Source organism: Candidatus Nitrospira salsa (genome assembly GCF_965152625.1).
Map to the genome: position 1 here is coordinate 288358 of NZ_CBCUCO010000001.1, position 105050 is coordinate 393407.

General features: G+C 46.7%; 97 protein-coding genes and 2 pseudogenes (1 of these 99 running past the window's edge). 64 read left to right on the plus strand and 35 right to left on the minus strand.

All coding sequences use genetic code 11. The features are described 5' to 3' along the window. The 3 genes from ACWQXP_RS01325 to ACWQXP_RS01335 form a co-directional block, all read left to right on the plus strand. Positions 1-1053 carry the 3' portion of a DUF481 domain-containing protein gene (locus tag ACWQXP_RS01325; protein ID WP_454061028.1) on the plus strand. The gene continues 15 nt to the left of window position 1, outside the view, so only the last 1053 of its 1068 coding nucleotides appear in the window; the start codon falls outside the window, past its left edge; it ends in the stop codon at positions 1051-1053. A 138-nt stretch (positions 1054-1191) separates the two neighbouring features. Beyond that, a complete protein-coding gene (locus ACWQXP_RS01330) occupies positions 1192-2097 on the plus strand; it encodes a hypothetical protein (RefSeq protein ID WP_454061029.1) in 906 nt (301 codons plus the stop codon). Positions 2098-2190: 93 nt separating this feature from the next. Beyond that, positions 2191-3012, plus strand: a complete 822-nt coding sequence (locus ACWQXP_RS01335) for a hypothetical protein (RefSeq protein WP_454061030.1) — start codon at positions 2191-2193, stop codon at positions 3010-3012. 186 nt (positions 3013-3198) lie between these two features. Here the strand turns inward: ACWQXP_RS01335 and ACWQXP_RS01340 are convergent, their stop codons facing one another. Next, complete coding sequence (locus ACWQXP_RS01340) at positions 3199-3525, minus strand: PepSY domain-containing protein (protein WP_454061031.1); 327 nt, start codon at positions 3523-3525, stop codon at positions 3199-3201. 148 nt (positions 3526-3673) lie between these two features. Between ACWQXP_RS01340 and ACWQXP_RS01345 the strand changes: the two genes are divergently transcribed. Genes ACWQXP_RS01345 through ACWQXP_RS01360 form a run of 4 tightly spaced genes read left to right on the plus strand, consistent with a single transcriptional unit; the run spans position 3674 to position 6089 of the window. After that, complete coding sequence (locus ACWQXP_RS01345; protein WP_454061032.1) at positions 3674-4057, plus strand: PepSY domain-containing protein; 384 nt, start codon at positions 3674-3676, stop codon at positions 4055-4057. A gap of 15 nt (positions 4058-4072) precedes the next feature. Next, the gene (locus ACWQXP_RS01350; protein ID WP_454061033.1) at positions 4073-4744 is read left to right on the plus strand and encodes a response regulator transcription factor; all 672 of its coding nucleotides are present in this window, start codon (positions 4073-4075) and stop codon (positions 4742-4744) included. After that, positions 4731-5393, plus strand: coding sequence for a hypothetical protein (locus tag ACWQXP_RS01355; RefSeq protein WP_454061034.1), 663 nt, complete (start codon positions 4731-4733; stop codon positions 5391-5393). The genes ACWQXP_RS01350 and ACWQXP_RS01355 overlap by 14 nt, the downstream gene beginning before the upstream one ends. A gap of 3 nt (positions 5394-5396) precedes the next feature. Continuing rightward, a complete protein-coding gene (locus tag ACWQXP_RS01360) occupies positions 5397-6089 on the plus strand; it encodes an ATP-binding protein (RefSeq protein WP_454061035.1) in 693 nt (230 codons plus the stop codon). A gap of 62 nt (positions 6090-6151) precedes the next feature. Here the strand turns inward: ACWQXP_RS01360 and ACWQXP_RS01365 are convergent, their stop codons facing one another. Further along, positions 6152-6529, minus strand: a complete 378-nt coding sequence (locus tag ACWQXP_RS01365; RefSeq protein ID WP_454061036.1) for a NirD/YgiW/YdeI family stress tolerance protein — start codon at positions 6527-6529, stop codon at positions 6152-6154. Between the two features lie 921 nt (positions 6530-7450). Then, the gene (locus ACWQXP_RS01370; protein ID WP_454061037.1) at positions 7451-8437 is read right to left on the minus strand and encodes an acyl-CoA desaturase; all 987 of its coding nucleotides are present in this window, start codon (positions 8435-8437) and stop codon (positions 7451-7453) included. A gap of 1893 nt (positions 8438-10330) precedes the next feature. On the opposite strand from ACWQXP_RS01370, the gene ACWQXP_RS01375 reads away from it, so the two are divergent. Beyond that, complete coding sequence (locus tag ACWQXP_RS01375) at positions 10331-11965, plus strand: SulP family inorganic anion transporter (RefSeq protein WP_454061038.1); 1635 nt, start codon at positions 10331-10333, stop codon at positions 11963-11965. A gap of 119 nt (positions 11966-12084) precedes the next feature. Here ACWQXP_RS01375 and ACWQXP_RS01380 read toward each other — a convergent pair whose 3' ends face one another. Beyond that, on the minus strand, positions 12085-12432 hold the full coding sequence (locus tag ACWQXP_RS01380) for a DUF2294 domain-containing protein (protein ID WP_454061039.1): 348 nt from the start codon (positions 12430-12432) through the stop codon (positions 12085-12087). Between the two features lie 473 nt (positions 12433-12905). Between ACWQXP_RS01380 and ACWQXP_RS01385 the strand changes: the two genes are divergently transcribed. The 12 genes from ACWQXP_RS01385 to ACWQXP_RS01440 all read left to right on the plus strand — a co-directional run bounded on the left by ACWQXP_RS01385 (position 12906) and on the right by ACWQXP_RS01440 (position 25733). Further along, positions 12906-15959 (plus strand): DUF2309 domain-containing protein, encoded by a 3054-nt coding sequence (locus tag ACWQXP_RS01385; RefSeq protein ID WP_454061040.1) that lies wholly within the window; start codon positions 12906-12908, stop codon positions 15957-15959. A 586-nt stretch (positions 15960-16545) separates the two neighbouring features. Beyond that, entirely contained in the window at positions 16546-17037 is a 492-nt protein-coding gene (locus ACWQXP_RS01390) for a Na+/H+ antiporter subunit E (protein WP_454061041.1), read from the plus strand. Continuing rightward, positions 17037-17303, plus strand: coding sequence for a monovalent cation/H+ antiporter complex subunit F (locus ACWQXP_RS01395; RefSeq protein ID WP_454061042.1), 267 nt, complete (start codon positions 17037-17039; stop codon positions 17301-17303). Before ACWQXP_RS01390 ends, ACWQXP_RS01395 begins: the two co-directional genes overlap by 1 nt. 1 nt (position 17304) lies before the next feature. Continuing rightward, positions 17305-17604 (plus strand): monovalent cation/H(+) antiporter subunit G, encoded by a 300-nt coding sequence (gene mnhG / locus ACWQXP_RS01400; protein ID WP_454061043.1) that lies wholly within the window; start codon positions 17305-17307, stop codon positions 17602-17604. After that, positions 17601-18131 (plus strand): DUF4040 domain-containing protein, encoded by a 531-nt coding sequence (locus tag ACWQXP_RS01405; RefSeq protein ID WP_454061044.1) that lies wholly within the window; start codon positions 17601-17603, stop codon positions 18129-18131. The genes mnhG and ACWQXP_RS01405 overlap by 4 nt, the downstream gene beginning before the upstream one ends. After that, positions 18128-18580, plus strand: a complete 453-nt coding sequence (locus tag ACWQXP_RS01410) for an MnhB domain-containing protein (protein ID WP_454061045.1) — start codon at positions 18128-18130, stop codon at positions 18578-18580. Before ACWQXP_RS01405 ends, ACWQXP_RS01410 begins: the two co-directional genes overlap by 4 nt. Further along, positions 18573-18950, plus strand: coding sequence for a cation:proton antiporter subunit C (locus ACWQXP_RS01415; protein WP_454061046.1), 378 nt, complete (start codon positions 18573-18575; stop codon positions 18948-18950). The genes ACWQXP_RS01410 and ACWQXP_RS01415 overlap by 8 nt, the downstream gene beginning before the upstream one ends. Then, positions 18947-20416 carry a complex I subunit 5 family protein gene (locus ACWQXP_RS01420; protein WP_454061047.1) on the plus strand — a complete coding sequence of 490 codons (1470 nt, stop codon included), beginning with the start codon at positions 18947-18949 and terminating at the stop codon, positions 20414-20416. Before ACWQXP_RS01415 ends, ACWQXP_RS01420 begins: the two co-directional genes overlap by 4 nt. Before the next feature lie 8 nt (positions 20417-20424). After that, positions 20425-22512, plus strand: coding sequence for an NADH-quinone oxidoreductase subunit 5 family protein (locus tag ACWQXP_RS01425; RefSeq protein WP_454061048.1), 2088 nt, complete (start codon positions 20425-20427; stop codon positions 22510-22512). 198 nt (positions 22513-22710) lie between these two features. Further along, on the plus strand, positions 22711-24195 hold the full coding sequence (locus ACWQXP_RS01430; RefSeq protein ID WP_454061049.1) for a complex I subunit 4 family protein: 1485 nt from the start codon (positions 22711-22713) through the stop codon (positions 24193-24195). Between the two features lie 98 nt (positions 24196-24293). After that, on the plus strand, positions 24294-24965 hold the full coding sequence (locus ACWQXP_RS01435; RefSeq protein ID WP_454061050.1) for a hypothetical protein: 672 nt from the start codon (positions 24294-24296) through the stop codon (positions 24963-24965). 330 nt (positions 24966-25295) lie between these two features. Continuing rightward, positions 25296-25733 (plus strand): hypothetical protein, encoded by a 438-nt coding sequence (locus ACWQXP_RS01440; RefSeq protein WP_454061051.1) that lies wholly within the window; start codon positions 25296-25298, stop codon positions 25731-25733. Between the two features lie 228 nt (positions 25734-25961). Here ACWQXP_RS01440 and priA read toward each other — a convergent pair whose 3' ends face one another. Both priA and ACWQXP_RS01450 read right to left on the minus strand, forming a co-directional pair. Further along, a complete protein-coding gene (gene priA, locus ACWQXP_RS01445) occupies positions 25962-28271 on the minus strand; it encodes a replication restart helicase PriA (protein ID WP_454061052.1) in 2310 nt (769 codons plus the stop codon). A gap of 110 nt (positions 28272-28381) precedes the next feature. Continuing rightward, on the minus strand, positions 28382-31456 hold the full coding sequence (locus ACWQXP_RS01450; RefSeq protein ID WP_454061053.1) for an SUMF1/EgtB/PvdO family nonheme iron enzyme: 3075 nt from the start codon (positions 31454-31456) through the stop codon (positions 28382-28384). A 218-nt stretch (positions 31457-31674) separates the two neighbouring features. Here ACWQXP_RS01450 and ACWQXP_RS01455 point away from each other — a divergent pair, with 218 nt between their 5' ends. After that, a complete protein-coding gene (locus ACWQXP_RS01455) occupies positions 31675-32250 on the plus strand; it encodes a hypothetical protein (RefSeq protein ID WP_454061054.1) in 576 nt (191 codons plus the stop codon). Positions 32251-32258: 8 nt separating this feature from the next. Next, the gene (locus ACWQXP_RS01460; RefSeq protein ID WP_454061055.1) at positions 32259-32486 is read left to right on the plus strand and encodes a hypothetical protein; all 228 of its coding nucleotides are present in this window, start codon (positions 32259-32261) and stop codon (positions 32484-32486) included. Positions 32487-32626: 140 nt separating this feature from the next. On the opposite strand, the gene ACWQXP_RS01465 is transcribed toward ACWQXP_RS01460, so the two are convergent. Then, positions 32627-33013 (minus strand): nuclear transport factor 2 family protein, encoded by a 387-nt coding sequence (locus ACWQXP_RS01465; RefSeq protein ID WP_454061056.1) that lies wholly within the window; start codon positions 33011-33013, stop codon positions 32627-32629. Positions 33014-33384: 371 nt separating this feature from the next. Here ACWQXP_RS01465 and ACWQXP_RS01470 point away from each other — a divergent pair, with 371 nt between their 5' ends. The 18 genes from ACWQXP_RS01470 to ACWQXP_RS01555 all read left to right on the plus strand — a co-directional run bounded on the left by ACWQXP_RS01470 (position 33385) and on the right by ACWQXP_RS01555 (position 57307). Continuing rightward, positions 33385-34380, plus strand: coding sequence for an endonuclease/exonuclease/phosphatase family protein (locus ACWQXP_RS01470; protein WP_454061057.1), 996 nt, complete (start codon positions 33385-33387; stop codon positions 34378-34380). 247 nt (positions 34381-34627) lie between these two features. Further along, positions 34628-35026: an NADH-quinone oxidoreductase subunit A gene (locus tag ACWQXP_RS01475; protein ID WP_454061058.1), complete on the plus strand. Its 399-nt coding sequence runs from the start codon at positions 34628-34630 to the stop codon at positions 35024-35026. Further along, a complete protein-coding gene (locus ACWQXP_RS01480) occupies positions 35017-35532 on the plus strand; it encodes an NADH-quinone oxidoreductase subunit B (RefSeq protein ID WP_454061059.1) in 516 nt (171 codons plus the stop codon). The genes ACWQXP_RS01475 and ACWQXP_RS01480 overlap by 10 nt, the downstream gene beginning before the upstream one ends. Before the next feature lie 42 nt (positions 35533-35574). Beyond that, the gene (locus tag ACWQXP_RS01485; RefSeq protein ID WP_454061060.1) at positions 35575-36069 is read left to right on the plus strand and encodes an NADH-quinone oxidoreductase subunit C; all 495 of its coding nucleotides are present in this window, start codon (positions 35575-35577) and stop codon (positions 36067-36069) included. A gap of 224 nt (positions 36070-36293) precedes the next feature. Continuing rightward, on the plus strand, positions 36294-37436 hold the full coding sequence (gene nuoD / locus ACWQXP_RS01490; RefSeq protein WP_454061126.1) for an NADH dehydrogenase (quinone) subunit D: 1143 nt from the start codon (positions 36294-36296) through the stop codon (positions 37434-37436). 94 nt (positions 37437-37530) lie between these two features. Further along, positions 37531-40224 carry a molybdopterin-dependent oxidoreductase gene (locus ACWQXP_RS01495; protein WP_454061061.1) on the plus strand — a complete coding sequence of 898 codons (2694 nt, stop codon included), beginning with the start codon at positions 37531-37533 and terminating at the stop codon, positions 40222-40224. A gap of 134 nt (positions 40225-40358) precedes the next feature. Beyond that, the gene (gene nuoI, locus ACWQXP_RS01500; RefSeq protein WP_454061062.1) at positions 40359-40934 is read left to right on the plus strand and encodes an NADH-quinone oxidoreductase subunit NuoI; all 576 of its coding nucleotides are present in this window, start codon (positions 40359-40361) and stop codon (positions 40932-40934) included. Between the two features lie 9 nt (positions 40935-40943). Beyond that, complete coding sequence (locus ACWQXP_RS01505) at positions 40944-41465, plus strand: NADH-quinone oxidoreductase subunit J family protein (RefSeq protein ID WP_454061063.1); 522 nt, start codon at positions 40944-40946, stop codon at positions 41463-41465. A gap of 32 nt (positions 41466-41497) precedes the next feature. Further along, a complete protein-coding gene (gene nuoK, locus ACWQXP_RS01510; RefSeq protein ID WP_454061064.1) occupies positions 41498-41800 on the plus strand; it encodes an NADH-quinone oxidoreductase subunit NuoK in 303 nt (100 codons plus the stop codon). Between the two features lies 1 nt (position 41801). After that, complete coding sequence (gene nuoL / locus ACWQXP_RS01515) at positions 41802-43793, plus strand: NADH-quinone oxidoreductase subunit L (RefSeq protein ID WP_454061065.1); 1992 nt, start codon at positions 41802-41804, stop codon at positions 43791-43793. A gap of 110 nt (positions 43794-43903) precedes the next feature. Further along, a complete protein-coding gene (locus ACWQXP_RS01520; protein ID WP_454061066.1) occupies positions 43904-45457 on the plus strand; it encodes a complex I subunit 4 family protein in 1554 nt (517 codons plus the stop codon). Positions 45458-45461: 4 nt separating this feature from the next. Beyond that, the gene (locus ACWQXP_RS01525) at positions 45462-47072 is read left to right on the plus strand and encodes a complex I subunit 4 family protein (protein ID WP_454061067.1); all 1611 of its coding nucleotides are present in this window, start codon (positions 45462-45464) and stop codon (positions 47070-47072) included. A gap of 161 nt (positions 47073-47233) precedes the next feature. Next, positions 47234-48727: an NADH-quinone oxidoreductase subunit N gene (locus tag ACWQXP_RS01530; protein WP_454061068.1), complete on the plus strand. Its 1494-nt coding sequence runs from the start codon at positions 47234-47236 to the stop codon at positions 48725-48727. A gap of 758 nt (positions 48728-49485) precedes the next feature. After that, the gene (locus ACWQXP_RS01535) at positions 49486-51078 is read left to right on the plus strand and encodes a S8 family serine peptidase (RefSeq protein ID WP_454061069.1); all 1593 of its coding nucleotides are present in this window, start codon (positions 49486-49488) and stop codon (positions 51076-51078) included. A gap of 129 nt (positions 51079-51207) precedes the next feature. Further along, a complete protein-coding gene (locus tag ACWQXP_RS01540) occupies positions 51208-52476 on the plus strand; it encodes a DVUA0089 family protein (RefSeq protein WP_454061070.1) in 1269 nt (422 codons plus the stop codon). A gap of 283 nt (positions 52477-52759) precedes the next feature. Further along, complete coding sequence (locus ACWQXP_RS01545) at positions 52760-53890, plus strand: serpin family protein (protein ID WP_454061071.1); 1131 nt, start codon at positions 52760-52762, stop codon at positions 53888-53890. Positions 53891-54131: 241 nt separating this feature from the next. Continuing rightward, positions 54132-55559 carry a peroxidase family protein gene (locus ACWQXP_RS01550; protein ID WP_454061072.1) on the plus strand — a complete coding sequence of 476 codons (1428 nt, stop codon included), beginning with the start codon at positions 54132-54134 and terminating at the stop codon, positions 55557-55559. A 338-nt stretch (positions 55560-55897) separates the two neighbouring features. After that, entirely contained in the window at positions 55898-57307 is a 1410-nt protein-coding gene (locus tag ACWQXP_RS01555; RefSeq protein ID WP_454061073.1) for a sigma-54-dependent transcriptional regulator, read from the plus strand. A 45-nt stretch (positions 57308-57352) separates the two neighbouring features. Here the strand turns inward: ACWQXP_RS01555 and ACWQXP_RS01560 are convergent, their stop codons facing one another. Further along, the gene (locus ACWQXP_RS01560) at positions 57353-57589 is read right to left on the minus strand and encodes a toxin-antitoxin system HicB family antitoxin (RefSeq protein WP_447970202.1); all 237 of its coding nucleotides are present in this window, start codon (positions 57587-57589) and stop codon (positions 57353-57355) included. After that, positions 57586-57984 (minus strand): putative toxin-antitoxin system toxin component, PIN family, encoded by a 399-nt coding sequence (locus ACWQXP_RS01565; protein ID WP_454061074.1) that lies wholly within the window; start codon positions 57982-57984, stop codon positions 57586-57588. The genes ACWQXP_RS01560 and ACWQXP_RS01565 overlap by 4 nt, the downstream gene beginning before the upstream one ends. 867 nt (positions 57985-58851) lie before the next feature. Here ACWQXP_RS01565 and ACWQXP_RS01570 point away from each other — a divergent pair. Further along, positions 58852-59718, plus strand: a complete 867-nt coding sequence (locus ACWQXP_RS01570) for a hypothetical protein (RefSeq protein WP_454061075.1) — start codon at positions 58852-58854, stop codon at positions 59716-59718. A 468-nt stretch (positions 59719-60186) separates the two neighbouring features. Here the strand turns inward: ACWQXP_RS01570 and ACWQXP_RS01575 are convergent. Then, a pseudogene (locus ACWQXP_RS01575) lies at positions 60187-60486 on the minus strand (integrase core domain-containing protein); the annotation flags it as partial. 85 nt (positions 60487-60571) lie between these two features. Here ACWQXP_RS01575 and ACWQXP_RS01580 point away from each other — a divergent pair. Further along, positions 60572-61899: pseudogene (locus tag ACWQXP_RS01580) on the plus strand (IS110 family transposase). 154 nt (positions 61900-62053) lie between these two features. Here ACWQXP_RS01580 and ACWQXP_RS01585 read toward each other — a convergent pair. The 3 genes from ACWQXP_RS01585 to ACWQXP_RS01595 all read right to left on the minus strand — a co-directional run bounded on the left by ACWQXP_RS01585 (position 62054) and on the right by ACWQXP_RS01595 (position 63331). Next, the gene (locus tag ACWQXP_RS01585) at positions 62054-62578 is read right to left on the minus strand and encodes a DDE-type integrase/transposase/recombinase (protein WP_454061076.1); all 525 of its coding nucleotides are present in this window, start codon (positions 62576-62578) and stop codon (positions 62054-62056) included. 32 nt (positions 62579-62610) lie between these two features. After that, positions 62611-62877 (minus strand): transposase, encoded by a 267-nt coding sequence (locus tag ACWQXP_RS01590; protein ID WP_454061077.1) that lies wholly within the window; start codon positions 62875-62877, stop codon positions 62611-62613. 163 nt (positions 62878-63040) lie between these two features. Further along, on the minus strand, positions 63041-63331 hold the full coding sequence (locus ACWQXP_RS01595; RefSeq protein WP_454061078.1) for a transposase: 291 nt from the start codon (positions 63329-63331) through the stop codon (positions 63041-63043). A gap of 568 nt (positions 63332-63899) precedes the next feature. On the opposite strand from ACWQXP_RS01595, the gene ACWQXP_RS01600 reads away from it, so the two are divergent. The 5 genes from ACWQXP_RS01600 to ACWQXP_RS01620 all read left to right on the plus strand — a co-directional run bounded on the left by ACWQXP_RS01600 (position 63900) and on the right by ACWQXP_RS01620 (position 68441). Continuing rightward, positions 63900-64640, plus strand: a complete 741-nt coding sequence (locus tag ACWQXP_RS01600) for a hypothetical protein (RefSeq protein ID WP_454061079.1) — start codon at positions 63900-63902, stop codon at positions 64638-64640. A 35-nt stretch (positions 64641-64675) separates the two neighbouring features. Continuing rightward, entirely contained in the window at positions 64676-65347 is a 672-nt protein-coding gene (locus ACWQXP_RS01605; protein ID WP_454061080.1) for a toll/interleukin-1 receptor domain-containing protein, read from the plus strand. Positions 65348-65354: 7 nt separating this feature from the next. Next, positions 65355-66248 carry an ATP-binding protein gene (locus ACWQXP_RS01610; protein WP_454061081.1) on the plus strand — a complete coding sequence of 298 codons (894 nt, stop codon included), beginning with the start codon at positions 65355-65357 and terminating at the stop codon, positions 66246-66248. Between the two features lies 1 nt (position 66249). Further along, on the plus strand, positions 66250-67794 hold the full coding sequence (locus ACWQXP_RS01615; RefSeq protein ID WP_454061082.1) for a tetratricopeptide repeat protein: 1545 nt from the start codon (positions 66250-66252) through the stop codon (positions 67792-67794). Positions 67795-68045: 251 nt separating this feature from the next. Next, entirely contained in the window at positions 68046-68441 is a 396-nt protein-coding gene (locus ACWQXP_RS01620) for a hypothetical protein (RefSeq protein WP_454061083.1), read from the plus strand. 427 nt (positions 68442-68868) lie between these two features. On the opposite strand, the gene ACWQXP_RS01625 is transcribed toward ACWQXP_RS01620, so the two are convergent. The 3 genes from ACWQXP_RS01625 to ACWQXP_RS01635 form a co-directional block, all read right to left on the minus strand. Then, the gene (locus ACWQXP_RS01625; RefSeq protein WP_454061084.1) at positions 68869-69123 is read right to left on the minus strand and encodes a helix-turn-helix domain-containing protein; all 255 of its coding nucleotides are present in this window, start codon (positions 69121-69123) and stop codon (positions 68869-68871) included. A gap of 776 nt (positions 69124-69899) precedes the next feature. Then, positions 69900-70331, minus strand: coding sequence for a PIN domain-containing protein (locus tag ACWQXP_RS01630; RefSeq protein ID WP_454061085.1), 432 nt, complete (start codon positions 70329-70331; stop codon positions 69900-69902). Then, a complete protein-coding gene (locus ACWQXP_RS01635) occupies positions 70321-70539 on the minus strand; it encodes a hypothetical protein (protein ID WP_454061086.1) in 219 nt (72 codons plus the stop codon). The genes ACWQXP_RS01630 and ACWQXP_RS01635 overlap by 11 nt, the downstream gene beginning before the upstream one ends. Before the next feature lie 631 nt (positions 70540-71170). On the opposite strand from ACWQXP_RS01635, the gene ACWQXP_RS01640 reads away from it, so the two are divergent. Together ACWQXP_RS01640 and ACWQXP_RS01645 are read left to right on the plus strand one after the other, a co-directional pair. Continuing rightward, entirely contained in the window at positions 71171-71869 is a 699-nt protein-coding gene (locus tag ACWQXP_RS01640) for a hypothetical protein (RefSeq protein WP_454061087.1), read from the plus strand. Then, positions 71870-72046, plus strand: a complete 177-nt coding sequence (locus tag ACWQXP_RS01645; RefSeq protein WP_454061088.1) for a hypothetical protein — start codon at positions 71870-71872, stop codon at positions 72044-72046. It begins immediately after the preceding gene. Between the two features lie 157 nt (positions 72047-72203). Here ACWQXP_RS01645 and ACWQXP_RS01650 read toward each other — a convergent pair whose 3' ends face one another. After that, positions 72204-73565 carry an alpha/beta hydrolase gene (locus ACWQXP_RS01650; RefSeq protein WP_454061089.1) on the minus strand — a complete coding sequence of 454 codons (1362 nt, stop codon included), beginning with the start codon at positions 73563-73565 and terminating at the stop codon, positions 72204-72206. 1220 nt (positions 73566-74785) lie between these two features. Next, entirely contained in the window at positions 74786-75454 is a 669-nt protein-coding gene (locus tag ACWQXP_RS01655) for a hypothetical protein (protein WP_454061090.1), read from the minus strand. A gap of 494 nt (positions 75455-75948) precedes the next feature. Here ACWQXP_RS01655 and ACWQXP_RS01660 point away from each other — a divergent pair, with 494 nt between their 5' ends. The 3 genes from ACWQXP_RS01660 (at position 75949) to ACWQXP_RS01670 (ending at position 79286) form a co-directional block, all read left to right on the plus strand. Beyond that, a complete protein-coding gene (locus ACWQXP_RS01660; RefSeq protein ID WP_454061091.1) occupies positions 75949-77139 on the plus strand; it encodes a methyltransferase domain-containing protein in 1191 nt (396 codons plus the stop codon). Beyond that, positions 77042-78235 (plus strand): arsenosugar biosynthesis radical SAM (seleno)protein ArsS, encoded by a 1194-nt coding sequence (arsS, locus tag ACWQXP_RS01665; RefSeq protein ID WP_454061092.1) that lies wholly within the window; start codon positions 77042-77044, stop codon positions 78233-78235. Before ACWQXP_RS01660 ends, arsS begins: the two co-directional genes overlap by 98 nt. 775 nt (positions 78236-79010) lie before the next feature. Further along, positions 79011-79286 (plus strand): MoaD/ThiS family protein, encoded by a 276-nt coding sequence (locus ACWQXP_RS01670; RefSeq protein WP_454061093.1) that lies wholly within the window; start codon positions 79011-79013, stop codon positions 79284-79286. A gap of 350 nt (positions 79287-79636) precedes the next feature. On the opposite strand, the gene ACWQXP_RS01675 is transcribed toward ACWQXP_RS01670, so the two are convergent. Next, positions 79637-79927: an HU family DNA-binding protein gene (locus tag ACWQXP_RS01675; RefSeq protein WP_454061094.1), complete on the minus strand. Its 291-nt coding sequence runs from the start codon at positions 79925-79927 to the stop codon at positions 79637-79639. 389 nt (positions 79928-80316) lie between these two features. Between ACWQXP_RS01675 and ACWQXP_RS01680 the strand changes: the two genes are divergently transcribed. Further along, positions 80317-80910: a hypothetical protein gene (locus ACWQXP_RS01680; protein ID WP_454061095.1), complete on the plus strand. Its 594-nt coding sequence runs from the start codon at positions 80317-80319 to the stop codon at positions 80908-80910. 72 nt (positions 80911-80982) lie between these two features. Here the strand turns inward: ACWQXP_RS01680 and ACWQXP_RS01685 are convergent, their stop codons facing one another. After that, the gene (locus tag ACWQXP_RS01685) at positions 80983-82287 is read right to left on the minus strand and encodes an amidohydrolase family protein (protein ID WP_454061096.1); all 1305 of its coding nucleotides are present in this window, start codon (positions 82285-82287) and stop codon (positions 80983-80985) included. A gap of 456 nt (positions 82288-82743) precedes the next feature. Here ACWQXP_RS01685 and gcvP point away from each other — a divergent pair, with 456 nt between their 5' ends. Next, positions 82744-85632: an aminomethyl-transferring glycine dehydrogenase gene (gene gcvP, locus ACWQXP_RS01690; RefSeq protein WP_454061097.1), complete on the plus strand. Its 2889-nt coding sequence runs from the start codon at positions 82744-82746 to the stop codon at positions 85630-85632. 135 nt (positions 85633-85767) lie between these two features. Beyond that, positions 85768-87030: a dicarboxylate/amino acid:cation symporter gene (locus ACWQXP_RS01695; protein ID WP_454061098.1), complete on the plus strand. Its 1263-nt coding sequence runs from the start codon at positions 85768-85770 to the stop codon at positions 87028-87030. Positions 87031-87033: 3 nt separating this feature from the next. Here the strand turns inward: ACWQXP_RS01695 and ACWQXP_RS01700 are convergent, their stop codons facing one another. Genes ACWQXP_RS01700 through ACWQXP_RS01710 form a run of 3 tightly spaced genes read right to left on the minus strand, consistent with a single transcriptional unit; the run spans position 87034 to position 88579 of the window. Beyond that, positions 87034-87960 carry a tellurite resistance TerB family protein gene (locus ACWQXP_RS01700; protein ID WP_454061099.1) on the minus strand — a complete coding sequence of 309 codons (927 nt, stop codon included), beginning with the start codon at positions 87958-87960 and terminating at the stop codon, positions 87034-87036. Positions 87961-87978: 18 nt separating this feature from the next. Beyond that, positions 87979-88419, minus strand: coding sequence for a nucleotidyltransferase (locus tag ACWQXP_RS01705; protein WP_454061100.1), 441 nt, complete (start codon positions 88417-88419; stop codon positions 87979-87981). Further along, positions 88367-88579 carry a hypothetical protein gene (locus ACWQXP_RS01710; protein ID WP_454061101.1) on the minus strand — a complete coding sequence of 71 codons (213 nt, stop codon included), beginning with the start codon at positions 88577-88579 and terminating at the stop codon, positions 88367-88369. The genes ACWQXP_RS01705 and ACWQXP_RS01710 overlap by 53 nt, the downstream gene beginning before the upstream one ends. 376 nt (positions 88580-88955) lie before the next feature. Here ACWQXP_RS01710 and ACWQXP_RS01715 point away from each other — a divergent pair, with 376 nt between their 5' ends. After that, a complete protein-coding gene (locus ACWQXP_RS01715) occupies positions 88956-90206 on the plus strand; it encodes an IS256 family transposase (RefSeq protein ID WP_454061102.1) in 1251 nt (416 codons plus the stop codon). 643 nt (positions 90207-90849) lie between these two features. Here the strand turns inward: ACWQXP_RS01715 and ACWQXP_RS01720 are convergent. Both ACWQXP_RS01720 and ACWQXP_RS01725 read right to left on the minus strand, forming a co-directional pair. Further along, positions 90850-91038, minus strand: a complete 189-nt coding sequence (locus ACWQXP_RS01720; RefSeq protein WP_454061103.1) for a hypothetical protein — start codon at positions 91036-91038, stop codon at positions 90850-90852. Between the two features lie 316 nt (positions 91039-91354). Continuing rightward, entirely contained in the window at positions 91355-91768 is a 414-nt protein-coding gene (locus ACWQXP_RS01725; RefSeq protein WP_454061104.1) for a CBS domain-containing protein, read from the minus strand. Positions 91769-91942: 174 nt separating this feature from the next. On the opposite strand from ACWQXP_RS01725, the gene ACWQXP_RS01730 reads away from it, so the two are divergent. From ACWQXP_RS01730 to ACWQXP_RS01755, 6 genes are all read left to right on the plus strand, one after another. Then, complete coding sequence (locus ACWQXP_RS01730; RefSeq protein ID WP_454061105.1) at positions 91943-93583, plus strand: alpha-keto acid decarboxylase family protein; 1641 nt, start codon at positions 91943-91945, stop codon at positions 93581-93583. Positions 93584-94860: 1277 nt separating this feature from the next. Next, positions 94861-95646 carry a hypothetical protein gene (locus ACWQXP_RS01735; protein ID WP_454061106.1) on the plus strand — a complete coding sequence of 262 codons (786 nt, stop codon included), beginning with the start codon at positions 94861-94863 and terminating at the stop codon, positions 95644-95646. A 289-nt stretch (positions 95647-95935) separates the two neighbouring features. Then, complete coding sequence (locus ACWQXP_RS01740) at positions 95936-96646, plus strand: hypothetical protein (RefSeq protein WP_454061107.1); 711 nt, start codon at positions 95936-95938, stop codon at positions 96644-96646. Between the two features lie 332 nt (positions 96647-96978). Then, on the plus strand, positions 96979-97212 hold the full coding sequence (locus tag ACWQXP_RS01745; RefSeq protein WP_454061127.1) for an addiction module protein: 234 nt from the start codon (positions 96979-96981) through the stop codon (positions 97210-97212). Between the two features lie 13 nt (positions 97213-97225). Next, positions 97226-97453 (plus strand): hypothetical protein, encoded by a 228-nt coding sequence (locus tag ACWQXP_RS01750; protein WP_454061108.1) that lies wholly within the window; start codon positions 97226-97228, stop codon positions 97451-97453. After that, the gene (locus ACWQXP_RS01755; protein ID WP_454061109.1) at positions 97443-97868 is read left to right on the plus strand and encodes a putative toxin-antitoxin system toxin component, PIN family; all 426 of its coding nucleotides are present in this window, start codon (positions 97443-97445) and stop codon (positions 97866-97868) included. The genes ACWQXP_RS01750 and ACWQXP_RS01755 overlap by 11 nt, the downstream gene beginning before the upstream one ends. Before the next feature lie 82 nt (positions 97869-97950). Here the strand turns inward: ACWQXP_RS01755 and ACWQXP_RS01760 are convergent, their stop codons facing one another. The 6 genes from ACWQXP_RS01760 to ACWQXP_RS01785 all read right to left on the minus strand — a co-directional run bounded on the left by ACWQXP_RS01760 (position 97951) and on the right by ACWQXP_RS01785 (position 102573). Next, entirely contained in the window at positions 97951-98466 is a 516-nt protein-coding gene (locus ACWQXP_RS01760) for an NUDIX hydrolase (RefSeq protein ID WP_454061110.1), read from the minus strand. A gap of 26 nt (positions 98467-98492) precedes the next feature. Beyond that, on the minus strand, positions 98493-99596 hold the full coding sequence (gene gcvT, locus ACWQXP_RS01765) for a glycine cleavage system aminomethyltransferase GcvT (RefSeq protein ID WP_454061111.1): 1104 nt from the start codon (positions 99594-99596) through the stop codon (positions 98493-98495). A gap of 27 nt (positions 99597-99623) precedes the next feature. Continuing rightward, positions 99624-100031: an FKBP-type peptidyl-prolyl cis-trans isomerase gene (locus tag ACWQXP_RS01770; RefSeq protein WP_454061128.1), complete on the minus strand. Its 408-nt coding sequence runs from the start codon at positions 100029-100031 to the stop codon at positions 99624-99626. Between the two features lie 75 nt (positions 100032-100106). After that, entirely contained in the window at positions 100107-101297 is a 1191-nt protein-coding gene (locus ACWQXP_RS01775; RefSeq protein WP_454061112.1) for an FIST signal transduction protein, read from the minus strand. Between the two features lie 90 nt (positions 101298-101387). Next, positions 101388-101885, minus strand: a complete 498-nt coding sequence (locus ACWQXP_RS01780) for a GNAT family N-acetyltransferase (protein ID WP_454061113.1) — start codon at positions 101883-101885, stop codon at positions 101388-101390. 58 nt (positions 101886-101943) lie between these two features. Then, entirely contained in the window at positions 101944-102573 is a 630-nt protein-coding gene (locus tag ACWQXP_RS01785; protein WP_454061114.1) for a DUF502 domain-containing protein, read from the minus strand. A gap of 206 nt (positions 102574-102779) precedes the next feature. Between ACWQXP_RS01785 and ACWQXP_RS01790 the strand changes: the two genes are divergently transcribed. Continuing rightward, on the plus strand, positions 102780-103070 hold the full coding sequence (locus ACWQXP_RS01790) for a Trm112 family protein (RefSeq protein ID WP_454061115.1): 291 nt from the start codon (positions 102780-102782) through the stop codon (positions 103068-103070). Between the two features lie 58 nt (positions 103071-103128). Here the strand turns inward: ACWQXP_RS01790 and ACWQXP_RS01795 are convergent, their stop codons facing one another. The 3 genes from ACWQXP_RS01795 to ACWQXP_RS01805 all read right to left on the minus strand — a co-directional run bounded on the left by ACWQXP_RS01795 (position 103129) and on the right by ACWQXP_RS01805 (position 104298). Further along, positions 103129-103365, minus strand: coding sequence for a hypothetical protein (locus ACWQXP_RS01795; RefSeq protein WP_454061116.1), 237 nt, complete (start codon positions 103363-103365; stop codon positions 103129-103131). Between the two features lie 81 nt (positions 103366-103446). Continuing rightward, a complete protein-coding gene (locus ACWQXP_RS01800; protein ID WP_454061117.1) occupies positions 103447-103815 on the minus strand; it encodes a hypothetical protein in 369 nt (122 codons plus the stop codon). A gap of 159 nt (positions 103816-103974) precedes the next feature. After that, the gene (locus ACWQXP_RS01805) at positions 103975-104298 is read right to left on the minus strand and encodes a hypothetical protein (protein WP_454061118.1); all 324 of its coding nucleotides are present in this window, start codon (positions 104296-104298) and stop codon (positions 103975-103977) included. A gap of 354 nt (positions 104299-104652) precedes the next feature. Between ACWQXP_RS01805 and ACWQXP_RS01810 the strand changes: the two genes are divergently transcribed. Continuing rightward, complete coding sequence (locus ACWQXP_RS01810) at positions 104653-104787, plus strand: hypothetical protein (protein ID WP_454061119.1); 135 nt, start codon at positions 104653-104655, stop codon at positions 104785-104787. Between the two features lie 83 nt (positions 104788-104870). Here the strand turns inward: ACWQXP_RS01810 and ACWQXP_RS01815 are convergent. Next, a partial coding sequence (locus tag ACWQXP_RS01815) for a hypothetical protein (protein WP_454061120.1) occupies positions 104871-105050 on the minus strand: 180 nt, incomplete at its 5' end.

A 105050-nucleotide genomic window follows, 5' to 3' on the forward strand; every position in this document is an offset into this window, starting at 1 on the left:
TTGTCCAGAGCGATATGCTGGCTCTTGCCATGTTTCGCCATACTCCTCGGGTACCTGAACATCAGCTGGGCAGATGAAGTCCAATTTGTGAATGGCGACCGGATGACCGGGACCATTGTGAGGATGGAAGAAGGGGCACTGATTTTCAAAACCACCTATGGAGGTGAGTTTAGTCTTGATTGGAGTGTCATTGAAGGGCTGTCCTCAGCAAATCCATTAACCATCGAATTACTTGATGGCTCAAGGATTCGAGGAAGCGTCGTGACGTCAGACCCTGAAGAAGTCATCATGGTCGACCCAAAAGAGATCGTGACGCCGAAAGAAGAACCCCCCGTCAAGCTTCAAAAGATACCTTTGTCAATGATTGCGTCAATTAACCCTCTTCCCGTGTTTCGATATAGCGGGAATACCTCCCTAGGGGGAAACCGAACGGCAGGTAATTCCTCGACTCAAGCCGTCAATGCGTCTTTAGACTGGACCTTTCGCTTCCGTAAAGCCCATCGTGCAGGTTTTGGAGGACAATATAACTACGGCGAGGCTAATGAGATTGTCACAGCGAGAAATTCCAGAGGAAGATTCAATTACGATTACTTTGTCTCAGAAAAAGTCTTTTTGAATTTTGACGAATTGTTCGAACAAGACTCCTTTCAAGATTTAACCGTCAGAAGCTCTACCACTGTCGGCTTGGGGTACCAAGTGTTCGATGAGGAAGAGCATTCATTGTCTGCCGTCGTCGGACCAGGGTATGTGTTGCAAGATTTCAGATCAAGGAAAACCATCCAAAATCCGACTGCACTGTGGGCGGTCGACTGGAAATACTGGCTCATCTCAAATGGAGTAGAAGTATTTTTGAATCATCAAGGCTTTCAAGACTTTGGAAAGCAAAGCACAGCCGTTCGTATCAACTCTCAACAGGGATTACGGATTAAACTGAATCAATATATGTATGTCACGTTTGAATATGATATTCGATTCAACAGTCAACCCTTGTTTGGCAACAAAAAACTTGATGAGGCGTTAATTTTTGGGATTGGGCTGGATGTTGGAAATTAGGAAAACCCATGTGCGCGTCGTGTAAAATAGAAATATGATATTTCGAGAAACAATAGAATTAAATAGGACCTCCAACATCATGGCCATACAGAAAGTCCAAAGCAGGAAAACGGCACCCCCAAAGACCGGAACCGTTCAATGAAACGATTAATTTGCCATGCCTATGGTTTTGTGCTCTGCTTTCTAATCGTGATATTGCCCCTATCTATCAGTGCAGCCACGGACACAGAAGAAGAGCCACGGCTGCCGCTGGCCATGAAGGTCTTGTTAAAGAAACCCAGTCCGCAGCACTACGTTATCCACATTCATTTGACCAACATCAGTCAAGAACCGGTTATGGTCGATGTCCATGATTTGCCATGGAATCCGCCAAATGACTCGAAGTGGCTCAAGGCTCTTCGTCTAGATACCCACAAGACTCCCATTAATCAGCGTTCTGTCCTGTGGGATATCGGTTCACAGGAAGTTCGGCTTCTTCCAGGAGAGTCGATCCAGGACAAAGTCACGTTAAACCCTCGAATGCCGACTCTGCTGCCAGATATCGCACAATTCGGGATACAGCTGCATTGGGACTGCCCTCCATCATCTTTAAAGTTCATCTGTCAAACAGATGCGCTCAATGCCATTACGATTCCTAAAGGCGACCCCGGACAACCACAAGACATTCCAATTAACCACCAGGCATGTCGTGCACGTGAACACGCCATCGGCCTAATCCGCATCCCGCAAGATCATGATGTGCTCTTCCTTCAAACCACCGAACCAGTGGTGGAAAATTTACAACACGTTCAAGCCCTCCTCTATCAGGTCGATGACTATGTCCAACAATGTCAACCAAATTGGACAAACAGTTGGTCGGTAAGTTTTTTTACCGACGAGAAATATGCAGGCTTTCTCAATGACTCAAAGAATGAACCCTATTACGAACAGGGTCTCTGGCAACAAGCCAACATTGGACAATATTCCAGTCAGATTCGAACCTTATATCGATTCCCATGGAATAAAAAAAAATCGGACACTGTCTACCTTTCAGTGTATCGTTAACTCATAAATGTCCATATCGAAAATAGACGCCCAATATTGACGTACCGCTATTGCAGCAAGAAGGACAACACCAAATTCATATGGGAGCACAATATGGGCAACGAGAACCTCTTACAATCGCTTGGGCATGTCAGTCGCTCCGCTACCGACTTATGGGTTGATGGCCACGCAAAAGATCTGGCAACACTTGAAGAGTTTACCCATCTTGAATCCTTATCTCTCTACCGGTTAGCGAAAACGAACATCCCAGTCCTCTCAAACCTTACCTTGCCAAAATTAACCTCGTTTGGACTTCGGCTCGCTCCGATTTCTGATGTTCGCCCATTTCATCAATTTAAATCGCTTAAGGATCTCACGATTTGGCAATGTCCAAAACTCCAGTCACTTGAGGGTATTGAAGACTTGCTCAAAATTACATCGCTCTACTTATCTGATCTGGGCTCACCGCTATCGCTAGAATCCATCAAACATATACCCAAGCTTGAAAAACTGTTTATTAGTGGTAGTGTCAACGCCGCACAGACAGTGCCTTCGTTACAGCCAATTGGGAACATTGGAAAAAGACTTTTCACACTAGAACTTCACGGCACCAAGGCCGTCGACAAAAAGCTTCAGCCACTAACACAACTGCCAGAACCTGAATCATTTACCCTGACACCCTGGCTATTTCCACTCGAAGAAATCGCTCTGCTGGCAGCGGCCTTCCCCAAATGGCAGAAATCTTTAATGACCCTACTTGTCGATCATTATAAAAAGTGTGGAACGTGTGGAGGTAAACTGAGACAGACCTTTGCCTATCGTTCTCGAGCAAAGTGCCCAACGTGTGATAGCTCAAGTTTTGAAAAATTTGAGAACGATTTTTTAGCGCTTGTTCAGGAAAAGAAAAATTCGAAGCAGCTAGATATTTCTAGATAAACGCGGCCCTAGAATCTACCGGCGATGCTTGACATGATTTCGCAGATAGACAACAGTTCATGAAACTTCCATAACAGTTTCTCAAATGATCTTAAGAAGTGAATGATCAGACTCATTCACCTGATTCGCTTTCATCATTCTCCCTAACCTTCCATAAGCAGGACAACTACACCTTTGAGAAACCCCTTAGGCCTCTCTTAGACAAACGACCTCTTGTGAAACCTTGCCAATGCTTTTAGACATACCTGCAATTTCATCCTCTCGTCGTTTTCGTTCCTCTCGATTTTGATTTTTGCAACTTCCACTTCGTATGATCCAAGAGAAGACTTTTCGAGTTTTGGGACTCACCTTTAACTCAACTCGTTCCCCTTGCAAGTCAAACGCATTGACTGAATACCATTGGTCTTCACATTCAATGGCATAGACTCGATAATGGTGACGGTGAAGATCCTCCACGATATCGCCCGGAGAATACCATTGTTCTCTACCCCATTGATGGAAGTCGTTTCTCATATTGCCTCCTTGGATGAAAAGAGTGCTGGCCATATGAACACCATACTCCACAGATCCTAATATCACGCTGAAAGAACCTTTAAGCTTGGCGTAAGGTTCTCTCTGATAAGGTCAATAACATCATGAAACCTTATCTAAAGGGGACAACATGAGAACCGAGCAACACAATCCCGGCACACAACCGAACAGATCATTTCTGACATGGGCGATAGCCTTAACTCTCATGACGTGGGCTATCGTCTTAACCGTCGGAGTCGGATGGTCTGTTCTTCCCGCTCATGCAGAAGACGACTTATTACCCTATGATCAAATAAAGACAGAGCTTGCTCCGATTCAACAACTCTTCACTCGAATCAATCAAGAATTCGAAGGCATCATTCTTGAGATTGAATTAGAAGAGGAAGATGCAAGTTGGATTTATGAGGTCAAGCTCCTCACTCCTCGAGGTAACGTACTCGAAGTGGAATATGATGCCAAAAGCTTGGACCTTCTCAATGTCAACGGTCGACGCGATAGTCTAAATCCTTACTGAAAGAGGTCTTCTGACATGAGAGTGCTTGTCGTCGAAGACGATCATCAAGTCGCAAGACAGTTGGCAAAAGCCTTGAGTAAGATGGCTTATGCCGTGGACATTGCCCATAACGGAGAGGATGGTGAGTATTTTGGCCAGAGTGAATCCTACGATGCCGTTATTCTGGATCTTGGTCTTCCCAAAAAGGAAGGGTTATCCATTTTACAACACTGGCGGCAAGAAGGACGGATGATGCCCGTTCTTGTCTTGACCGCACGCGATACATGGCGAGAAAAAGTCACCGGCCTCAGAGCAGGAGCGGATGACTATCTCACGAAACCCTTCGAGATGGAAGAAGTGGTCGCGAGAGTCGAGGCCTTAATTAGGCGAGCAACAGGACAGGTCAATCCGATTATTACCTGGGGTCCGCTCAGATTGGATACCAGCAGTCAGCAGGTAACCCTTGATAATATTCCTCTTGAGTTGACGGCATTAGAGTTCCGGACGTTATCCTATTTCCTTCACCATCCAAGTGCCATCATCTCTAAAACACGATTAACTGAACATATTTACAATCAAGACTTTGACCTCGACTCCAATGTGATTGAAGTTCTCATCAATCGATTACGAAAGAAGCTCGGACAGTCATTTATCATCACTCACCGCGGGAAAGGGTATCAGCTCTCAACATTCAATGAACACGCATAATACCCTCACTCTTCGTCTCCTGCTCACCTCAAGCATTTGGGTGATTTTAACCCTTGTCGCCACCGATCTCCTCTTAGTCCACTTATTCAGATCACATCTCGAACAGCGTTTTGATGCGTTTCTGTTTGATCAACTGCAAGGGAATATTGCCGCCACCGAAATATCGCCACACGACGGGAGCTTACAAATGACATGGAGCCCCTCCAATCTTCGTTTTCATAGCCCGCTCTCAGGATGGTATTGGCAAATTCTTAAAAATGAAAAACTCCTAGCCAAGTCTCGCTCCCTCTGGAATCACCGCATGATCACCAACGACCCAGCTATTGGAAGCGGCTTACAGCATCAGAACATCGTCGGCCCCGCTGGAGGACAATTACGCGCATTAAGCGAGAAGGTGACTCTTCCGGACTCCAATGCGTACTTTACTTTTGTTGTGGCAGGTCCGCTTTCGAATATTGATCAGGACGTGCAGCAATTTTCCAAAATGTTAATGATTACGCTGACCGTTTTGGGCGTAGGCTTACTTGGTGCAGTTTTCCTTCAGATTCGATTTGGACTACGGCCATTACGACAATTGAAAATTGCCCTAACGGAAACCCGAGCAGGTCGAGCCGCTCGTCTACCGGAGAGTTTCCCAATCGAAATCTAACCTGTGGTTTCGGAATTGAATGCCCTGCTTGATCACAATACCGCGCTTCTGAAGCGAGCACGGACACAGACAGCCAATCTGGCCCACGCTCTGAAGAACCCGTTGACGGTCCTCAAAAATGAAGCACGAGAAATTCAGGGCGAAAGAAGACAAATCCTCCAAGACCAAATCAAAGGCATGACAGACTCCGTCAATCGGTATCTCTCGAAAGCCAGAACTGCCGGCGCTGGCGGTTTGTTACGAACTCGCATCCAGGTGGCACCGTTAGCCGAAGACCTACGTTTTTCTATGGACCATCTCTATAAAGAAAAAAATTTACATATCAACTTAAGCGGATTAGAAGATTGTTATTTTCAAGGAGATCGACATGATTTAGAGGAAATGCTGGGCAATTTACTGGACAATGCCTGTAAATGGGCTCAAAGGCGAGTTGAAGTCCATGGGGAACGGAACAATGGCTGCTGGCGCTTGATCGTAGAAGATGATGGCACTGGTATCTCCGAAGAACAATTGACGTTGGCACTACAGCGAGGACGACGGCTTGACGAAACGACCCCGGGTCATGGATTAGGCCTCAACATTGTGCATGAGATTGTTGTCTTATACGGCGGGGCATTGAACTTACATCACTCTCCTCTTGGCGGTGTGAGAGCCAGCCTTGAATGGCCGGCTGTTGATTATAGCGAATCCAATTAACTTCATGTCCTCCACCATATTGATGAAGGACATGAAATCTTGATGGCCTCACCCCAACAATACTATTGAGATTGACTGAGGCTTTGACTTGAAGAACTAACCAACTCGACTGTTTCCACCTCCATTTCGGTCGTCGACCAATCTTTGTCAATTTCTCCTGATATACGGACAATTGTTTCCGGATTGACACTCACATTTCGCCACTTGTCGTGATCAATTTCAACAACCATGGTTCCGGTGGAATCTTGAAATAGATATCGCTCGGCAGATACTTGTCGAAGAATTGTACCAGTCAATGAAATCCAAGAATCATCAATCGCTTCTTGAACGGCAGACACCGTGCGAATATCCGCACTCCCTGCTCCCTGAAATTGCGCCGAAACCGTGAGCGCACTCGACACGATAAATCCAACGATTATCAACATCAGACGTGTATTCATGAGTCTTCTCCTTAATTGAGTGATAGGTGAAAGGGGATGCTTGGTAGCCCAGCTGATGACGACGTTTATTCAACGCCGGGCATGCGTTCTCCTACTGACTGGCAACGATTCGATAAGGTCACCTTTTTTGCAAATATCGAATCATTGCCCTACTACATGTCAGGAGTATTAAGTCGTGGAATCGCTTGAATGATTCATGAAACCTCCTTTGTGGTTAAGGGTAAAGATGATTCTTGAGGAATCATACTTTTTGCACCCTGAGACCACGCTGAAAACGCATTTCAGCCTGCATTAAGGTTGCCCGTTCGACGGTTCGAGTTCAGGTCAGCGTGGAGGAGATGGCTTAATGAGAGAAGATAGGAAAAAAGTAAGGCACGTTTTTGAGGGAAAATTGTAAACAATAGAAATAATTGGAATGAAATACTCAGATTAACTATTCACTCATTCATTTGGTTTTCGGCCATTTCCTATCCCTATGACGAGGATCCAGAATATTAACTATACAACAGCACGAGAAGGACTCACGAACGTAGAAACAGTGAGATCAGCCCACACAGCCTCTGCAACACCGGAAGTCACAGAAAAATATTGCACATAAAGCTTGTTGGATTTCAGAGGTGCACGACACCTCCTGGGTAGTTAGGCTAACCCTGGGAGGCAGAGCGTGAAGGTGTAAAGGATAAAAAAAGAGAATCAAAAAGAGCGACAATGAGCAGTTTTGAAATAGGAAAGAGATTCGAGCCTACATTACAATCTTAGCTCACATAAAAAGGCTTGCACCCAAGCCTATCTCCATTTTGACAAGTGCCTGTCACAATGAAACATCAAAAATGTAATGTTGATGGTGAAAACTGCCTTAAAAATGACCACGCCCCTTATTAGACGGAAGCGAGCAGCAGAGCTAAAGGCACAGGAGAAAGCTTATACCGCAATCTTCTTGGTATCGGCTTCCTCACTTATCGAATTTCGACTCTGCTGATTCAACACCCAAGCCGGGACTGGCCGTACATCCCAGATTAACCCGCATTTTTCAAGACCGAGAAGAAGATAATACGTGATATCAATTTCCCACCATCGAAACCCTTGCCTGGCGGAACTCGCATACCAATGATGATTGTTATGCCATCCTTCACCCATCGTGATAATCGCAAGAATGGGGTTATTCCGACTATTGTCGGTCGTGGGATAACGTCGAGTCCCAAAACGATGAGACAGCGAGTTGATTGTGAAGGTACCGTGATATAAAGCGAGCGTGGAAATGACAAACCCCCAGACCAACATCTGCCACCCATTGGTCCCAAGAGCAGGAGCAACGTAACTTAACCATTCACCAAAGAAAAACATACTCACTGCCAACATAAAGGGCACTAGTACATCAAAGCGATCTAAGAAGCGTAATTCTGGGAACCGAGCAAAATCTTTGATTCGCTGGTGCTGCGCAGAAAGCTGCTGATACGATAAAAACCAGCCAAGATGACTCCACCAAATGCCATGCTGAACAGGGGAGTGAACATCAGAAGGCTGGTCGGAACGAGCATGATGAATGCGATGATTGGATGCCCACCACAATGGCCCTCGTTGAGCAGCACTGGCTCCCACGATAGCAAAGACAAATTGCATAAACCGTGACGTCCGATAGGCTCGATGCGAAAAGTAACGATGATAAAACCCTGTAATCGCAAACATCCGAATGCCATAGAACAATACAGCCATCGTGACGGCCACCGGACTCCATCCAACCCAAAATACCGTTAGAACAGAAACATGCAGCGCAATGAACGGCAGCGAACGCATAAAGTCCATGGCACGACTGTCTTGATGAGAACCAACTCCTGCTTCGAATTGGGTATCAAACCAACCTCTCGAAGTTTTCCAAAGCTTCTTTACGATTTCTCGTATTTCAGACATTCTGATATGGATCCTTTCTGAGTCTTGGGAATCTTGAGTCCTCAGGAGAGAACAATCCAAGGAAATTTGCTCGGTTCTTTTCCAAAATAATTCTGGTCGTCAAACATCCTTAGATTGTATTGGGGGGATTGAAAAACCATCTAGGATATACCAGATGGGTACCATCATGCAATAAAAAAGACTAAAAAAATTATTTCAACGTTTCTCTCTTGGTGTTCACAAAGTGACCATTCTTTTTTTCTTCGATATTTTCAGTTGAAAATATTTTTAAAAACAAGAAATTCCAATAACAAAAATACCAAAATAGAGAAGATAACCCACCGGCCAAACTAAAACTGGATAATCACACAATAAAAACGTTGAGGATCTTTTGGGAATGACCGTAGACACTATAGCGAATCCAATTAATCTCCAGTTTATGAGAATAAGGAAGGCCAGGCAACGGTTGTTGCATACCCCTTGCAGACGTTGAGAGTGGTTGCTAATTGTGAGATCTGTTTACCTCTGGAAGATTGTTAATTATAGATCGCCTAGCAGCGTAATGCTACGCCTCAAACATCGAAAGGTTATACCCGCTTGGATTATAGCGAATACAAATACGCTCCAGCTCAACCATGAGGACTTTCAACGCGATACCCAATGTGTCAAGAATACGAAAAATCATTGAATCGGCTATAACTGACAATGATTGACGTTTTATCTCACGTATTGGATCTCAACATTGTACAAGTTGGCGCTTTATCGTTTCGGTATAACTGAAACGGCTATAGCCAAGAATATTCACATTTCCTTAGCAGCTTGGAAAGAAAATACAAGTCAAACTCAGAGGGAACACTTAACCGGTGACACAAGCATTCAAAAAATCTGTATACCTCAAACAACTAAATCTGCATACACATTAAAAGAACCCAGAAACTAATTGGATCACCGCCTCAATCCTTCAATTAGGGCTCAACCCATCGTCTACCCCGTAGTCTAACCGATCACACCACTAAACCAAGCATTATTATGGTGCGATTTCGCACCATGCGATCAGTGCGGAATTGCACTTCAAGCTCTAGCACACAGAAACTTTATTTCATTTAATTTAAATAAAGTTAATTTATTCAATTACTTACAAAATAAATTTCCCATAGAACTAATTGGATCAATTTTTGCTTATTTTAGGTAAATAACGTATCTAATTAACATTGAGAGCTAATATTTAGACTAAGCGAGAGGCATAACATGGAACCATTATTAGATTTAGCTGTTATTGGGATTGTTGCAGTTCTTGTGATGTTTAATATTTACGGCTAAGGCAGTTAGTTACGACCAAGAAGGCGATATCCCCTAGTAAAACTTGCATATTTTTTCGCTCATTCGAAGCGAAAAAACTCACTCTTCCACCTATACACTCATCCAACACTTTGGTATAACTTAATAGTGCTTGGCGTTGCCTGGAATTCAATTGCCGCTGGAGTTTTCAGTCATGAGGACAATATTAGGAACTGCATTATCTCCTAGATTAATGTACCTATATTTTGTTCGGGTAGAATGATCCACCTAAGCCAAGTGCCCCATACACACCAGTCTTATGTTCAAGTGATTTCCACCATGAACCTGACTGGTTTTTTTTTGCCAAATTTCATGATAGATGCTGTTCATGATCCCCACACTATTCAATTAAGTTTTGACGATTTGACCTCCGAGAACATGACTGATAATGGAACGTTGAATGGCCACATTGCGCCAGATTTTCTCAGTAAACGGTGCCAAGAAAGTGAAGCTAACGCAAATCACACACAGCTTTAGCAAGCATGGCACATTGCTAAAGAGCGCCAAAGATCCGTCAATCCAAGACCATTGCTCTGATCGGAAGTTGTCAGACTATCACAACAAGAATTGAGGATAATGTTAGAAGCAACTATGGTTCCCAGAGGTATACTTTCTGAGCTCCCGAAAAATTGGAAAGCTGACCTCATTTCAGGCTTTCTAGTCTTCCTCATTGCCCTCCCCCTATGCCTGGGAATCGCGTTGGCATGTGGTTACCCCGCTATCGCCGGAATCTTTACCGCCATCGTCGGCGGAACAATTGCGACATTCTTTAGTAACTCCGAACTGACAATCAAGGGACCCGCGGCTGGACTCATCGTCATCGCGATTGGATGCGTCACCGAATTTGGTTTTACCGGAGGAAAAGATCCAGCTATTGACTACCAAGCCTATAGACTTGCCTTAGGTGTCGGGGTTGCCGCTGGAATTTTTCAAATTTTCTTTGGGATGTTTCGCGCTGGAATTTTAGGCGAATTCTTTCCAGCTTCAGCAGTCCATGGCTTACTTGCCGCCATAGGCATCATCATCATGGCCAAGCAGTTTCCCATTGCCCTGGGTGTGAGCCCTGAGGGTAACCCGCTAGAGTTGATCTCAAAAATCCCTCAGTTTGTCATGGAAATGAATCCGCTCGTTGGGCTGATTGGACTCATCAGCCTCATCATCATGTTTAGTTACCTGTTCATCAAAAACCCCAAGATCAAAATTATTCCCGCTCCCATGATGGTCCTGCTCGTCACCGTCCCGCTTGCCATATATTTTGACTTTGGGCAGGAACGAACGTATTCGTTTAACGGCCAAGATTATCCTTTGGGCAAAAGCTTTCTCGTTGCTGTCCCGGAAAGTATGTTTAGCGCCATCACCTTTCCTGATTTTTCTGGGCTCACCACCACCACGGGGTGGAAGTATGTCCTCATGTTTGCGCTCATTGGAAGTATTGAATCCTTATTAAGCGCCAAGGCCATCGATGGCGTTGATCCATGGAAACGAAAAACCAACCATGATCAAGATATGTTAGCCGTCGGAGTCGGAAATACCATTGCGGCTTTCATTGGTGGCCTTCCGATGATCTCGGAAATCGTACGAAGCAAGGCCAATATTGACAACGGAGCTCGCACCCGGTTTTCGAACGCCTTCCATGGGTTGTTTCTGCTGTTCTTTGTAGCGCTACTACCCGGGCTCATCAATCAAATTCCCCTTGCCGCTCTTGGAGCCATGTTGGTCTTCACCGGATTTCGCCTGGCGTCCCCGCAAGAATTCCTCCACATGTATCATGTGGGCAAAGAGCAGTTCATCATTTTTGTGTCGACCGTCATCGGAGTCCTGGCCACGGATTTATTGATGGGTATTGCCATTGGCATCTTCGTCAATCTTATTCTGCATTTGAAAAACGGCGCACCCGCCACATCTCTCTTCAAACCTCAAATCAGCGTTGAACGAAATGAACAAAGCGGCGTGACCGTCAAGGTCAAAGACTCTGCTATTTTCAGTACGTGGATTGGTTTAAAGAAAACGCTGGATCAACTGGCAGCGGAACCGCGTATCACCTTGGATTTATCAGAGACGTACCTAGTCGATCATACTACAATGGCCAAACTCCATGAAATGGAGAAAGACTTTAAAGAACGGCAGTCCACCTTGTTCATTACGGGGCTCAACCAACATCAGCCCCTATCAAGTCATCCAGAAGCAGGACGGAAGAAGCCAAAGATATGAAAGGCTCTTAAAAAAATTACGCATTTTCCATCTGGTTTCACGTGTCAAACTTGATCGGAAATGAAAAAGAAGAACCAGCATGCCTTCATTTAGGAAAGCGAGCATTATTCTTCTAAATCTTAATCCAACGAAAATACAATGACTCGTTCTCCGATTTTCGTATCAATATCCGTGAATAAACCAGACACATTTCCCTCGGTGATTTCACTAACTTGGGAACAGAGCTTCTCACGACCCTGCGAAATAAGGTTTTGGCGTATAGCCTTCACCATCTCAATGCCATCAGAACTTTTCGCTAACTGGCGTTCTGCTTGGGTCAAAACGCCTTTCAAGCGAACTAATACGAGATCGGGTAAAATAAACGCCTTGACATCCATTGGGCCACGGCCCATAAACTCCTGCCCGAATTTGATCACGGCATTCCAGATCTCCGTTTCAGCTTCACCTTTTGTTCGTCCGTTTTTCATCAACACTGAAATCTTTTGCCCTACGTCATAAATGAGAATGCGATTAGATTATAAGAGACATCGCTCCTTATGAACAATGGAAGGCAGCCAAGCTATAGCCGTTTCAGGTATACCGAAACGATAAACCGCCAACTTGGACAATGTTGAGATCCAATACGTGAGATAAAACGTCAATCATGGTCAGTTATAGCCGATTCAATGATTTTTCGTATTCTTGACACATGGGATATCGCGTTGAAAGTCCTCATGGTTCAGCTGGAACGTATTTGGATTCGCTATAACCCAAGCGGGTATAACCTTTCGATGTTTGAGGCGTAGTATTACACTGTCTAGGCGACCTGTAATCATCAATTCAGGGGGACAACCACATGTCATCATTAGTGGTCTATTAAACCCAACCAGAGGTACGCAACAACCGTCGTCTAGGGCTCCCTTTCACATTTAACTGGAAGTTAATTGGATTCACTATAGATATGTTATCTGATTCCACGATAGACCATACACGCACGCTAACTCCGGAAGCACGTGAACATCTCCGTCAAAGCATACGCAACGCCAGTGAACCAATAGCTCCCTTTTGGCCGATGAGAACAATGGTCGCGCAAAACCCCATTCATGGACTGGAATATCTTCCATTTGATGAGGCCGTCAAAAAAGGACAAAAACTTCTAGACGGTCATGGGTACCTGGCAAATCAGGAATATCGTCAACTGTATCACCAGGGTCGCATCACACCTGCAAGTCTTGAACAGGCATTCACAAGAGTCGGGCCTCGACAAGATAAACAAGCGTCCGTCCACATTGGAAGTCGTCGGATCACCACCAAGGAGGTTTGGCGATTACATATGATATTCGGGTTTGAAGCATTAGAGCCCACCCTCCAAGAATGGGAATTCAACGGTGGCTCAGCCACCAAACAATTTCGACACGATCTCTCGGAAGAATCCAAAACACGAATCATCGAACGAACGATCAAGGAATGTGAGCAATGTCGAGAGTATCCTAAGGAAGCCTATCTCACGAATTTATGGAAAAGCACATTGTCGTCATTGGCACTGTACGACTCTCTTTCAGACCCTCATTTACTTCATGAGGCAAACCTTCACGCGTCAGAGAATCGGCCAACATCAGTCGACATTACCCTGCCGGATCATCGAACGATGGGTGATTGGGTCGATGACTTAACTGGAAGTCGCCTCGTCGAACACATCAACAACCAAATGATTAAGTGGGTAGCCACATTTGTTGATGAAGGCTTAGCGGCATGGGAAATGCCCCGACGACAAGAAGGATTTTATCAGGCTTGGCGTGAACTCGCACAACACGATCTTTCGGCAAAGTTTCTCGGGATTCACGAATTCAACAAAAAAATTTTCGATCTTCCAACAGACCCCGAAGAGGCACTTGTCTTTAATTTACACTGCCTTGGAATTCCACAAGAGCACTGGAGCAATTACCTCTCTCGCCATTTATCACAATTGCCTGGCTGGGCGAGATATGTACGTTGGCTGGGAGAAAATCCCGCCTATCACGCGCAACGAAAACATCCCATCGATACGACGCAGTATCTTGCGACACGCCTGTTCTACGAAGTGGAATTGACGCAGGTCGTGTGCCAGCAACAATGGGGAATTGACGGAACACTGCCAACCCTACATGCATACTGGCAAAACCACTCAGAGGACTATGACTTTCGACTGTCAAAAGGCGCTCATGTCATCGACCCCATACAACGTGCGACGTGCCATGATGCATGGCGTCTTTTTCACCTGTACCAATTTTTGGAATTATCGCCTAGTGAAGTGCACGATCTGTCAGCCTTCGAATCACGGGGATTGCTCGATTGGCTAGACGCCTTTCCCTCTGACCAGCATGGGCCAATATGGCTTGAAGCTTATGAAGACAGTTTTCGAGTCGAATTCATCCGAAAAATTTCAGCTCACCGAGGGACAGCGCCATCTCTAGAAACTCGTCCACACGCACAATTGGTATTTTGCATTGACGTACGATCGGAATCGTTCCGCCGTCATATTGAAGCTCAAGGTCCTTATGAGACATTCGGGTTTGCAGGATTTTTTGGCATACCAATTAGCCATCAAGCCTTTGATAGTGAGGAACGGGCAGCCCTGTGTCCCGTTTTACTCTCTCCGAATCATACTGTCACAGAAGTACCTCGATCAGAAAAACATGATTCATTACAAAAATACGCGTCTGGTTCTAGATGGCAGCAATTGGGACATCATCTTTTCCATGATCTTAAGCATAACCCTGTCGGGTCACTGATGCTCATTGATCTTTTAGGATTATTTTTCAGCATCGGCTTAGTTGGCAAAACACTCGTACAAAAACCGTTTCATGCTATCACCTCAGCCATTCAACGTTGGTTACGATCCCCAGTTCCCACGGAAATCGTCGTCTCTCACCCGGCAGAGTCTCAAAAGCCGTCTTTGGAAAAAATCAACATCGAAAATATTCCTTCTGGCCTGGCTCAAGGATTCACACTGGCAGAGCGAGCCACGTTTATCGAAAACGGTCTTCGTGCGATGGGGCTCACACAAAATTACGGTCGACTTGTCGTGCTCTGTGGACACGGAAGCGAAACTGACAATAATCCATATTTCGGCGCGTTGGATTGTGGCGCCTGCGGCGGCAATCCTGGAGATGCTAATGCCCGTGTCTTTGCCGCCATGGCAAACGAACCTGCCGTACGTCGTATCATTCAGGACAACGGATTACCCATTCCTGAGGACACCTGGTTCCTCCCTGGGAAGCATAATACGACAACGGACCGTGTCACGTTTTATGATCTTGAAGAACTACCCGTGAACCATGCCTCAGATTTACAAGAATTACACAAGGATCTCGAACAAGCTGGCATGAACCAAGCGCTAGAACGCTGTCATCGCATGCCCCTTGCTCCGACTGAGATTTCTCCCGAACAAGCGTTTACGCATGTCGATGGACGAAGTTTCGACTGGGCTAACCCTCGACCGGAATGGGGACTTGCCGGGAACGCCGTCTTTTTAATAGGACGCCGAACACTGACCAAAGGCCTTGATTTAGGCGGCCGAGTCTTTCTGCATTCCTATGATCCTCTGCCAGACAACGAAGGCGGCATACTTGAAAAAATCATGACCGCTCCATTGATTGTTGGTGAATGGATTAACACAGGCTATTACTTTTCCGGTGTAGACCCTTGGCACTATGGAAGTGGAAGCAAAGTGCTTCACAATGTAGTCTCAGGGGTGGGAGTCATGCTGGGAAGCCAGAGTGATTTACAAATGGGGTTTCCCTTGCAGACCGTAAACGATGGCGATACCCATTACCACGAACCCATGCGATTATTGTCCATCATTGAAGCATCCCCAAACACCATTGCTTCGATTATAGAAAAGCATTCCATTCTGCAGCAACTTTTCCACAACCAATGGATGAATCTTGTTGCCTTAGACCCTCATACGTTTAAATTTTACAGATATCATCCGGATAGCACATGGGAACTCATGGACGGCAACCACCAATCATGACCGTGTGCCGTTCATCTCATATCATCTGTTGGGCAAGGAATGAAACACGGGTATAAGACATAGAAAACTCTCATGATTGGTGCCCGTATCTTTGTCGAATGAAAACTGAGTTCATGGGAGCCACAATCAATTCACGCAGGAATATTCAGGACCGATAGGGTAACTGTCTCTTAATTGGTAGGTGGCGAAACAGTACAAGCCAATCTGAAGCTTTTCGAATATACACGTCGAGGGGTATCTGATTGGCTTTTTTATGGTAATTCATCGGTCAAAACAAAGGTTGGATGACACGAGGTCTCAATCGTGTAAACAGACAATGGACAGGATACAACCTGTGAGCAACGTCACTTCTGTCTAGAGAAATGAAAAGGCATACCTCGCGTTGCATATTGAGAACTAAGACTTGAAACACACAAACGTGCAATCGCAAAATCAAAGATGTCCAGTAATACAATCCTAACCAACACCACGAAAACATGTAGACGAACGCTGCATGTCCGCGAAAAGGGAAGGGGCTCTCTTCAATGGCATATAAGTGGATGGTGATGGTGAGACTATCGGATAGAGTTCTAGTGAAGGAGATCATATGAGACCCATATCCTCGCAATTCTTATTGCTCAAGACGACGGCACTGTTCGTGTTATGGCTCATGTTATCCGGCAGTTTTCATTGGATTCATCTCAGCCTAGGCGCTGCGGCGTCATTCACCGTTGCCTGGATTAATTCTGGACACTCACCCTTTGTGCCAAATTTTCGCATCTGGGGAAAGACCATCTTGTTTCTTCCCTGGCTATTTGTGCAAATCATCAAGAGCAGCCTCCATGTGACAAAACTTATCCTTAACCCCAACCTTCCCATTGCGCCTAAGCTCCTTCGCGTGAAAACGAACTTAAACAATCGAGCGGCTGTGGTTCTGTTAGGAAATTCTATTACTCTGACACCAGGAACGATCACAGCAGAAGTCGATGCATCAACGCTCATCGTTCATGCCCTGGATGACGTTTCGAGCGAGGATGTGAGAAGCGGTCGGTTAGAATCCAAAATTGCTTCGGTGTTTGAGGATGGAGGCAAGAGCTGATGAATGCCTTCTTTCTCTTTGTCTTAGTCACTCTTGCAATGTTAATCGTTGCGTATCTCTATCGTGTCCTTCAAGGACCGACGATTTTTGATCGCGTCTTGGGCCTCAATGGCATATCCACGAAAGCCATTATTTTACTTATTCTGATTGGGAGCGTGCATGAGCGAGTAGATATGTTCATCGATATCTCAACTGGCTATGCGCTCTTGAACCTCGTCGGGGCATTAGCAGTTGCCAAATATTTGGAACAAAAAGGACTTCCGTAAAATGGACGTACTCGCCATTATTCTCATTCTCACTGGACTCTTTTTTCTGATTGTTGCGGCGATTGGAGTGGTCCGGTTGCCGGACGTGTTTACTCGTTCGCATGCGGTGTCGATCACCGATTCTCTTGGAGCCTTTCTGATGCTCATGGGAATTGCCGTTCATGAAGGCTTCAATTTAAATATCTTCAAAATTTTGGCCGTGTTGATCTTATTGTATCTTCAAAATCCCGTCATTGCCCACGCCACGATTCGCGCAGCCCTTCGAGCAGGACTCAAGCCTTGGGAAAGAGAGTCGACATGACCTTTTCATTTGAAATCCCTCTGCTCATTCTCCTGCTTATCACCGCTGCCGGAGCCATTTTAGTCAAAGATCTCATGAGCGCCATTTTACTCCTCGGATGCTATAGCTTTTTCTTATCGCTCGTATGGGCATGGCTGGGAGCTGTCGATGTCGCATTCGTCGAGGCCGTCGTTGGAGCGGGATTAGCCACAGTATTATTTTTATTGACACTCTTCGGAACCGCTCCTAAAGACAGTCGACTTCGTCGGCCGCCTCCGCCCATGGCCGCACTCATTGGGCTTCCGCTACTGGGAATCTTATTATTATATGCAGCAAAGGATCTCCCTCAGTTTGGTGACCCGAATTCTCCGGCCAATACGCATATTTCCCCGACATATCTTGAGCGAAGCTTCCAAGATACACACACCCCAAATGTCGTCACCGCGGTACTGATGGATTATCGATCACTTGATACCATGGTCGAAACCGTGGTGATTTTCACTGCCGGCATTGCCTGTAGTTTATTGCTGCGGAGAAAAGTTTCATGATTCGGCCACATGATAGCATCATCGTTCAATCGTTAGGACGATTCCTCATACCTGTGATTCAACTCTTCGGGCTCTATGTCCTATTTTTTGGACAATATGGACCTGGAGGGGGATTTGTGGGCGGCGTCATCTTAGGAACTAGCATGGTCCTGGCCATTCTCGTCTTCGGTCATGATGCGTCACGAAGCCAACTGGCAAAAAAGGTCTTACATGGAGATGGTCTCGGCATGCTGATTTTTGCAGGTGTCGGCGGGTTATGCCTGATCGGAGGTGGAGAGTTTCTCAATTATGCACATTTAGAAATACCTGGCCTTGAGACAGCTTCACGTCGATCACTTGGCATCATTCTGACTCAAATTGGGGTCGCCGTAGACGTCGCGGTTACCGCTATCTCCATCGTATTTAGTCTCTCTGCCGAAGAAATTATCGAGGATTCAACCAATGGCTGATGTCATCGCGGCACTGTTTCAACGCCCCAATTTTCTCATTTTCGTCATCATTTTTCTTTGGGGATTTTACATCATGGTCACAAGATATAATCTCGTCAAAAAACTTGTTGGGATGTATCTCGTTCAAACCAGTGTGATCTTTTTTCTTGTGTCGATTAGTGCTAAGCAAGGTGCGACGGTTCCAGTCTTACTGTCCACAACGGCCCCGGTCCAGGCCATCAACTATAGTAACCCGTTACCACATGTCTTGACGTTAACCGCTATTGTGGTCGGCGTGGCAACCCTTGGCGTCGCATTGGCATTGTGTTCAGCCATCTATCGCACTTACGGAAGTCTTGACGAAGAAGACATTTTAAAAAGGTTGGAATGAGTCGACACTTCCCAGCTCTCCTGTTCCTTCTCCCATTGTTTGCAGCCATTTCGATGCCGATGGCTTGCTTGAAGCATCGAGAATGGAGCCATCCGATCGCAATAGGCGTGCTTTCCGTCATGATCGTTCTGTCGCTGTTGAATCTGCAGCAAGTGTTGGAAAACGGAGCCATACACTATGCGTTTAGTGGATGGACGGCCCCTCTCGGCATTGAGTGGGTCGCCGATCCTTTAGCCAGCATCATACTCGTAGCCTTGAGCTTCTTAGGGTTCGTCGCGTTAATCTTTGCCGGACCAACCGCACCAAAAGATCTTGGTGGTCGAATCGTTCATTTTTACACACTAATCCTACTGCTCATCTCCGCTCTTACAGGTATTGTCTTTGCGGGAGACTTGTTCAATCTTTTCGTCTTTCTCGAAGTGGCCGCTCTCGCCAGTTATGCCCTCGTGGGTGTCGCCGGTGGAAGAGCCTTGTTTGCCGCCTTTCGCTACCTCATCTTGGGAACGTTGGGGGCATCCCTTTATTTATTAGGCGTGAGTTACTTCTATGCGGCAAGCGGAACACTCAATATGGCGGATATGGCCGAAAAGCTTCCTCACCTGCTCACGTCAAGAGCAGTCCTTGGTGGACTCCTTTTCATGTTTATCGGGTTGGGAATCAAGATGGCTCTAGTGCCATTTCATGCGTGGCTTCCAGATGCATACGCATGTGCACCGGAATCTGTTTCTCCAATTTTAGCCGCACTTGTCACAAAGGTCGCACTCCTCGGGTGGGTCAGAGTCCTTTTTTGGGTCCTTGGCGCGAAAGCGGTGATTCAAGATATTCCAGTCCTCTTAATGGTTGAGATTCTTGGATCACTGGCTGCGATCATTGGTGCCGTGCTCGCCTTCTCGCAACATGAAATCAAAAGAATGTTTGCCTATGGCGGAATCTCCCATATCGGCATCATTCTTATCGGTGTGAGTCAGGGAAATCAAACGGGATTTGCGGGTGGGATCTTTTACTTATTAAATGACGCCGTTATGCAGGCGGCATTGTTTTTCTTTGTCGGGATCGCAATTTGCCAGTATGGCATCCGCCATATACAAGACCTTGGACGAATCGGGAAACAGGCCCCCTGGCTCATCGGAGCACTCGTCATTATTGCCATGGGGATGATTGGTCTTCCTCCCACAGGCGGATTCTTTGGAAAATGGTACATCATCCTGGGTGCACTCGAAGCCAACAACTATGTGGCCGTCGGTGCAGTCTTGCTTTCCACATTGCTCACCTTGGCCTATTTCGTCAAGATTTTCGATCCTCTATTTCGAACGTCCTCGACGGCTTCGAATACGGAAGTAGGTGACTCGCCCGTTGCGTTAAAGTTTAGTTTACTGATTACCTCTGCGGCCATCGTGATCTTAGGCTTGTGGAGTGATCCCATTGTTGGATTAATACTCAATCAAGCCCTGCCTCCAGGTCTTTGAGTGAAACGATGTCTATTTTTACTTTGATTCCACTTCTCCCCCTGTTCGCGTCGCTAGCACTCGTGCTCGGCGGGTCACGATGGGGAGAGCAGGGACACCGTATTGGAATCCCCGCGATTGGCCTGTCCTTCGCTCTGTCCATGTGGGCATTCGTCGAGGTGTTACACAACGGGCCCATATCCATCTCTCTGTACCGCCTGTTTCAATCCGGATCACTTGTCATTGACTTAGGAATGTACCTTGATCAACTCACCGTTTTGCTCCTGCTCTTGGTGACCGGAGTAAGCGGTGTTGTGCATGTCTATTCGTCCGGCTACATGATTGGAGATCCCCGGTACAACCGTTTTTTTGCAGTCATTGCGTTGTTTACCTTTTCCATGTTGATGTTGGTCAGCAGTAGTAATCTTCTCATGCTGTTTATCTGCTGGGAAATCATGGGGATTTGTTCGTATCTCTTGATCTCACACTGGTCAGAAAGGGTATCCGCATGCCGAGCAGCCACGAAGGCCTTCTTGGTCAACGCGGTAGCTGATGTCGGATTAGGATTTGGCATCATCTTGACCTTTTTCACATTTGGGACACTTGATATTCAACAAATTTTGTCTCAAGCTCACGGCATGCAGGAACACACGATTAATGTGTTGGGATGGATCGGCCTTGACCTTCCTGTGTATACGCTCACGGTAATTCCCCTCTGTCTCCTCATTGGGGCAATGGGAAAATCCGCGCAAATGCCGTTTCATGTCTGGTTGCCATTTGCCATGGAAGCCCCGACTCCCGTTTCCGCCTTGATCCATGCAGCCACGATGGTCAACGCAGGCCCGTTCCTGCTGATTCGCTTAAGCCCGTTAATCGTGCTCTCACCATTTGCCATGACGGTTATCGCAGCCGTGGGTGCTATCACGGCACTGTTTGCTGCCATTGTTTCTCTCACCCAAAGCGATATTAAAAAAGTGTTAGCCTACTCGACCATTAGTCAAATCGGATTCATGATTATGTCGTGCGGGATTGGCGCATTTGTCGCCGCAACATTTCATTTGCTCGCACATGGATTTTTGAAGGCATTTTTATTTTTATCGACCGGCAATACATTACGAACCACTCAATCCCAACACCATGTCGAAACTCAGCCTAGAGCATCTTGGCAATCCCGATGGACACTCTATGCCGGGGCATTAACCTTGGCATGCCTTCCTCCTTTTGTCATTTTCTCCAATCCGTATCAGTCTGTCTGGATGACTCATCGTTTTACGTCTGCCAAGATCGGGTTCTGGGTGATCGGGCTCATGACCGTCTTTTTTACTGCCATGTATCTGTTTCGAGGAATCGTCACCCTCTTTCAACATGCACCGGTCAGATATGACAGGAACCACCCGTTATCTTTGTCCGCACAACCTCAAATATTTTCGCCTTCTCATCTTTTAGGTTTGAGTGTCGGCGGCGGGATCATGGTGATGATACTCATGACCCTATGGACGTGGTTTGCACAATTCCTCACTCCCGCCCTATTGGTGACTATTCCTGCCGTTGAGGCATCTAAACGAGTGACAGAATTTGGCCCATGGATTTTCCTCCCACTCCTCGTCGCGATCGGTGGATGGGCCTATGCTCTGTTGATGCACCAATATCCTGGCAACTCGTTAGGCAGACGATCGAAATTCATGCAAACCCTGTATGTCATATTTCTGAACAAAGGGTATTTTGACGAACTCATTGAATTCTATATTGTTCACCCGACACTGCGATTCGCCAATTTGCTGTGGAGAATGATTGATGTTCGGGTGATTGACAGAGCGATTCATCTGATCGCCACGTCATCTCTCCTCTTTGCCCAATGGCTCTGGAGGGTCGTCGATGTGAAAGGCATTGACCGTGCCGTCATGGGGATCGGTGAACAGAGTGTTGGACTTGGTCGTTGGCTATCTCAAGTGATTGATATTCGTTGGTTAGATCAAAATTTGGGTCAAATAGGAAAACAGACCGATGCGGCAGGGCAATTGTTGCAAGAGGTTGAGTCTCGTACCATTCAACATCAATTGTTAGTCATGGTGTTTTGGCTGGTACTCGCAATAGGGCTGTTGTATATCTTAGTCTAAATGATGTACCTCGTCGCTCGTATTTCGTATCTCGCATAAAGAGCATTTCAGTTTTTTTGGCAAGATATGCTCGAGAAGTGACACCTACGTCGAGACGAACGATGAAATATTGATTACCTGAAATGTAGGTTCGGAATAATAGGATCGGTTGACTCTTAAAAGATCAAAAATAAATCAATGACCCTATTGACAGATCATATGATTAGTTGGATGGTCGCAGTTCCCGTCATAGGAATTGTCATGCTGGCGTTCGTTCGTGATCAGGAATGGATTCGGCGGATTGCCTTTGGGTGCTCCTTGGTTAATTTTGGATTAGCCATCGTCATGTGCCTGCAATTTGACTTCACACTACAAGACATGCAATTCGTCGAGCGAATGGCATGGATGCCAACGTTTAACATTCAATATGCTGTTGGGGTAGATGGCATCAGCATTCTCTTGGTGCTTCTCACCACGCTGCTGTGTCCACTCTGCGTTCTCTGTTCGTGGAATTCCATTACGACTCGAGTCCGCGCATTTATGTCCCTGATTCTTTTAGTTGAAGGGGCCATGATCGTGGTCTTTACGGCCTTAGACCTCTTTCTCTTTTTCATGTTGTGGGAACTCACCATGATTCCCATGTATTTCATGATTATTCTCTGGGGAGGTCCAAATCGAAGCACAGCAGGCATTAAATTTGTCTTGTACAGCTTGACCGGAAGCTTACTCTTACTCATCGGCATATTGGGTCTCTATCTCGAAGGAGGCCACACGTATGATCTATTAGTTTTGAGCGAACAAACTTATTCGCCTACCGTACAATTTTGGTTGTTCTTGACCATGTTTCTCGCGTTTGCCATTAAAATGCCGATGGTCCCATTCCATACCTGGTTGCCTGACGCACATTCCGAGGCCCCAACCGCTGGCAGTGTCATTCTGGCTGGCGTGTTATTAAAAATGGGAGGCTATGGATTTTTACGATTTTGCCTACCGATGTTTCCCGACGCCTCAGTCACCTTCGCCCCATACATTCTCTGGTTGTCCGTTTTTGCCATCATCTACGGAGGGTACTTGGCGTTAGCACAATCGGATCTCAAAAAATTAGTCGCCTACTCTTCCGTTTCTCATATGGGTTTTGTCACGCTGGGAATTTTTGTGTTTAACAGCCAGGGCATTCAAGGTGCCATCTTGCAGATGTTCAATCACGGATTGACGACAGGAGCCTTGTTTATTTCCGTTGGACAACTGTACGACCGAACTCACAGTCGGGCCATTAATGATTATGGCGGCTTGCACAAACCCATGCCCAAATTTGTGGCGTTTTTCTTCCTGTTTTCCGTTGCGGCATTCGGCCTGCCCGGTACCTGCAATTTTATCGGTGAATTTCTGGTGCTCGTTGGAACATCCTCGACAAGTTTCGCGATGGTCCTTTTTTCTATGAGTGGCATTGTCCTAGCCGCAGCGTATATGCTGTGGATGTTACAAAAAGTTGCGTTAGGCGAAGCCAACACCAAAGCCGCAAAAGCTCTCCCTGATTTATCAAATCGTGAATTAGCTACGGTAATTCCATTAGCCATCCTCGTATTATGGATTGGACTGTATCCCGGCCCTCTTATGGAAATGATGGATGCAAGTGTGACTAATCTTGTGAATCACATGGCGAACATATCACCCCAAATCGCATTGATTTCAGGTTCGTCATGAAATATCGGAGGCAATCGTGGTATACTAACTCTATGGAAGAACTTTTTATTTGTTTCTTGAACCTTGACAACTAGCCAAAGAGTGATTAACTGTAAAGCATGACACAGCCTCGGCCTCTCACACATGATGAAAAAAAGGCATCGGAAGCCGCATTCCGAGGATTGCCATTTAATCCAAAGTGGTCTCAGTCTGCAAAAGCCGTGTATGACGGAATTTTGGCCACGTTGGATAAGTCATCGATGACGACTACCGACACTGATCCAAACACTGAAACGTTTGAAGAATCAAGAGAGTTGGTCCCAGTACCAATGAATGAAGTCGATGTGGCGACCGGGGAACACACCACGGCCGAGATCGAACTCGTCGATGAACAATCTATACAACAGATTCATTCTCGTCGTGAAGCCATAGAAGCCGGCTATCTTATGGATGTGTCCGAAGAAGCGAAAAGTATTGGTCTTGAGCTAGCCGTTGGCATGACCAAGCCCTTATGGAAACGAGGAATCTGCCCTTCAACTGATTTATCAGAAGAAGAATTACAAAATCGCATCCGAGACGTACTCATAGCCGTTCGATTACGTCTTGCCGGCCTTGAATCACCGGCGGCATTCGTCGAAGTTCCTGTACTACTCGCGTTTCCTCCTGAACCCACTCCGCAGTTATTCCTTATCTATGCGCTTTTCCATAAGGATCCGCTCGAAGCGGACTCTCTCCTCTTGCTCCACCCAGGCGAAGTCTCACTCGCCAAGCAATCCTTTTCGGAAAACTAGTCCTCTCCGATCCTTAGAGAAAATCTTTCTCTAATCAATCAGATTAATCTGAAGGATTTGTCTCTCGTATGTTATCGTACCGTTTCGTTCTCTATAGCGAATCTAATTACGTTCCCGCTTAACCATACGGACTCTCAACGCGGTATCAAACGCTTCAAGGGTACGGAAGTTAATTGTATCGGCTATAGGCTCATCGCTCGTATAGGGAAAATCGTATCTCGTAAAAACCAAAGAGATTCTTACACGAGAGACGAAATACGAGCAACGAGCAACGCATTCCTATAAATGAACGACGTTTCACGAATTTGGTCTTCACGAGTGAATACAATTGTGAATCGAACACTTTGGTTAAATCTTAATGCGGTACTCGGAAGCTTGGTTGTCACTATCGGGCTTTGGATGCTTCTTGGCGAACTCTCGCTCCCCCTTGGCCTCGCCATCGCATTAGGCGTGGCAGGACTTCTGGCATGGCGCTTTCAAACGATTGCACACATCTGGACAGCCGCCACTTTGATTTTAGGTGTAGAAAGTTTAGCCTGGCCGGTCATTCAAATGATGGACCTTCAAGCATTAGGCCCTGAACCGCCCCTTGAAGACCTTCAACGAATCTTTACCGCAGTGTTATTTGGCCTCTTTTCCGGGGTATTTTGGATGACGTTCGCCTATGGCATTTATAAACGAAGCCGAGGAGAACCGCCGCTTCCTGAATCGTCAGCTCCACCCACTCCCCTCACGAAAAATCAGAAAAAATCCAAAAGGAAACGGTAAAAGTGTACGCGCCGCTTGTGAATCATATCTGGTTCGTCAGAACGCGTATCTCGTAGAGGGAAAAACATATCTCGTGAATCGTCGTTCGTATCTCGTAAGAAACTGAAGGACTTTTCCGCGAAATACGAGCGACGAGCGACGAGCGACGAGCGACGAGCGACGAGCGACGAGCGACGAGCGACGAGCGACGAGCGACGAGCGACGAGCGACGAGCGACGAGAAATTTTCCTAGTTCATATCTGCAGGATCAACTTTAATTTCCATGCTCAGCCGTTCATGCGTCAGTGCCTCCGCAAGCTCTTCTTGCATGCGTCGCACCCTACTGTGTTCGCGTTCACAATCTGATTCTTTCACGATCAAAATATAGCGAGTGAGTTCAGGATCTTTTGCACGCGGAGACAGCAACGGCCCTAAGATGCTGTCGTCCATTTCAGTTTTCGACTTGGAGTCCGACACGTCCCCTCCTTTCGGCTGACCCAAAGCCAAGAGTCGCTCTCGACAGTACATGGCCATTTTCTTGACGCGATCTGATATTTTCCCGAGTATGGCGATATGGATTAGCCTCGAGTATGGCGGATAATTCAGCGCGTGACGGATCTGCAGCTCTTCCCTGTAAAACACCGACGAATCACGTTCCGACACTGATCGAATAACATGATGCGTGGGAAGCAATGTCTGCAAGACAACTTCAGAGGCAGAATTCTCTTCATTCACCAACTGTACGGCCTCGACCAAACGATGATACGCTCTCTCGGCTGTCCGAAAATCCGGAAAGTGCAGTCCCCCATCAGCATTAGGGATTCCCACAAATTGCACGGATGGAAACGGGTCAACATGAAACAGCAGTTCTGTCCCAATGAGGATATCGATGTTCTTGTTATGAAAATCCTTTAGGATCGTGTTTTCCTGTAAGATAGTCTTGACCGTTTCTCGATCAAAGCGGGCAACACGGGCATGAGGAAGCTTCTCTTGAACCACGGCCTCAAGTTGTTCGGTTCCATATCCCGAGGCTTCAAGTCGAACCGATTGACACTCAGGACACACCATCGGCGGAACCTGAACAGCCCCGCAATACGAACACCGCAGACGAGCCGGCTTTTGATATAATATGAGCACCACTCCACACCGTACACATTGCGGAACATGCCCACAATCCTTACATGTCAATGAACGGGAAAATCCCTTACGGTTTAAAAATAAGATCACCTGTCCTTTGTCTTCTAATGTCCGTTTCATTCCTTTCATCATTCTCTGTGACAGAATGTCTCCATACTGAACCTCACGCAAATTCACGACTTCTATGTTGACAGGTTTTCGAACACGGTGTTCCTGAACCCTCTTGGCCTCCTCAACTTGTCCTAGTTGAGAAAACGTTTCGACCGAAGGATGGGAAGATCCAAGCACCAGCAGCGCCGGCTCTAATGTAGCGCGCATCCTTGCAACATCTCGTGCATGATAATACGGACTTTGTTCATTTTGGAATGATGCATCTTCTTCTTGATCAACCCAAATGACACCGACAAACGAAAGTGGGACAAAAATAGCCAATCGCGTCCCAATCACCACATCACATTGGCCATCCTGAATGGACTGCCAAACCTGAGACCGACCCTGTGCCGAAAGATCACCATGATATTCCGCAACACGCTCTCCCCATGTTGCTCTCAACCTCTCGACGACACGTGAAACCTGTTGCACTTCTGGACAAAGCACTAGCACTGTACGTTGATGATAAAGCGTTTCCCAAATAACGTTGCCTAGGCATCTTTCTCGGATAGACTGTGACGCATGAAGAAGCATTTCATCATTTCGTCGAGTTGAAAGCGCCAGGCGAACCTGCTCCAACCATAAAACCTCACCATCGGCATGCATGACGTTGGAAATCGGCACGACGTCACGGCCCCCTGTCCGAGAATCTTCCAAGGAACTTAGGACGGCAGAGCGAACATTCGGTGTCTCGATGGCGTTCTCTGGACTATCTCGCACCCATTCGACTTCCTGAATAAGCCTCCGACGCTTGAGCCCAGTCAAGGCGGCCTTGTTGCCATTGATCGCTTTCAGAAGCGTTGCAACGGTTAAGCCCTTGGGTGTCTTTGCCAAACGCGCAAGGATCGCGGATTGATCGGAAGAAAGTCGTGCATGCCCCATCGCCAGTCTTCCTTCCTCCGTAAGCACGACGCGCTTAGCTACACGATTCGAGGCTACTGGCGGGAGAATGAGTCGAAGACCGGAACCTGGAGGAGCAAGGTAATAGGTTTCGACTTGATTGGCTAATTGCAGCAACACCGGGCTCAGAGATGAATCTGAGGGTGCATCGACTATCGCGGTAACTTCGCGGAGATCATGCCGAGAGAACCCTTCTCTCACAGATTGGGCAGCGAAATCCTGAAATAATTTAAATACGAGTCCTTGTGCAGAGGAACGCCCTAGCGGAACCAGCACGCGACTGCCCACCTGAACCCGATCTGTCAGACGCACAGGAATCCGATAGGTGAACACTCGATAGCGGCGTTGAGGAAAAACAACATCAGCAAACATGGCAACCTCGTTATACCAGGAAGTCTGCCAATCATGTGTAGTTGAAAGCACAAAAAGAGGGAAGAATGAGAAGCAAAGATCAGAGACACAGAGTTCAGAGCAGACAGAGGTCAGAGTCCAGAACATGGGGACACCACGACTCGAAACCCCAGATCGAGGCTCCTGCCGCCCGGGGGGTCGTGGAAGCGGTACGCACACCGCACGTTGCCCTCAGGGCTGACGAACGACCCGCCACGAAACACACGGGTGTTTTCGCTCTTCGGATCCTCTCGTTGCCTTCGGCCCTCGTCATCGGATGGGTATGGATAGTTCCCGTGCAGACTGCGCGTCCACTCCCAGACATTGCCGCTCATGTCTTCCATTCCATACGGACTGACACCACTGGGAAAACAACCCACGGCACTCGTGGTGTTGATGCCCGTTTCCCGGTAGTTGGCTTTAGTGGGATCAGGCTCCTCTCCCCATGGAAAGTTTCGCCCATCCGTTCCTCTGGCCGCTTTCTCCCATTCCGGTTCGCTGGGAAGGGTGACAATCCATCGAGGGCTGCCACCTTGCCCGTTTCGCAGGAGTGTGGCAAGAGATTCAGGAGTTTCAGCCCATTCCCGCAATCTCCGAGTCAACCAGGTACAATAGGCCATCGCGTCGTTCCAGGTTACTCGAACGACAGGATGTGTTGCCACACCCTTTAAACATTCAGGGTCTCGGGGTACATATTGTGCTTGGTCGACAAACGCTTTGAACCGGGCCACGGTGACAGGGTATCGGCTCATGTAAAAGGTCGATACATTGATTTTATGTTGAGGGTGCTCGCGATCATAGCCCTCGTTTTCATTTGATCCCATTGTAAACGAACCTTCGGGAATTTCCACAAACCCTAGTAAATTCTCTTTCGGTAAAAACCAGGCATCCTCCCGAAATCGGGGGTCGTGGAGTCGAGACAGCGTATCACCCGCCCGCACACGTAATGTTCCCGATGCGACCATCGATGGGTTAGTGAGAAGATGAAGTAACAGTTTGGCCTGCTCTTGCTTGAGTTTTTCATCGGGTTGTTCCAGTTCGAGTAAGGCCGACCCTGCCAATTCCGACCCAGCCAGAGCATTTTCTCCTTTGCCAAATTCGGTAGATAGCCACTTCAGAAACTTTTTTGCAAAAGGCGAGTAATCGACTTGCGCAATGCCGTAAATCAGGAGAAAGACTTCTCGCCACCAGGGATCATTCACATATGGCTGCAACACAGAAAAAGCGTGCTCTCGCTCCTTCGCAAGCCAACGCGCAGCCAAAAACTCCTGAAATGTCAGGTGCAGGAATTGGAAAAGCTCGGCCTTCTCTTCTAAAAGCCCACCACGCAGTCGAACTGACACCAGCAACTGAGTCAACACTTCTTCAGAAAGTTCGGTGCCGAGGATCTCTTTGACGCGTTCTTCCGCAACAGCGGCCCCTGCTCGACCGCCGCTATGCATTTCGACCGCCAGCTTAGCTAACCAGTTGCGTTGCGCCTCCCACGGACCACCCCATTCCACGAGTTCCTTTCGCGCCTCATCTTCTCGAACGTATTGGGCTTGCAAGATGACCTTGACGCACGCCTCATAGAGCTTCGCTCGTTCACGAGGTAATTCGGTGTCCCCCCATTTCACACTCACCACCATGGTTGTTAAGAGGGGTGAGTTTACCAGGGGCAGAAGGTCTCGATGAGCCCTCAGGCTATTAATATGCTGGATCGCATCACAGAGTTCCCGACTTCGTGCCTCAACTTCCCCTGGATAAAGCTGACCACACCACTTGTACACAAGAGCAGAAAGCTGTTCATTATTTAATGGCTGGACATCAAGTCGCAAGACATCCTCGCCAAATACGGCGTTCTCCCGATAGCCAACCTCGCGAGCCGTAACGAGAATCTGATTTCCCGGAAAATCGCTATAGAGTTCCTCGATCTGTTGCCGGATGATTCCTTTTTGCTCACGGCTGACCACCTCATCCAACCCATCGAGCATTAACAGGCAGCCTCCGCCCCGCAACAGCCTGGCAAAGAAATCTTCGGACTCGGAAAAACCGGGAAAATGTTTCTTGAGATGCCAAAAGATAAAATGAGACAGTGTCCCCAAATCGGGAGTCAGTAATTGTTCGGACGGCGTGACATCACACAACCGTTGATAGTTTCTGAAATATCGCAGCGGTATGATCAACGGAATGAGTGCATGTTTACCTTCGGGAAATCGTATGGGGGGAGCATCGGTTGGTAATTTTTCACCCGTCGCGCTTGCCACGAGGCCTGCCGCAAGATATGACAGGATGGTACTTTTTCCCGAACCAGGCCCGCCGATAATCGCCACTTGATCGTGGAGGGTTAATACGTCACAAGAGTCGACGAGGCTCCCCTCTCCATGACGCATTTCGCTTTCGTCAAATTGAGATGAAGACAGGTGACCTTTGGTAAGCTTCAGATGTGTGGTCGCCGTCTCCGAATTTCTTCGGGGGGCCTGCCGAAGACTTAAAGAGATAAAAATGTTCGGCAGGGTTTTAACTGGTTGCCCCTGTCGGTTTGACGTGTGTTCAGCACCCCATAATCTTGCCTTTCCATAACGATCATTAACCCAAGAAAGATACCTGTTCAGCCGCTGTTTGAAATTATCCTCTGTCAGGCGGCCTTCTCCACTTGGCGATTGATAAAAATTATAGATCTCCACAAAGACGTTACCGGCCACAGCCACGCCAGGAGAATGGACGTGTTGTTCATTAATGTATGTTCCTGCCTGAATCGCCGGACTATGGTCACCAGTCGTCTGGACACTGTCTTTCATTTCTCGGACAACAGCAGATTTCTCCCCCCCTCCCATCGCCCCCTCTCCCTGCACAATGGCCCCGCTGCCTTTTAGGATGGCTTGATATGTTTCCTGTGAAAGATGTCGTTCTTTTCTCAATATTTCCAACAATTCTTGAGCCAGCGGAATGATTGGGTCACCTTCTTTGAACGAGAATGCCTCCAATTCTTCACGCAACACCTCGCGTCGGCTAGCTGATTGCGGTTTTTTCTCGACACCCGCTATCGCACCTTCGATATCACTTTCTTCGGTATCTCGCTCCATGAGTTTCGCTTTGAGCGCTTCATAGCCATCTTTGACCATCTCACTGCCCACGACCGCAGCCGCGGCCATGAATGCACCGAGGATGAGTGTCACTGGATCCATATTCTCTTCACCTACCTGGCTATAAGGTCCGTTGACTTCCGCGACTGTCAGTGTAGCGGGAAAAACTCAATCGTCAAGATGTTCCTGACTACGAATACACTCATCAAAGAGGTGATAAGCCCATCTTGCGGCTTTCATTACAAGCGCCCTAGTAGGTTAGCCAACTCCAAATCTGATAGACTATTGCTATTATGAGCACTGGACTTCCTCATCAAAGAATGCCTGTCCTATTACGTTTGCTAGTCCTAGTTTTTTCAGTTGGATTAGGTGGGGTACTGCTTGGGGGAATCGGCATACAACAGGTTGAGGCACGCGGAGGAATCTTAAAAAAACACGCTCCATCTCTTATCCCCGTCGTCACACCGCCTCCTTTTCCACACATGCAACCTGACCGGAATCTCGATGAGCAACCTAAAAACCAACTGCCGGAAGAGCCCGATGAATTCGACAAACGAGAAATAGAAGCGTTTTACGACTGGCGGAATGATATGTTTTTTCGTCGCTTTGATATGACCGGATCAGGGGCCGTGAATTACATGACGGCCAGGCGGACGTACAAGGTTTGGCTCGATGACTATGGAACCCCTTCGGTCATTACGGTGGCGGACCCGTTGTTCTATTGGATCGACCTTAATAACAATGGACGATTTGAACAAGAGTTAGGTGAAATATGGGTCGACTCTTATGAAGATGGGCTGACAGGCAATGAAAAACCCTATGACAATAGCGACTTACAGGACGCACCCTCGGAAATTCCTTTATGGTCGGCCCCGACTCCTAATGCTGGACAATAGGACATGACATGGACAACCAAGAAAAATCTGACAACGCTCAACCTACTGGCTCCTCTGAACCAAAGAAACGGATTAATACGCAAATCCATCGGCGCAGTAAGGCCAAAGCGGTCTACCCCCTCTCTGACGAATGGGAAGATTCCTCTTCATCATCGCCTCCCAAACAACTCCGCATGCCTTCCTCCAATATGAATAAAACTGGCCCTGACCGCTCCGAAGAATCTGAAGAAACATAAAATCATCAGAAAACTCAGTGAGTTTCTCTTTAAAGTCTAGATGAGGATTGAGAAGTATAATTTGGAGTATCCCTCCCTGTAGGTGGCTTACAGCAAATCTACCGTCGCGACTTCTTTACCTGCCACTTCCTTTTTGGGAATTAAAACATGGAATTGTCGTGAGCTGATGTCTCGGGAATGACTTGTAAGACATCCCAGTGCTCCACGACTTTTCCACGTTCATCAAAACGGAATATATCGATGCTCGCATAATCATCATACCCTGGCCATTCTTGATAACCATGAAGAACGACATAATTTCCTTCAGCGATGACTCGCTTAAATTGAATTCGCTTGCCAGGGTACTTGTTGGCAATATTTTCGAAAAACTCAATGAAAGCTTCTTTCCCATCACCCACAAGAGGGTTGTGTTGAATATAGACGTCGCCAACATACCGCTCTATGTCTTCGGATGACTTGCACTGATTAAACATCAAATCGTAGAAGCCCATGGCGTTCTTTTTATTCTGTTCAAGTTGCTCATTCATGACAGCAATCCTCCAGCAGCAGAGATAATGTTACGAAAATCCTCAAAGCAAACACTGCCAAATAACGGTGTGTCGTCCGACACCTCAATGACAACTGATACAGACTAACGACACCGCAAGAAGTATCAGAAATAGATATACCCCTGTATCTCTTTCGATAACATTCCTGTCTAAACTCATTATCCACCCAAAAAAATTCAAATAAAATCAATTAGTTATTTATATATTCAGTATGGGATCACTTCTTGCTGTTGGTTAATAGCAACGAGTGAGGCTCAAGGCATGAACCTGTCTGTACAGCCATATGACAGTGAAGTGGACAACGAGTATTCACACGCCTTTGACCTCTCGATAAAGCAAACGAGGAGGGAATGAAGATGTTACGAGTGGCCACGTTCAATATCGAAAACCTTGATGACAAATCGGATGACAAGAACCCGCCATTGGAAGTTCGAGCTCCCATTCTCCGTGGAGCACTTCGGCGCCTCAATGCCGACATCCTCTGCTTACAAGAAGTTCATGGTCAAGAACTCCCGGAACATACGTCCAATAACCCGAAACGGTCATTGTCCGCATTGGACGCGGTGCTGCAAGGAACGGAATATGAGATGTTTCACCGGGTCCATACCGTGACCGCTGGTGGAGAGGCCTATAATGAACGAAACCTTGTTATTTTGTCGCGATATCCCATTTCGGCATCAGAACAATACCGAAATACGCGCATTGACGAACTGCTTTATCGACGGGTCACTGCCATACCCAAGGAACCAGAGGCGAAAAAGGTGGGATGGGAGCGTCCAATCTTGCACGCAGATATTCAACATCCTCAACTTGGCACAATACACGTGCTGAACCTGCACCTGAAATCAAGACTCGGAACACCCGTTCCTGGGCAAAAAGACGGATTTTTATGGAATAGTGCGGCCGGGTGGGCTGAGGGAAGCTTTCTTTCAGCCATTAAGCGCGTAGGACAAGCACTGGAGACACGGGTGGTCATTGATGATTTGCTTGAGAGTAATCCTGACGCAAAAATTATTGTCTGCGGAGATTTCAATGGCGAACCAGGCGAAGTCCCGGTCGAAGCGATCTGTGGAAAGGTCGAAAATACCGATAACCCCAATCTACGGGCAAATGTGTTAATTCCCTGCAGTCTCTCAATCCCTGATTCCGTTCGTTTTAGCCACTATCATCACGGACAGGGAAACCTTTTGGACCATATGGTGATCTCACAGTCACTGGTACCGTTCTTTATGCGTGCCATGATTTATAATGAGAACCTTCATGACGAAAGCCTCCCTTTCAGATTCGATACGAAATATCCAGAGTCCGACCACGCCCCGTTTGTGTCAGAATTTGCAGAAGCCTAGGCCTGGCGAATAGTATCCATCAATAATATTTTCAAAACCTGAGCATTCAAATAAGTGAATCTTAGCCCCATTCATCTCTCCCACATTAAATCTTCCATTTTTTCTAAACTCTATGACCTTAAAAAAGTCTTATGAATCAGCTATATTGAGACTATTTGGCTAGGCTTAGGTCTTTTGTTCCATTGATTAGCAAATTTTTCAGGTGCTACGATGCACGATTCTCAGAGGAATACGGCCTTTTGACTTTATGGAGGTCCATATTTTGGCCGGTTTTGACCTATTTTTAGAATACCTTAGCAGCTATTCAGCGATTCTGGTTTTTATCGTCATTGCCCTTGGATTTGGTGTGGTGACCCTTGTCTTATCGTATTTAGTCCAGCCCAAATACCCGGAGACGGAAAAGCTCAGCACCTATGAATGCGGTAGCGAACCATTTTCAGACTCACGCATGCCGTTCCCAGTTCGGTATTATGTCATTGCCATGCTCTTTGTGATTTTTGATATTGAAGTGATATTCCTCTATCCCTGGGCCATTACGTTTAAGCAAACTGGGTTGATTGGGTTCATCGAAATGATGATTTTTATTGGGCTGTTTGTGGTGGCCTATGTATATGCCTGGAAAAAAGGGGCGCTAGAATGGGATTAGTACAAATTGGAAAGCCTGACAAAGACGGTGATCTCGGGATTATCACGTTAACGTTAGAAAAAGCCGTGAATTGGGCTCGAAAAGGCTCGTTGTGGCCAATGACATTTGGCCTCGCCTGTTGTGCCATTGAAATGATTGCGGCTGTGTCCGCACGATACGATATCGACCGGTATGGGGCCGGCGTATTTCGGGGCTCACCTCGACAGTCGGACCTCATGATTGTCTCAGGCACCGTCTGCCGTCGAATGGCACCGGTGATTCGAAAAGTCTACGACCAAATGCCTGAACCCAAATATGTCATTTCCATGGGATCATGTGCGACCTCTGGCAATATTTACGACAGCTATAGTGTGGTGCAAGGCGTCGATCGCTTTGTGCCTGTGGACATCTATGTTCCAGGCTGTCCGCCGACACCCGAAGCGTTATTTGATGGCATTTTGAAGCTTCAAGATCGCATCATGCAAAAACGCGTGTTCACCAAACAGCCTGAGCAGGTCAAAGTCTAGTAATAAATAAAGAAGGTATACGAGCGAAGACTGACAGACTGTATGCATGCAATAGCCGAACAGATTCAACAACAATTCCCCAAGGGTTTTGTCAAAGCTGAGGAATGGCGGGGAGACCTGGCCATTACCGTGAAACGGGAAACGCTCCACGACATCTGCAAATTTCTTCGTGAAGATCCAGCCATGGATTGCGATTATATGGTTCATGTCAGTTCCGTGGACTGGCCTGACGAAGAGGAACGGTTTGAAGTCGTCTATGAAGTCCAATCTATCCGAAAGCGGCATCGTGTTCGCATTAAGGCCAGGGTTCCTGAACACGATTGTATTGTTGATTCGATGGTTGACTTATGGAAAGGCGCTGAGTTTATGGAGCGGGAAGTCTTCGATATGATGGGCATTCGCTTTGCGAATCACCCCGATCTTCGTCGAATTTTGATGCCTGACGACTACCCAGAGGGCTATCCCCTTCGCAAAGACTTCCCTCTTCAAGGAAAAGGCTGGCGAGACACCTTTGATTTCTTGGATGATCCAGCATAGGAGTAAAAAACGTCTCTTGTGAATCGTCATTCGTATTTCGCATAAAAAGAAAGCCGTAGTTAATTTTTTATAGAGTACGATCGACAAGAAACGAATTACGAGCAACGAGCTAAGATATGGCACACCGCATGGAAGACCAACGGGAAACGATCTACAAGGTCGATCCCGAACATCCTGAAACCGAGTCGCTTCCGACTCTACGGACAGAAGAGCTTCTTCTCAATATGGGTCCTCAACACCCGAGCACCCACGGCGTGTTGAAAGTGATCTTAGAGCTTGAAGGTGAACGGATTGTCAAATCCACTCCAGTGATGGGCTACTTACATCGTGGCGTAGAAAAATTAGCTGAAGCGGGTACCTATCATCAATTTATCCCGCACACGGATCGGCTGGATTATGTGTGCGCGATGTATAACAACTTTGCCTATTGTCGAGCGGTTGAGAAATTGATGGATATGACGGTTCCCGACCGTGCGGAATACCTTCGAACCATTGTCGCAGAAATCCAACGAATTATTGGACATCTATTCTGGTTGGGTACGCAAGCCCTCGATATTGGGGCTATGACGGTCTTTTTTTACACGTTCCGCGACCGCGAGATCTTACTGGATTGGTTTGATGAACTCTGCGGAGCACGATTAACTACGAGTTGGTATCGGATTGGAGGCGTGGAACGAGACTTAACCGATTCATTGATCAAAAAAGTTCGAGACTTCGTGGATTATTTCCCGCCGAAGATTGATGAATATGTGGTGTTTCTCGACAAAAATCGTATTTGGCTAGCTCGAACCGTCGGGGTCGCAACTATTTCCGCTGAAGAGGCACTGAGTTTTGGGCTCAGCGGTCCTTCGCTTCGAGGGTCAGGAGTTGATTATGACCTGCGGAAATATGAACAGTACGGGGCGTATCCGAAATGTGAGTTTAGTGTCCCCGTCGGGAAAAATGGCGACACCTACGATCGATATTGGATTCGAATCGAAGAAATGCGGGAAAGCATCAAAATTATTCAACAATGCATGGATCAAATGGAGCCAGGGCCTGTGATGGCGGATGTCCCAAGTGTGACATTACCTCCCAAGGATCGAGTCTTTAAAAACCTCGAATCCATGATTCAACAATTCAAACTCTTTTCTCAAGGGTTTGATGCCCCGGTAGGAGAAATCTACTGCGGAACTGAAGCCCATAAAGGTGAACTCGGGTTTTATATTGTGAGTACCGGTGGAGGCCAACCCTACAGGATGAAGATTCGATCACCATCGTTCATTCACATGGGCGCTTTCGATAATATGTCACGCGGATATATGATCTCCGATGCTATCACCATTTTCGGAACGTATGATATTGTGATGGGTGAATGCGATCGGTGAAAAATATACATGCACAGTGAAGGATGGAATAGGCACACGTAATATATTTGCACTTTGAAATTCAAATCTTTCATGTGTGCAAAGAGGTGAACTTATGGGATTGAAACCAGTTACATCACCAGATATAGAAGCTGCAACGATTGAACTCACACTCGATGGGGAGACCGTGACGGCCAAAGAGGGCGTCTCACTCTACGATGTCATTTCAAGCACAGGGAAAATTGTTCCGGCCATGTGCTATCACTATACATTTGACCCATTCGGATCCTGCGGAATGTGTCTGGTTATGCAGGAAGGCAAAAAAGCCCCTGTCCGTTCCTGTACAGCCAAGGCGGCGGCCGGCATGGTGATTCGAACGGAGGGTGAGGATTTATTTGCGGCTCGGAAGAAGGGTGTGGAAAAGCATCTCTCTGTTCACCCCCTTGATTGCCCGGTGTGTGATGCAGACGGTCATTGCGAACTCCAAGACATGGCGTTTGAACACGGTGTCACCGACCTGGCCAACGCCAAGCAAAAGAATATCCCTGAAGATACACGCAGTCTCGTCCTCGATTTTAATATGAATCGATGTATCGCCTGTGCTGAGTGCATTAACATTTGCAAGGACGTCCAACGTATCGATGCGTTGCAATTCATGAAAAAAGGTGGATTTACTCAGGTTGTCGCAAAAGGCGATCAAGCTCTGGAATGCGAGTTTTGCGGAGATTGCCTGGCTGTTTGTCCCGTTGGGGCTATCACCAATAAATATTCAAAGTATGCCTATAAGCCCTGGCAGCTCAAAAAAACGACCACCACCTGCAATTACTGTGGTGACGGATGCCAAATGTATGTCGAGACAAAAGATACGGAAGTCACGCGCGTCACCTCACCGTTATCCTGGAAAAATAAATGGGGTGATCGAGACGATACCGTGAATGGGCATGGAGGACTCTGTGTACGAGGCCGTTTTGGATTCCAGTTTATCGACAGCAAAACTCGCTTGACATTACCCTTGGTGCGCACTGAATCCGGCTTATCAGAAACACCGTGGATTGATGCACTTGATATCGCTGCCGGACGTTTGGCCTATATCAAAAAGACCTATGGCGAACAAGCGATCGCTGGCATCATCACGGCTCGATGCACGAATGAAGACTTATACGTCTTTCAAAAGTTCATGAGAACAGTTCTTGGTACGAATCACATTGATAGTAGTGCACGGTATGGGCATGTGAATTTCGTTCGTGCCGTGCAGCATGCGCTTGGGGTCACTCGCATGACGAATACATCTGAAGAAATTACACGTGCGCAAGCCATTTTGCTTGTTGGCTCAAATGTAACAGAAACCAATCCTGTCGCCAGTCTCCGGGTCAAGGCGGCCTTAGGCATCTATAAGGCCCGTGTTATCGTCGTGGACACTGCGCAAACCAATATCGCAAAACTGGCATCACATCCGACCATGGTGAAACCGGGAACTGAAGGCTTGTTTGTCCAAGGATTGGTCAAATCGGCGATCCAGCAAGATTTCGTTGATGAAGATGTGGTGAAACAATCGCCTCAAGCCTTTGCAGCCTTACAGCAAGCGACTGAATCGATCTCTCTTGATCACATTGCTGAGCAGACCGGGACCTCTGTCTCTCACATCAATGAAGTCACGAAGATTTTTGCTGAGGCCGATCGTGCCATTATCTTTTGCGGTGAGGGAATTGTCCGTCAGACCAACGGATACCATAACGTACTCAATTTGATCGATCTGTTGTGGATCACGGGAAAAATTGGAAGACCCGGTTGCGGCATTAACACGTTTACAGAAGAAGCCAATGAGCAAGGGGCCATTGATATGGGAGTCGGCCCTGAGTTTCTTCCTGGCGGACTCGCCTATGACAGTCCTGCGGCACGAGAGAAATTCGCCAATTCATGGTTGACGGAACTTCCGCCTGTGGGAGAAGGAGCATCCCTCTTAGACATTCTCAAACGATGCCAAAGTGGTGAAATCAAAGCACTCTATGTCGTCGGCGAAAACCCGTTGGGGACACTTCCGGCTTCATGTGAAGTGGAAGCGGCACTCAAGAATTTGGAAGTGTTGATCTGCCAGGACCCGTTTATGACGGAAACCGGTCAACTCGCTCATATCGTGTTTCCAGCCACGACATTTGCTGAAAAGGATGGAACGATGACCAATCAGGAGGGAAAAGTTCAATTCCTTCGACCCATCTTCGATCCGCTTGGTGAAAGTGCCATCGATTGGCATATCATGGCCGGCATTGCGAACGGTCTCGGGACTTCACTTGAGTTTGAATCCACCAACGATATTCAGAGAGAAATCATGAAGGTCATGCCGGGCTATTACAATCTTGGCCAACCGCCCAAGGTCGAGGTCAACCCTCAAGCCTATTTACAAAATGGGTATGCGAATGAAGTCCCCTCTCGCTATCACCAATCATCTCAGCAAGATCAGACTCCACGACCGTTTACGTTAAAGATGATTCAACTGCTTTATCACTCCGGAAAACTTTCGACTCAAGCCTCAGGACTCATGGCGATTGCTCCGAACTCTAAACAATTGTCCATGCATCCCAAAGATATCGAGCAACTCGGACTTTCATCTCACGATCGGGTTCGTGTGACTTCCGATACCATGAGTGTGGAGTTAGGCGTGAAGTCGGATCTGACTGTCATGCCAGGAAGCTGCAGCATTCCTGAACATTTCAACGATCCACCAGTAAAGGATCTGATGCCAATGCAGGTCGATCCGGAGACTCACGTACCGTACTTTAAACTTGCTCAGGTCACACTGGAAAAAGTTTGATTTAAATAGTGTCGTTTCCTTAAATTCATAGCAAAACAATGAAATGTTTCACTTACTAAACCCTTTCGAAAACCGATGCTCACATCTTAAGGTGATACCACGAACATTGGAAGCACGACACTAAGGACTTTTTGATGGCGACGAACTCCAATAGTTTTTATAAAAAAATCCTCGATGCCGTCTTTTTTCGCGAAATTTGGGATGCGATGAAAGTCACGTTCAAACACATGCTGCATCGTCCCATGACGTTTGAATATCCCAGAGAAAAAAGAACGATCCCTGATGCTCACCGTGGCGCACTAGGGCTGTTGCGTTACGACGACGGCAAGGAACGTTGCGTCGGGTGCGATCTCTGCGAAGCCGCTTGCCCGTCTCGTTGCATCAAAGTCATTAGTGAAGAAGACAAGTCTCTCCCCCTAGAACGGTATGCCACGGAATTCTATATCGATATTACCAAGTGTGTGTTTTGTGGCTATTGTGTTGAAGCCTGTCCGGTTAATGCCTTAGCCATGACCAAGCTATACGAATTCTCCACACACGATAAGCGGACCCTCCTTTTTGATAAAGAGCGACTGTACGATATTGGCGAACGATACATCGATGACGCCAAAAAATATCTCTATGCGCATAACCAAGAAAAAGAGGGGGAAGAGAGTATCGCTTACCGCTACCATTTCCCTGTCCCTGTTGAAAAATCTCAGGATCCTTAAGATTTCACGATGATGTGGTTGCTTTTTGCGTACTTTTCCACGGTAAGTATCGTGGCCGGGGTCATGACTGTGGCCTTTCGAAATCCCGTGCACTGCGGACTCGCCCTTTTGACACTCTTACTGCATGTGGCGGGACTTTTTGTGCTGCTCAATGCAGAATTTCTTTTCGCCGTTCAAATCATCGTGTATGCAGGAGCCATTCTTGTCCTCTACCTCTTTGTCTTAATGTTACTCAACCTCAAAACTGAAGAACAGCATCTGCATCGCAAATATGCGCTGGTACTCTTTGCGTCCGTTGGAATCTTCTGTGAACTCTTGTTCCTGCTATTACAGTCGCCCTATGGTGGAGTCAAGGGAACCGCATCACCGGAAGTGCTGCTCGCAACAGGACCAAGCCAGGCCATCGGCATTACGATGTTCAGTGATTATTTACTGTTATTTGAAATCGTCGGAGTGTTTCTGCTCGGCGCCATTATTGGTGCCATTGTCCTGGCCAAAACACCATCGACCATTGAGCCAAAACCCGAGTAACGGACGAACTCTGATCTCATAAAGATTGACTTATGATACCTGTTGAAGCTTATGTCGTCGTCAGTGCTGTCCTCTTTATGACAGGCCTGGTTGGCGTATTGGTCCGGCGTAATTTCATCGTCGTCCTCATGTGTGTTGAAATCATGCTGAACGCCGCCAATATCAATTTGGTGGCCTTCTCTCATTATCTCGAATCGATGGCTGGCCAAATGGCCGCTCTATTTATCATTGCCATTGCTGCTGGAGAGGCCGCAATCGGGCTTGCCATTATCATCGTCGTCTTCCGTGGAAAGATTGCCACCAATGTCGACGAAATTAATATCTTAAAGTGGTAACGTGTTTGATCTTTTAGTTCTGCTTATTCCCATCTTTCCGCTTCTTGCCGTCATCGCAAACGGAATATTTGGGACTCGCTATCCCACCGAACTGGCCGGACGACTGGCCTTTGGCTCCGTGGGCCTCTCATTCCTCTGTACACTCGGTGTCTTGGGCCATGTCATTTCCGATCCCACGCCGAAAGAAGTGGTCGCCTATTCCTGGATATATGGAGGTGACCTTTCCATCGATCTTGCATTCCTAATTGATCCCTTGACCACAGTCTTTTTGATGGTGATCACAGGTGTAGGGCTCCTGATTCACATCTATTCGATTGGATACATGCACGGAGAAGAAGGCTTCACCCGCTTCTTCACCTATATGAACTTGTTCATGGTCTCCATGCTGCTCTTAGTCATGGGAAACAATTATCTGGTGTTGTTTATCGGCTGGGAAGGCGTCGGCCTCTGCTCCTACCTGCTCATCGGGTATTACTACGAAAAGATTTCTGCCGGAAAAGCGGCCACGAAAGCTTTTGTGGTGAACCGAATTGGCGATGCGGGATTTCTGCTCGCGGTCTTTCTGATTTTCACAGAATTTCGAACACTTGATTATCTCAAAGTCCTCGAACAAGCCCCACAGCTTTCTACAGGCATGGCCACGGCTATCGCCTTGTGCTTGCTCGTCGGAGCGGTTGGGAAGTCAGCCCAACTTCCATTGTACACATGGTTGCCTGATGCCATGGAAGGTCCCACACCGGTCAGCGCCTTGATCCACGCAGCAACGATGGTTACCGCTGGGGTCTATATGATCGTGCGGAATCATGCCATTTTCGACATGGCCCCTGTGGCATTAACCACCGTTGGACTTGTCGGTGGTATTACGGCGTTGTTTGCCGCCACCATTGGGCTTGTGCAAAACGACATCAAACGTGTCTTGGCGTATTCCACCGTCAGTCAATTGGGCTACATGTTCCTCGCCTGTGGCATCGGTGCATACACGGCCGCCATCTTTCATGTCGTGACTCATGCGTTTTTCAAAGCTCTCTTATTCCTTTCGGCTGGCGCGGTCATTCATTCTCTCAACGGTGAACAAGATATTCGGAAAATGGGCGACCTGCACAACAAAATTCCCATTACCTATAAGGTCTTTTTGATAGGCACGATTGCCATTGCCGGCATTCCACCATTAGCCGGATTCTGGAGCAAGGATGAGATCATGGCTCATGCCTTCATCCATCACCATTACTTTTTATATGCACTCGCGGCTATTGGCGCGTTCTTGACTAGTTTCTACATGTTTCGACTGACGAATCTCACGTTCTACGGTACATCCCGCGTTGATCCTGAAGTCGAATCCCATATTCACGAATCACCTAAAGTGATGACGGTTCCCCTCATGGTTCTTGCCGGACTCTCCCTCGTGGGCGGATTATTTTTAGGGTTTCCTCCTGAACATGGCTTACTCCATGGTTTCCTGCACGATGTGGCCACCCCTCTTGGAGCAACGGCGCATGAAGTTAATATCGGCCTACTCCTTGGCCTAGCCAGCTTTGCCACGCTGATTGCTGTATCAGGATGGGCATTAGCACGTTATATGTACATCACAAATCCAGGGACCGCTGACGAATGGATGCAAAAAGCTTCGGGAGTATATACGACCCTACTCAATAAATATTATGTTGATGAATTCTACGACAAGATCATCGTCGAACCGTGCAAACGACTCGGCGAGTTATGGGATTGGATTGACCGAAATATCATTGATCGATTTATCATTGGAATCGGCAATATGACTGACGTGAGTGCCGCAGGCATCACCTGGACCGAGAAACATGTGATGTATGCCGGGCTCAACGTCATCGGTTTTGGCCATCACTTAGCGGCCTTGGCTTGGAGAAAACTCCAAAGTGGTATGGTTCATCACTATGCCGCCATTATTATCATCGGCTTAGCCATATTGGTCCATGTGGCCTTTCTCTGGTTTACCAGTGCGACCGCACTTGGACAGTAATTTATAGCGAATCCAAAGAAGGCCCAGATAACCATTTTCATTAACTTCGCGCGGTTACACATGTTAAGCATTAAAGGGTCATTGAAACGGCTATAAAGTAATACGAAACGATGCAAGAAGAATTACAAGCAGGGTTTCCCATTCTGACGTTCCTCACGTTCTTTCCGCTTTTCGGCGCCATGATCTTGTGGGCCATGAAAGATCTGGACCTGATCAAGAAGTCGGCGTTGGGATTTGTGGTCCTGGAATTTGTCGTCTCGGCTTGGCTACTGATGGGATTTGTCCCTGACACCGCTGCCATGCAATTCTCCGAACACTATAGCTGGATCCCGCAACTTGGCATCGGCTATCACATGGCGGTTGATGGAATCAGCATTCTGTTTGTCGGACTCACAGCATTTCTGTCGGTCCTGCTCGTGCTCTATGCTTGGGATACCGTCAAAATCCATCCCAAGGCCTTTTTCATGAGTCTCCTGGCACTCGAAACCACCATCATGGGCATTTTTGTGTCCATCGACCTCATTTTATTCTTTGTGTTCTGGGAACTCATGCTCATCCCCAGTTATTTCATGATCAAGCTGTGGGGACTTGGTGCACAGTGCCAGTATGCAGCCTTGAAATATGTCCTCTATACGCTGTTAGGCAGCGTCTTTATGTTAGTGGGATTCTGCCTTCTTGATTTGAATTACTACTCTGTGAAACAAACCTATAGCTTTGACTTGGTGGAACTGCTTTCGGTCCCCATCCCGATTGGACAGCAATTGTTGATTTTCTGGCTCATCTTTCTCGGGTTTGCGTTTAAGGCACCGGTCTTTCCGTTTCATAGCTGGCTCCCTGATGCGCTAACGCAGGGCCCTATTCCCACTTCGGTCCTGTTGGCCGGCATTAAAATGGGCACCTACGGCTTCCTGCGATTTAGTTTCCCCTTGCTTCCTGATGCCTCTCGTGATCAGACCGTTGTTGCTATTGTGATGACGCTTGGACTCATTGCCATCGTGTATGGGGCTATTGTCGCCATTATTCAGCCAGACTTCAGACGGCTCTTGGTGTTCAGCAGCATCAGTCATTTAGGATTTGTGGTCATTGGTCTTTTTGCGTTGAATTTTCAAGGCATTCAAGGCAGTCTCCTCACGATGATTAATCTGGGATTCAGCACCGCAGGCTTGTTCTTTTTTGCTGGATTTGTCTATGAACGACTGGGACATACCAATGTCCATGAATGTAGCGGGCTCGCGAAGAAGATGCCTCTGCTGGCAACGTTCCTCCTCATTATCGGCATGGCCTCAATTGGCCTTCCCGGAACAAACGGCTTCGTCGGTGAATTCTTAATTTTACTTGGCGCCTTTCAAGCGTACTGGGTCTACGGCGCTATCGCCGTCACTGGGGTCATCTTTGCCGCCGCCTACTTTTTATGGTTTTATGAACGCGCCATCTTTGGCCCTCTCAAAGAAGGACTCCCTGCGGTTCTCAAAGATCTCAACACGAGAGAGTGGGGAATCGGCGTCGCGTTATGTGTCATGATTTTCTGGATCGGGCTCTACCCATCTCCTTTCTTGCGCATGATGAATGGATCGGTACAAGAAGTCGTTGATCGACTCAATCATGGAAATACGACAGTTTCAACACCAGCGCCTCACGTGCTCAGCCAAGTGAGACAGGATTAATCGCATGGGTGAATATTCTCTTCTGATCATTCTCTTCGCGCCGTTCCTTGGTGCGATCGGACTCATTTTTGTCCCAAGAAAAGAAGAACTTCTGACGCGTATGGTCGCGGCCGTGTCATCCGGCATTTGCTTGCTTGCCTCGTTTTATATTTTCTTCGCGTATGACACCGAGAAAGCCGGCTATCAATTTGTTCAACGGTTTCCCTGGTCTGAAGAACTTGGCATAGCTTTTTATGTCGGGGTTGATGGAATCGGAGGTCCGCTGGTCTTTGCCTCGGCGATCTTGCTATTCGCTGGCGTTTTTGTTTCCTGGCACATCAAAGACCGGACCAAAGAATTCTATATCTTCTTGTTGATTTTGGCCGCAGCGACTATTGGTGTTTTCATGTCGCTGGACTTGTTCTTCCTGTACTTCTTCTATGAGATGTCCGTGCTACCCATGTACGTGCTGTTAGGCATGTGGGGAAGCCACACCAAAGGCTATCTGTCGATGACAGACCCTGAAGGACTCAAACTCCGTGACTCCGTCGGATTTATTTTCAATTTTGGTTCAAACAGCAAAGAGTACGCGGCCATGAAACTCACGCTGTTCCTCTCCGCAGGAGCTGTCGTCGCGTTAATGGGAATTTTGCTGATTTATCATTTTTCCGGATTGCATACGTTTGATATCGTGGCACTCAAAGCACAAACGGGTATTCAAGAAAACAGTACATTGGCAATCATTATCTGGATTCTCGTATTTTTCGGATTTGCCTCGATTGCCCCGATTTGGCCACTGCATTCATGGTCTCCGGTCGGACATGCCGCAGCACCGGCTGCGACAAGTATGCTGCACGCCGGCGTGCTGATGAAGTTGGGGCATTTTTCGATTATTCGAGTGGGGTACGAAATTCTTCCGGAAACCACGCGAGAATGGATTTGGATCGCCGCAGTCCTCTGTGTCTTCAGTATTATCTATGGCGGATTGGTCTCCTATTTTGCGAAAGACACGAAGTACATTATCGGATACTCCAGCTCATCGCATATGGGGTACATTTTTTTAGGGATGGCAGCACTGGATTACATCAGCTTGACAGGTGCGGTCATTTACATGTTTGCCCATGCATTAGCCACCAGTATGTTGTTCGCGATGGCCGGATGGGTCTATGACCAGACTCATACACGCGATATTCCTTCGCTTGGAGGGCTAATGCAAAAGATGCCCTTCATATCTGGGGCCTTTATTGTCGGATGTATGGCATCCATCGGTATGCCCGGAACCGTAAATTTCATTGCAGAAGTCATGATTATTGTGGGCAGTTGGGAGAAATATCCTTTCCAGGTTATCGTGGCAGTACTCGGTATTGTCTTGACGCTCGCGTACTTATTTAAAATGATGCGAGGCCTGTTCTATGGAGAACTCTCACCGGAATATGCCCATTCCCAAGATGCCAGAACATTTGTTGACCGCATGCCACTTATTTTGCTGATCGTCTGTAGTGTATCGCTTGGGATTTTCCCAGGACATTTCTATGACGTGGTGCGATCAACCGTTGAACCCATGCTTGACCGGATCAATCAAGTCGCACCTATTGTCAGTCAGGTTAGCCAACATTCACAAGGACTATTGCCCTAGTGGAGTGAACCAAAAAACCTTAGCAGATTAGATGTAATGTTTATTATAAAGCCTTCTCGAATTCAACGCGGCAGGTTCCTTAGGTTGAATCACGAACTCTTAGAATACTCCACTAGCCGTCTATTATTAGCGGAAAAGTTTCACGTTTAACGCATTACGTCATGATGATATTTGATCTCACACTCACTGGTTCCGACCTCCTCCTCGTTCTGCCGGAAATTTTTCTGACCCTTTGGCTCTGTACGGTGCTGTCAGTCGATTTTTCTGTCAGAAAAATCCAACACGAAACCTTGGCCTATCTCAGCATTGGCGGGCTCCTTGCCACGATCTGTATTCTCATTTGGTTTGACCAGGCTGGCATCATCGGGGCTTTGTTTAAGAATATGTATGTGGTCGATCACCTTTCAATCTTTTTTAAAATTCTGATTTTACTCGCCACAGCGATGGTCATTTTCATTTCGATTGATTACGTCAAGGGATTTCGATTTTTCAAAGGCGAATACTACTTCATGGTTATGATGTCCGGGTTGGGCATGATGTTCATGGCTTCAGCTAATGACTTGATCTCGGTCTTCGTCACGCTTGAATTCTCGACATTCGGGTTCTATGTCCTTGTCGCGTACCTACGAGATGATATCCGTTCAAGTGAAGCTGGTTTGAAATTTTTTATTCTCGGAGTCTTTGCCGCAGGACTCTTAGCTTACGGGATCAGTTTGGTCTATGGCGAAACTGGCACATTGATTTTCTCGCAAATGGCTTCAACGCCAGGAAGTTATGGATTCGCGATAGGATTTTTGCTCATTTTTGCTGCCCTAGGGTTTAAGATTGGCGCCGTACCATTTCACTCCTGGATTCCGGATACCTACCAAGGCGCCCCGACTCCTGTCACTGCCTTTCTCTCAATTGCCCCTAAGGGCGCAGCCATCGCCATATTAATCCGCATGTTTTATGTGGGCCTGGCGTCGTTTAAACCCATGTGGGTCTTCATGTTTGTCTGCGCCTCCATCATCTCAATGACCTATGGAAACGTTGTCGCGATTGCACAAAAGAATATCAAACGCCTCTTGGCCTACTCTGGAATTGCGCAAATTGGGACAGTGATGGTCGGTCTAGCGGCCGGAACCAAAATGGGTAGTGACGCCATACTTTTTTATTTGCTGACCTATTTGTTTGCGAACATCGGCGCTTTTGCGGTGGTCATCGCTGTGAGCCATCACATTCACAGTGATGAAATCGAAGATTATAGTGGACTAAATCGCCGCTCGCCCTTTCTCGCTGCTGCCATGTTCCTCTTTCTGTTGTCATTGGCTGGCGTCCCACCACTCGCAGGGTTTATCGGCAAGTTGTACTTATTCGTGGCCGCCATCGAAGAAGAACTCTATACGTTGTTAATCGTCGGGCTTATTAATATTGTCATATCCATGTATTACTACCTGATTGTCGTAAAAAAAATGTACATCAATGAGCCGGTTGATTCGACCCCGCTCACCGTATCGTTCCCGATTAAAACAGTCGTCTACATCTGCATTGCCGGCACCCTCCTCTTGGGGGTTTACCCGAGAACCTTCATCGACTGGGCGGTCTCGGCGACATTAATGTTCTCAAAGATCGCTCCACCTGCAACCGCCGCACTTTCTACCCTTCCAGGCAGTTAACACTTCTCTATCCTGACCATTCATCGATCCTGCTCCTTTCTCAGTTTCTTGTTGAACATTCCCATCTAAAATCTATACGCAAGTTTTAATAGCCGGTTCAATTCACAGCAAAGCTTGAGGTGTCTGACTATACAGGCTTGGCGACCTTATGTTGACACGACAGGGACAGAACACCTTTCAACCACAGTTGCCTACCGCGTTGGTAAGGTTACACAACAATCGTCGCCACCCAGGACACATACAAATCTGACGTTCAAATAGCACAATGATTGAAATGAGAACTGCGCATTCATGAGCCAAAGAGCTGTTGAACATTCGTGACCTGGACATCCTTATAAAAATTAATAGGATTCGCGATGACCCCCTATTTCCTATTCATGTTGCCCAATGACTCAAATACGGAATGATTCTCTATGAGCCATTGAGATATCGAACCATCGTGTCTAGACACTTTCTGGGAATCATTTTGTTTCACTACGGTAACGAATGAGATACGAAACGTATCTCTTTCGATACACATCTCTCTACGGTGCATCACCCCTATTGTCATTTGATTATTTTATGTTGCTATTTCCCGTTACTATCAGAAGGTATAGCCGTTTCGAAGAACTTCCAATGTTTCAGGCTTATTCATACGCTGCAGCAGTCTCAATAGTTAACTTGGAAATTTATTGAATTCGCTATAATCATCGACTCCCACGTCATGAGACGCTGGTCTTTTTTTTGCAGTGTTCAGAAGGAAAGGGGAAATTTCGAAGATGCCAAGCTTTCGATATGGTGGAAAGAAGGGAAAGAAGTGTTTGTTAACTAAGAGTGCGCGGCATGTGATTATTCGAACGGAAGATCGAGGAAAGCTCGACCCCAACATGCTATCGAAGAAAGCCTGGAAGTTATTAGAAAAACTTGAACTCAATTTTCAACTTCCTGGATCTGGGGTAGAAGTTCATCAAGTTCGTGCCAAAAGAGGAATCAAAAAACTCTGTTCTCAAGTGAGAAAAACATTCAAGATTCAGTCTGATATCGAATTTGCCGGACGCGTGCTATTGGATCGAAAATCTAAGGTTCCGGTTATCTATACAGAAAACCTCTTTGTGAAATTTCAGCAAGGTCAAACGCAGCGATCGTGTAAGCAGCTCCTTAAACAATATGGACTCTCTATTAAACGAAAAGTTAGCTATGCCCGCAATGGGTATTTTGTTTCAGGCCCGAAGGGTTGCGGGCAAACAGTGTTTACCATCGCCGAAATGCTGTTACAGGAAGACGCCGTAGAACTTTGTCACCCGGAACTGATTCGGCAAACTCAACATCGCAACGCCTTTCCAGAACAATGGCACCTGAAAATCACAACCATCGGTCAGCACCGAATTCGTGCTCATGCCAATATTGAGAAGGCATGGAAAACGACGGAAGGAGAAGGTATCACTATTGCCGTGATTGACGATGGATTCGACCTCACACATGAAGAATTTTCCGGAGACAATAAAATTGTCTTCCCCTGGGATGCGACCAGAAAGATTGAAGATCCAAGGCCTGGGTCAAATGACAATCATGGTACGCCTTGCGCGGGAGTCGCTTGTGCCAATGGTCATCATGGAGCCTCCGGCGTTGCCCCTAAAGCGAGGCTCATGCCCATTCGACTCGATTCCGGTTCAGGATCACAGGACGAAGCTGAGGCCTTGATCTGGGCTGCTGACCACGGAGCTGACATCATTTCTTGTAGTTGGGGCCCAGGCGATGCAGATTGGCGAAATACCGAAGATCCAAAACGAAAAACTGAATATCTACTCCCCGACTCCACTCGACTGGCACTCGAATATGTCACCGAGAATGGTCGTCAGGGTAAAGGGTGTGTGGTCACATGGGCAGCTGGGAATGGCAATGAAAGTGTTGACAAAGATGGCTATGCCAGCAGCGAGAGAGTGATGGCTATTGCCTCGTGCAATGATCAAAGTCAACGAAGTGTTTATAGTGATTTTGGCAAGGCCGTGTGGTGTTGTTTTCCGAGTAAAGATTACGCATCTTCAGCACGAACGCGAGGCATCTGGACCACAGATCGCTCAGGAGCTGCCGGGTATAATCCTGGCCGAAGCCGTTTAGGGGATCGGCTGGGATCCTACACCAATCGGTTCGGAGGTACCTCAAGTTCCTGTCCGGGTGTGGCAGGAATCGCCGCCTTAATCTTATCAGTTAATCCAAAATTGACATGGAGAGAGGTCAAGGAAGTTATCAAAGACTCGAGCGACAAAATTGATCAGGCAAAGGGGAAATATGATTCATCTGGTCATAGTGAATGGTATGGCTACGGAAGAGTTAACGCGAGTCAAGCCCTCAAACTCGCAAAACAGCGTTAGGCCTTCAATACGTTCGCCTGACCATAGACAGGCCTCATGAAATTGTTAACATAAAAATTTCTTGACAAATTCCTGAAACAGGTCAGGACTTTGTGTTTCTTTCTCACCTGTAAAAAAGGAATCTATGGTATGAAACGCATCAAGACTTTTTCAAAAATAGCGTCGCTGGCCACAGTCATAGGATTGGCCATCTCCTGTATGACCGTCGGGACTGAACAATTGACCTTAGCCGCATCATCAGTAGAAGGCCTGACACAAGATGACAAACAGCGAATACAAACCATTCGTGAACGAGCGAATGCGTTTCAACGTCAACTAGGCTCACCGGAACCGAGAACCGGCCTTCAACCGAGGATCGTGGGGGGAGAACCAGCCGAGCGTGGAGATTACCCGTGGGCAGCTTCGATTGCCCTAGTCCGACAAAACGGTTCATTGTTTAGTTTTTGCGGTGGCTCCCTCATCAGCCCTAAATGGGTGCTGACCGCCGCTCATTGTACCGTTCAGCTCGGACACAAGGTTATTTTGGGACGCCTGAATCTCAATGAATCAGGAGGCGAAGTCCACGATATCGTTCAAGTGATTAATCATGCTGATTATAATTCTGATACGAGTGATTCTGATATTGCCTTAATCAAACTCGATAGCCCATCCTCACAAACACCTATTTCGTTAGTTTCCAGTAATAGCAATTTGGAGACACCTGGAAACCCGTTCACCGTTGTGGGCTGGGGCTTGCTCGAAGAAGGCGGAATGGCCTCTGATCGTTTAATGGAAGTGACTCTTCCAGTCGTCTCAAATCAAAGTTGTCAATCCATGTATGATGGCACAGGAGTGAGTATTACTGAAAACATGCTGTGCGCAGCCGAGCTCAACAAAGATTCCTGCCAGGGAGATAGTGGTGGACCGGGAATGGTCGTGGATAGCGCACAAGATACGGATCGACTGGCTGGCGTCGTGAGCTTTGGAATTGGCTGCGCCAGACCGAATTTCCCAGGAGTTTATACAAGAGTCTCGAATTTTATCGACTGGATCAGTGAACAGAGAGGCGATGGACCAGGTCCTGACCCTGGTTTAAAAAACATTCCTGTCAGCCCTCCGTTAACACAGGGTGCTATCTCAACTCCAGGAACCGAAAACCTGTTCGAATTCACGGTTGAGGAGGCAGGTTCATACACTATTGAAACAAGAGGGGAAAACGCTTCTGTCGATACTGTCATGTCCTTATTCGGACCAAATAATGAGACAACACTTGTTCAGGAAAACGACGACCTTGATGGGAACAATCGCAACTCTCGAATCACGGCCGAACTCGTACCAGGCACCTATCATGTACGAATCAGGCTTTATCATGATACTCAAGTAGGAAACTACAGTATTTTTGTGCAATCCAACGAGTAACGGATACGTTTTTTTAGGAAAACATTTCATGACCCCGAATGAAAAGTCATCCGGGGTCATAAATTCACCTGTATCAATATACCCATAATTTTTGGGCTGATCATATAAACATACAGCTATGACAGGTAAGGAAAAGCACGACAGAGACTTTTTCCAACAATCTTGCTACAGTTTTTAGGTGACACATGTAAGACAACAACTTTTACTTACCTTACTCATAACCATTTCTTTGCTCGAAACGACCCCTCTCGCCCAAGCGAAGAAAACGGAGGCGTTTCAAGATATGGTAAGAACCTATAATGCATTCGCCATTGAATTATTCAATAAGACTGCGGAAATTCAATCGGACAATATTATCCTCGCTCCTTATAGCACCTCAACCGCACTTGCCATGGCGTATATCGGAGCCCGAGGCGAGACACAATTAGAAATTTCAAAGGTCTTCGGATGGTCGCTTGACCCAAAGGAAGTCTCACAGGGCATGGGTGAACTTCGCGCGATCCTCAGTGCTGCAAACACGATTGAAGGCATTGACCTGAACGCCACGAGCGGAATCTGGGTTGACCACTCCTTGAATCTTCTACAAGACTTTATTCAGCATTCAAAAAAACTCTACGACGTCTCCCCTCAATCTGTGGATTTCCAGAAGAATCCGGATGCCTCACGGCAAACCATTAATCAATGGGTCGAACAAATGACCAATGCCAGAATAACCGATCTTATTCCACCGGGAAGCTTGGATTCATTGACTCGTCTGCTCTTAGTCACAGCAAATCATTACAAAGGCATCTGGGCAAGACCGTTTAAAAAACACGAGACGCAAGAATCTCAGTTCTGGCACTCATCCGCTCATTCAATAAACATTCCGCTTATGACACAGCAGCATCGCTTCCCGTACGCAGACACCGAGGACATTCAGATTCTTGAATTACCCTACATTGAAAATCGTCTTTCCATGATCTTCCTACTTCCTAAGAAACGGGAAAACCTGGCAGAACTAGAGAGTCCATTTGAGAATCCCAAGCTTGAGAAATGGCTTGAATCACTGAAACCACGATTCGTCAAAGCCTCTATTCCACGATTTCAGATGAGTTTTGGCTTCGATCTCAGCCAGACGCTTTCATTGATGGGGATGCCTCTTGCCTTCGACCAACAGGCAGATTTCTCGGGAATGAGTGACGCGGTGGACTTACATCTTGCAGCCGTTTTTCATCAAGGTTTCATAGAAGTCAACGAGGAAGGCACCGAGGCTGCAGGGGCATCCGGCGTCGTGATGGAAGGCCGAAGCCTCCAAACCCCTCAGCCTGTTGTTTTCCGAGCTGACCACCCATTCTTCTTCTTAATCCGCGAGAACCAATCCGGGCTCATTTTGTTTTTAGGAAAAGTGAGTAACCCAACCGCTTCGCCGTCCTGAGTCAGTGCCCGCTGTAGAGAAACAGATACGTTGCGATATCTATTCAGATACGCACTCACCTTCATCATTCATAACGGTAATTACAAATTCTCCTTGTTCTTTTTAATACTTTAATCAACACCTCAAGACACGTGCCCTGCCCTTGCATTGGCCTTGTAATTGCAGTTTCTTGGTCACCATCACGGCATTGCGCCATCACTCATACATCATTCTTTCATATTCAAAGAAGGGAGAGCATTTTATGAATACCTGTAAGCCGATGCATGGAACGTCCAAGGCGAAAGGTTGCAGTCATCTTAGTCTAGGGAATTTCTGCAAACTGTTTCCAGATCTCAAACCTTGGGGGGAAGACTGTGGTGTTCAGCATCAATGCGAGGCAGAATATATTGCAAAACTCATAGGAGGTGTAGGCGGGATCATGCACGATGTCAACTCAGACTCATCTGACAGTTGTCTCCCCGCAGCCTATACATTTTTCGCACAGTTTATTGATCACGATATTACCCTGGATTCAACCAGCAACCTCCATGGAGATCCCAAAAGTACAGAGGAAGTCAATACATTACCTAACATGCGTTCAGCTTCATTAGATCTTGACTGTGTATATGGATTTGGTCCCGATGTCATGCCATTTCTCTATGACCAGACTCAAACTGGACGGCTCTACACCGGAACGGATGAGAACAAAAATGATGTGCCGAGGGATGACCAGGGACGAGCATTAATCGGCGACCCCCGAAATGATGAAAATCTTTTTGTTTCACAATTGCAACTCATTTTTCTCCGGTTCCATAACCGGCGTATCGTCGGACGTTCATTTGAAGACGCTCAACAAGATTGTCGCTATCACTATCAATGGTTGGTCCTGCACGATTTCCTGAAACGCATCTGCGATGAAACCATCTTCAATTATGCCTTGGCAGAAATTAAGAAAGGTAAATACCCGAAATGTGACATTCGCGACAAATGTCATCGCCTGTGTATGCCAATTGAGTTCTCAGTCGCAGCATACCGCTTTGGGCATACGCTTGTCCGTCCCCAGTATCCAGCAAATGTCGACTACCCTGTCATTGATCTTTTTGATGAACGATTCGGAACAGAAGGCTTTAGTCCTGTCCCACCAGCACTCACCGTAGACTGGCGATATCTTCTTGACGTCGAGCCGTGTCATGAGTATGTCTTATCAAAAGCCTTCGATCACTTGCTTGCCGATGAACTGATTCGTATGCCTGATCCGATCGTCGGACGATTCGCGAGCGAAAACGATCGATCTTTAGCATTTCGCAATGTCCTAAGAGGCTATGCCTTAGGACTACCGAGCGGACAACGCGTGGCAGCCGCCCTCAAAGCAAAGGGGTACGACATCAATCCAGGTCAAAATCTTCATATTGACAAACTTCCCGGATGGCCTTGCATTGAAAAAAAATATCGAGAAAAATTGGAAAGCCATACACCCTTATTCTTTTATCTCATGCGAGAAGCCGGCACCGTTGGTAAGGAAAATCGGCTTGGCCCGGTTGGTTCGGCCATTCTTCTTGAAGTATTTGGAGCCATGCTCGTCTATTGTGATAGTTTCCTCAAACACAAAGGCTGGAAACCTGATCCATGCATTGCCAAAAGCGACGACTTTACTCTTGCTGACTTAGTTCGATACGTCCAAGGATCATAAAACGTAGAATGTAAATAGATGAAAGGAGTGGTCAGAGGATAGTTTATTGTCCTCTGACTGCTCCCCTTCCCTCGGCGACAGACTCACCCTAAATCATCCACATACTTTCTCTATTCGATTAACGACAGCGGCGATAGTATCTAAACAGATACATTTCGTATCTATTTAGATACCAATGCTTTTGTAGGTTACATAATCCCTTTATTTCTCCATGCTTTCAATGCTCCTATCGGCATGCCAGCTCTCATGAATCTCAGCTTTTACAGATTCCATATTTGAACGCTCGAGCGGTTTCATACTTGCACTTAGTTTTTTTGATCAACCAAGGAAGGTGATGAGTGCTTATCCCTCAAGCAGAAACTTATGGCCAATCTAAACCTCAGTTGCTTATCCTGGAACAGAACAAAAACCTGCATCGACATTTAAGACACGAGTCGCAGCACTACAACATCACAATTTCTCATAACCTTCATCAGGTGGTAAGTAACGGCATGCTCCATAATGGAAGTCGGCCTGACTTGGTCGTTATTGATGTCTCGCACACGCGTGCATTTCGTGGACTTGAACTCGGGAAAGAACTCCGTGCATACGACCAGACTATTCCGCTTCTGCTCATCACACGAGAAAGCTCCGAAGACCTTGCACTGGCTGCACTACGAACAGGCATTAACGATTACATCAAAGAACCCTTTACCCATGAGGAATTTTCAGAGCGTGTCACGTACTGGCTCAATCAAGGCTCTATTCAATACCTTGTGAAGCAAGAAAAGAAATCATCAGATGACGATGCACTTACTCAGATTCTTGTCGGAACATCATCAGCCATTCAAGCTGTCCGTGCTGACATTGCAAGGATTGCATGGACGCAGAGCAACGTCTTGATCACTGGAGAGACCGGAACCGGAAAAGAAGTCGTTGCGCGAGCCATTCATCGGAACAGCGATCGCCATGATGGAGCTTTTGTGAGCATAAATTGCGCTGCGATTCCAGAAACATTGCTGGAAAGCGAACTGTTTGGCCATGAACAAGGCGCGTTTACCGGAGCGACTCGCAGCAATCAAGGAAAACTGGAACAAGCACAAGATGGGACGATTCTTTTTGATGAAATCGGAGATATGGAACTCTCGGCACAAGCCAAGGTCCTACGAGCCATAGAAGAACGGCAAGTGCAACGACTCGGTGGCCGGGAGACGCATCAACTCAATATCCGCGTGCTCGCTGCAACCAATCAGGACCTAGAGCAGGCTATGGGTCACAAGCAGTTTCGATCCGACCTGTTCTATCGACTGAACGTGGCCCGAATTCATTTGCCTCCTCTTCGTGAACGGAAAGAAGACATCCCCGCTTTGGCCGAACATTTCATTCGTGAATTCAATTCGCAATTCCAGAGGGAAGTCCAAGAATTTACGGAAGAAGCACTCGCTACACTGCTGCAGTATTCATGGCCCGGCAACATTAGAGAACTGAGAAATCTTATAGAAGCATCATTCATTCATCTGCCGACACCAACCACAAGATGTATGGACCTTCCGCCCCAGTTTCGAACGAAAGCCAAAGAATGCAAAGCACTCCCCCAGAATGAACGTGACCTCATTTTATCCACGCTGTTCAGCACCAAATGGAGCCGAACCAAAGCCGCCAAGAAACTGCAATGGTCCCGCATGACGCTTTATCGGAAGATGGTGCAACACAAGATCATGAATCGACAAAGTCGTGACTGGAAGACAGTAGAAACACGTGAACCTTGATCACGGGACTGACTAAAGAACCAACGTCCCACCGTGTAGCGCGATTCACCGTTCATCTCCTGGAAGCGGACGACGATCCGGAACCTGAGCCAGGATTCTTTTGAAATCTTTTCTCTTCCCTCGTGTTGCCCGGCTCTTTAAATAATCATCGGTCATGATTGCAGATATTTTCTCAGTGACAGCCGAAGAAATAAACTGATTGATCGACACACCTTCTTTTTTTGCCACCTCTTTGATATGCCTATGAATTGAATCGGGTAAGCGTAGGTTTAACGCGCTCATGCAAGTTCCTCCATTAATGTTTTCGGAGTAATGGCTCTTACTCCAAAACTACGAATATCTCGAAAGTCTTTCATATTGTGAGTCACAATCGTTTCTGTCTGAGAAGACACCGCCAACTCTAAGATATGATCATCTTTCGGATCTTTCAAATACGGACGCCATAAGAAAAATATTTTGTGGTGCTCACTCACATGGCAAAAATAGTCGAGTAATTGTTCAATTTCCCGAACCGTTAACTTCAATGTTGCCCTACTTCTCTTTAAGATTTCTTCATATTCAAACAGGAGTGCCGTTGAAAGACTAATAGTGACTATCCCTTGTTCAATATATCGGAGAATTTGATAGGAGGCTCCGCGTGAAGAATACAATCCAGCATAAACAACATTGGTGTCCAAAACTATTTTCATTTTAAAATGGTACTGCATATAGCACCGTTAGTCAATTATTACAGTAGCCTAAGAAAGACCCATGGCAAACTCTTGGAGCTGAGGAATTCAGCCCATTAGTGCATCCCCCTCTGTAACATTTCGTAACAATATGACAGAATTCTGTCACAAATTTTGTTACACATCTTTACCCGTTCAAGACGACTATTTCACAACCCACCTCTTCAACCACTTGAAGGCTCAAAAGCACCACAGATAGCGCGATTGAAATAAACGTCGATGGTTTTCTAAACATACTTATCCACAAGTCCAGCGCACGTTTCGTATACCAGAACACCAAACACTCGTCACAACTCCTGTTACATCTTCCCTATATCTTTCCGAGCAACTTAGTCAAAAACTCTCTGAACCTGAATCCTTTCAAGCACTTCTATCTAAAGAAGGCTCGCTCGTTCTTTTGCACATCAATCTTGCACCATTTGTTTTATTAGAAATACCACATTCATAAAAAGATACGAGGACAATGCGATAACGCACGATGGACGGTTATGCCCAATAACGAAGAAGAATCTGTCCAAAGAAATGACATACCGGTCATCTACGTGGATGTCTTTCGGATCGGATACGACGCATACAAATTTGTCCTGGACGTTGGCCCAATACCCTCGAATTCTACAACACCAGAATTTCGAGTACGAACATGCATGGGACCTAATAGCGCCAAGGCCTTTACTGAAATGTTTAGACGATCAATTCAGGAATACGATGATCAATATGGGCGAAAGTGTGAAGAGTTGAAGTGAAATTCAGGTCTTCAGAACACTCAAAAACCTAGTTTCATATTTTGCAATTCTATTAAAGAATTTGGAGGAATCAATGCAACGCAAAATTATTTTCCTACTTGGGTTAAATTTCCTTATTCTACTAATGTTATTCCCATGTGTATCTCAGGCTGAAGAAGGTGTGAAATCGACCTCTCCTCTAGGGGGAGGTGCTTTAGCAGTTCAGCCTACTTTGGCAGAGATTCCTCCTAGTGCCAATATGGATTGGGTAGATGTGTGTGTTGATAGATCATTGCATTTGAATGGAGATATTCAATCCTTCAAAACTGGGGGATTCGGTCAATGGTCCGTCGGTCCTTCCGTCTCGACTCAATTAATAATTTATGATTTTGGGAAAAAAAAAGCAGGAGTAAATCAAGCTTTAGGCGTCGGAGCTTCGTTCCGTTTTTATAGACCAATTACAATCAAAGATGCCAACGGCAATCCAATGGACTTTTTGTCCACTCCCAGTGCTCCCCAAGCAGTTACCATACCGTTTACAGAAGATGAGTATGAGGTAAAGCAGGACAGACTAGCCGCCTTGGAGAACAAGACCAGCCCTTCCGCTCAAGACCTACTTGACATTGCCAGTTTAACTACCGCCCTAACGTCGTACGAGGACGCCATAAAGAAAATAGAAAAATCTAGAGTCTATATTAGTCAGATAAAACAAGAATGCCGACAAACCAGTTTTGGCAGAGATACAAATGGCTATTTATCAGCTCCAATGTTTTCTATTACCCCAACTTTATTTGCCTCCGAGCCGATTGACCAGAATGATGTTGCTATTCAACCTGCCCTATTATTTGGATTTTTCGAAGATATCCTGAATATAGGCGTTGGATTTAATTTGACTGGTCCTGCAGGACAAAAAGGAAATGTGTTTTTGCTGATGGGCATTGGTGCGGGCTTTGATTTCTGATGATCTAACATATGAACTAAATTAGCGTACAGTTTCTTTCAAATATAGGCATTCCTGATGTGTAGGTCGATGTCTTCCTTTATATGAAACATCACTACCCTCAAAAAAAGGCAAAACATTCCATTGAATGTCTTAATATTTGTGTGAGTTTTTGGCAAGAATGACTAAACTTAAAAAATTTGATACTCGAAAGGGCTTAATATGGAACAATACGTTAAAGTTACCTTTCCTACCAGGCGCATCGTGAGAGTGAACGAAATCTCAGCAGGATTTACCAATAGGCCGTTCCAGGTTATCACGGGCACTCACACGTTTCAACTTGGACCAAAGAAAAACTATACGCCTAGTTTTCGAAAGAGTAGGGTTATTGGGACTACAGCAACACATCCTATGGTTATTTCTTTTGAACGAACAGACTAGGAGTAGGACACATGAAGAAGCTTGTTAATGCTTTTGTAAGCTTCCCCGTCAAGCGGACAAATCATAAATAGAGTTTTCTAGAGTGGATTTGTGATAGTTACAGGGGGCTTGCCCCTGCAATGCCTCGTGAGGCCGGTGTTCATTATAGATCGTCATCCATTCGGCCGTGATCTCCCGCACATCTTCTAAACTCCGAAAAAGATAGAGATTCAAGACTTCAGTCCGATACGTCCGATTAAACCGTTCAATGAAGGCGTTCTGCGTCGGGCGACCGGGCTGAATGTGGTAGATGAGGACGCGATTCTCCTGGCCCCAGTCTTGTAGCGCCTGTGCGAGAAACTCTGGCCCATAGTATAAGTGGAAGCAAGCCTCAAAGCCGATCAGATCTCTTAGAATAGAGTGATTGACTCACTCTTTTCAGGAGGGACATCCTATGGACTCTTGCTCGACCACTCACCCCGAACGCACCTTTGTGGCGATTGACATCGCCAAACATCATCATAAAGTCCTCATAGAAGGTCCGGACGGTTTCCGGCAACGGTGGCGGATGGCCAATACACGTTGCGACTATGACCAACTCCGCCAACACCTCACGACTGTGGGAACGCAGGTCTTGATTGGGTTTGAGGCCACCGGGGTCTATCATCGCCCCCTCGGGCACTATCTTCATCAGTGTGGCTTTGAGCTCCGGCTCCTTTCTTCGCTCGCCATGGCCCGCACTCGTAGGGCGCTCTACAATTCCTGGGATAAGAATGATCCCAAAGACGCCCAAGTTCTCTTGCATCTGCTCAAAACCGGCGTTTCCCAGCATTATCACGATCCGTTGGTCCATGCCATCAATGATCTCCAGGAGCTAGCCCAGACCCATTTTCATATCTCCCAACGAAAAGTCCAAGTGCAACACAGTATCATGACCCATTACCTCCCGCTCTATTTTCCAGAAGCGGAACGGTATTTCACGAACTCCCGGGCCCAGTGGTTTACGCACCTCCTGCATCGCTTCCCGTGTCCTACGGCTATTACCCGCTACAACCGTGAAGCCTTTGCCCAGGAGGCGGGCCCGGTGGTGGGTCGCAAGGTCAACAAGCACGGCTTTCTCGAGGACTTCTATCAGACGGCCCTGCACAGTATTGGGCTCCCGGTGGCTGAGGAGTCGGAGGCGATCCACATGTTTCGCGTCATCCTCGCGGAGCATCAACACCTCTGTACGCTCCGCACAAGTATTGAAGCCCAAGCCGATCCGACGCTTTCTCCTCACCCGGATTATCAGCGCATGCGGACCTTACCTGGGGTCGGACCAATCCTCGCGTTGACCATCCTTGCCGAAGCCGGCGATCTCCGACGCTTTCCGCACCATCGGCAATTCCTCAAATACTGTGGGTTTGATCTGTGTACGTACCAGTCCGGACAATCCCGCAGTCTGACGCACTTGTCGAAGCATGGCAATGGCCGCTTACGTTATGCGTTTTGGATGGCCGCGCAGGGCGCCGTGCGCATGCGCGAGAATACGTTTCGTCAGAAATATGCGCGTGCGATCAAAAGCGATCCCCTGAATCCGGATCGCAAACGCAAGGCCGTGTGTGCCGTGGCCGCCAAAATGGCGCGGGTGGCTCATGGCCTCATCAAAACCGACAGCGACTATCGCTCCTACTTTGAGCCAACTCCTCCCCGTGGAACACTCCGTTCACTCGGGCCGTCGAGGCACATGGTGACCTCGTAGATAATGCTGGGAGCTTCCACGGGGGCTGCGTGTTGTATTGAGTACGGTGAAGGCCCAGAAAGGGACCTTGTATCACTATGGTCAACAGCACCTCTTAGAATCGTGGAAGACCAACGGGGAATGGGGGGCTCAGGATTGGTCGTTGTACCCGCAAGCACAAGCGAGGTTTGCTCAGCACGGGGCCTTGACTTCAACTTATAGTACGTTGTCCACCCGAATCATATGAGGCAATTCACGGTCGGCCTTTAAACGATCAAGGACCCGAATGATCCGCTCGGCCCGCAGCGAGGTATCAATCTCAATGGCCAAGATCTCTCGGTTGAAATCATCGAGGATATTGAAGGTGCGAAACCGCGTGCCATGATAGAGGGCATCGCTCATGAAGTCGGCTGACCACACCTCATTGAGATCTTCTGGCACGAACACCGGGAGGGAGGGTCGTTTGGGCAGCCGGCGTTTGGTACGACGGGGTTGATTGAGCCCTAACTGCCGATAGACGCGGTAAATCCGTTTGTGATTCCAGCCATGTCCCAGGGCTCGCAACCGCCGGATATATTTCCACACGCCCCACCGCGGATGCGCCTCCCCTAACTGATTCAGGGCAGCAATGATTTCCTGATCACGGACTTGCCAATCAACTGGAGCTTGATAATACGCCGACCGAGCCACCTTGAGCGCGGTACACCCACGAACGATGGAGACTCCATACCTCTCGTGCATGGTGTGGATGGCCGCTCGTTTCTCCGTCGGCGTTAAAGCTTTTTTTCGATCAGATCCTTCAGGGCCTGATTCTCTAGAGCCAGATCCGCATACATCCGTTTCAGCTTCGATAGTTCGCCTTCGGTCTCTTTGAGGCGTTTCAGATCCGACGCTTCCAAGCCCCCGTACTTCGCTTTCCAGTTGTAGTAGGTCGCATCACTGATCCCATGCTCTCGGCAGAGCTCTTTGACTTTGATGCCGGCATCGCCTTGCTTCAAGATGGCGACGATTTGCGTTTCACTGAATCGAGTCCGTTTCATAAGAACCTCCTGGGCTATTTTGCCAGAAAGCTCTACGTTTGACTTGTCCTCGATTAGGGGAAGCTTACACGAACATACACACTCGACCGAGACACCGCCAACAACCGGCACTGGCGGGTGACCGAGAGCCCTGGCTGCGAGGTGATCATCGCTTTGCGCTCGGTCATCGGCCGGGCCCGAGCGCGTGTGCTAAAAAATCCTTCTCCATCGTCAATTGCCCAATCTTGGCATGAAGCTTCTGTTGGAGCTGCTCTTGAGTCGCCGCTTCTTCCCGCCCAGCACCAAACACATGCTCGGCCTTCAGGACCAACTGTTTCTTCCAATCCTGGATCTGATTGGGATGGACATCAAAGTGCTCTGCTAACTCAGCCAAAGTTCGTTCCCCCTTGACCGCGGCTAACGCCACCTTTGCCTTAAACGCTGAGGAATGATTCCGTCGAGATCGTCGGGCCAACTTCTGCTCCTTTCATTGAAGACCACTATACCGAAGAAGATTTCACTTAGCAGCTCAGAATTTCTGTCCAATGAATGGGATCCACTTTATCACTCAGTCTAATTATCCGAATAGATACCTAGCGTATCTGTTTAGATACACTACTAATATAGAACACCTACCCTATTTATTATTAGCTAAAGAGCATATCCTTCAATTCGCTGCTGAAAAACTGTTTCCAGTCGAACTCTTCGCACCATTTTTTGTTGGTCTTTCTTTTGCAGAATCTGACTATATTTGTTCCTATTTGGAGGCATCAAAGTTTTAAGTTAACTCTTCGGAGCAAAATTTGGTGATGCAATAAACTGATTTATTGATGAATTTTTCTAAAATTCAATACTTCACTTGATGCAGAGATTTGTTGCCATGGGTTTCCAATGCCTTTTAATAGCAGATAAACCCGGAAGTATAAAAATGAGAAAAGCTAGTCACCTGGAGTTCGAAATAGGATTACAAGTCCTGATCACGCTAAAGTTGATACAGTAGACTTAAGTAGTCTCAGGTCGTAGTAAAGTAGGAGTAAATAAATATGGCAAATTATATTTTGGTCGAACGTTCGGTGGGTCAGATTATCCGATCTGCAGTCGATATTTATGTGAAACACTTCTGGAAAATTATTGGCATATACGCCCTCCCCATTCTCCCAATTCAGATCTTTGGCCTTTATGCAGCTAATACTGGACACAACTGGTGGCATATTTTTTTCCTTACACTAACTTTTCTACTTTCATTTTTTGTCACCGGAGCTCTTACCATATTCATAGGAGATCTTTGCCTTGGCCGTAATCCAAGTGTCGATCATTCCTACAGACGGATATTAGATGGATTGTGGGCAAGACTTCTTGTGACGAATTTACTTGTCAGCGTCGTTATAGGGATAGGATTTTTGTTTCTCCTGATACCAGGCGTGACCTTTCTTACCTGGTTCGCATTGACCTCAAGTGTGGTTGTCCTCGAAAGCGGGTGGGGGAGAGATGCTCTAAAACGAAGCAAGATTCTTGTCTCAGGACACTTTTGGCATGTTCTAGGCACTTTGTGCGCGATGATATGCATCTCTTACGTTTTTGGCCTCTTAATAGGGTTCACTCAAGAATTTGTAACCCAGGTGTTTGGTAACTCTCTACTACTAGCATCTCAAAGCATTTCAGTAGTCGCTCTAATGATAGTACAAGCACTTTTTATCCTTGTACCGGTACTCATCTATTTCGACCTTCGCATACGCAAGGAAGGTTATAACAACCAAACGTTATCAACTGACTTAATGCACTGACTGGACTAACTTATGATGACATGAGAAGGATGGCTATGCCTGAAATATTCATTAGTTATCGTCGAAATGACAGCGAGGGTTGGGCTGGACGCCTAACTGAAACTCTGCAGTTGGCATTTGGGGAAGAGTCCGTCTTTTTTGATTTTGACTCTATAACGCCAAGCTCAGAATGGCGCCACGCTTTAGAAAAAGGGATCATATCCTGCAAACTCTTGGTCGCCATTATCGGTCCATGCTGGAGTAAAGCGATGCATCCATCAGGTGGCCTCAGGCTTGACGATCCAGATGATCTTGTGCGCTTCGAGCTTGTTACGGCTCTTGAGAAGGGAATTGCCATTCTACCTGTACTGGTGGGGAACGCATCACTACCAAAGGCGACTGAACTGCCCGATGTGCTGCAACGGATCTTGGCGTTCCAAGCTTTAGTGTTACCCTCCAGGCATTGGAAGCATGAAGTTGGATCAATACTAGATATAATTGAGGAACTCCTTGGACGACGGAGAGCACAGACGCCGCATTCTCTATCAGCCACCAAAGTGGGTGAGAAACTCAGATTGGAAGATGTAGATGCTGGTGACTTTGCCGGTGTAAAAGGGACCAAAGTCCCTGACAACCTAGGTGAGGTGGAGGTTGCTAAGGAAGCATACATACAGCGTTCGAAGTTAAAGGACATTGTGGGCCTTAAGATTACTGATAAAGGGAATTAGCTTCGGCATGCTGGAACGAATCTTACAAAAGCGCTTGGCAGAGTTTGTCGATCGTGACGAAGAACTCAGTCGGTTCTGTGGGATGCTAGACGAGACCGATAAGCCTATTATGGTCGTTTGGGGCAAGGCAGGCATCGGGAAAACTTCTTTACTTGCGCGTATGATCCACGAGTGTGCAACTCGTAAGCTCAGGAAATCAGAGATAGTTTGGAAGGATCACAACCCGCCAGACTATATGTCCGTAATGCGCAAGATCCGAGACGATGTGGGTGTTGAATATTTCAATGATTTCACTGATCTAATAAAATATTATACGGAAGAGGGTTACCAACCAAAACTTCAGATAAATTTAAACATTGGTGCCAGCCAGTCTGTTGCGCGTGGAGCCACTATTAAGGATTCAAATGTTGGCGATGTAGCAGGTGTGATTTTTAAGGATAGCATGTTTGTTGTACCTCGTTCGGATCTCTCTGTATCTGAGCCTGAGCGACGTGAAAAGTTGACAAATCGCTTCATTGAATGTCTCACGCAGGTTGTTAACCAAGAGCCACTCGTAGTGTTCATGGATGCTGTAGAAAAGATGTCGCTTGATACAGAAAAGTGGATTTGGGAAGAGCTCCTAGAACGAATAATGCAAGCTGACATCTCGAACATCAAGTTCGTCTTATGCGGTCGAAAACCGCCACCCGATGATAGGGATTGGAGACTTTTTGTCGAATCCGCTGGGCTCAAGCCTCTCTGTCCGGGCGACATCGTTAAATACCTAAGGAACCGCAATATTGTTCTTGACGTCAGGGGCCTAGAGGCGGTAGCTTTCACTATTCTAAACAGCTCGAAGGGTATACCGATAGAGGTTGCTAGGGAAGTAGATGCTCTTGAGCAAATGATGCGAAATTCCTAAGGTGGACACGAATAAACTGCTCGCTGATTTTGAGCGCTTACTGAGCGCAAGTGACTCTCAAAGTACAGTTGAACCCTTTCTACGCTTGCTTGGACAGAAAAAGGCCGACATCCTTAGGCATTCTGCTATCCCTCACGAGATTACCCCCTACCTTTTGTGCGTGCTATTTCCTAGCATGCAGGACAATGAGGCTGAACAACTGTGCGAGATTTTTGCCAGTTACTCCTTCATCATTCCCGAGGGGGAGGTGCTCTCATTTCATGACCAAACGAGACGGGAATTGTTCAACTGGTGGTTGAACAGAGATGATAAAAAGGAGTTTGAACAAAGCAGCGCACGTCTTGCCGAGCACTTTTCTCATGAACTTGAGATACAAACGGAAGCCAACGGGGAAGCCTATGAAACCTTGCTTAGAAAGCGTATGTATCACCTACTCGGAGCCAATCAAGCTGAAGGGTTTCAGGAATTCATACGCCTCTCGGGACGAGCGCGTTACCAAAGGCGATTCAACGAATGCACGACACTGGCCAGGCTGGTACATGATTACGATCCAGTACTTTCGATAGAACATAAAACGTGGCTGGCCTATAACCAGGGTAAAGTAGCCGGTGATCTCAACCAGGTAGAACGTGCTGAGGAACTTTTGCAAAGCGTCTTGACAGAAACCGAAGGTCCTCAACTCAGCAAAGCGGCTGCGTTTATGCGCCTTGGGAATCTGCGACACCGAGCATGGAAGCTGGTGGACGCCAAGCAGCTCTATGAGCAAAGCCTAGAGCTCGCTGAGTCTACCAATGAGGGAGCTCCCATTATACCTCGTATCAAGCACGATCTCGGTGCTGTATGTCGTGATGCCCAGGAGTATGAATTCGCTTATGCATACTTTCGCAGTGCGATCGATCTTGCTGAGAGTCTGGGAGATCGCTACATACATGCGACAATTCTTAACAGCCTTGGACGTCTTTATATCAACCTGCGCCAAATTGATAAGGCAATTGAGACATTCAAAGAGGGACTCAGATTACTGGAATCACTTGGCGAACAATTTGAACTTGCTCAAGTATATAGTAACCTAGGTAATGCCTACATGGAGAAGGGTAACTATCAGGAAAGTTCTTCTCTTTACGAGCGCAGCCTGACACTCAGCCGAGAGGCGGGCAATACCATGGCCCAAGCTGAAGCCCTAAATAACTTAGCTCAAGTGTTTCGGGCCCAGAATCAATTAGAGGATGCTGCATCAAAGCTGATCCATGCAGCCAACTTGTTTCGTGAGGTTGGGAGTCAATTTCGTGCTGGTGTGGCATTGCAAAATTGTGCTCGGTGTTACCGCAGCCTTGGAAAGATTGACATGGCTGAAGAGAGGTTTCGTGAGGCTGAGAAACTATTCCGCCATAAACATGCCAAGGAGAAGGTTGCTGAAATCCAACTGGAGCTCCAATCTATACATGCTAGAGAAAAAATGCCGTGGTGGGTATGGGGATGCATCGTTATTGTTGGGGTTTTTATAGTAGCCATATTGGGAATATTGCTCTTTGAGCTGTTCCAATAAAATACAAAGTGGTTTTCCTTGTGTGGCTTTTAGGTAAGATAAGGATACAGTGGTGCACTTCATTTTAGAATATGGGTTGGACACGCACATTAGATTTTAGGGTCAGACATGAATATTGATAATTTACACAATATCAAAAATAAGTACTATTATTACATGGTTATCCACCAAATCTCACAAAAGAACAAGCCGTGCTATAATGATTTTGTATATAGAGACAGTATATCGAATGAACCTTAGCCTGGATGTTCATGCATAAAGAGAAAGTAGATAACGTGATCATGACGAGTTTTTTGCTATGTACACTCCTTATGGGACATGTCGATCTGACCATTGGCCAATCTGCCAATCCGACCAAACACCCTACCATTCCGCACATGATGGAAGTTAACAATTCCAGCGCACCCCCTAAATCTTCAGACTCCCAATCGCCTCCCACAATCAAAGGATCTGAACCGCCAACAACTGAAGTTCCGTATGGCGAAATATTCAATAAGCAAAGTGAAAAATTGCCCTTCTACCTGCAGCCTGAATTTGGTGGTTTGGATGGAAGCGATCATCGACGTGAGGTTCGTCCTAATGCGGCCGGTCAACGGCTAGACATGGATCAATACAACAGACAGGTTCGACCGTCCGTGGGACCATGAATAAGGTTACTCCATAGTAGCCTGTAAAATCTTAGACAAGACCATTCAGCAGTAACTAATTAATGGCAAACAGTTTCCGCATAGAAGGGCTGGCCTCTTTCACTCCTTCCTATTTACTCCGAGCTCTCTCCTCCGCATAATTCCCGTCTCCAATTTCCAGTATCGCAAGAGAGAAACAGTGGTAGGACTTTTTGTAGTTCAATTCCAATGATGTGATTGGCTATAGCGAAACCAAATAACTTCCAAGCACGAAAATAGAACTAACCCAACGCGGTACACCGTGAACATTAAGGAAGGTTTTGCCCGCCTGGATGACCTGCAGACGATTGACGGTTCAATAACGAAGGGTCAATCAGCATTCAACGGGGCGACATGTAGACTCGGCAAAACTAGAACGGCTATAGGTTGCTGAATTTTGCTTAATATCCTAACCTGCGAAAACAAGCACGGCTGGGTGACAGTGTAGTGCGCGAGCGAGAACTTTTGCCCTGTCCATTCCAAGCCGGACACGATCATTTTCTACGACCGAAATGGTCGACTGTGGAATTTCAGTCAACTTGACAAGCTCATTTTGACTAAGATTTTGGAGTTCTCGAATATTTCTCACGGATTCACCGATCGAGACAGTGATCTGTTTTTTGGCAGGACGGTCGTTGTTCGTCTTATTTCCTTCAGCAATCATTGGCTGTCAAACGAATAACGTGAATTAAATATCGGTTTTAATGACTTTGTAGAGTACTCGACATTTCAATCCAAGCCGAGAGGATCGATACCCTTTCCCTTGAAGTGATTTAAGCGACTCTTGCGATCAACTAAGACATTGAGCCCATGTGTACGGCCTCCAGCCACCAGCATATCAGCTTCTCAATGCCCACACTGCCAGCGCTTGCTGGCGACTTTTGGATGGCTCGCTAAGTCAGTACGAGTTGGTAAGACGCTCGTCGGTCTTCCGATACGGAGCTTTGGTTGCCGTGTTTGATGCTAACGCAATAAATAACGAATCAAGTGAGGGGCAACGACATGCATGTATTGGTAGATCGCTTTATGACAGACCGTAGGGAGCTGGCTTTTCCGTTTGAGCCGGCAAGCAATTATTCCGACGTCCAGCCCAGTGGAAGTTTCACGTGCACATATCTACGGACCGCACTTCATTTCAAGCGATCACGTTGCACACGTGTTTACAACTAATCCCTGGCGATCAACTCAGCCCCTCTCGGATAATAATGACAACCGCACCAGGGCCCAACGAATGCTGGCATGATTCCGCCGTAAACACCGAGTCATTTCTCCTAGGCTCAGCCGTTCTTTCCGCCACCAATAAATGAGCCTCCGTTCTTAGTGATCGAAAAGCTGATAGTTGTTTTCAAGACACCACCTCCTTCAAAGCAAGGATAAAGTAGTGCACTTCGTTTTAGAAGATGGGTGCTTATTGAGAAAGGACCACCTGGTGGAGAATATTTACGAAGATGAGAAAAAGGGATTGAGGATTTTGAGGCCGCGAATTTTTTGCCCATGTTGTAAATCTTCTGAATATAAGGCTTCACACCCTGCCTGCAGTGCCCCACAAATAATCAGTGCATCATAAAACGAATACTGCGTATCCTGCTGAAGACTGAGGGCGTGCCGATACAAATCGATACTTGGAAAAACAGAACAGAGCGGACTCAAAACATCCTGCAGATATTGTTGAGCATCGGACAACTTTAGTGGAATCGTAAACTTGGTCGTCGCGACATTTAAAAACTCTTGCACTACCTGAGTACTCACTACTCCTTCATGTGTTCGCAAGGCTTGTTCGACTAATTCTTTCGCACGTTCTTTCTTTTTGGGAGCCCTCACATCAAATGTATACACCACAATATTGGTGTCCAAGAAAAATTTAGCGCTCATTCAATTCCTGACGAGAAAAATGCCTGCCTGGACGAGCATAGGTGAGCCGCTTCATCAGATTCCGATAATTTCCGTCTCCAGACCCTTGCCCTGCAAACGCCCCCAACCACTGACGAAACGCATCGTTCAATGTCATGCCAGCTTTTCGAGCCTGCTCCCTGGCTTTATGAATAAGCGTAGGGTCTGCACTAAACGTAATGTTTTTCATAATATCCCCTCTTCTTCAATTTACACTATAATAGTGTACACTTCTATAGTGCATTAGGCAAGAAAGAGATTACGACCCAACTGGGCAGGGAAAAAGGGTCCATTCTACGTTTTAGGTGAGGGGGGTACAGCAGGAGGGATGAGTACTATCCATGCCTAGCGTGCTCAACAACAGAGTTTACTAGGGGAGGATGAATACAAACTGCTCATAAACAAATTTTTTCTGGCAGGGCTATTTACATTGCAAAGCTTTCGGGGCAACGTCTCAAGAATAGAGATGACAAAGAGCATCATCGTTCCGCAAGTTGTGCAAGCAGCAAGTTCTCGTGCCCAAAAGAATCAAAATTCATAGAATCGCCACACATGATCAAAGGCTCTCAACAGCCAACGGCTTGAATTCCCTATGGAGAGATTTTCGACGGTAAGGAGTCGAAGTCACCCTTTCTTGAAGCCTGAATTTGGTTGACGCGATGCGAGTAATTATCGAAGGGAAGTTCGTCCCACTGCTGTTGGACAAAGACTGAACATGGATCAATATAACAGGCAGGTTCGTCCACCAGTTGATCCGTGAATATTCGATTTAATTTCAAATGCGAAACAGGCCATCGAAAAATAAAGAGATAGATATTACAATGAAGACGCGGATCGTTCTACTCATCTTATTATCTTCTGTTTTGTTTAGCGTTCAACTTTGCTTGGCCTTTGATATCGGCATTAGCAGTATGGTTCGGATTGATAGAAACACATACTTGACTGTCAGTGATCGTAAGCATTCTCATCAAAAGAGTGTCGTTTTAGCCAATACCCAACCGCGGTTTGGAGTCGTGTCGGTCGAGAAAAAATGGGTCTCATACGATGATCTCTATGTGGCGTATCCTCTCATGATGACTAATATGCCACCTATTGATCTTGAGGCAGTCTGCACTCTTCCACAGCGTAAAGATGAAATACTAATAGCTGAAAGTGGGTTTGTAGACGGATTGTACGGACGTATTTTTCATATGCGTCTGAAAGAAAAAAAAGACAAATGGAAAGGGACATTCTTGTCGGCATTACGTCCCTTTCCCAGAAAAGATGCAACGTATTCCACCCCCAAAGCCGAACAAATAGAAGGGATGGCCTGCATTGAGAATCCCGAAGACCAGATCATCGTTATCTTAGCGTTGCGCGGAGAGAACAACACACCAGGTATGTTGATTTGGGGAATGCTGGAAGGATTAGATGAGGAACTTCCAGTATTCAGGAAGCTTGGGGAGGCTAAACTCTCAGATGGCCAGTCTTCTTTGGGAGATCGAGACGCCTCGGATCTTTATCTAGAAAAGAAAAGCTAAATGCAATGGCGAAGCTGGACGAGTGCGGTCGATGGTGCTGGTGAAGATTTTGGTCCGTTTCGATCAGTGATCTACAGTCCTGGTTCATTAAAATGGAAAGATAACGAGGGGTTACAATTTATTCGAACCGAGCCGGCAGTAGGATGGACAAGAGAAGGATTGAAGATTGAAGATTGAAGCTATGGCTGAGCCAGCTGAGCGCATAACAGGCAGTGTCTTTAGTATTGGCACCGAAGATGAGGCTCTCGGTGGAATCTGGCAACCATTGTTCCCGGAGAAGTACGACACCTTACCTCCACCCAGCGATATATTCCTATTTACCTACGTCCCATCTCTAGGGTACCGGAGACAATTTTTCCGAAATCACTTTCCACAACATGGTTCCCATTTCTTTTCGATAAATATCGCTATGGGCCAGGCCTCCTGATCCGTACGCGTTATACTTAATGAGGTCGTCAGCGTTGATATACGTTTTATGTTTCTGGCTCTGGGGAAGCGTGACGGTCCCGTCACTTGAAGCTTTCACACAATCGAATTCCGATTCTTCCTTCATGTCACAGTAGTCGTCATACGTTGTCTCGTTTCCAACAAATGGAACGAACGACTTATTGTCCATGGCTTCATCATGCTTCGAAGAGGTCAAGATCACATGCTGTGCGTTCTTACAGCTTTCTGGATAGAAGATTCCCTCTCTGCCTTTATCCTCATAATATCGATTCATAGAATAGGCGCCTTGCAAACTGATCAAGAGCGGGATCCGGGTACGAGGCAACAGTGAGTCTCCCTTCTTTTTGACAATCGCCGGCCCCATACACACGCCCATGCTGGAGACACGCGCACCAAAGCTATGACCAAGCACAACAACGGGCACATCTTTCGGTAACTCACGCAGCGTGTCATGTAACAAGACCCCAAGCCATCCAAAGCCGATTTCATCGGCGTCGTCGGCTTTGTTCCCATAACTAAACAACGTGATAATCGGCGTAATCCAATCGGCGGCCCATTTGCTTGGCCAAGTAATCCCGATAAACAATGGCTTAAATTCTTTATAACCCGCGGTATCCGCCGCCACCCGTACATTTCTTGCCACTGAGTTAAAATTTCGAACAGCCTCTTCCTGATCGGTATTCCATCCCATCATTCCCACAACAATGTGTGTATAGTGATGGTTCTGAATCTTGTTGTGTAGATCCTGCTTGAGTAAGTCAAGCGCATCCCAACTCCCGACATACGCCTTCTTGGGATTAACCTCTCGTGCTTCCTTCGGCTGACAAAATGGGATATGGGTGTCTGGATCATTGACTCGATAATAGGCGTTATAATGCACGCAGTTTTTCTGGCCATGCTGCTCCCCAAAATTTTCGAGAATATGGGAGATATACAATAATTTGTCATCTTCACCGATTCTAGCGATATGTTTTCCAATCTTCTTTCCGGCCTTTGGAATAACAACCGTATTCACATCCCCATCGTCCGAAATTAAATCCTTCGGACTCTTTTCTATTCCAATGAGATATCCAGGAAAATTAAGACTAATTTCCGATGGATAATAGAGGACAGAATGAAACCAGATTGGAGCCGTTTCCCACGTGTCAAGATCATTCTCCCCTTTCCCTAATGTACGGATATTGTCTGAAGAACAGGCCGAAAAAAACAACAGGACAACGACCAGCATGATGTGAATGACAGGTTTCATACATTCCTCACCTTGGTAAAGAAAAAAAACGCGTCTTCTCAATGAACCAATATCTTCTCCATTTGTAAAGAGCATATCCAATGCCAAAACAGCGTTGCTTAGCACTCCTTAATGATGCATGACATACAGGAGTCATTGAACTAAAAGATTACAGTCCACGCAGCACAGTTTCATGTGCGCGTGCATTTGAGAGCTGTATCTTTTTGGATATCATGATTATCGAATTCGATACTTATAGCCGTTTCAGTTATACCGAAAAGATAAAGCGCAACGACATTGAAAATCAAAGATCTGACTGTCTATAACTTGAAAGACGAACTTGAACAAGATGATCAAGTGGCAAGAATTTACCGAAAATCCCTTCTCTATCTCGTGTCGAATTCGTTAGAACGTCGGCCAGAGCCTCCACCAGAAGACCTCAAATCCAAACCGCTCTTAGGTATGCAAATATATGAGAAACTCGTCAAGACCGTGAGATCTAAACCTCAGTTCATCTATTCTAATGGGGTCGACGGCAGGAGGACGCGAAGTACGTCACATGGAGGATTTGATAACGACATCTATACGATGAATCACGTCCTTGAGCGAATGCTAGGCAAAAACCAGCAGACCCATTCACCACAGATGACTTGGATTACTAGAACGCCTGTAATAGAAGTGTCAGATGGTGAGCGAATACCAACGAAGGTTGCCTCAAGAGCTATGCGCACTGATACGGAACTACCGTGTTCTAGAGCACTTGTGATCCACAATTTCGTAAGCTTTTATTGAGTCACGACTTCGCTTTATCTCATTAGCCATGGAACTTTGAACTATCGCACTCTAGGCTACCTGTAATAGAAGTGTCAGATGGTGAGCGAATACCAACGAAGGTTGCCTCAAGAGCTATGCGCACTGATACGGAACTACCGTGTTCTAGAGCATTTGTGATCCACAATGCAGTCAGCCTTAGTGGACGTGCAACGAAGGTTCCATATTAATAACCCATAGAGCAATCAACTATCGTGCTCTAGGCTAGGCCACTTGTAATCAAAGATCAGACAATAGCCTGACCTTTTATCGAAGGTTGCCTCCTGAATAGCAGTTGACCTTCTCCACTATCGTGGCCTAGGACACCTGCAATCAAGAAGTACATGAAGCCCAACTGAAGGAAGGCCAATCAAGACTAGGTATGATTCTATACATTGGCAAGAACATGCAGCGCAGACAAACCAAAAACCCTACATCTGCCAATACACAAGGGCTTCAAGCGGATTGAGGCCTTTCAATCCAAAAAACGCAAACGAAACGACAAAGACCAAGAGGACAGCCAGAACGACTAGAAGCGTGACACTCCAATTTTTCCGTGGGCGAGAGTATTGAGTCTCTTCTTCATACATGGCCTTTGCCTCTTCCCAGAGAGGACTTCGCTTTCGTTCCTTCCGGAGGACCATCTTGTCAGCCGCTAACCGTCCATCCAATGACTGCAACTCTTCTTCCTGAAAATTCTGTTCCCGCACATTCATCGAGGAAATCTTGCCTGCGGCCGAAGAGCTGGTGACTTCAAGGCCTCCGCCCCCCCTCCGCTCCTTGATCCGACGGGTATAGGGCACTCCACAATTGGGGCAAAGCCATGTTTGCTCTTCTGCCACGGAAGAGTCCGTTTCGGGCTCAGAACTTATTGGACTCTCGGCCTTCGTTTGATGATTTGCTGTTGGAGCCCCGCAATGAGGACAGGCATACGCGAACTTGGATATGGGATTCCCACAATCTTGACAGGCAAGGAGCGTCTCACTGGATTTTCCATTCAATCGGTCCTTTTTGCCTGGATAGGGAAAGGCGCATTGAGGACATGAGCGTGCTTCTGACGAAACTTCTTTCTGACATTCAGGGCATTGGACAAGCGGCATCTGATTAGACCTCGCAATCCTCTTTTAGATATTGTACGGGTACACGGCTGGTCACACGTACCTAATTATATAGCAAAGTCAGTACCTGTACGAGAACTAGAGAAAAACATAAAAATATTCAATGTGTTATACTTCTCCATCGCCATACGATGTCAAATAACGAAGAAAAAGTGGAGGGAACTTCCTTCATATGCTTTCTCTATTTCTATCAATCACTGCGCTAGGAACAGCGCTGGATATAATGATAATGCCTAGCAAATGAAATTCCCATAAATGGTACCTTCTCTTGGCTAATTTTGCTAGTGCAGAGGAAGGCAAGCACAATAAGAGCCTCTGTCTCAATGTCTCTTAAACGGATATAGCAGAAATTTTGTAACATTTCTGATGATTTCTAGACTCCGCACACAGTATGTGACTGAGAGGTCAGAATCGTAATTTGATCGATAAGTTTTTTGCCCACACTTTATTGCTCATTACCAAATCGACGAGGAACCATGCAGAATGAAACCATAACACAAGCTGTCAGCGAACGGTACGCCAAGGCGGTGACAACTGGTGAAGAGATGTGCTGTCCAACCGGCTATGACCATGAAGAGTTGGGAAAATTCATCCCGGAGGCCGTGTTAAAAGTTTCGTATGGCTGTGGGACTCCAGTGGGACTTACCACCGTCAAGCCCGGAGAAACCGTATTGGACATTGGCTCAGGCGGTGGAATTGATTGTTTTGACGCCTCACGACGGGTTGGATCAGACGGGCAAGTCATTGGCATTGATATGACCGATGAAATGTTGACCTTGGCTCGCAGTCAAGCGCCCATTGTCGCGTCAAACCTGGGATATCCCTCATCTAACGTCGATTTTCGAAAAGGGTTTGCCGATGCGATGCCGGTTGAAGATCAATGCATCGACCTCATTGTGTCTAACTGCGTCATTAACCTTGCCCCAGATAAATTGAAGGTCTTTAGAGAAATGCATCGTGTGCTCAAGCCTGGAGGCCGTTTTACGATTTCCGATATTGTCGCCGACCAACCCATTCCCAATTATATGATTCACGACAAAGAAAGGTGGGGAGACTGCCTCTCTGGGGCATTGACACTCAGTGACTACTGGGGTGGATTGCGGCAAGCAGGATTTGGTGGAATTCACCAAGTCGGCTTCATTCCCTGGCGCGTCATTGATGGTATTCATTTTTTGTCCCTCACATTGACTGGGTACAAACTACCTCATACTTCAGCCAAACCATCTGCACAGTATGCAACGTTTACCGGTCCATTTAGTCAAGTCACGGATGAACAAGGCCATACCTTTACCCGAGGCATTCCCCAAACCATAGATGCCACGACAGAACAATTATTGAAGAGTAGCCCCTACCAAGACCACTTTATCCTTTCTGACAATCCCATCACCCTGACACGCGAAGACGCGCGATGGTCTTCCGTGCTGCCAGAAGACACCGCCTGCGTATGGGAAGGACATTTTGCGCTCCTAACGGGTCCTTTTGTTGAGGCGTCCGATGACGATGACCACCTCTTTTCGTGCGGACACGCGATAGAAATCTGCTCAAAAACACGTACAGTCTTACAGAGTGATGCGTATCACCAATACTTTGCCATCATTAACCGAGCAGGTGAAACCGTCACACCCCAAACATCAACATCCTGTAGCCCTACGGACGGATGCTGTTAACCATGAGCATACTCTTCGCATCACCCCTCATGCTCTTTCTCCACAATGGCTTGTCAGTTCGACAGGAGGAGCATTTACCATGATTCGGGATATTCCACTTTCGCAAGCCATAACCGTTCCGTTACAGAAGGCTCAGATTGATTCCTTTGACCAGACACTAGCCAGTCACGGAATCCCATGCCTGACAGCCAACACCATATCGAGTATCCAAATCAATGTGGGAAAGCTTTGCAACCAAACCTGCCATCATTGTCATGTTGACGCAGGTCCGCAACGCACGGAAATTATGACCATCGAAACCATGGAAATGGTGTTGTCCGCCCTCAAACGATACCCTCAAATCACCACCGTAGACATTACGGGAGGGGCGCCAGAGATGAACCCGCACTTTGAGTATTTCGTCGCAGAATGTCGAAAGCTCAATCGAACGGTCATCGACCGTTGCAATCTGACCGTCTTCTTTGTCAAAGGCAAGGGACACCTGCCAAAGTTCCTCGCAGAACATCACGTTGAAATCATCGCATCATTGCCGTGTTACCTTGAAGATAATGTTGATGAGCAACGAGGAAAGGGCGTGTTTGATCGGAGTATTACCGCACTTCAACAACTCAACGCATTGGGATATGGCATGGAGGGAAGTCAGCTTTACCTCCATCTGGTGTATAACCCTCTAGGCCCCAATCTTCCTCCTGCCCAGATGGAACTTGAAGACGATTACAAAAAAGAACTGCGCACACGATTTGGCATTTCATTTAACAATCTCTACACGATCACCAATATGCCGATTCGTCGTTTCCTCGATGAGTTAGAAGCTAACGGGCAAACCGACCAATATCTCGAACTGCTGGTGAACAGCTTTAACCCGAAATCCCTTCAGGGACTGATGTGCCGATCATTGATCAGTATTGGATGGGACGGAGTCCTATATGACTGCGATTTCAATCAAATGCTGAACCTCACCACACAAGCCCCCTCGCCCGCAACGATCTCTAATTTTGACCTTTCAACACTCGAACATCGGCCCATTGTGACAGGGACCCATTGCTATGGCTGTACGGCAGGATCGGGTTCCTCATGCGGGGGCTCACTCGCCTAGATAGAAGAGTACCTCGTCGCTCGTGAAACGTATCTCGTGGAAGAAAAGAACGTATCTCGTCGCACGTATTTCGTAGGAAGATTCTTCTGGTTTTTCTTTTGCGCTTCACTCTTTACGAACGACACTTCACGTTATTTCTCAAAATTTCAGGAAGGATGGTTTTGCAAAAACCTGTTTGCACATTCGTGGCTACAGAAATAATACGTCCGATCTTCAACTTTTCTCGTAATAGCAGAATCAGCCGTAATATAAACCTTGCAAACCGGGTCCTGGATCATGGCATCCTTTCCTAATAACCCAGAAGTCTCCTCACTTTTATTCCAATCGCGAAAGGCACGACGCACCATGTAAAACATGATAATAAGTAGGATGAGAATGATAATAATTCGATACATGAGAATCCTGTCTTTGAAGTAAATGACTCAGCCCCGTGACCTTATTTAGAAACGGCCAACGAAGCATCCACCTCTTAGAAGTATAGCTGGGCACCTAGCTTGAGTCCAAGATGACCAATCGTCACAGATAGATCGCGTAGTCACGAATATGAAAACGTACAACAACCATGTACACTGTTGAAGCATAAATAGGAGACAGGCAAAGATTTTTGGACCGAAGAAGGCGAGACAACTCAGAAAGGCTAAAAACCCATGTCCATTTGTAAAGATTTTGAGACTCTTCACGAGAATATTGACGACCAGTGAAGACGACAAGTCGCGGTCTTCTTTTTTTCAACTATCCCCTTTAGACGGTTTTATTATTTGAACAGGAGCGCATTATGGTCACCATTGCATTGATGGGAGAACTACAAACGATAGAAGGTGAACGAACACTTGGATGTGAAATATCTGAGCCGACTTCAGTCAAGCAATTGATACGAAACCAAGGCAAACCTCTACGGGACGTCTTTCAATTACTGAAGGAAAAGAAGCTGATGGTCACCGTGAATCGGCGAATTGCCAGTGAAGACACCAAGGTCAACGAAGGGGATGTCGTGAATCTTGTGGCTCATGATGGGATGGGAAGGAGTGGACTGACACCATCACTTTACTGACGACAACATCGTTCAACATGATAAAAAAGTATGATGTTATAGCCGTTCCAGTTATACCGACTCGGTCGAATACCAAATGGCTATATTTTGATATTCACTACGCGATATGCAAGATCAATTACTGTTAGAGCATCCATGCGGGGATAACCTTCCGTACGTATGAAGCGGTGTTTCGCACTGAGTTGGTTTATTTGAATCGCCAAAAGTTATTTGGTTTCGCGATAAACAACAAAAGGGGCCACGCCGTACATGGCGTGGCCCCTTTTGAGCATCGTATAGTTTTTGATGAGCGCCTTACATAACTCTTGTCGAGTGACAGGCCATTAGGAGGGGGCTAATGAACCGTAACCCTATTTCTTGGCGCCTAAAATTTTGTCTTTAGCAGCTTTGGCCACTCTAAACTTCAGAACCTTCTTTGCAGGAATTTTAATGGCCTCACCCGTTTGTGGATTTCGACCAATTCTGGCCTTGCGGTGTGCAAGCACCAGCTTTCCGATTCCTGGCAACGTAAATGAATTTTTGGCTTCCTTGTAGGACAACTCCGCCAAGTCGTCAAGAATTTGCGTCGCGACCTTCTTCGTAATGTCAGCCTTCTTCGCTACATGATCGGCAATCTGAGACTTAGTCATCGCTTTTCCCATATACAGGCCTCCTCCCGAGAGTAGATGTTAATTAACAGTGATCCGCCAGCTTTTGTCTTTGTAATGATATTACCAAGTGGAAGGAATGCCCCTTTTCTAGAAGAACAAAGAGGCGAAAGTTACACGTACGTGCGTTATGAAGCACGCCTATACCCTTTAGACAGGTAACGGGGCGGAAGTGTACCGGATGCACAATACCCTGTCAACACAGTCGAAATCATATTTTTGAGGTCCTCGTCATTTCTATTTTTCTACTAATCAACAGTTGATGGATGGTTGTTTGATCTGAGGCATCTCTTGCAGGCTGACCTCGTTGCGAGATACAGTACAAAGCTGTTAAAGAAAGTTATAATTTATTATTATCAAATTGTAAAGAAAAGATATGCATTATGGCTAAAGAGCTTCCAATTATTGCCTCTCCCCAAAGTGGAGAAGAACCTGCAAAACAAGACGTCGCCTACTCCCGAGTCTTCTGTCAGCGTGCCGAGACTCCACCGCTCAAATTACTCATGGATTTCCTCAAGGCGAAAAACCAAACACCTCTCATCCCGACAATGGACCCTGAAGCCCTGGATGACTGGGACTGGACCCATATCTCAATCGGGTACAATCGTGAACGAAAACCTCTCCAGCTCTTTTGCGTCCGAAACAAGGGGACATATAAAGAAGTCTTCGAGACAGAGAAGTTTACCTTCTTAAATCGCCTTTCCGCTCACGACCATATGGAAGGTGAAATAGCTCGAGAATTCGTGACGCGAGCACACTTTATTGCCACCATCCAAATGACCAAAAATGATATGACAGACGAGGGATATGACTTCAATGGGTGGATTCTTGAATTTTTTCAAGAAAATTGCGACGGGATCGTCCAGATCGACGCACAAGGATTTTTCTCTCCAAAAGGAGACTTAGTCGTCGATATGCAAGAAACCAGCGAATCTCCGACCGATGGGGCCCCCACTTTACCTGCCGCAGAAGCGTAACACTTTCGGGTTACAACACAGAATCACTCGGCGCATGATATTTTGCTCGGTGCGTCAGAATGAATGGCCTCTCTACGTTTTTACGTTCAAGGCTTCGGCCACACATCCATCAAAGGTCTTGCTTGGAAAATTTGGTAACCCCCTTCGATACGCCACTCCATCCTTGATCACTTCCAATAATACGCCTTCTTCAAACTGAAGCGGCTGCTCGACCACATTGGCTCGACACACTAAGAGGTCAGCTGGAGCTCCAGCTCTAATTTTCCCTACTCCGTGTTCACCGACAAGATCGCCAGCTAACCCGGTCATGCCATGCCATGCCGACAGGGCTGGCACACCATCATTCATCAACGAAACCAATTCCATATAATTTCGACCATGCATGCCCGGAAGGATGGGATCGGTCCCCCCAAGCATGTTCAACCCGCCTTTAAAAGCATGCTTGACGGCCTGACTATGAACCTCAACAACTTGCTGAACCTTTTGCTTCACAAATGGCGTGAGATCGTCGGCTTCTGTCAGTGCCTGACCAATCCACGAAGTCGGAGTCACCGTACAACCTTTCACGTAAGCCCGTTCCGCAAGTTCTTCATCCATGAAGGAGATGTGCTGAATATCTTTGACCCCATGTTCAATGGCTAAGGCGATGCCATTCTGACTATGGGCATGCGCCGCAACATACATGCCGCGCGCTGACGCTTCCTCACAAATTGCATGTATTTCTGCAGCCGTGAAATCCCGATTTTCCAGTTTGTCCGATGGAGAAACCACCCCAGGACTGGCACAAATCTTCACCAGATCACCCCCGCAAGCCGCAATCTCTCTAACGCGTTTTCGGCAAGCCCATGGGCCATCGACAATGCTTGAAGGTCGTCCTGGTCCTGGAGGCCACAACGCTTGAACCTGCCCGCAACATCGGTCAGGTCCCAGAAAATCTGCATGCCCGCCGGTCGTCGATAGCATACAAATGGCGATTTTAAGTCTGGGACCTATGATCACTCCCTGATCGACCAGACGTTTCAGCACGTGAGTCGCGCCACCGACATCGCGCATGGTGGTCACTCCACCATTCACCAGCGTCGTGTACAGAACGCGTTCGGCATAAATCAAACCTTCCTGTCCACCCATTCTTTCAAAGTCATCTCGACTGATACCACACAATGTCACATGGCCATGACAATCGATAAGACCGGGAGTGACCGTAAATTGAGAACAGTCAACCCGTGTCACCGTTGGTCCCTTGGGACGCTTGAGAGTATGCGGCTGAACCGCTTCAATTTTCCCATCATCAATCCACACGTCAACATGTTCGTGAATAGCGCCTTGGGTCGCGGACGTCCCGTCGTATAAAGTCTGAATATTTGAAAGTACAATCATAAAAAGTCCTCAAAGACTAAAGAAGAATGACGTTGAATATGACTTCAGAGTCTTTCCTCTACCGCAAAAGCCAGGCTCTTGGCAACCTATCATTCCCCTCGGTTCCACTGGCTTCGAGTGATGTCCTCAACCCTAGGCTTTTCGCGTTTCTTTCATTCCTCTGCCCACAGATTCCTTTGCAGAAGGCTCAGGTTCATGATACCCTGTGTCAAGAGAAATCAGGGATACCAATGTACGGAAATCTCTATGGTTTTTGGTCATCTGTTCCTTTTTAGTGCCATGCGTACTGATGACGTTGATCTAACTGTTCGATGACCGTTTTCTTGTTTTCAGACACACACCTCGAATTCAGATTAAACCATGCGCGGAATCTCAACTTTTCAGGAAGAACCCTGGATTGCAAATAATGCATTCCTTCGCATCTCGACAACTTAACTAGGCTTAGTATAGGCAACCATGTCACATAATCAGAACCAGCACCATTTAGCTTTGCTTGATACATTTCCCCGTCGACATATCGGACCGACAGATTCCGACATCCAAGAGATGCTTGGGACCGTAGGAGTCTCATCGCTTGATGCCCTGGTAAAAAGTACAGTTCCGGAAGACATTGTACTGAAACAACCTCTTGCCCTCCACGCCCATCGCAGCGAGCAAGAAGTCCTTGAAGAATTACGTCATGTTGCTAGCCAGAACCTCGTCAATCGATCATTTATCGGTATGGGCTATTACGACTGCATTACGCCTCCCGTGATTCTCAGGAATATCCTTGAAAATCCAGCGTGGTATACGCAATACACCCCCTATCAGGCTGAAATCTCTCAGGGCAGGCTGGAAGCTCTCTTGAACTTCCAGACCATGGTGACTGATCTGACGGGATTGCCTTTGGCGAATGCCTCATTATTGGATGAAGCAACCGCTGCCGCAGAAGCCATGACCATGTGCCGGGCGATTGGCAAATCAGATCACATGATGTTTTTCGTCGCTGAAGATTGCCACCCTCAAACGATTGCCGTGATTGAAACACGAGCCAAACCCCTTGGCATCACGGTCCATATTGGAAATCCTGAGCACATTCAGTGGCAGGAAACACAATATTTTGGAATTCTTCTGCACTATCCGACCACGAAGGGGTTTGTTCGAGATTATCAATCTCTCACCCAACAAGCGCATAAGGCTGGCGCGCTTGTCGTGGTTGCCACAGACCTTCTTGCCCTCACACTCCTTCGATCACCGGGAGAATTCGGGGCGGATATTGCCGTAGGATCAAGCCAGCGATTTGGTGTTCCCCTTGGATTCGGCGGACCTCATGCCGCTTTCCTCTCAACCAAAGAAGAATACAAAAGACAGATGCCCGGTCGTATGGTTGGCGTCTCACGGGATGCCCATGGACAAGTGGCCTATCGACTCGCACTTCAGACACGTGAACAGCATATTCGACGCGACCGAGCCACGAGCAATATCTGTACAGCTCAAGCGCTCCTCGCCAATGTTGCAAGCATGTATGCGGTCTACCATGGCCCAGCAGGCCTGAGACAAATGGCTCAACGCATTCGCGTTCTCACGCTCTGCGTGGCAGAAGGACTTCGAAAACTAGGCTGTCAGGTAGAGGATGAATTATGTTTTGACACGCTTCACATCAAGTCGTCAGACCTGTCTCACAAAGAAATTTTAGAAAATTGCCGCAAACAGCACATTAATCTTCGAACGTTTACCGATGGAACCTATGGGCTGTCGCTCGATGAACCCACGACTCCTGCTGAAGTCGAGCGTCTCTTTCAAGTATTTTCGAAAACTGAACATCTTCCATTTACGCTGGATGACCTTTCACAAAATATCGACCCTGGCATCCCGGCTCCTCATGCACGCACGACATCATTTCTCACACATGAGGTGTTTAATCAGTACCACGCTGAGCATGAACTCCTTCGCTATATGTATCATCTTCAGAATCGAGACCTCTCGCTGGTGCATTCCATGATTCCGTTAGGATCCTGCACGATGAAATTGAATGCGACAGCAGAGATGATCCCCGTCACCTGGCCTGAGTTTGGAAGAATTCATCCGTTTGCGCCACAAGACCAAACCAAGGGCTATGAAACCGTCTTTCAGCAGCTTGAACAATGGTTAGCAGAGATTTCCGGATTTGCCTCAGTCTCTCTTCAACCCAATGCCGGATCTCAAGGTGAATATGCCGGTCTCATGGTTATTCAGGCCTACCACGAACATCGCGGGGAGACGAATAGAAACGTCTGCTTGATCCCAGTTTCCGCCCATGGCACGAATCCGGCCAGTGCCGTTATTGCCGGACTGAAGGTCGTTCCCGTAGCCTGTGATCAACAAGGGAATATCGACCTTGCTGACCTCAAAGCCAAATCCGAGCAACACAAGGCCACTCTATCAGCCTTAATGGTTACCTACCCGTCGACGCATGGTGTGTTTGAAGAAACCATTCGCGAAGTCTGTCAGGTCGTGCATGATCATGGAGGACTTGTGTATATGGACGGGGCCAACATGAACGCGATGGTCGGACTGTGTCGGCCTGGAGATATAGGGGCTGATGTATGTCATCTGAATCTGCACAAAACCTTCTGTATCCCACATGGCGGTGGGGGGCCTGGGATGGGACCGATTGGCGTAGCAACCCATCTGGCTCCGTTTCTTCCAGGACATCCCATTCATAATCCGAGTGGAGATCAGGCCATAGGTCCCATTGCCGCTGCGCCGTACGGCAGCTCAAGCATCCTGCCTATTTCATGGGCCTTCATCGCACTGATGGGTGCAGACGGTCTGACCAAGGCCACTCAAATAGCCATTTTGAATGCCAACTACATGGCCAAACGCCTGGAAAAGCATTATAACGTGCTGTATACAGGGAAAAATGGGTTATCGGCACACGAATTTATTCTGGACTTGCGACCGTTCAAAAAAAGTGCTGAAGTTGAAGTCGAAGACATCGCCAAACGTCTCATGGATTTCGGTTTTCATGCACCAACAATTTCCTGGCCCGTTCCTGGAACCATGATGGTTGAACCAACAGAAAGTGAAACGAAAGCTGAATTAGATCGTTACTGTGAAGCCCTCATGACCATCAGAGAAGAAATCGCGGAGATTGAAGAGGGTCACCTTCCTCGAGACAACAATCCCTTGAAGCATGCTCCCCATACGATTGAGCAAATCGCCTCTTCAGAATGGGATCATCCCTACTCACGAGAACAGGCTGCGTTTCCCCTCCCCTGGCTTCGCACCAGAAAGTTTTGGCCCGCAGTCTCGCGAATCGATAATGTGTATGGCGATCGAAACCTCGTCTGCACCTGCCCCCCCATGGAAAGTTTTCAATCCTAACCTGAGAAGAGATGGAATCGCCTCTTCCAGGGCTCCAACAAACACTCAGCAGCTCTCACAACGTATTTGAGAGCGTCATATTTCCATATTCTCATCTCACTGAGAATGCTTCCATTGTAAGTTCTTCCAAAATTTATGGCTTCTAATTCCTCGAACCGACTCCTTGTGCTGATCATTCTCGGAATCCTAAGCGGAATCTTCCTGGGAGGACTCATTCCAGAAGCCGGACGAGCAGTCTCTTTTCTCGGAGATCTGTTTCTTCGTGCTCTCTTTGTCATGGTTGTCCCACTGGTCATGAGTTCGATGATTGTTGGTGTCAGTAGTCTGGGTGATGTGAGACAACTGGGGCAGTTAGGCGGACGAACCATCCTGTTTTTTATGACAACAACGGGCATCGCCGTCGCCATTGGACTGATTCTGGTACTCGCTATCCATCCTGGCACACCATTGGAACACCAAGCCTTGGAGCCAACCACCGAATCGGCGCAGGAAGTTTCGAAACGCATGGAAGATAAGCCCACGACGCTTGGAGAGTTATTAAAAACGATTCTGACAAGCATGGTCCCCCAAAATTTGTTTGCCGCGATGGCGAATACGGAAGTGCTTCCGCTGATTGTTTTTTCATTAATATTTGGGGGAATTCTGACCACCATTGGGGAAAAAGGCACGATTGTCATTCGATTATTTGAGGGCATCAACGAAGCCATTATGGGCATCGTGCACCTTTTAATGTGGGTTGCACCAATTGGAATTGGCGCACTGATTGCTGGCAGGCTTGGAGAAGCCGGTGGGTTTGCAGGGTTTTGGCCGCAACTTCAAAGCTTGGGAGCCTATGCTGGAACCGTGATTCTTGCACTCCTTCTTCATGGGTTGATCGTGCTTCCCATTGTGCTTCGATTTCTGGGAAAACAATCAGTACCGGTATTCGCCAAGGTCATGAGTGCCCCGCTGCTCACCGCGTTTTCTACGAGTTCCAGTTCGGCAACAATGCCGTTAACGATTGACAGCCTCATTGAAAAAGGACAGATCTCTCCACGAACGGTCAGTTTCGTAATCCCGCTTGGCGCCACCATTAATATGAACGGAACGGCCTTGTATGAGGCCGTGGCCGCTGTCTTTATCGCACAAAGCTACGGGATTGAATTGGGACTGGGGGAAACCATTATCGTGCTGCTTACGGCCACGCTTTCCGCCATTGGCGCGGCAGGCATTCCTGAGGCCGGGTTGGTCACCATGGTCATCGTGTTGAAAGCGGTTGATCTCCCGATCGAAGGGGTTTCGCTCATCTTAGTCATTGACTGGTTTCTAGATCGATGTCGAACCACAGTGAACGTCTGGAGTGACGCCGTTGGCGCAGCGGTGATTGATCGACTAGAAGGTGGTCAGGAAAAACCGTAGCAATTAGAGCCCGCTTCGATATTCACGAGAGATGGTGAGCTTGGCATCGATAAATTCTTGATGGCCAAGTTCCAGGCCTTTAGAAATCGCACGAATTTCTTCGATTTCCTCACTTGAGGTTTTCCCTGCGGCATTCGCAATCGCAAACAGCCCCTTGAGAAAGGCTCGACGTTCTGCAACCGTCGTTCGCGCACAATATCCCTTCGTCAACTGCACAAAATCCAGACCTTTCATGATGCGCTGATGACTAATTTCCATGATCAATTGAGCCTCATCTTCCGGAAGATTCCAGCCAACAGCTAAGGCTCGGGCAATAGAATTTTGCTCCTGTTCACAGAAAGCCTTATCCACCCAGGCCACTCGTGCCATGATGCCGGCAGCCAAACATACTTTCCGAATTTCCTCCTCTGGTAAGGAGAGCGTGAGACCCCGCGCCTTCATTTCTGACACAAGTTGGAAATACACCGTATTTTTGATGTAGTCGTCGATTCGACTTTCTCGTCCGACGTCATCTCCATAATGACTCGTCCGCGAACTGATTGCACGACGAAGCGGATTCCCGAGATGTGCCAACAGCCCTGTACTCTTTGAGTCAATGTCCTGGCGCAACGTGTCAACCACCGCGGCTTCGGCTTCCTTCTTCTCCCCATCCACATGGACTAACTTTTCTAAGGTCGAAAGCGCCAATGCCTTATCCTCATTCGTCGCAATTCCGTTTAACACTCGCGTCAATAATTGCTGCCGCTCTTCCTCACTGACGGGGGATTCCATGTACAACTCCAACCTCATCCATTCTTCACCGGAAATGTCTGGCAACAAAAATAACAACTCTTTTAACGCGTTAATTTCTTTCGCTTCCAGGTTTCCATCAGCCCATGCCGCTGCGACCATGAGTTTCCCAAGATTCAACACAAATTCTTTGTCAGCCATTGTTCTGCTTGCCTTTAATTAAGAGTTCTCTAATGAATCTACATCAGCTAAATCTTTTGGCCTTCCTGTGGCCTTTTTATTCACGAGGAGGTCATTCTTTCCAATACAAAATACCGTGAGGTCTTCAATTGTGATCTCAATTTTATTCTTCCACGCCTCCTCGAAGACCACACCAGTAATAGAAGTCAGTACATCAATTCGTGAAGGAGCGACCCCAATTTGAAACACAATATTTGGATGGGAAAGATCTTTCGTAGAGAGATTTGCCAGAGGTGCACCAAATTGCTTCAGAGCGCTAAAAACCCGATCAGCGTTGTCTGCAGTAGACCTTACCCAGATGTCCAAGTCACCTGTTGCACGAGGCTGTCCATGAGCCGCCACCGCATGCGCCCCGACGATCATAAAGTCAGCGCCTGTTTCGTTGAGTGCGAACAACATCTCGACGAAGTCGCGGTTCATCCCACTTTCCATCCTTAAACGCCCATGCCTGGACGGTTAATGGCCAAACAAGCGCAACACGTTCACTCGGAGTCAGATTGGCGAGATCGGAATCTCGTCCTTCCTCTTTAAGACTAATTTTTCGAACTTTATAATTTGAACGATCTATTGGAACGCTCATAAATGAGATTATACCAGAAGACTAGGTGTTTTTCCGAATACCCTTCTATCAGAGATAACATCCTGATCCTGGTGAAAAGAAGGGAATGAACTGAATGAAGCACACCAAAACTATTAGGATCAAAAAGGCTCGAAGAATATGGAGAAATCAAGTGAGACAGATGGAGTGCCGTTCTATAAGAACAACGTTGGGTGAGAAGGGTCTGGTACAGACATAAAGACACTCCCTCTATGGAGTTCGGTTATGTATAGAGCACCATCTTCCTGCCACTTGTGAGAGTTATATTAAAAAGTTGGGGATGATCTGAAAGAGAAAGGCGGCGTATCCTGGTGATCGAGCAAGATCACCACCCTTTCAAACAAAAGGAGGATACGCCATGAAAGAGCGTAACGTTGTAGAGCAGACGAATCAAGATGAGCATACGGAGGATCCCTTGACAGCGGTGCTGCGTAAGGGAGCACGTGACCTTCTGACTCAAGCGGTGGAGGAGGAAGCTCGAGCATTTCTCGCTAGCCATGCGACTCTCCGCGATGACGAGGGGCATCAGATGATTGTCCTGAATGGCTATTTGCCGGAACGCACCATTCAAACGGGGATTGGGGGCGTCCCGATCCGAGGCCGACGAATCCGTGATCAACGGAAGATTCCGAAGACCGATCGCATTGCGTTTACCTCAACGATCCGGCCTCGCTATCTTCGGCGGAGCAAGAGCCTAGAGGAGTTGATTCCGTGGCTCTATTTGAAGGGGATTTCGACCGGAGATTTTTCCGCGGCCTTACGGACCCTTGTGGGTAATCCTACGGGGCTCTCCCCGGCCACGGTGTGTCGGTTGAAAGTTGGCTGGCAGCACGAGTGGGAAGTGTGGCAGCAGCGAGATTTGACGGGGAAGCGGTATGTGTATTTCTGGGTGGATGGTCTGCACGTAAATGTACGCATGGAGGACTCGCCCTGTCTTTTGGTGGTGATTGGGGCCACGGCCGATGGGCATAAAGAGCTGGTTGCAGTAGAGGATGGGATCCGAGAGAGCGAGCAATCCTGGAAGGACCTCCTCCTCAATCTCCACCGCCGTGGCTTGACCATGGGGCCAGACTTGGCGACGGGCGATGGTGCCTTGGGATTCTGGAAAGCCCTACCTCAAGTCTATGGTTCGACCAAGGGACAACGGTGTTGGGTGCATAAAACGGCCAACGTGTTGAATAAACTGCCGAAGAGCTTGCAGGCGAAAGCCAAGGCCGGGCTCCACGAGATCTGGATGGCCCCCACCAAAGCTCAAGCGACCAAGGCCTTTGATGGATTGATCCAGACCTATGAAGCGAAATACCCGAAAGTCGCCGACTGTTTACAGAAGGACCAAGAGGCCCTGCTGGCCTTCTATCAGTTTCCAGCCGAGCATTGGCAGCATATTCGAACGACAAATCCGATTGAATCAACCTTTGCCACGGTGCGCTTACGCACCGCCAAAACACGAGGCTGTCTGTCTCGAACGACCGCGTTAACCATGGCTTTCCAATTGGTGCGCTGTGCAGAAAAAACATGGCGACGGTTGCGAGGCTATCAGCGGCTCGTCCAGATTACTGAGGGCATCATATTCGTCGATGGAGAAGCAGTCACCAGGAAGGCCGCCTAAGGAAGTCATACCCAAGATTTGACAATAGCTCCACTTGTGAGCGTAAGAAAGACAGTGTAAAAAAACCCAATCCTTTAATTATGAACATGAAATGCTAAAAATCTTTGTCGTCGGTATCGTCGTATTTCTCTACCTACGGTGTAAATATATGCCTTCCAGTTCATGCGTCAGGCTCCTTCTCTGTCTCTCTGATTAGAGAGGTAAGTGTTGAGCGTGGATGATAGACCCACCATTGTGACGTGAATGTGTAGACTCGTAAAGGTTTTCCTTTCCTATTCGTTCAGTGTATTCAGTTGTGAAAATTTGCCCAATTTGAATGTTTCTCTTATCAGGCCTCGGTAAGTCGGCACGAATGATAGTGCAATAGGCATCATTAAAAATATGTTTGAGCAGGCATCCGAAAACATCCTGAAACGAAACCCTGGTACGCTGGATAGTTCATTCCATCCATTTCCTAACAGATGCCTCTGGAACCGTCACTGCAGTTCCGAATGGTTCTACCCAGCCCAGGTTCTATGACTTACTCGCACCATACAACCTTAGTTGAGCAAAAAATATTCCAAAAATAATATTTCAATTTTCTCACATATTCGTTTCACGGACACCATGCCCCTGCGATCATTACGACGGCAGTATTATTGGCTTATGCCGCTTTTTTGTAATCAACCTCATCTGATTTTGACTCAGGTTTTTCTGAGTCCTCGTTAGAACCGGGACATTGAGAATTTGTCAGAGTCATCACAAACACCGTCAAGACACCCAACAGATACAGTCCAGCTCCAATGAATTCCCATGCCATATGCCATCCCTCCCCGTTCACACGATAGGCCATAAAAATAACCTGTTCAAGAAATGCTCAACGTATCGACCCCTAAGTGAAGATTCATGTGCTTCATCAGCATTCTCTTTGTACCTAATCTTAATGTGAGCAAAGTTCGCACCAACTTGGAGTCAACGTTCCACTGTGATGGGTGTGTAGGATGGCTTGAGAAATATTCAATAATGCCGCTCTTAAAAAACACCAAGATGTGTCACACCATGCTGGAGCGAGATATCACTTTGGATATATGAAGGGTCGAAAGAGATACACCTCGACAAGAATGATCATTTTCCGATCGAAACAAAACGATTTAGATGGAGAAAGTCTGCTACTGATGTGACTGGGAGAGAATGGCGCGGAAAATATCTTTCCAGGTGACAATGCCTTCAATGATTCCGCCTTGCTTGACGACTGGAAGACAGGAAATATCTTTATCGAGAAGGAGGTGCGCAGCGTCTTCAATCGTCATTTCACGTGACACCGTTGGATGATGTCTTCGCATGATCTGATGCGCGCGTTTCTGTAAGGTCGCTAAATCACGGTCCGTTTCGGAAAATGTTCCGACATAGGGACTCAAGGCTTGCCAGAGGTCTTTTTCAGTAATCACCCCTTCCAAATAGTTTTCACTACTGACTAAGAGGTGATGAAAGCTGGCTTTCAGAAAAATCCCTCTCACATACTCAAGACTGTCATCCATTTCCACAGTGACAACCTTTGCAATCATTACGGAATCAACTATCATCCTGGCATCTCCCGAAAGAACTCGATGGCGAACCGCACTGGCTGAAAATGAAAATATGCTCGTTGTGACTGGTAACCTGCCTTGAAACTGGTCTACCAGGATAGACGGATTTTTTCATCCTTTGTAATCTTTTTCGGTATAATTAAGTAAATGGTTAACAAAGGAAACAAACCCATGACAGAAACGATTGGCTCTCTCCTGCTCAAACGGTTGCATCACCTTGGTCTTGACCACATTTTTGGTATTCCCGGTGACTATATCTTGACGCTCTACCAATTGATTGAGGAATCGCCCATTCAGCAAATCGGGACGACCCGTGAAGATTGTGCGGGATTTGCGGCCGATGCGTATGCCAGGATTCGGGGCATTGGCGGGGTTTGCGTCACCTATTGTGTGGGTGGATTGAATATCGTGAATGCCACCGCTTGTGCTTATGCAGAACGATCACCGGTCGTCGTGCTTTCCGGGTCACCCGGGGCAGCGGAACGCATTCAAACTCCCTTTCTGCATCATATGGTTCGGGACCATACTACTCAACGTGAAATCTTTGACAAGATCACGGTCGCCTCTGTGGTTCTCGATGATCCCGCAACGGCAGAACATGAGATTGATCGAGCCCTCGAGGCCTTGCGACGGTATAAACGACCGATTTATTTGGAAATTCCTCGCGATATGGTGCTGGCGCCAGTCAAAGTGCAATCAGTCACGGTTCCTCAAGAAACGGAATGTTCAAGTGATCCAGTCGCACTGAAAGAAGCCGTTGGAGAAGTTCGGGAAATATTAGCCAACGCCGAACGTCCCGTCATTTTAGCGGGTGCTGAAATCTATCGATTTGGCCTTCAGAATGATTTACGTCAATTAGTTGAACGCATGCATGTACCAATCGCCACAACCCTCTTAGGCAAATCGGTTATTCAGGAAGATCACCCATTATACATTGGAGTTTATGGAGAATTGGTCGGTCGTGAGGAAGTTCTGGCATTTGTCGATGAAGCCGACTGTCTCCTGACGATGGGGACGGTTCTCACAGATATTGATGATATTAAGGTGCACACCAAATTGTTAGCCTCGGGAAGAACGATTAATGCCACTGCTGATGCCATCATCATCAAACATCACCGCTATGACGATGTTCGATTTGAAGACTTTGTGCGAGCCCTGTCTTCTGCTCCCCTCCCCTCATTCCCAGCACGACCATTACCCAAACAAGATCCGCTGCTCTTTAAAGAGCCAGCTCCATTAACCCCGGTCACCTTACACAGCCTTTTTGGTCATCTCGACGGTCTGTTAACAGAAAACCATTTAGTCATCGCCGATGTGGGAGAATCGCTTTTTGCATCTGCTGATCTTCACGTTCATGAAAGTGCTGAATTTCTTTCTCCGGCCTATTACACCTCCATGGGGTTCAGCATGCCTGCGGCATTAGGCGCTGGCTTTGCCGATCCCTCGAAACGAATCGTCGTCCTTGTCGGAGACGGCGCCTTTCAAATGACCGGAACAGAGTTGAGCACGTGCCTTCGTCACGGACAAGCTCCCATCGTCATCGTACTCAATAACCATGGGTATACCACCGAACGAGAAATTCTCGAAGGTCCGTTTAATGACCTTCAAGAATGGCACTATGAAAAAATCTGTGAGTTAATCGGCGGGGGAGTCGGCCTGCTCATCCACACGTACGAGGAGTTAGTCAAAGGCTTGAAGACTGCCATATCCGATGAAAAGAACATCTACATCTTGAATGTCTTCCTTGATCCCGCCGATCGCTCCACCGCCATGACCCGCGTGGCTCAACGCCTAGCCAAGCGACTTACTTAGTAGGACACCTGTAATCGCAACACCAACTTGCAGTCCCAATAATTAAATAAAGATGCCTTGCCAAATGCCCTTGCCTGTCCAACCATCGTGTCCTAGGACACCTGTAAAACGTTGAATAGCTGGTAAACTTACAACAAAAATTCAGGCACAGTAGCCAAGCAACCTTCAACTCCCGTGGCCTAGGCACACCTTATTATCCGTCACCAAAGAAAACCACACACCAACATAGACTGCCTACAAATCACACATGGCCCACGGAACTACCGTGGCCTAGGACACCTATAATGCCAATTTCAATGCACCCGCTATTTTAAATTAAGAGATAGTTGACTGTAGGCCATTGGCCCACTGAACTATCGTGTCCTAGGTCGCTTGCACTCACCACATTCAACTTTTAATTGTTTCCTTTTCACCGTTTGGGGATTTTCTTCAAACTAGACTTCTCAAGCTTATCCAAAATTCGAAGCCCCTTTTGAGATGAACCTCGTTGAGCCCGTACTTGGAATCGTACTTCTGCGTCAAACTGAGCCAAAGTTGCAGTGGAAAGTTCTTCAACCAGTTTGTTGAGTCTCACCTTGCGGTGTCGTGCTAATCGACGAAGACGGGCATGCGTGTCATCCGGAATTCGAATGGTTATAGCGAATTCAAATAAATACTAGTTGAACTATGAAGACTTTCTACGCGGTATCCAACGTGTCAGGGGTACGGAAGTTCATTGAATCGGCTATAACGTCGCCATGTAGGTCACCCTCCAGAAAAATCTTTGGTGTGGAGAACCTTAATATCAGGAAATAGCAATGTCACTTGTATATTCCGTGTTCTCCAACACTTCTATTTGTTCGGCTGTTGCCGATTATGACCAAGGTTCAACACAATCCTAGCTAAATTGATACTGCGTCTTATAGCAAATCGTTGACAAAATTGTAAAAGTCTCGCATATTTCAAGTTTATGGCAGAAAATCACGATGTATTTTGACGTTCTATTTCGAGTCGGAATATAAGCAGGATTATGGACTACTTCACTGCAATCGAACGTATCTACGACCACTTAGAGAACGATCACGTAGACAAGGCTGTCATGATATGTCTACGCATGGCTCGAAACCGTCAGGATTTTCTTTACGCTGCAGTATTTCTTCGAGAGATGAATCCGAGTAAGGACGAGTGCATGCGCATAGTATATAACACTACTAGCCACCTAACGCAGGATGCTCAGAAATTCTTTTGGGAACATTCGCTTATATACTGGCTTGATACACACACTCTTAACTTTAGTCTTGGCGAAAATCCCAACGGCGAAAAAAAAAGATGTTCTTACAATAGGCATATCGGAGATTGAATCCGAACTTGAGCTGTGGGATAGAACAATCACTGACATGCAGGTTCCTACTGGCATGGGTGTATATGACACAGCTGCATTTGCTGATGAGTACTCAAATCAGAAAACTACAATTAGACTTCGAGTAAAGGCGTTACAAACGGTTAAACAACAAATTAAAACACGCTGCTTAGACTATGCCATCCGCATCGAATGTGAGTTAAAAGCGAAAAATAAGTCTCAAAGCTTTCTCGCTCAAATTCACACTGACGTAAACAATTACCTAAAATCCCACTCAGAGGATGTTTATACGAAACTTAACAAGGCTGCAGAGCTTGTCGACTCAAACGACCTCGAAGATTGTTCACTGCTGCTGACACAAGTCCGCCGCGCAATTAAAGCATCCGCCGACTTCTTATATCCGCCTAAAAAAGAAATGGTTAAATGTAAGGATGGCATAAAACGGGATCTTGGCAATGATCAGTATCTCAATCGGTTACAAGAATATATTGCAATAACATTTGACAACTCATCATCACGTGATTTGTTGCGTTCAGAGTTAGAGTATCTAGCTAATTTCGCACGACGTTTGAATGATGTTGCGTCAAAAGGGGTGCACGCAGATGTGAACCCAGTTGAAGCAAAACAAGGCTTACTTGGGCTGTATATGTTCCTGTATAACGTGACCTCAAGACTTCAATGCCATTCTTCCCAATCGAAGGCAGCTGTTACGCAGTCTGGATAAACCTTGTCAGGATATCTTGAGAAAAGTTTTCTTTAACTGCCAATGTTTAAATATAAAAAAAACCGTAAATCGTTTTTAAAATGACAGGGGCAGGATTACTTATTAATAACTACAGCTAGTAAGAAACACCCTGCGCAACCCAACCATTGTCCTTGCATCGCGAATAGTCTCTGTTTTTATGCTTATATCTCCTACCTTGGTAATAGCATTCTAAACATAATCATTTGTAATCAGCCTGACCATGCTTCGCTTATCCCCCTGCTGTAGGCGTTAGTCTTCATCGAAACAAATGAGCATCTCATTCGAACAACTTGTTTCAGACATTGATCGTGCCTATAAACGATTGGGACACAAATTGGGCTGGAGATTTTTAAATGTGTCGCGAGACGTACTAAGACAAGATCCAGCCATCGCACTCATTACATCCAATCCTGCTGGAAATACTATCCCTAACGATCATCCTACGGCGAGTTGCGAATCAGGATCTTCCTACCTAGTGGAGAGCTGGCACAATAAAGCTCCTGGTGCTAGTCATTTACAAATTCAAGTTCAGCGATTATTCGTCAAAATCTCAGAACATACTAATTCGTCTATATCCGGAAGCGAACTTATTGAAAAATCTTTGATTGGGTACTTCATTCCCTTTCGATCTCCCCGATTAAAAGATTTAAAAAATAGGCCTGAATCATTGGTATTTGGCGAAAATCTCTGGATGAATGTTTTTATGCTGGTACGTCCCAAACTCATTATATGTATAGATAAAGACACGTTTTCACGTCTTTCTACAATAATTCCAAAAGCTTTTAATTGTCAGCAGATACAACGGCAAGGGATGAATACTGGCTGGGGAACTATTAAGGCAGAGATTGTAGATTATGACAGCGAACGGAATATCAAACTCTTGCGACTCCCACACCTGTCCACGTTCAAGTTGTTCTCCAGGAAGCAGTGCGAAGAACCGCTGAATAAATTATTGGAAAATGCATGTAGTAGCCTATAAATACACCATCTACCACCCAACCATCGTCTTGGCATCACGGATGGTCCCATTTTTAATCTCAGCAATAGCCCTGTCCAGTAGCCAGTCGAGAATCTCAGGACTTCATCTGTGAACCCAGGAGGAGCGGTGAAGATGCTGGTGAATAGTTCCAAGCTTTCTGGCTTATAATCAATTTCTTCTTCTAATTCTCACCCTCCGCAGTCTCGATGGTCTTCTCCTGGATACAATTTCCCAGTTGGAAATTCATAGATAAACCTTTCTACTGAAGTGTTTGCATCCATTCTGCACTGAGATATACTACAAGTATGTCTTACAACCTACCTCTCAAGAACATGACTCTTCGGGATAAACTGGCAGCAATAGAATCTCTCTGGGACAATCTTGCCCATACTACTGAGGTTGTTAAGTCCCCAACCTGGCACAAGGACATATTAAATGAACGCCGACAACGACTTGCCGAAGGACGTTCCCAATTCATTAATTGGGAGATGGCAAAATTAATTTTATCTAATCCCAAAAAACGAAATGCGGAAGAACATTCGAAGCAATCTTGGATACCTCGATAAGGTGGGCAAGCATATGGAAACCCAAGAAATTACTATTCGCGTGACTCCTAAGGCTGCCAATATTTACCAGACTGCATCAGAACAAGAACGTCTTAAACTTGATGCTTTACTCAGCTTGAAATTGAGTGAAACAGCTCAACCATCACGCTCACTAGAGGAGATTATGCGTGAGGCCAGTAAAGAAGCTCGAAAATCTGGTCTGATGGAGGATGGATTGAAAGAAATTCTAGATGAGCCTTAAGCTCCGCTTTGTCTTTGATACCAATACCATTGTCAGTGCACTGTTATTCGATGAGCGCAATCCGAGGAAAGCCCTTCAGTTAGCTTTGTCTTGTGGGGAATTACTTCTTTCCACAGAAGTAACGGACGAATTAGCAGAGATTCTTCGTCGTGACAAATTTGACCGCTATTTGAAAAAGAAAACGAGAGAAGAGTTTCTTCGGACACTAATTCAAACAGCAACTTTCATAAAAGTCACGGATAAAATTCAAAGCTGTCGGGACCCAAAAGATGAGAAGTTTCTCGAACTCGCTGTCAGCGGGAATGCATCTCAGGTGATTTCAGGCGATAAAGATTTGCTGGTCCTGAATCCATTTCGTCATATTTCAATCGTCACTCCAACACAGTTCTTGAATTTCTTAATCGGCTCCAAATAATTCAAGGTAAAGCACAATAGGGGAATGAAGGCTGACTGTAGATCTAGAAGAAAAATATGGGGAGCAGAATTGGTTCAATTGATTAGCGCTTCGTCGCTAGATACACCATCTGCAGCCCCACCATCGTCTTCGCATCACGAATCGTGCCATTCTTGATTTCAGCAATAGCCTTGTCCATTGGCCATTCGAGAATTTCAAGGACTTCATCTTGGTCAAGCTGCTGCTGCCCTTTTACTAAGCCGGTCGCTTTGTAAACATGGATCACTTCATCCGTAAATCCTGGTGCGGTAAAGAGACTTGTAAGTAATTCCAGATTTTCTGCTCGATACCCAATTTCTTCTTCTAATTCACGACTGGCACAATCGAGCGGATCTTCCCCGGGATTCAACTTCCCGGCTGGAATTTCATAGATAAACCCACCCGCCGCATGACGAAACTGACGAATCAGGATGACCGTCCCATCGTCTTTCACCGGAACAACAGCTGACGCACCGGGGTGCCGAATCATTTCTAATTCCGCGGTCGCTCCATTGGGGAGTGTAACGGTATCAATATTGTAGGTGAGAAACTTTCCTGAATAGATGTGCTTGACATTCATGAGTTACGAGCTGATGTACGGGAACGTTATGTGGACGATTTTCGTTTGTAGAATGGCAGCTTCACCACCATCGCAGGAACTTTTTTGCCACGCACCTGAATTTCAATCGGTGTTCCATCACTCGAATGTTGCGGCGCAACATATCCTAACCCGACCCCTTTCTGAAGTGTGGGCGAGAAGTTTCCACTACTGACTTGTCCAATCTGTTCGTCCTTGGCATAGATGGCCATGTCATGGCGGGGAACGGCTTTTTCGAGCAGCTCAAACGCGACCAGCCTTCGAGTAGGACCATCTTGATTTTGTTTTTTTAGAACAGCGGAACCGATAAATTCCGGTTTTTGAAATCCGACGACCCATTCTGCTCTGGCTTCAACTGGCGTCGTTTCTTCAGTGAGATCATTTCCATACAGAAAATACCCCATATCAAGGCGTAGCAGATCACGTGCGCCGAGCCCAGCGGGTTTTAACCCATGCGGTTCTCCTACCTTAATGAGGCGTTGCCACAATTCAGCAGCCCGTTCTGCTGACAGATATAGTTCGTACCCAAGCTCTCCGGTATATCCTGTTCGCGTAATCAAGACATTGTCACCTGATACCGTGGCATTCAGACACCAGCGCGGTTTGAGTTCATCAAGAGATGCATCTTGTAGAATATCGCGTAAAATGGCTTTGGACTGAGGCCCTTGCAGGGCCAACTGTGCCATCTCAGCTGAACAATCTTCTAACGTGAAGTTATATTGTCTTTTGTCTTGCTGCCTAGATAACCATTGGCTGATTTTTTCTCGATTGGACGCATTCACACACAATAAATACTCATGTGAATCAGTACGGTACACAAACACATCGTCCTTGATCCCGCCTTCTGGATTGCAGACCATCGAATACTGCGCCTGACCCACTGCTAATTTGTCGACATCGTTGGTCGTGACCCATTGTAAAAAGTCGAGCGCCCCTTCCCCTGAAAACATGAGACGGCCCATGTGACTCACATCGAACAGCCCGGCGTGTTGTCGGACCGCATGATATTCATCGATCACGCCTGAATACTGCAATGGCATCGACCAGCCTGCAAAGTCCACAAGCTTGGCCCCATGGCTCTGATGGGCTTCATATAATGGCGTTTTTTTCATACGTGAGATCGCTCGTGACCTTTTATTTTATTTGACTTCGAGAAGCTCAACATCAAAATTCAACGTCGCGTTGGGAGGAATGACTCCACCTGCCCCTCGTGCGCCATATCCTAAATCCGGCGGAATAATGAGCTGACGCGTTCCGCCAACTTTCATCCCTGCGACCCCCTCATCCCATCCTTTGATGACTTGCCCAGCGCCAAGAGGAAAGGAAAACGGATCATTTCGATCTTTGGAACTGTCAAATTTCGTGCCATCGGTTAATGTTCCCGTGTAATGCACGACCACATCATCACCACTTTTCGCTTCTTGTCCGTCACCTGGAACGACATCCACATATTGCAGCCCAGATTCAGTCGTCACAACTTTTCCTTCATCGGCTGCCTGAACGACCGTACCAAGGCTACACAACAGCACACTCATCATAAATATCATGAGGCTTTTTTTGCTCAATGTTCTACACATACGCGTTCTCCTTTTTTCCGTATTCAACGTGAATAATTGGAATGATTACGAATTCGCTTTTGAGGGTTCACAAAATAGGGCAACACTCGCGGTATAGCCATGCAGGTAGTTTTTTCCGCCGACCGGTCCAATTTCTCCTCCAGCAAAAAACCCGGCAATGGGAACATTCCCCATCTGCTTTCGTATCACTGTGACATCGTGATTTGGCTCTTGAAATAATCGTGTCCCTCGACAGTTGCAGCTAAAAAGCAAGGCGCCTTGCGCGGGCCGATCGATATGAGTTCGATAGTCTTCTTCTATAAGCGTTTGTAATTCCTCATCGGCAGCCGTGGCGTCTCGAAGATGAAATTGGAGTGTTTGTCCTTCATGTACAATATCTGAGATGGCCACCCCACCGGACTTTTCGTCGGCCCCCATCAGGTCTCGAATGAGAAAATCTCCCCGTTCAAATTTTCCACGATATTCGTTCATGACGAGACCAACTTGAAGCGATTGCGACACATGCTCACTCGTCGTATCACGTAGATCTTGTATCGTCGTTTTGAGTCGGTCTAACATGGACAACCCACCTAATTCATAGATGATATTTCGCTCCGACTTTGTCACAACATACGGTTCCCCAATTGGTTGACACCCCTGGGAAACGACCGTACGAACTTCGATTTGTCCACTTAGGGCCACTCCCACGACTCCACTGTCATGGAGATCCTGATTGAGCATGAGTCGGTTTTCGCCACTATCGGTTCCACCACTCGCAATACCTCCTATAGCCAAAGATCCTGGAGAGCCTTGATCGATTGAGGCGAACACCTCGTCAATGGGAGTCGTAAAAGGATCAGCCAAAAGGAAAAAGTATGGCCTCTGAGTGTGGGATTGAAAATCTTGGGGCCAACCTTTCAGAGAAAGGCGCCCGTCATGTTCATACGCCGTCAATCGAATCGGAGTCATGGTGACATCCGGAAGCACAGCGGACCACAAGATGATGGCCTGCTGCTCTTCAAATTCTTCCGTGTTACCAATCACTCCATTATTCATACAGCCCACCAAATGTCGTGGAGAGATCTTTTCCTGAACTAACGCCTGTAAGGCATTCGCTTCTTCCGAAAAGAGTGATGAAAAAAAGAGAAACGCCAGGTCAGGAGATTTCTGTCCTAACGACTGAACAGTCGATTCGTGCAACGCTGCCACAGCTTTTTCGACATTGGATTCTTGAGAAACAGCAACATGATACTGCATGGGATTTTTACTCGGAAACGGGTTATTTAAATAGGAAGACTAGCAAGCACATATTCTGCCTGTCCATGAATTGGAAAAAGAACGATATCACTATGGAACATGTTGAGAGTCTGCAAGCTTGGGAGGTGCCATCAAGTCACGTTCTAACATTCGATACGGCGTGAGTTCCAAACCCATCTTGGCATACACGGCTCGTGCGGTGACATTATCCTGTTCAACATATAACCTCACACCACACACATCGCGACGCGCTTGAACTTGCTCGTACACATATTGATACAACGCACGAAACACTCCTTGCTGCCGCCAGTCTTGATGGACATAGACACTTTGTATCCACCAAAAATTTGCATTTCGCCAATCACTCCATTCATAGGTAATCAGCAACTGACCAGCCACGACCGGTCTCGATGGCGCTGCTTGCACTTCAGCCATCACATAACATCCGCGTGCAGGATGTTCAAATATGGCCCGGACGCCAGCTTGAAGCACGGATTGGTCGAGGCTTCGTCCTTCAGTTTCCAACGCCATTGCGGCATTAAATTCTACGAGAAGGTTCAAGTCCGACGGGAGAGCATCTCGAATCAAGATGTTCTCGTGTTGGGGGACATTCATCTGCACAATATCACAACCAATTGATTGAAACTTAGGCCGAGTGTGAGGGTGGATTGAGCCATCCAGGAGATGGACGATAGAGTCCGGCTGAGAACTCTAACTTCATCGCCTCTTCAGGACGTAATTCAATGAGTTGAATTTTATGCTCCGGAATAAAGGCTAAATAGCCGGTAAACGGATGAATGGCCGTCGGCACAAAGACCATAACTAGCGCATCATCATGAGACACCTGCAACCACCGCGGAGCGTAGCCCATAATAAATCCGATTCCCCAGAGTCCCTCTCGCGGAAAGGGAAACATGGCCACTTTGCTTTGACCAAAACGTTCTTTAAAGTTTATGACATCAGCCATACTTTTTAACGTGTGATAGATACTTCGTACTAAAGGAACTTTTGCAACGGATTCTTCAATGTGAGTATGGATGCGATGCCCAACAAAGTGGGTCATACCCACTCCAACAAGTAACACCAGAATCGCAAACGAGGCAATCCCAGACCCAGGAACCTTAACATTGAACGCGGCCTGAAAAACATCCACGGTCATGTGATCGAGCGCATCAAACAACGTGTATAAGATTAAAAACGTCCCCCAGGCTGGAATAATGATGAATAAACCCGTCCAAAAGTACCGCTGAAGTTGTGAGGAAAACGTTTGTAACATGGCTTATTATCTCGTGGCCTATTCACTGTAGCAGATTAGCCTAATTCATTCACCCAACCGTACCGAAGTTTTGAGAAAAAGACATACTCGCGAATGCTCCAACTCGTCAGATGGATCCCGTAATTTTGAACTCTTGTGTCTTTTCAAAGAGAGTGATACATTTTGTGAACCCTTCAATATGACAGAATTCGATAAAGGAGTACGTAATGGACGAACAGCAGGCTAACGCCAATAAAGGAACGATTGATCCTGGACTCTTAGCTATTCTCTGCTGTCCAGAAACAAAATTGAACGTGGCCCTAGCCGATGATGACCTTATTCAACGGTTAAATACAGGGATTGGAAATGGAAAAGTTCTTAATAAGGCAGGACAACAAGTAAAGGAAGAGCTCGATGGTGGTCTCATTCGTGAAGATAAAAAAATTCTTTACCCGATTCGAGACCAAATTCCAATTATGCTGATTGAAGAAGGGATTGTCTTAGATGACAATCCGTGAATATAACGCTTGCCACCATGCGCATGACTGGTTGTTTAGATCAACGACAGTGAAATCGTTAATCAAAATTTTCTTCCGTTGATTCGCCTTTCACGATCCACCAGATCGACCTTACCACCTGTACCATAACATAGATGGCTAAACTGATAAGAAGGCCATACATCCCAGAGGTTTGCGGCTTCCAATTTTCGGCATCATGTATCACCAACCCTAAGGTGACATGTGCACCAAGACCAAGACATAACGCAAAAATAATCCACTCTCGGACGGCTTTTTTATTTTTTGCGTCATCCATGCTGAAGACTATTTTTCATCTATCCTAACCCAGAATACTGGGCAAGATGCAACCGCAAAATACGTAATATCCCCCAGTTTTTCAGACAGGACTCTTACTTAACTCAATTCCAGTCGCGGTAATAAGGCTTGTAAGGTAGTCGCTGACAAAAATGAGCGCTTCCTCACGTCCATCAGCTCTTCTCCCCTTTTCACGACGTTGAATGGAAAGTTCATGCTCAAGGTCTGACTTTACGTCTCCCAGAAGTTTCTGAAGTGATGCTGTTGTCAAATTCACATCAACATCTTCTATTTCTTGGCAGCGATCGAGCACCCAATTTAAACCCTCGACACGCCCAAAATATCGCTCCTGATCGGCAGCATCTATTCTACCCATGCTACTCGCAAATGCCTGGCCCTCATAAATAAGATTATAAAAACTTGAAACCGCCTTGTGTAAAGTTGAATTCATTCCTATTCTCCCACCTTATAAACTCTCAGATTTATCGATTCACATTTCCATATGCACATTTCGATTTGTCGTTATCTACTTTTCACTTAGAACATTACGGCATCTTGTATGAAACTTACAAAATTTATTTACGTATATTAGCCTAAACATGAAATGCCATCATGTAAATAACAAAGGGTGAAATTCAGCCATAAACCCATAATATAATGGAGCAAAGTGCTTCAAGCTATCAGGGCTTGTTTCCTTAAGCCGTTTAAAGAAAAACACCTGGTTTTTGGGATCGAGCTGTTCTAATAATGCCGCAAGTTGAGGCATTGAATAGCTAGTCCCAGGAACACTCAACACGTAATGCACCAAGCGTTCAACCCACTGCTGCGCGATATAGTCGCTGACAAGATAAATTTGAGGAATCGTGCCAGATTTTAGTATCTCGTCGAAGCGAACGGCCTGAGCTGCAAAAGGAATGTCAGCGTTAACAGACACCTCCACCACAGTCTTAATGTATAAGTTTGAATGAAGACAACCTTGTTTTCAAATTACCATTGATTCCTGAAAATATCTACCTGTATTTTCTATTTTTCAGACAAAGTTCGCTCTTTTAAAAAACTTTTTTGTTCCTCACCCTCGGTCTAAACTAATATCTAACTGATGCTCTTTTGAATCGTATTTCTTAGAAGGTTCATTGCCTCATAGATAGAAATTCATAAATGTTGAATCAAAGGAAATTCAACATATAGCCGTTTCAATTATACCGAAACGATCAAGCGCCAACTTGGACAATATTGCGATCCAATACGTGAGAGAAAACGTCAATCATTGCCAGTTGTAGCCGATTCAATGATTTTTCGTACTCTTGACACATGGGATATCGCGTTGAAAGTCCTCATGGTTGAGCTGGAACGTATTTGTATTCGCTATAATCCAAGCGGGTATAAGCTTCCAATGTTTCTAGCGAGCAATCGCGCAGGTTAGTTGATATGCCTCAGCTGAAACTTATTTTGATTCGCTATATTCTCCGGATTCGAAAAACAAGATATTTACTTAGTCAAATATATTCACATTCCATATGTCGAAACCTCAGGGACAGTAAGGCCTTCCAGCACCGTGGCTTCCCTCCTCATCAATCTGGACTTGGACACCTCCAATAACACAACAGGCCGGAAGGGGCAGATGCCCCTCCCGGCCTGTTGATTTCCACCCTCGACTGTTGTCGCGTGACTTACAGCCAGTTCACC

What these genes read in the sequence shown, in the direction of transcription:
- ACWQXP_RS01330 (WP_454061029.1), top strand. Translation starts at nt 1,192, where the DNA reads ATGAAACGATTAATTTGCCATGCCTATGGTTTTGTGCTCTGCTTTCTA.
- ACWQXP_RS01335 (WP_454061030.1), top strand. Translation starts at nt 2,191, where the DNA reads ATGGGCAACGAGAACCTCTTACAATCGCTTGGGCATGTCAGTCGCTCC.
- ACWQXP_RS01340 (WP_454061031.1), bottom strand. Translation starts at nt 3,525, where the DNA reads ATGAGAAACGACTTCCATCAATGGGGTAGAGAACAATGGTATTCTCCG.
- ACWQXP_RS01345 (WP_454061032.1), top strand. Translation starts at nt 3,674, where the DNA reads ATGAGAACCGAGCAACACAATCCCGGCACACAACCGAACAGATCATTT.
- ACWQXP_RS01350 (WP_454061033.1), top strand. Translation starts at nt 4,073, where the DNA reads ATGAGAGTGCTTGTCGTCGAAGACGATCATCAAGTCGCAAGACAGTTG.
- ACWQXP_RS01355 (WP_454061034.1), top strand. Translation starts at nt 4,731, where the DNA reads ATGAACACGCATAATACCCTCACTCTTCGTCTCCTGCTCACCTCAAGC.
- ACWQXP_RS01365 (WP_454061036.1), bottom strand. Translation starts at nt 6,529, where the DNA reads ATGAATACACGTCTGATGTTGATAATCGTTGGATTTATCGTGTCGAGT.
- ACWQXP_RS01370 (WP_454061037.1), bottom strand. Translation starts at nt 8,437, where the DNA reads ATGTCTGAAATACGAGAAATCGTAAAGAAGCTTTGGAAAACTTCGAGA.
- ACWQXP_RS01375 (WP_454061038.1), top strand. Translation starts at nt 10,331, where the DNA reads ATGTTAGAAGCAACTATGGTTCCCAGAGGTATACTTTCTGAGCTCCCG.
- ACWQXP_RS01380 (WP_454061039.1), bottom strand. Translation starts at nt 12,432, where the DNA reads ATGAAAAACGGACGAACAAAAGGTGAAGCTGAAACGGAGATCTGGAAT.
- ACWQXP_RS01385 (WP_454061040.1), top strand. Translation starts at nt 12,906, where the DNA reads ATGTTATCTGATTCCACGATAGACCATACACGCACGCTAACTCCGGAA.
- ACWQXP_RS01390 (WP_454061041.1), top strand. Translation starts at nt 16,546, where the DNA reads ATGAGACCCATATCCTCGCAATTCTTATTGCTCAAGACGACGGCACTG.
- ACWQXP_RS01395 (WP_454061042.1), top strand. Translation starts at nt 17,037, where the DNA reads ATGAATGCCTTCTTTCTCTTTGTCTTAGTCACTCTTGCAATGTTAATC.
- mnhG (WP_454061043.1), top strand. Translation starts at nt 17,305, where the DNA reads ATGGACGTACTCGCCATTATTCTCATTCTCACTGGACTCTTTTTTCTG.
- ACWQXP_RS01405 (WP_454061044.1), top strand. Translation starts at nt 17,601, where the DNA reads ATGACCTTTTCATTTGAAATCCCTCTGCTCATTCTCCTGCTTATCACC.
- ACWQXP_RS01410 (WP_454061045.1), top strand. Translation starts at nt 18,128, where the DNA reads ATGATTCGGCCACATGATAGCATCATCGTTCAATCGTTAGGACGATTC.
- ACWQXP_RS01415 (WP_454061046.1), top strand. Translation starts at nt 18,573, where the DNA reads ATGGCTGATGTCATCGCGGCACTGTTTCAACGCCCCAATTTTCTCATT.
- ACWQXP_RS01420 (WP_454061047.1), top strand. Translation starts at nt 18,947, where the DNA reads ATGAGTCGACACTTCCCAGCTCTCCTGTTCCTTCTCCCATTGTTTGCA.
- ACWQXP_RS01425 (WP_454061048.1), top strand. Translation starts at nt 20,425, where the DNA reads ATGTCTATTTTTACTTTGATTCCACTTCTCCCCCTGTTCGCGTCGCTA.
- ACWQXP_RS01430 (WP_454061049.1), top strand. Translation starts at nt 22,711, where the DNA reads ATGATTAGTTGGATGGTCGCAGTTCCCGTCATAGGAATTGTCATGCTG.
- ACWQXP_RS01435 (WP_454061050.1), top strand. Translation starts at nt 24,294, where the DNA reads ATGACACAGCCTCGGCCTCTCACACATGATGAAAAAAAGGCATCGGAA.
- priA (WP_454061052.1), bottom strand. Translation starts at nt 28,271, where the DNA reads ATGTTTGCTGATGTTGTTTTTCCTCAACGCCGCTATCGAGTGTTCACC.
- ACWQXP_RS01450 (WP_454061053.1), bottom strand. Translation starts at nt 31,456, where the DNA reads ATGGATCCAGTGACACTCATCCTCGGTGCATTCATGGCCGCGGCTGCG.
- ACWQXP_RS01455 (WP_454061054.1), top strand. Translation starts at nt 31,675, where the DNA reads ATGCCTGTCCTATTACGTTTGCTAGTCCTAGTTTTTTCAGTTGGATTA.
- ACWQXP_RS01460 (WP_454061055.1), top strand. Translation starts at nt 32,259, where the DNA reads ATGGACAACCAAGAAAAATCTGACAACGCTCAACCTACTGGCTCCTCT.
- ACWQXP_RS01465 (WP_454061056.1), bottom strand. Translation starts at nt 33,013, where the DNA reads ATGAATGAGCAACTTGAACAGAATAAAAAGAACGCCATGGGCTTCTAC.
- ACWQXP_RS01470 (WP_454061057.1), top strand. Translation starts at nt 33,385, where the DNA reads ATGAAGATGTTACGAGTGGCCACGTTCAATATCGAAAACCTTGATGAC.
- ACWQXP_RS01475 (WP_454061058.1), top strand. Translation starts at nt 34,628, where the DNA reads ATGGAGGTCCATATTTTGGCCGGTTTTGACCTATTTTTAGAATACCTT.
- ACWQXP_RS01480 (WP_454061059.1), top strand. Translation starts at nt 35,017, where the DNA reads ATGGGATTAGTACAAATTGGAAAGCCTGACAAAGACGGTGATCTCGGG.
- ACWQXP_RS01485 (WP_454061060.1), top strand. Translation starts at nt 35,575, where the DNA reads ATGCATGCAATAGCCGAACAGATTCAACAACAATTCCCCAAGGGTTTT.
- nuoD (WP_454061126.1), top strand. Translation starts at nt 36,294, where the DNA reads ATGGGTCCTCAACACCCGAGCACCCACGGCGTGTTGAAAGTGATCTTA.
- ACWQXP_RS01495 (WP_454061061.1), top strand. Translation starts at nt 37,531, where the DNA reads ATGGGATTGAAACCAGTTACATCACCAGATATAGAAGCTGCAACGATT.
- nuoI (WP_454061062.1), top strand. Translation starts at nt 40,359, where the DNA reads ATGGCGACGAACTCCAATAGTTTTTATAAAAAAATCCTCGATGCCGTC.
- ACWQXP_RS01505 (WP_454061063.1), top strand. Translation starts at nt 40,944, where the DNA reads ATGATGTGGTTGCTTTTTGCGTACTTTTCCACGGTAAGTATCGTGGCC.
- nuoK (WP_454061064.1), top strand. Translation starts at nt 41,498, where the DNA reads ATGATACCTGTTGAAGCTTATGTCGTCGTCAGTGCTGTCCTCTTTATG.
- ACWQXP_RS01520 (WP_454061066.1), top strand. Translation starts at nt 43,904, where the DNA reads ATGCAAGAAGAATTACAAGCAGGGTTTCCCATTCTGACGTTCCTCACG.
- ACWQXP_RS01525 (WP_454061067.1), top strand. Translation starts at nt 45,462, where the DNA reads ATGGGTGAATATTCTCTTCTGATCATTCTCTTCGCGCCGTTCCTTGGT.
- ACWQXP_RS01530 (WP_454061068.1), top strand. Translation starts at nt 47,234, where the DNA reads ATGATGATATTTGATCTCACACTCACTGGTTCCGACCTCCTCCTCGTT.
- ACWQXP_RS01535 (WP_454061069.1), top strand. Translation starts at nt 49,486, where the DNA reads ATGCCAAGCTTTCGATATGGTGGAAAGAAGGGAAAGAAGTGTTTGTTA.
- ACWQXP_RS01540 (WP_454061070.1), top strand. Translation starts at nt 51,208, where the DNA reads ATGAAACGCATCAAGACTTTTTCAAAAATAGCGTCGCTGGCCACAGTC.
- ACWQXP_RS01545 (WP_454061071.1), top strand. Translation starts at nt 52,760, where the DNA reads ATGGTAAGAACCTATAATGCATTCGCCATTGAATTATTCAATAAGACT.
- ACWQXP_RS01550 (WP_454061072.1), top strand. Translation starts at nt 54,132, where the DNA reads ATGAATACCTGTAAGCCGATGCATGGAACGTCCAAGGCGAAAGGTTGC.
- ACWQXP_RS01560 (WP_447970202.1), bottom strand. Translation starts at nt 57,589, where the DNA reads ATGAGCGCGTTAAACCTACGCTTACCCGATTCAATTCATAGGCATATC.
- ACWQXP_RS01570 (WP_454061075.1), top strand. Translation starts at nt 58,852, where the DNA reads ATGCAACGCAAAATTATTTTCCTACTTGGGTTAAATTTCCTTATTCTA.
- ACWQXP_RS01585 (WP_454061076.1), bottom strand. Translation starts at nt 62,578, where the DNA reads ATGCACGAGAGGTATGGAGTCTCCATCGTTCGTGGGTGTACCGCGCTC.
- ACWQXP_RS01590 (WP_454061077.1), bottom strand. Translation starts at nt 62,877, where the DNA reads ATGAAACGGACTCGATTCAGTGAAACGCAAATCGTCGCCATCTTGAAG.
- ACWQXP_RS01600 (WP_454061079.1), top strand. Translation starts at nt 63,900, where the DNA reads ATGGCAAATTATATTTTGGTCGAACGTTCGGTGGGTCAGATTATCCGA.
- ACWQXP_RS01605 (WP_454061080.1), top strand. Translation starts at nt 64,676, where the DNA reads ATGCCTGAAATATTCATTAGTTATCGTCGAAATGACAGCGAGGGTTGG.
- ACWQXP_RS01610 (WP_454061081.1), top strand. Translation starts at nt 65,355, where the DNA reads ATGCTGGAACGAATCTTACAAAAGCGCTTGGCAGAGTTTGTCGATCGT.
- ACWQXP_RS01620 (WP_454061083.1), top strand. Translation starts at nt 68,046, where the DNA reads ATGCATAAAGAGAAAGTAGATAACGTGATCATGACGAGTTTTTTGCTA.
- ACWQXP_RS01625 (WP_454061084.1), bottom strand. Translation starts at nt 69,123, where the DNA reads ATGATTGCTGAAGGAAATAAGACGAACAACGACCGTCCTGCCAAAAAA.
- ACWQXP_RS01630 (WP_454061085.1), bottom strand. Translation starts at nt 70,331, where the DNA reads ATGAGCGCTAAATTTTTCTTGGACACCAATATTGTGGTGTATACATTT.
- ACWQXP_RS01635 (WP_454061086.1), bottom strand. Translation starts at nt 70,539, where the DNA reads ATGAAAAACATTACGTTTAGTGCAGACCCTACGCTTATTCATAAAGCC.
- ACWQXP_RS01640 (WP_454061087.1), top strand. Translation starts at nt 71,171, where the DNA reads ATGAAGACGCGGATCGTTCTACTCATCTTATTATCTTCTGTTTTGTTT.
- ACWQXP_RS01645 (WP_454061088.1), top strand. Translation starts at nt 71,870, where the DNA reads ATGCAATGGCGAAGCTGGACGAGTGCGGTCGATGGTGCTGGTGAAGAT.
- ACWQXP_RS01650 (WP_454061089.1), bottom strand. Translation starts at nt 73,565, where the DNA reads ATGAAACCTGTCATTCACATCATGCTGGTCGTTGTCCTGTTGTTTTTT.
- ACWQXP_RS01655 (WP_454061090.1), bottom strand. Translation starts at nt 75,454, where the DNA reads ATGCCGCTTGTCCAATGCCCTGAATGTCAGAAAGAAGTTTCGTCAGAA.
- ACWQXP_RS01660 (WP_454061091.1), top strand. Translation starts at nt 75,949, where the DNA reads ATGCAGAATGAAACCATAACACAAGCTGTCAGCGAACGGTACGCCAAG.
- arsS (WP_454061092.1), top strand. Translation starts at nt 77,042, where the DNA reads ATGCGTATCACCAATACTTTGCCATCATTAACCGAGCAGGTGAAACCG.
- ACWQXP_RS01670 (WP_454061093.1), top strand. Translation starts at nt 79,011, where the DNA reads ATGGTCACCATTGCATTGATGGGAGAACTACAAACGATAGAAGGTGAA.
- ACWQXP_RS01675 (WP_454061094.1), bottom strand. Translation starts at nt 79,927, where the DNA reads ATGGGAAAAGCGATGACTAAGTCTCAGATTGCCGATCATGTAGCGAAG.
- ACWQXP_RS01680 (WP_454061095.1), top strand. Translation starts at nt 80,317, where the DNA reads ATGGCTAAAGAGCTTCCAATTATTGCCTCTCCCCAAAGTGGAGAAGAA.
- ACWQXP_RS01685 (WP_454061096.1), bottom strand. Translation starts at nt 82,287, where the DNA reads ATGATTGTACTTTCAAATATTCAGACTTTATACGACGGGACGTCCGCG.
- gcvP (WP_454061097.1), top strand. Translation starts at nt 82,744, where the DNA reads ATGTCACATAATCAGAACCAGCACCATTTAGCTTTGCTTGATACATTT.
- ACWQXP_RS01695 (WP_454061098.1), top strand. Translation starts at nt 85,768, where the DNA reads ATGGCTTCTAATTCCTCGAACCGACTCCTTGTGCTGATCATTCTCGGA.
- ACWQXP_RS01700 (WP_454061099.1), bottom strand. Translation starts at nt 87,960, where the DNA reads ATGGCTGACAAAGAATTTGTGTTGAATCTTGGGAAACTCATGGTCGCA.
- ACWQXP_RS01705 (WP_454061100.1), bottom strand. Translation starts at nt 88,419, where the DNA reads ATGAACCGCGACTTCGTCGAGATGTTGTTCGCACTCAACGAAACAGGC.
- ACWQXP_RS01710 (WP_454061101.1), bottom strand. Translation starts at nt 88,579, where the DNA reads ATGAGCGTTCCAATAGATCGTTCAAATTATAAAGTTCGAAAAATTAGT.
- ACWQXP_RS01715 (WP_454061102.1), top strand. Translation starts at nt 88,956, where the DNA reads ATGAAAGAGCGTAACGTTGTAGAGCAGACGAATCAAGATGAGCATACG.
- ACWQXP_RS01720 (WP_454061103.1), bottom strand. Translation starts at nt 91,038, where the DNA reads ATGGCCTATCGTGTGAACGGGGAGGGATGGCATATGGCATGGGAATTC.
- ACWQXP_RS01725 (WP_454061104.1), bottom strand. Translation starts at nt 91,768, where the DNA reads ATGATAGTTGATTCCGTAATGATTGCAAAGGTTGTCACTGTGGAAATG.
- ACWQXP_RS01730 (WP_454061105.1), top strand. Translation starts at nt 91,943, where the DNA reads ATGACAGAAACGATTGGCTCTCTCCTGCTCAAACGGTTGCATCACCTT.
- ACWQXP_RS01740 (WP_454061107.1), top strand. Translation starts at nt 95,936, where the DNA reads ATGAGCATCTCATTCGAACAACTTGTTTCAGACATTGATCGTGCCTAT.
- ACWQXP_RS01745 (WP_454061127.1), top strand. Translation starts at nt 96,979, where the DNA reads ATGACTCTTCGGGATAAACTGGCAGCAATAGAATCTCTCTGGGACAAT.
- ACWQXP_RS01750 (WP_454061108.1), top strand. Translation starts at nt 97,226, where the DNA reads ATGGAAACCCAAGAAATTACTATTCGCGTGACTCCTAAGGCTGCCAAT.
- ACWQXP_RS01755 (WP_454061109.1), top strand. Translation starts at nt 97,443, where the DNA reads ATGAGCCTTAAGCTCCGCTTTGTCTTTGATACCAATACCATTGTCAGT.
- ACWQXP_RS01760 (WP_454061110.1), bottom strand. Translation starts at nt 98,466, where the DNA reads ATGAATGTCAAGCACATCTATTCAGGAAAGTTTCTCACCTACAATATT.
- gcvT (WP_454061111.1), bottom strand. Translation starts at nt 99,596, where the DNA reads ATGAAAAAAACGCCATTATATGAAGCCCATCAGAGCCATGGGGCCAAG.
- ACWQXP_RS01770 (WP_454061128.1), bottom strand. Translation starts at nt 100,031, where the DNA reads ATGATATTTATGATGAGTGTGCTGTTGTGTAGCCTTGGTACGGTCGTT.
- ACWQXP_RS01775 (WP_454061112.1), bottom strand. Translation starts at nt 101,297, where the DNA reads ATGCAGTATCATGTTGCTGTTTCTCAAGAATCCAATGTCGAAAAAGCT.
- ACWQXP_RS01785 (WP_454061114.1), bottom strand. Translation starts at nt 102,573, where the DNA reads ATGTTACAAACGTTTTCCTCACAACTTCAGCGGTACTTTTGGACGGGT.
- ACWQXP_RS01790 (WP_454061115.1), top strand. Translation starts at nt 102,780, where the DNA reads ATGGACGAACAGCAGGCTAACGCCAATAAAGGAACGATTGATCCTGGA.
- ACWQXP_RS01795 (WP_454061116.1), bottom strand. Translation starts at nt 103,365, where the DNA reads ATGGATGACGCAAAAAATAAAAAAGCCGTCCGAGAGTGGATTATTTTT.
- ACWQXP_RS01800 (WP_454061117.1), bottom strand. Translation starts at nt 103,815, where the DNA reads ATGAATTCAACTTTACACAAGGCGGTTTCAAGTTTTTATAATCTTATT.
- ACWQXP_RS01810 (WP_454061119.1), top strand. Translation starts at nt 104,653, where the DNA reads ATGATTTTTCGTACTCTTGACACATGGGATATCGCGTTGAAAGTCCTC.